Raw genomic sequence first — 110717 nt, forward strand, 5'->3', positions numbered from 1 at the left:
CCGGCGTCCTTGATGGCGGTGCGGCAGGGCGCAATCGTGCGCTCGATCAGCTCTTCCACCAGGGCTTCCAGCTTGGCGCGGGTCAGCTTGATGTTCAGGTGCTTCGGACCCGAGGCGTCGGCCGTGATGTAGGGCAGGTTGATGTCGGTCGCGGCCGAGCTGGACAGCTCGATCTTGGCCTTTTCGGCGGCTTCCTTCAGGCGCTGCAGGGCCAGCACGTCCTTGGACAGGTCGACGCCTTGTTCCTTCTTGAACTCGCCGATGATGAAGTCGATGATGCGCTGGTCGAAGTCTTCGCCGCCCAGGAAGGTGTCGCCGTTGGTGGACAGCACTTCGAACTGCTTTTCACCGTCAACGTCGGCGATCTCGATGATGGACACGTCGAAGGTGCCACCGCCCAGGTCGTACACGGCGATCTTGCGGTCGCCCTTTTCCTGCTTGTCCAGGCCGAAGGCCAGGGCCGCAGCGGTGGGCTCGTTGATGATGCGCTTGACTTCCAGACCGGCGATGCGGCCGGCGTCCTTGGTGGCCTGGCGCTGGGCGTCGTTGAAATAGGCCGGCACGGTGATGACGGCTTCGGTCACGGGCTCGCCCAGGTAATCCTCGGCGGTCTTCTTCATCTTGCGCAGGATGTCGGCACTGACCTGCTGGGCCGAGATCTTCTTGCCGCGCACTTCCACCCAGGCGTCGCCGTTGTCGGCGGCCACGATGGAGTAGGGCATCAGGTCGATGTCCTTCTGCACTTCCTTCTCGGTGAACTTGCGGCCGATCAGGCGCTTGATGGCGTAGAGCGTGTTCTTGGGGTTGGTCACGGCCTGGCGCTTGGCCGAGGCGCCGACCAGCACTTCACCGTCTTCCTGGTAGGCCACGATCGACGGCGTGGTGCGCGCACCTTCCGAGTTCTCGATCACCTTGGTGGTGTTGCCTTCCATGATGGACACGCAGCTGTTGGTGGTGCCCAGGTCGATGCCGATGATTTTTCCCATGTTCTGCTCCGTTTTCGAAAGTTTGAATAAGTGTGTGGGGTGGGTGTGGACCCGTTGTGGAGGAGGTGTGGATAACCGGTGGGCTTTTCAAGGCCTGAGCGCCGGTTTTCTTCTCCGTCCGCGGTTCTTTACTTGGGGGCCGCGACCGTGACCAGTGCGGGGCGCAGCACGCGCTCGGCGATCAGGTAGCCCTTCTGCAGCACGGTCACCACGGTGTTGGTGGGCTGGTCGGCCGGCACCAGGCTGATGGCCTGGTGCTGGGCGGGGTCGAACTTGGCGCCGACCTCGGGCGCAATCGCCACCACCTTGTGGCGCTCCAGGGCGCTGCGCAGCTGCCGCAGCGTGGCTTCCGAGCCCTCGCGCATCTGCTCCAGCGTCGCTTCCTGGATGGCCAGACCGGCTTCGAAGCTGTCGAGCACCGGCAGCAGGCCCTCGGCGAAGCTCTCCACCGCGAACTTGCGGGCCTTGGCCATTTCTTCCTCGGCGCGGCGCATGGTGTTCTGGGCCTCGGCCTTGGCGCGCAGGAACTGCTCGGCCAGCTCGGCGTTCTTGGCCTTCAGCTCGGCGACCTCGTTGGTCAGGGCGGCCAGTGCGTCGGCTTCGGCCACCGCGGCGGCGGCCAGGGCTTCTTCGGTGCTCTGCGGGGCATTTTCAGCGGGGTTCTGGGCTTGGGTCATGTCAAAAATTCAAATAAAACAAGGGCATAGATCGCCGTGTGCGGTAGGTGGGGGCGCCGCCGGCCCGTTCAAGAGGTGACGTCCAGAAACACGCGATGGCGGTGAGAATCGGGGCTTTTTGCACGGAACCCTGTCATGAAACTCTTTCGCCATGGCCCGCTGGGCGCCGAGAAACCCGGTCTGATCGATGCCCGCGGCGGGCTGCGCGACCTCTCGGGCGTGGTGTCGGACATCGCCGGCACCGTGCTGGGGCGTGATTCTATGGCCCGGCTGCACGCGCTAGACCCGTCCACGCTGCCGCTGGTGGCCGAGGGCCGGCGCATCGGCGCCTGTGTGGGCGGCGTGGGCAATGTGGTCTGCATCGGCCTGAACTATTCCGACCACGCGGCCGAGTCTGGCATGAAGGTGCCCGGCCAGCCCATCGTGTTCAACAAGCACAACGGCGCCATCAGCGGCCCGGACGACGACATCTGGCTGCCGCCCGGCTCGCAGAAGATGGACTGGGAGGTGGAACTGGGCATCGTGATCGGCGAGCGTGCCTTTCATGTCAGCGAAGCAGACGCGCTGCAGCACGTGGCCGGCTTCTGCCTGGTCAACGATGTCTCGGAGCGCGCCTACCAGACCGAGTACGAGGGCCAGTGGACCAAGGGCAAGAGCTACCCCACGCACTGCCCGGTCGGCCCCTGGCTGGTCACGCCCGACGAACTGGGCGACCCGCAGGACGTGGACCTCTGGCTGGACGTGAACGGTGTGCGACGCCAGACCGGCAACACCCGGACCATGATCTTCGGCGTGGCCCAGATCGTGAGCTACCTCAGCCGCTTCATGGCGCTGCAGCCGGGCGATGTGATCCCCACCGGCACGCCGCCCGGCGTGGGCATGGGCCAGAAGCCGCCGGTGTTCCTCAAGGTGGGCGATGTGGTGACGCTGGGCGGACGGGGACTGGGCCAGCAGCGGCAGAAGGTCGTGCCGACGCCTTGACCCGGTTTCAGGGGGCGTGCGCGGCGGCCGTTGGGGTGGAAACCGCCATCGCCGCGCGGGCCTGCTGATGGGCCCAGCGGCCGGCGAACTGCTGCACGTCGACCATGCGGCGTGCCAGGTCGGCGCCCTGGTGGGTGAGGCGGTAGCCGTCGCCGGTGTGGTCCACCAGTCGGGCGGCCCGCAGTTCCTTCAGACGGGTGTTGAGCGTGTTGGGGGTGACGCCACCGATGCTGTCCTGGAGCAGGCGGAAGGTCTGCGGATGCCCGTCGCTCAAGGCCCAGATCACACGCATCGCGTAGCGCGACTCGAGCAGGTCGAACAGCTGAATGACCGCCGCATGGTCTTTGGCACTCATGGTTTGTCTCCTGGACCAGCCTTCTGCGTCGAGGCTTGAAACCACTATACGGCGGGCGCTAGCAGTTCGCTAGCTGGAAAGCCAGTCCCACCGGGAAAGCACGCTCGGGATTTACCCGGATTGCATCACCTGGAATAGACGCGCTGAAGCAGCTCCTTGAGCTGGTCCAGCTCCTGCTCCGACAGGCGGCTGGCCACGTCCCGTTCCAGCTTCGTCGCTGTGGCCTGGGCGTCTTTCTGCAGCTTGCGGCCTGTGGGCGAGAGGTGCAGGCCCTGGGCGCGCCGGTCGGTGGGGTGCGGCCGGCGCTCGATCAGGCCGCGCTTGTCCAGGCTCTTGATCATGCCCACGAGGTTGGGCGGCAGGATGTCCAGCGCGGCGCAGATCTGGCGCGAGGTGATGCCGGGGTTGTGGGCGATCAGGGTCAGCACCGAAAAATCCACCGGGCGCAGGCCGTAGGGCGCCATGCGCTGCAGGAACACGCCGATGACCGCCAGCGCGGCGCGCCGGGCGTTGTAGCCCAGCAGGGTTTCGAGGTAGCTGGTGTCGATCCGGCCCTCGCTGTCGGCCACGGGCGTGGCTCGGGCCACGGGTTCGGTGGTCTTGCGGGGGCTGCGCGGGCGGCGCAGGGCGTTGGCGACGGTCGTTTCGGACATGGTTGCAGAGGATACCGGTATCAAGGCCCTGCGCTGGCGGGGCTCAACCCGCCAGGGTGGTCTCCATCATGGCCACGCGCATCCCGAACTCGGGCCAGACCCAGCGCCAGAAGCCGGTCTGCGCGGTCTGCCAGCGGGCGGTGCCGGCGCCGGGCGTGGCGCCGATGCGGGCCCAGGCCCAGGCCATCAGAAGCAGCGCCACGGCGCGCAGGAAGTCGTCGGCCAGCCAGTGCGGCAGATCGGCCGGCGCGTCCTTGGTGGTGGCGCGCGGCAGCAGGCGCTCACGCAGGAAGCTGGCGAAGCCATCGAGCTGTGACTTGGCGCGGACCGCCTGTTCGTCGCCGCCCAGGTCGGCGGACAGCTCGCCCAGCAGGGTCAGCAGCGCCGCGCCGCCGTCGGGCAGGGTCTTGCGCAGCAGCAGGTCGATGGCTTGGATCTCGTTGGTGCCCTCGTAGATCATGGCCACGCGCGAATCGCGCACGATCTGCTCGATGCCCCATTCGCGCACGAAGCCGTGGCCACCGAACACCTGCAGGCAGGCGCTGGCGCCGTGGAAGGCCTGGTCGGTCCAGGCGGCCTTGAGCACCGGCGTGACCAGCGCACACCAGCGGCTGGCCACCTCGCGTCGTGTGGCGTCGCCGTGGTGTTTGAGGATGTCGAGTTCCAGCGCGGTGCGGTAGGCCACGACGCGGCCGGCGTCGATCCAGGCGCGCTGCGCGTCCAGGATGCGGCGCATGGCCGGGTGCTGCTCGATCAGATCGGCTTCGCCGGCTTTCGCGCTGCCGCCCGGCGCGCGCATCTGGCGGCGCTCCTTCGAGTACGCGTCGGCCTTCTGCCAGGCGGCTTCGAGCAGGCCGATGCCCTGCAGGCCCACGTGCAGCCGGGCCGCGTTCATCATCACGAACATCGCGTTCAGGCCCTTGCCCGGTTCGCCGACGATCCAGCCCGGCGCCTCGTCGAAGCGCATCACGCAGGTCGGGCTGCCGTGCAGGCCCATCTTCTCTTCGATGCGTTCGCACACCGCCGCGCTGCGCGTGCCGTCCTCGTAGAACTTCGGCACCAGGAACAGCGACAGGCCCTTGGGGCCGGGCGGCGCATCGGGCAGGCGCGCGAGCACCAGGTGCACGATGTTGTCGCTCAGGTCGTGCTCGCCGCCGGAGATGAAGATCTTGGTGCCGCTGAGCGCGTAGCGGCCGTCGGGCAGCGGCACGGCCTTGGTTCGGCACAGGCCCAGGTCCGATCCGGCGTGCGGCTCGGTCAGGCACATGGTGGCCAGCCATTCGCCGGTGGCGACTTTCTCCAGATAGCGCGCCTTGAGCTCGTCGGACGCGTGGTGCTTGATGCACTCGTAGGCGCCGTGCAGCAGGCCGGGCGCCATGGTCCAGCCGTGGTTGGCGGCGCTGAGCATCTCGTAGAGCATGGCCTCCAGCACCGTCGGCAGACCCTGGCCGCCGTCTTCGGTGGCGCAGGCGAGGGCGGGCCAGCCGGCCTGCCAGAAGGCCTGGTAGGCGTCGCGGAAACCCGGCGGCATGGTGACGGCGCCGTCCCTGAATTGCGCGCCGATCTCGTCGCCGTCGCGGTTGAGCGGGGCCACCACCTCGGCCACGAACTTGCCCGATTCCTCCAGCACCTGCTGCATCAGGTCGGTATCGGCCTCGGCGTGCGCGGGCAACGCCTGCAGCTGTTGCGGGGCCTGCAGCACGGACTGCAGGACGAAGGCCATGTCGGCGGTGGCGGGCTGGAAGTGGTTCACGGTGAGCAGAAGCGGAGAGAGAGGAAAACGTCAGCGGCCGCTGGTGGCGTCCTGGGTCTTGTCGGGCGATCCTTCGAGACCGGCCAGCAGCGCCTTGTTGCTGCCGGGAATGACCATCTGGAACTTGTTGTCGACCACGGTGTAGTCGTAGTAGCCCATGCGCGCGATGGGCTGGATCTTGAGCACGTCGACCAGGCCGTTGCCGTCGATGTAGGCGTCGTCGATGTGGATGCCGACCACGCGGCCGAACACCACGTCGACGGTGCCCATGGGCGGGCGGCCGGGGAAGCGCACGGTGTTGAGGTACTCGCACTCGAACTGGATCGGCGAGCCCTTGATGCGCTTGGGCTTCACAAGGCGGCTGTCCAGCTTCTCCAGCCCGGCGCGTTCGAATTCATCGACGCCCGGTGGCAGCTCCTCGGCGCTGATGTTCACCGCCTCGCGCAGCGCCCAGGTCGCCATGTTCCAGACGAACTGGCCCATCTGCTCGGCGTTGCGCACCGAGTCCTTGCGCTCGCCCTGCGTGCTCTGGTTGGCGCTGAACATGACGATGGGCGGGTCGAAGGTCACGTTCTGGAACTGGCTGTAGGGCGCGAGGTTGTCGCGGCCCTGCGCGTCCACCGTGGAGATCCAGCCGATGGGGCGGGGGATCACGCAGGACTTGAACGGGTCGTGCGGCAGGCCGTGGGGGGTCTTGCCTGGTTCGTAATACATGGTGGAGCTCCGTTCGGTGGACGTGTGGGGGTCAGCGGCAGGCGAAGCTGGACGCGTCTTCCATGCTGCCGCTGCCCTTGTAGGTCGCGACCGTGGGGTAGGCGCACAGCGGCCGGCTGCGGTTGGGCGACCAGCTGGCGGGCAGCTCGCTGTTGGCGCCGCCGGGGTTGCCGGCGCCACGCGCGGTGGCCTTCACGGCCTGGGGCGCTTCGCCCTGCTCGACCCACTTCACCAGCGGCGAGAGCAGGTCGAACTGGTCGGTGGACGGGCCGCCGCTGCAGTGCGCCATGCCCGGCACCGGGAAGAAGCGGGCGAAGCTGTCGGCCTTGCCGCCCAGCGCCTGGTCCAGGCGCAGCAGCCACTGGCGCGTGTCCTCTGCGGAGAAGATCGCATCGGCCACGCCGTGGTAGACGATCATCTTGGCGCCGCGGTCTTTCAGCTTGGCCAGGTTCACCGGGTTCTCGTGGCCGGGCGGCGTCATCAGCGACAGGCCGGATTCGCGGTAGACCTCGTTGGTGGCGCTGAACATCGGCAAGCGGGCGCTGATGTCGACCTTGAGCGGATCGAACATGCCCGGCGGCACGCTGAACACGGTGCCGACCGACAGCGGGTCCAGCGCCACCGAGTTGGCGAACTTCCAGGTGCCCCAGTTGTCACCGGCCAGGCCGGGGTCGTAGGGGAAGGCTGAGTAGATGGATGCGCCCGAGCTGGTGCGGCCACCGGCGAACACGCGGGCCACCACGTCCTTCTGCGCCGCGCTCAGGCACTGGCCGTTGCGGTCCCCAGTGCAGGTGGCCACGTCGGTCTTGAGGTTGAACGCGGCCTGGCAGGCCTGCGTGGCCTGGACCATGCCGTCCTTCGCGCCGTCGAGCGCGTCGCACTTGCCCAGGATGGCGTTGGCCACCAGCTGGCGTTCGGCCTTGGTGAAGGCACCGCTGAGGTCGGGGATCTTCGCGTTGGGGTTGAGCGGGTGCTGGGTGGTCGCGCCGGGCACCGCCAGCGGCGCCCACTGCTGCGCGCCCCAGAGCTGGGCCAGCGCGGCGTTGGGCAGGCGGTAGCCGGGCGCGCCGACCAGGTAGCCGTCGTAGGCCTGGCCGCGCGCAGCCTCGACCATGGCGTGGCGCCCGCCGTTGGAGCAGCCGCCCAGGTAGGAGCGGTCCGGGCCCTTGCCGTAAGCCGCGGCGATCAGCGCCTTGGCCATGGGGGTGAGCTTGGCCACCGCCTGGTAGCCGTAGTCCAGCCGCGACTGGGCTTCGAGGCCGAAGTAGGGCGTCTGCGGGCCGGTGTGGCCGGCGTCGGAGCTGATGACGGCGAAGCCCTGCATCAGCGCGCCGGTCAGCGGGCCGCCGCCCAGTGCCCCGTCGGCCGTCTTCACCGAGCCGTCCAGCCCGCCGTTGCCCTGGTAGTAGAAGCGGCCGTTCCAGGCCTTGGGCAGGCGCATCTCGAAGCCGATCGCGTAGTCGCGGCCGTCGCTGCCTTTGCGCTTGTGCATCGCGCCCTTGACCAGGCAGTGTTCGGCCACAGGCCGGCCGGCCAGCATGAGGCCACCCGCGGCCACGGACTCGGCGGAATCGATGTGCGCCTGCTCGAACCGGAACTGGCCGGTCAGCGCCGCACACTGGTTCAGGCTGGCCCCCATGGCGGGTGCCAGCGGCGCAGGCGAGGTGCCCGGCGCGGTGGTGCCGCAGGCGGCGACAAGCAGACCCAGCCCCAGCGGCAAGGGCAGCAGTTGCAGGCGGCGCAGAGTGTGGTTCATCGGAGTCTCCTTGGGGGTGGTTGGGATCAGGGGCGCTTTCTCGCGGTGCCGAGATAGGTTTCGATCACGCGGGGGTCGCTGGCCAGCTCCATGGCAGGCCCTTGTGCGCTGAGTTCGCCCATCTCCAGCACATACCCGTGGTCGGCCACTTGCAGTGCGGCGCGTGCGTTCTGCTCCACCAGCACGATGGTCACGCCGGTCTGGCGCAGCCGCTCGATGATGGAAAAGATCTCGCGCACGATGAGCGGCGCCAGGCCCAGGCTGGGCTCGTCGAGCATCAGCAGGTCGGGGCCGGACATCAGGGCGCGTCCCACGGCCAGCATCTGGCGTTCACCGCCCGAGAGCGTGCCGGCCAGTTGCAGCCGGCGCTCCTGCAGTCGCGGGAAGATGGCGTAGACGTCGTCGAGCCGGCTGCGCCATTTCGCGTTGCCCTGGCGCATCTGGCGAAAGCCGCCGAGCAGCAGGTTGTCTTCCACCGGCATGGTGCCGAAGAGTTCGCGCTTCTCGGGCACCAGCGCCATGCCGCTCATCACGCGCTCTTCGAGCGTGAGGGTGGTGATGTCCTGGCCACGGAACAGGATCGAGCCCTGACCGGGCAGGATGCCCATGAGCGTGTTGAGCAGGGTGGACTTGCCCGCGCCGTTGGGACCGATGACGGTGATCACGCCGCCCGGCTGGGCCTCGATGTCGATGCCGTGCAGCACCTCGGCGCGGCCGTAGCCGGCGCGCAGTCCCTTGACTTGAAGAATCGGGTTGCTCATTTAGTGTTCCGTTCCCAGATAGGCCGCGCGCACCTTCGGGTCTTGCTGTACCTGTTCGGGCGGTCCTTGCGTGAGCAGCGTGCCGAACTCCATCACCACCAGGTGGTCGCAGATCTGCATCACCAGATCCATGTCGTGCTCCACCAGCAGGATGCTCATGCCTTCGCCCTTGAGCTGGCGCAGCACGTCGGCCAGGGCCTGCTTTTCCTTGTGGCGCAGGCCGGCGGCGGGCTCGTCGAGCAGCAGCAGCGTCGGATCGGCGCACAAGGCCCGTGCGATTTCCATCAGCCGTTGCGGGCCCATGGCGAGGTTGCCGGCCTGTTCGTGCAGGTACTCGCCCATGCCGATGCGCTCCAGCTGGCGCTGCGCCTCGCGGAACAGTTGCCGCTCCTCGGCGCGGTTGGTGCGCAGCATGGCGGGCAGCACGCCCTTGCGGCCCCGCGTGTGCGCGCCCAGGGCCACGTTCTCCAGCACGGTCATGTCCGGAATCATCTTGACGTGCTGGAACGTGCGCGCCATGCCCAGCTGTGCGATGTCGCGCGAGGGCGTGCCGATGACGTTGCGGCCCTGGAAACGCACCTCGCCGCTGGTGGCGGGCAACACGCCAGTGATGAGGTTGAACGTGGTGGACTTGCCCGCACCGTTGGGGCCGATCAGCCCGACGATCTGGCCGGCGTGGATCTGGAAGCTGATGTCGTTCACCGCGACCAGGCCACCGAACTGCATGCGCGCCTTCTGCACGTCCAGAACCAGTTCTCCATTGGCGGGCTTGGCGCGTTCGGGCAGCGCGGCCGCGTGCTGCCAGTCCACCTTGCGCGGCTTTGCCGGTATGTGCTTGCCCACCATCGACCACAGGCCGTCGGGCAGGTACTTGAGCATCACCACCAGCGCCACGCCGAAGACGATCACCTCGTAGCTGCCGCTGGTGCCCATCAGCTTGGGCAGCAACACCTGCAGCTGGTCTTCCAGGACACGGATGAGGCCGGCGCCGACGATCGCACCCCAGACGTGGCCCACGCCACCGATCACCGCCATGAACAGGTACTCGATGCCCATCTTCAGGCCGAAGGCCGAGGGGTTCACCGTGCGCTGGAAGTGCGCCAGCAGCCAGCCGGCCACCGAGGCAAACAGCGCGGCCAGCACGAAGATGGTCACCTTGTAGCGGAAGGTGCTGATGCCCATGGCTTCGGCCATCTGCGAGCCGCTCTTGAGCGAGCGGATGGCGCGCCCGGCGCGCGAGTCGAGCAGGTGCAGCAGCGCGGCGGCGAAAGCCAGCAGGATGAACCAGGTCAGTACGAAGAACGCACGCCCCTGGCCGATGTCGAATCCCGCCACCGACAGGCTCTGGATGCCCAGCAGTCCGTCGTACTTGCCCAGTGCGTCGAGGTTGCCCATGAGGTAGTACAGCGACAGGCCCCAGGCGATGGTGGCCAGCGGCAGGTAGTGGCCCGACATGCGCAGCGTGATCAGACCGACGATCAGCGCACTGCCGGCGGTGAGGGCCAGGCCGATGAAGAGCGTGATCCAGGGCGACATGCCCAGGTTGAGCGTGAGCCAGGCCGTGGTGTAGGCCCCGATGCCGACGAAGGCCGCCTGACCGAAGGAGGTGAGCCCGCCCACGCCGGTCAGCAGGACCAGGCCGAGCACCGTCATGCTGTACATGCCGATCATGTTGAGCTGGGTGATCCAGAAGTCGGGCAGCGGGAGCAGGGCGATCACGGGAATCGCCAGGGCCAGGATCAGCAGGCCGAGATGTTGGTGTTTGGGCATGTCAGTGGTCCTCGTCGGAGTGCTTGCTGCGCAAGGACCTGACAAGCAGGACAGGGAGAATCAAGGTGAACACGATCACTTCCTTGAAGGCGCTGGCCCAGAACGAACCGAAGGACTCGATCACGCCCACGCCCATCGCCGCGATGAGGGCGCCGGGGTAGCTCGAGAGGCCGGCCGCGACGGCGGCCACGAAGCCCTTGAGGCCGATCAGGAAACCCGAGTCGTAGAACACGGTGGTGGTCGGGCCGATCAGCAGGCCCGAGAGCGCGCCGATGAAGGCCGCCATGGTCATCGTGAGCTGGCCCGACGCCTGGGACGAGATGCCCATGAGCCGTGCGCCCGTTCGGTTCACTGCGATGGCACGCAAGGCCTTGCCGCGCAGCGAGCGTTCGAAGTAGAGCCAGAGCATGGCGATGAGGGCCACCGTGGCTGCAAACGTGATGATGGTCTGACCCGACAGCATCACGGGGCCGATGGTGTAGCGCTCATCCCAGAAGGCCGGATTCCGGAAACCTTCCGCACCGAAGAACACCAGCCCCAGGCCGGTCATGGCGAAGTGCACACCGACCGAGACGATCAAGAGCACCAGCGGCGTGGAGCTCTCCAGCGACTGGTAGGCCACACGGTAGATCAGCGGGCCATAGACTGTCACCACGGCCACGCTGAGCGCGGCCTGCACCCACAGCGGGAACTGCTGCGGCGCGGCCCAGATGGCCACGACGGAGACCACGACGGGCAACACGAGCATGCGTCCCGCGGCCTTCAGCGCGGGCCAGGTGCCGCGGTGCTGGCGCCAGCATTCGGTCAGCTCCATCAGCGCGGCGAGAGCGGCGAGCAGCAGCAGCAGCCAGACCGTGCCGGGCACCTGGCCGGTCTGGAAGATGGCCAGGGTGAGCGCGCCGTACGCGACAAACTCCCCCTGGGGAATGAAGATGATCCGGGTGACGGTGAACACCAGGACGATGGCCAGGCCCAGCAGCGCGTACACGGCGCCGTTGGTGAGGCCATCCAGCGCCAGGATGCTGGCGATAGAGAAATCCATAGGAAGCCTTAGCGAGAAAGGGAAGCGCCCAAGAAGAACCTCGAACGCAGGCGCGCCGAAACCAGGTGTCGCTCCCCCTCCCGCCGGAGGCGGGAGGGGGAGGCGTTCCGAATCACTCCACCTTGAACTTGCCGTCCACCACCTTGAGCATCACGCCGGTCTCGTTGGTGTAGCCCCAGTGGTCGCTCTTGGTCCAGTTCATCACGCCGTGCGCGAACACGGTGCGGCCCATGGTTTCAAGCGCGTCGCGCAGACCGGCACGGAACTCCGGCGTGCCGGGCTTGCCGCTCTTGAGCGCCAGCGGCACGGCCTTGTTCAGGGCAATGGCCGCGTCGTAGCTGTGGCCGGCGAACTGGTTGCGCGTGCCAGGGCCCATCAGCTTCTCGTAGTTGGTGACGAAGTCCACCGCCAGCTTCTTGGAAGGATGGCTGTCAGGCAGCTGCTCCGCGATGACGGCCGGGCCGGACACGACGAAAGAGCCTTCGACGTCCTTGCCACCGATGCGCACCAGGTCGGGCGTGGCGGCCGCGTGCGTCTGGTAGATCTTGCCCTTGTAGCCGCGCTCGATGACCGCCTTGTGCGGCATCGCGGCGCCCGAACCCGAAGCCACCACCAGGATCGCATCGGGGTTGGCCGAGCTGAGCTTGAGCGCTTGCGGCGTCACGCTGGTGTCGGTGCGGGCGAAGCGCTCGGTGGCCACCACTTTCATGCCGGCCTTCTCGGCCAGCGGCGTGAGTGCCTTGAGCCACAGCTCGCCGTAGGCGTCGGTGTAGCCCAGGAAGCCGATCGTCTTGACGTTCTGCTTCTTCATGTGCTCGACCATGGCGTGGGCCATCACGTCGTTGCCCTGCGGCAGGCGGAACATCCACTGATCGGCGCCGGGCGGCACGCCCACGGGCGACGCGGCCAGCTGGACCGTCTTGGCTTCCGTGGCGACCGGGGTCATGGCGGCAGCCACAGGGGTCAGGCAGGAGCCGATGATCAGGTCGACCTTGTCTTCGGTCACGAAACGGCGTGCGTTGGCCGCACCCTTGCCCGGGTCGCTGGCGTCGTCCAGGATGATCAGGTTGACTTTCTCGCCCGCGATGGTGGTGGGGAACAGCTTGAACTGGTTCTGCATCGGAATGCCCAGGCCGGAGCCCGGTCCGGTGAGCGAGAGGCTCACGCCGATGTTGATGTCGGCCAGCGCCGCGGTGCTGCTGAGGGCTGCAATGGCCACGGCAACGAGGGTCTTGACGGTTTTCATGGATGTCTCCTTCTTGGGGTGGTGGTGGAAAAACTCAGGGGGAAACGGGTGGGCTCAGCTGCACAGGGCCTTGATGTCTGCGGGTACGGGAATCGCCTTGATGCGGTCGGGCGTCTCCGGCGGGCGTATCACGAAGGCGCGTGTTTCCGTGCCCTCGCACAGCACGTCATCGCCCCGTTTCACCACGTGCCGGTGGATGAACACCTTGTCGCGCCATTCGATGACGCTGGTGTGCACCTGCAGCCGCTCGCCGTACGTGGCGGGCTTCATGAACTTGGTGTGGATCTCCAGCAGCGGCGTGCCGATGATGCCGGTGGTCTTGACCAGCTCGCGCCAGGGCGGCACGCCGCACTGCACGAAGAAGTTCAGCGACGAGGCGTCCATCCATTTGCTGAAGTTGGGGAAGAAGACGATGCCGGCGGGATCGCAGTCGCCGAACATCACCTCCACCTCGTAGACAACGGTCTTGCTCATGGTGGTCTGTTCAGCGCGGGGCCATGCGCAGGGCGCCGTCCAGGCGGATCACCTCGCCGTTGAGATGGCCGTTGCTGACGATGTGCGCAGCCAGCTGGGCGAACTCTTCGGGCTTGCCCAGACGTTGCGGGAACGGGATGCTCTTGGCCAGGGATTCCTGCACCGGCTCGGGCAGTTCCTTGAGCAGCGGTGTGGCGAACAGGCCGGGTGCGATGGTGCAGACGCGGATGCCGTGCTGCGCCAGGTCGCGCGCCATCGGCAGCGTCATGCCGGCCACGCCGGCCTTGGACGCGCTGTAGGCCTGCTGGCCCACCTGGCCGTCGAAGGCGGCGACGCTGGCGGTGAAGACCATCACGCCGCGCTCGCCGTCTTCCATCGGCTCCAGCTTGGCGCAGGCGGCGGCGAACAGGCGGGCCGCGTTGTAGGTGCCGATCAGGTTGACGTTGATCACGCGGGCGAAGTCGGCCAGCGGCGCGGCGTTGCCGTCCTTGCCGACCACGCGCTTGGCACTGCCGATGCCGGCAATCTGCATCAGGATGCGCGCCGGGCCGTGGGCCGCGGCGGCGGCCTCGACAGCGGCCTGCATGCTGTCCGGGTCCGACACGTTGCATTGCACCGCCACGCCGCCGATGTCCTTGGCGACGCGCTGGGCGTTCTCGAGGTTGAGGTCGAGCACCGCGACCCTGGCGCCCAGGCGGGCCAGTTCGCGCGCCGTGGCTTCGCCGAGGCCGGAACCACCACCGGTGACGAGGGCCGCTTGTCCTTGGATGTTCATGTCAGTGTCCTTCCGGGTTCTCAATGAGGAGGGCAATGCCTTGGCCACCGCCCACGCAGGCGCTGGAAATGCCGTACTTCTTGCCGCTGCGCTGCAGCTCGCGCGCCAGGGTCAGCGTCAGGCGCACGCCGGTCGCGGCCAGCGGGTGACCCAGGGCGATGGCGCCGCCGTTGACGTTGAGCCTGTCGATGTCCATGCCCAGTTCCTTCGCGACCGCGAGGGTCTGCGCGCCCTGGGCTTCGTTGACCTCGAAGCGCGCGATGTCGTCGAGCTTCAGGCCGGTGCGCTCCAGCAGCAGGCGGATGGCGGGGGCCGGGCCGATGCCCATGATCTCGGGCGGCACGCCCACGGCGGCCGCGGCGACCACGCGCGCCAGGGGCTTGCGGCCTTGCGTCTTCGCATAGGCGCCCGAGCTCACCACGCAGGCCGCGGCCGCGTCGACCAGGGCCGAGCTGTTGCCGCCGGTCTGCACGCCGTTCTCGAACACCGGCTTGAGCCGGGCCAGCACCTCGACCGGCGACAGGCGCGGGTGGGTGTCGGTCGAGACCTCGGTCACTTTGCCCTGCAGGCGGATGCCGCGCGCCTTGTAGCCCTCGATCTCGAACTTCTCGCTGACCACGGGCACGATCTCGCCGGCCAGGAACCCGCTCTCCTGCGCGGCCACGGCCTTGGCAAAGGACGAGGAGGCGAACACGTCGACTTCCTCGCGGGTGATGCCGTATTTCTTCGCCAGGTTCTCGGCTGTCTGGATCATGTTGATGCCTGCCGCCGGGTCCTTCAGCGCCTCCCACATGTAGTCCTTGAACCCCACCGGCGAACCGAGCTTGAAGCCGGTGCGGTGGTCGAAGGCGGCGATGGGGTTGCGCGTCATGCTTTCGGTGCCGACCACCAGCGCCACGTCGGCGGCGCCACCCTGGATGTGTTCACCCGCCTGGCGGAACAGCTCGAAGCCGGTGCCGCAGATGCGCTGCGCCATGATCGCCGGCACCTCGACCGGCACGCCAGCGTACAGCCCGATGTGGCGCGGCAGGAAGAACTGGTCGAAGTCGCCGGGCGCCATGTTGCCGGTGACCACCGAGCCGATCTCGCTGGGCGCGACGCCGGCGCGGGCCAGCGCCGCGCGCGCGGCCTTGATGCCCAGGTCGGTCGGCGAGATGTGGCCGAGCGCGCCGCAGTAGTCCACCATCGGCGTGCGCACGCCGTCGAGGATCACCACATCGGCGAACGCGTTGAAGAAGCCTTTGCTGGCCATCGGAAGCTCCTCAGATCGACGGCTTGATGATGTAGCGCAGGCCGTCGCTGTGCAGCTTGGCCACCGTGTCGGCGCGGTGCGTCAGCACGGCGCGCTGGTTGATCGAACCCTTGTCGGTGATCTCGCCACGGTCGATGGTGGGCGGGTCGGCCAGCAGGCACAGGCGCGCGATGCGGTTGGCCGAGCCGGTGGCGTTGCGCGCCAGTTCGTCCACGATTTTCTGGAACTGGGCGAGCACGCCGGGGGTGTCGAGCACATCGTGCAGCGACGCGTCGGCCGGCAGGTCCGAGAGCTGGCGCACGGCCGGGGTCGGGAACACCATGGCGCCCACCTCCTTCATGTTCAGACCGGTCAGCACCACGTCCTGGATGTAGGGCGCGCCGGCCGCGATGATCTTGCCGCGCAGCGGTCCCACGCTGACGAAGGTGCCGGTGGCGAGCTTGAAGTCCTCGGCGATGCGGCCGTCGAACTTCAGGCCCTGGTGCACATCGGTCTCGTCGATCCACTTGACCGCGTCGCCGGTCTTGAAGAAGCCTTCCTCGTCGAAGGCCTCGGCGGTTTCCTCGGGCTGGCGCCAGTAGCCGGGTGTGATGTTCGGGCCTTTGTAGCGGACCTCGGTCTTGCCCTGCATGTCGACCAGCTTGAGTTCCAGGCCCGGCGTCGGCAGGCCCAGGTCGCCGGCGTTCACGTTGGGGCTGGTGACAAAGATGCCGAAAGGACCGGACTCGGTCATGCCCAGGCCGGTGCCCATGACGATGCGCTCGCCCACCTCGCGCTCGGCGCTCTCGAACAGGCTGTCCCAGATCGGCTGGGCCAGCGCGGCGCCGGCGTAGAAAAACATGTTGACCTTGGCCAGCAGGGTCTTGCGCAGCAGGTCGTCGGTCTTCATCGCGTTGGCAATCGCTTCGAAACCGGTCGGCACGTTGAAGTAGACCGTGGGCGAGATCTCGCGCAGGTTGCGCAGGGTCTCGTGCATCAGCGCGGGCGTGGGCTTGCCGTCGTCGATGTAGAGCGTGCCGCCGTGGTAGATCACCATGCCGAAGTTGTGGTTGCCGCCGAAGGTGTGGTTCCAGGGCAGCCAGTCCACCAGCACCAGCGGCTTCTCGGCCAGCACCGGCATCGAGGCCGCCATCTGCGCCTGGTTCGCGCACCACAGACGCTGCGTGTTGATGACCGCCTTGGGCATCTTGGTCGAGCCCGAGGTGAACAGGAACTTGGCGATGGTGTCGGGGCCGGTGGCGGCCATCGCGGCGTCGACCGCGGGTGTCGGCTCGGTGGCCATCAGGGCGGCGAAAGAGGTCGTGTCGCGGCCCGGCACCGTGCCGTTCGTGCAGACCAGTTCCACGTCCTCGGCCACGGTGGCGAGCATGGCGCGGCTGTAGCGCAGCGCGTCGCTGGCGAACACCATCCCCGGCGTGAGCGTCTTGATGACGTGCTTGAGCTTGTCGTAGTCCTGGCTGATCAGCGAGTAGGCCGGCGAGGTCGGGCAGTAGGCGACGCCGGCGTAGAGGCAGCCCAGCGCGAGCAGCGCGTGTTCGAGGTCGTTCTCGCTGAGGATCAGCACCGGGCGCTCGGCCGAGAGGCCGCGGTTGAGCAGGCCCTGGCCGATGCGGCGCGCGGCGTCCAGCGCCTGCGCGAAGCTGATGTGCTTCCAGTCGCCGCTGCTGCCGTCGGCGTTCTTGACGCGGCGCGCAAACAGGGTCTGGTCCGGGCGCTCCTTCGCCCAGTGCACCAGCCGGTCGGTCAGGCGCTCGGGGTAGGGGCCCAGGTCCTGGTCGGCGCGCAGGTAGTGCACGCCGGTCTCGCCGTCGCGCACGGTGGCGCGGGTCACGCCGAACTTCAGGGGGCGGTATTTCGCTGTGCTCACGTAGTCTCCTCGGGTCTTCTGTGCGGCGTCTGTTCGGTCAGTCGGCCTTCTTGACTTTTGCCGCCTTGCCTTCGAGGAAAGCGCGCACACGCTCCTTGGCTTCCGGCGCCGACTGCGCAATGGACGCCATCAGCGCTTCGGTGAACAGGCCATGGTCGGCCGGCTGTTCGGCAATGCGGGGCAGGGCGTGCATGAGCGCGAAGTTGGTCATGCGCGCGTTGGTGGCGATGCGCGTCGCCAGCTCGATGGCCTTCTCGCGCGCGGTGCCGCCGGGCACCAGGTACTGCGACAGGCCCACGCGCTCGCCATCGGCGGCGTTGTAGACGCGGCCTGTGAGCATCATGTCGGTCATGCGGGCGGCCCCGATCAGCTTGGGCACGCGCACCGCGCCACCGCCGCCGACAAAGATGCCGCGCGTGCCTTCGGGCAGGGCATAGAAGGTGGTCTCGTCGGCCACGCGGATGTGGCAGGCGCTGGCCAGCTCCAGGCCACCACCCACCACCGCACCGTGAAGGGCGGCGATGACAGGCACGGTGCCCTTCTCGACGCATTCCAGCGCGGCATGCCACATGCGCGAATGGAACACGCCTTCGGCGGCGTCGCGCTCGCTGAGTTCCGACAGGTCCAGGCCGGCGCAGAAGTGTTCGCCCTCGCCATCGACCACGGCCGCGCGCACACTGGCGGGCAGGTTCTGGAAGGCGTCGCGGATGGCCAGGATGAGGCCGTCGTTCAGCGCGTTGCGCTTGGCGGGCCTGTTCATGGTGACGATGGCGATTTCCTGTTGCTCGCCGTGCAGCTGCACGCTCAGGTCGGGGTGTTGGAACGTCATGATGGTGAGGATTTCTGCGCTTGTTGAGTGTTGAAATTATTGTTATAAACAATAACCAAATCAAGCGAGACATCCTCCAATCTCATCAGTACTTACCCTAGTGAGGAAACAGCATGGACCACCAGAACCTGATCGCCATCGACATCCACACCCACGCCGAAGTGAGCTGCTGGAACCCGTTCGACAACTACGGCGAGGAGTACGACCGCGCCGCCGACAAGTACTTCGGCAGCAACCGCCGACCGACCATCGAAGAGACGGTGGCCTACTACCGCGAACGCAAGATCGGCCTGGTGATGTTCACCGTGGACAGCGAGTCCAAGCTGGGCCGCCGGCGCATTCCGAACGAGGAGATCGCCAAGGCCGCGCGCGACAACAGCGACATGATGGTGGCCTTTGCCAGCATCGACCCGCACAAGGGCAAGATGGGGGCGCGCGAGGCCGAGCGTCTGATCAAGGAAGAGGGCATCAAGGGCTTCAAGTTCCACCCCACGGTGCAGGGCTACCACCCCTACGACAAGATGGCCTGGCCGATCTACGAGGTGATCAACGCGCACAAGCTGCCCGCCATCTTCCACACCGGCCACAGCGGCATCGGATCGGGCATGCGCTGCGGCGGCGGGCTGCGGCTGGAGTACAGCAACCCCATGCACCTGGACGACGTGGCGATCGACTTCCCCGACATGCAGATCGTCATGGCGCACCCCAGCTTCCCCTGGCAGGACGAGGCGCTGTCGGTGGCCACGCACAAGCCCAACGTCTGGATCGACCTCTCGGGCTGGAGCCCGAAGTACTTCCCCAAGCAGCTGGTGCAGTACGCCAACACGCTGCTCAAGGACCGCATCCTGTTCGGCAGCGACTACCCGCTGATCACGCCCGAGCGCTGGATGAAGGACTTCGAGGTCGCGGGTTTCAAGCCCGAGGTGATGCCCGGCATCCTCAAGGGCAATGCCGTGCGCCTGCTCGGGCTGGCCTGACCGGGGCGGTCAGTCGCCCCAGACTTCACGGGCGGTTTCCACCACCAGCGCGAGCTTTCTGCGCTGGTCTTCCACGGCGATGTTGTTGCCGTGCACGGTGGACGAGAAGCCGCACTGCGGGCTCAGCGCCAGCTGGTCCAGCGGCGCGTACTGCGCGGCCTCGGCGATGCGGCGCTTGAGGTCGTCCTTGCTTTCCAGCTGCCCGAACTTGGTGGTGACCAGGCCCAGCACCACGGTCTTGCCGGGCTTGAGGAAACGCAGCGGCCGGAAGTCGCCCGAGCGGTCGTCGTCGTATTCCATGAAATAGGCGTCCAGGTGCATCTCCGAGAGCAGGGCCTCGGCCACCGGCTCGTAGTTGCCGGCCGCCGCGTGGGTGCTCTTGAAGTTGCCGCGGCACAGGTGCATGCACAGCGTCATGCCGGCCGGCTTGCGCGCCACCACCTTGTTGATGAAGGCGGCGTAGCGGTGCGGCAGCTCGTTGGGGTCGTCGCCGCGCTGGCGCGCCGCCTCGCGCATCTTCTCGTCGCAGAGGTAGGCCATGTTGGTGTCGTCCATCTGCACATAGGTGCAGCCCGCGTCGGCCAGGCTCTGCAGCTCGTCGCCGTAGGCCTTGGCCACGTCGTCGTAGAACACCGGGTCCAGCTCGGGGTAGGCCTCCTTGCTGATGCCGGCGCGGCCGCCGCGGAAGTGCAGCATGGTGGGCGAGGGGATGGTGACCTTGGGCACCAGGCCGCTGATGCCCAGCGCCTCCACCTGCGACTTGAGGTACTGGAAGTCGGCCAGCTGGATGTTCTTGGCGTGGCGCACCTTGTCGATCACGCGGATCACCGGTGGCGCCAGTTCTTCGGTGCCGTCGGGCCGCACGATGGTCACCGGGATGTCGGTCTTCACGCCGCCGAGCTGCTCCAGGAAGTCGATGTGGAAATAGGTGCGGCGGAACTCGCCGTCGGTGATCGACTTCAGGCCCACGTCGGCCTGGAACTTCACGATCTCGGTGATGGCCTTGTCCTCCACGGCGCGCAACTGCTCGGCCGTGATCGACTTCTTGTTGAAGAACTGGTCGCGCGCTTCCAGCAGGTAGGCCGGGCGCAGGAAGGAGCCGACGTGGTCGGCACGGAACGGGATGCGGGTGCTCATGGTGTCTCCGTGTGGTGGTGGCCAGCGGCATCGTAGCCAACACAACGGCGTTCTGACTGGATACAGAGACTCATGGATTTCCCTGATATCGGGTTCTCTCTGAGGGAAATTTCAGGGTTTCTGTATACATTGGGTATCCATGAACACGGTCCAGGACCTTCAAGCCGATGCAGCGCTCGCCTCCACACCCAGCGGGTCGTCCGAGACCGCCCAGGTGCGCGCGCTGCTGCAGCTGCGCGAGCTGATCCTTTCGGGCGAACTGCCCGGTGGCACCCGCATCGCGGAGCTGGCCATCGTCGAGCGGCTGGGCATGTCGCGCACCCCGATCCGAGCCGCGCTGGTGCGTCTGGAGCAGGAGGGCCTGCTCGAAGCCCTGCCCAGTGGCGGCTATGTGGTGCAGAGCTTTTCCGAGCGCGACGTGGCCGACGCCATCGAGCTGCGCGGCACGCTCGAAGGCCTGCTGGCCCGGCTGGCGGCCGAACGCGGCGCGCCCCTGGTGGTGCTGGCCGAGGCGCGCCAGTGCCTGGACCGCATCGACGCGCTGCTGACCGCGCCCAAGCTCGACGACGAGGCGTTTTCGGCCTACGTCGCGCTCAACAGCCATTTCCACGCACTGCTCTACGAACTGGCCGACAGCCCCACCATCACGCGCCAGCTGGAGCGCGCTGCCAGCCTGCCGTTCGCCTCGCCCTCGGGCTTCGTGCTGCTGCAGGCGCAGTCCACGCGGGCGCGCGACATGCTCATCGTCGCGCAGGACCAGCACCGGCAGGTGCTGGACGCGATCGAGCAGCGCGAGGGCGCGCGCGCCGAGTCCATCATGCGCGAGCACTCGCGGCTGGCGCGCCGCAACCTGGTCGAGGTGCTGGCCGCGCACCCCTCCGAACCTCTGACCGGCAACATGCCGGCGATCCGCATGATCCGGCGCCGCCGCTGAGTCCATCCATCCCGTTTTTCAACCCAAGGAGACACCCATGAAGCTCATTCCCCGTCGCACCGCCCTGGCCACCCTGGGCGCGGTGGCTGCCCTGGCGACGGCCGGGACCGCGATGGCCCAGACCGTGACGCTGCGCCTGCACCAGATGCTGCCGCCGCAGGCCACCATTCCCGCCCGTGCCATCGTGCCCTGGGCGCAGAAGGTCGAGGCCGAGTCCGGCGGCAAGATCAAGGTGCAGCTGTTCCACGCCATGCAGCTGGGCGGCGCGCCGCCGCAGCTGTTCGACCAGGCCAAGGACGGTGTGGTCGACCTGACCTGGACGGTGCTGGGCTACACGCCGGGGCGCTTTCCCAAGACCGAGGTGTTCGAACTGCCGTTCATGAGCAGCTCGGCCGAGGCTTCGTCCAAGGCTATCCAGGAATACGTCGAGAAGTTCGCCGCCGACGAGTTCAAGGACGTCAAGCTGATTGCCGTGCACACCCACGGCCCCGGCCTGTTCCACACCAAGCAGCCGGTGGTGGGCCTGGAGTCGCTGCGCGGCATGAAGATCCGCGGCGGTTCGCGCATCATCAACAACATGCTGACCAAGCTGGGCGCCACGCCGGTGGGCATGCCGGTGCCGGCGGTGACCGAAGCCCTGTCCAAGGGCGTGATCGACGGCACCACCATTCCCTGGGAAGTGACGCCCTCGCTGAAGGTCACGGAGCTGGTGAAGAACCACACCACCTTTGCCGGCAAGGAAGGCCTGTACACGCAGACCTTTGCCTTCTCGATGAACAAGGCGTCCTACGAGAAGCTGCCGCCGGACCTGAAGAAGGTGATCGACAACAACTCGGGCCAGGTGGCCGCGGCGCTGTTCGGCAAGGCCATGGACGACGGCGACAAGGCCGGGCGCGAGATCGCCGTCAAGGCCGGCAACAAGATCACCGAGCTGGAGCTGGCCGAGGTGCAGCGCTGGAAGCGCACCGCCTCGACGGTGGAGACCGACTGGGTCAACGAGGTGAAGGCCAAGGGCATCGACGGCGCCAAGCTGGCGTCCGAGGCGCGTGCGCTGATCGCCAAGTACAACAAGTAAACCGCCCGATCAGTGACCAGACGAGGGGCTGCCGGCTAAGGTCGGCAGCCCTTTTCTGTTGGGGGGAATCGCATCAAACGACTTGGTCGGGTCGGTGGACCTTTGCTCCCGGATGGCCCATCTCTGCGCGCAGCACGGTGCCGCTGGTGGATTCGGTGCAGTACAGCGTCTGGCGCTCCGGCCCGCCGAAGGCCAGGTTGGTGAGCGAGGCGCCGGTCTCGGCGCGCAGCACCTGCACCGGCTCGGCGCGGTGGTTGAGCACCCACACATAGGCCAGGCCCGGGTTGGCCACCAGCAGCTGGCCAGCGCTGTCCATGGCCAGCCCGTCCGGGCCGCTGGGGCCGTAGGACGTGAAGAACTGCCCGGCCTTGGACACGCCGCCATCGGCCAGCAGCGGCATGCGCCAGACGCAGTTGCCGCGCGTGGCCGCGACGAACAGGAATTTCTCGTCCAGCGACAGCACGATGCCGTTGGGGCTGGGCACGTTGGCCAGCAGCAGGTCCAGCCGGCCGCCGGGGCTGAGCCGGTAGACGCGGCCCGTGGGGTCGTGCAGGCCGGTCTGGCCCTGGTCGGTGAAATACAGGTTGCCCTGTGAGTCGAACGTGAGGTCGTTCAGGCCCTTGAAGCTCTCGGTGTTGCGCCGGCCCAGGTAGGGCCGCACCGCGCCGCTGCGGCTGTCCACCACCATCAGGCCGTTGCGGTAGTCGGTCACCAGCAGCTCGGTGGCGTTCAGGAACTTCATGCCGTTGGGCTCACCGTCCCACTGCGCCACCAGTTCCCACCCGCCTTGCGGGTCGATGCGGAACACGCGCCCGAACGGAATGTCGGTCACGTACAGGTTGCCGGCGCCGTCGAACACCGGGCCCTCCAGAAAACAATCGACCTCGCGCCCGCCCATGTTGGCGTCGCTCCACACCGTGCGCTGCCGCTGGCGAAAGCGCGCGGGCAGGGTGGTGAAGACGTCGAGCGTGCGGACCTCGGGCGGGTGGAGCAGGAACATGGTGACCTCAGGCGAAGCGGGCGGTGGCGGACACCTTACTGCTTCTCGAACGCGGTGTTGGCCACCACCTTGCCCCAGCTGTCGGTGCTGTCCTTGAGCAGCTTCGCGAACTCGTCCGCGCCCGCGTGGCGCGGCTCGGCGCCCATGCCTTGCGCGAACTGCTTCATGTCGTCCGTGGCCATGGCGGTGGCGATCTCCTTCTGCAGGCGCTGCACCACCTCGGCCGGCGTGCCCTTGGGGGCCCACAGGCCGGTCCAGTTGACCACGCCACGCCAAGGCACACCGGCCTGCTGGAAGGTCGGCACATCGGGCAGGGCCGCCAGTCGCTGGTCGCCGCTGACGGCGAGCAGGCGCAGCTTGCCGCCCTTGACGTTGCCCATCAGCCCGGTGGTGGACGCGATCTGGAAGTCGATGGTCTGGGACAGCAGGCCGGCCGTGGCTTCGCCCGCACCCTTGTAGGGGATGTGCATGAAGTTCACGCCGCTGGCAATGCCCAGGGCCTCACTCGCGAAGTGCGGTGTGGTGCCCGGGCCGCCGGTGCCATAGGTGACGGTGTTGGGCGCGGCCTTGGCCTGCGCGGTCAGGTCGGCCAGGGTCTTGTACTTGGCACCGGCGTTGACGGCCAGGCCCATGGGCGCGAACACGTAGGCGCTCACCGGCACCAGCTGCGTGGCGTGGTCGAACGGCAGCTTCTTGAAGATGTGCGGCAGCAGCGAGTAGGTGGTGTCGTTGGCCAGCAGGGTGTAGCCGTCGGGCTGGGCCTGGGCCACGAAGTTGGCACCGATGGTGCCGGTGGCGCCGGGCTTGTTTTCCACGATGAAGCTCTGGCCGGTCTGCTCGGTGAGCTTCTGTGCCATCTTGCGCGTCACCACGTCCACGGCGCCGCCGGGTGCGTAGGGCACGACGATCTTGACGATCTTGGCCGGCCAGGCGGACTGGGCGTGGGCGGTGCCGGCCAGCAGGCCGAGGCAGGCGAGGGCGGTGGCCGAGAGCAGGGCGCGGCGTGCATTGAATGTGTTCATGAATGTCTCCGTTGTGGTGTGGGTCAGGCGGTGGCGGCTTCGCTGCGGGCCAGCACCGCCAGCGTGTTCTGCGCGGCGGCCACGCCCATGTTCACATAGGCGTCGCTGGTCACGCCGCCGATGTGCGGGCTGAGCACGAAGCCGGGCTGGCCGTGGAAGATGTGCGGCACGGTCATGGGTTCGACGGCGAAGCTGTCCAGCCCCGCCATGCGCACCTGGCCCGACTGCACGGCGGCCAGCAGGGCGGGCTCGTCGATCAGGCCGCCGCGCGCGGTGTTCACCACGATCACGCCCGGCTTGCAGCGCGCCAGCGTCTGCGCGTTGATCAGGCCCTTGTTCTCGGGCGTCAGCGGGCAGTGCAGCGATATTGCGTCCGACTCGCGCCAGAGCGTGTCCAGGTCCACTGCGCTCACGTAATCGGGCAGGTTCCTGGCGAACGGGTCGAAACCGATCACGCGCAGGCCCATGGCGTCGGCCATCTTCGCGAAGCGCAGGCCGATGGCGCCCAGCCCGACCAGGCCGACCGTGCGGCCGCCCAGCTCCAGGCTCTTGTGCGTGGCCTTGTCCCAGTGGCCGTCGTGCATGCGCTGGTTCAGCTGCACGACCGACTTGGCACAGGCCAGCAGCAGGGCCATCGCCTGTTCGGCCACGGCGGCGGCGTTGGCGCCCACGGCGGCCGTGACGGCAATGCCGCGTTCGGCCGCAGCGGCCTTGTCGATGGTGTCGGTGCCGCTGCCGTGTTTGGAGATCACGCGCAGGGCGGGCGCGGCGTCCATGACCTCGGCGTTCACGCCGCTGTAGCGCACGATGATGCCGACCGGGTTGTGCTGGCGCGCCAGCGCCACGATGTCGGCCTGCGTCGGCGTCTTCCCGGCAAAGACCACTTCATGGTCTGCTAGCAGGGCCAGGGCCTGTGGCGCCAGGTCGGCGGCGGTGACGAGGATGACGGGTTTGTGGCTCACAAGGTCTCTCCTTGCTTGAGCACACCGGCCGCGATCAGCGAAGCCGTCAGCCACGAGGCCGAGGTGTTGCCTTCCTTGATCTGGGCGATGCGCTTGGCTTCGGCCTGCACCTTGTGCTCGGCCAGCGGCAGCAGGCCGGGCAGCACCTCGCGCTCGACCACCACCACGCCGTCACCGTCGCCGATGACGAAGTCGCCCGGATGCACCGTCACGCCGCCGATGCTGATGGGGTGACCGATGCGACCGCCGTTGTTCTTGGTCGGGCCGTTGGGGTTGGTGCCGACCGAGAAGACCGGGTAGTCCATCTCGTCGATTTCCAGGCTGTCGCGCACCGCGCCGTCCATCACCACGCCGGCCAGGCCGAGCTGGCGGCAGGCGGTCATCATGATGGTGCCCATCAGGGCCGAGGTCTGGTCGCCCTTGCCGTCGATCACCAGCACGTCGCCGGGTTTGGCCAGCGCGATGGCGGCGTGGATCATGAGGTTGTCGCCGGGGCGCACCTCGACGGTGAAGGCCGGGCCGGCCACCTTCATGCGCGGACGCAGCGCCTGGATGCGGCCGTGCAGCGCGCCGCGGCGGCCGTTGATGTCGGAGAAGATGGCCGGCTGGAACCGGGCGGCCTGCGCCACCAGGTCGGGCGCGACGCGCGGGAAGTCTTTGACGATGTCGGGCTGGGACATGGGGAACTCTCGGTCGTGAAGGGGAGGGAATCAGTCCAGCGTGGCACCTGAGGCCTTGACGATGGGGGCCCAGCGCGCAAGGTCGCTCCTGATCAGGCTGCCGAAGGCTTCGGGCGTGCCGCCCAGCACGTCGGCGCCCTGGTCGCTCAGCTTCTTTTTCACGTCGGTCGACTGCAGGGCCTTGTTGATCTCGGCGTTGAGCACGGCGACGATGTCCTTGGGTGTGCCCGCCGGTGCGACGAAGCCGAACCAGGTGACGGCCTCGAAGTCCTTCACGCCCGACTCGGCGATGGTGGGCACCTGGGGCAGGTCGTCCACGCGCTTGAGCGAGGTCACCGCGATCGGGCGCATCTTGCCGGTCTTGATCTGGCCGATCAGTGTGGGCACGGAGGACAGGTACAGCTCCACACGGCCGCTGACCACGTCGGTGGCTGCCTGGGCCGCGCCCTTGTAGGGCACGTGGGTGAAGTCGACGCCGGCCGACTTCTGGAACAACACGCTGGCCAGATGCGCCACCGTGCCGTTGCCCGAGAAGGCCATGTTCAGCGAGCCCGGCTTGGCCTTGGACGCGGCCACCACTTCGGACAGCGACTTGAAGGGCGAGGTCTCGCCCACCACCATGACCAGCGGGGCGTTGGCGACCAGGCTGATGGGGGTCAGGTCCTTGACCGAGTCGTACGGCATCTTGCTGTAGAGCGTCGGGTTGATCGCCAGGTTGCTGGTCTGGCCCAGGGCGATGGTGTAGCCGTCGGCCGGCGACTTGGCGACCACGTCGATGCCGATGTTGCCGCCGGTGCCCGGGCGGTTCTCGATCACGAAGTTCCAGCCCTTGGTGGTCTGGATCTTGGTGGTCACCTCGCGGGCGATCAGGTCGGTGCCGCCACCGGCCGGGAAGGGCACGATGACCTTGATGGGCTTGGCAGGGTAGGCCTGGGCGAAGGCGGCACCGGTGGCCAGCAGCAGGCTGGCGGCGGTGAGGGCGTGGCGACGGGAAAGGCGCATGTCTTGTCTCCGGATGTCGGTGGATGGTGGTGGCCGCAGCGGTGGGGTTGCGGCTGGGGCGGACTGTACGGACGTGTTTCGTTCAATACAATGCTGTTTCAATAGTTGAAACATAGGCCAAGGCATGAAACCCTCCCGAAAAACCGCCGAGGCGCCCGAGACGGCCGACGCCGAGAGCAGCACCGGCGGCGTGACCGCCGTCACCCGCGCGCTGCGCGTGCTGGAGTGTTTCGGCATGGACGACCCCCAGCTCACGCTGGCCGAGATGAGCCGGCGCACCGGCATGCACAAGACCACCACGCTGCGCCTGGCGCGCACGCTGGCGGCCGAGAACTACCTGGTGCAGAAGGAGGACGGCAGCTGGCGCCTGGGCCGCGCGGCGGGCTGGCTGGGCGCGTGTTACCAGGCGGTGTTCGACGTGCACGAGGTGGTGGAGCCGGTGCTGCGCGCGCTGACGGTGCAGACCGGTGAGAGCGCCTCGTTCTACGTGCGCGAAGGCCAGCAGCGCCAGTGCCTGGCGCGGGTGGACGGGCCGCAGACCATCCGCCACCACGTGCGCGTGGGCATCGGCCTGCCGCTGAACCTGGGAGCGCCGGGGCGCGTCATCCTGGCGTTCTCCGGCGAGCCGGGTGAGCCCTACGAATCGATCCGCCGCCGGGGCTTTCATCTCTCGTTGGGCGAGCGGGAGCCGGAGGTCTCCAGCGTGTCGGCGCCGGTGTTCGGGCTGCACTGGCGGCTGCTGGGCTCGGTCTGCATCTCGGGGCCGACGGCGCGGCTGCCAGAGGCGCGGCTGATGGAGCTGGCGCAGACGGTGATGACGGCGGCCAACGAGCTCTCGTATGCAATCGCGGGCACGCGGCGGCCGTCGCCTGCCGGGGGGGCCGCGGCGACCTGGCACCCATGACCTGGCCCGGTCGGAATGTCGTGAAATTAACTGTCTGGTACAGAGCAAACCGGCATAGCTGAAAGTCGCACCTGCTGCTTTTCAATAGGTGGCAAAGCGCGCACAGTGCAGCCGTTCTTCCGGGCTCCGGAAGCAGCCGACTGAGTTTCACCCTTTCCCCTGGACTTCGCTTTCATGAACATGCTTCGCCGCGGCGCGCTGATCGCGCTGGCTTCCCTCGGTTTCTCCGGTCTGGCCCAGGCCCAGACCGTCACCCTCCGTCTGCACCAGTTCCTGCCCCCGCAGGCGGTGATCCCCGCCAAGGCCATCATTCCCTGGGCCCGCAAGATCGAGGCCGAGTCCGGCGGCCGCATCAAGATCCAGGACTTCCACGCCATGCAGATGGGTGGTTCGCCGCCCCAGCTGTTCGACCAGGCGCGCGACGGCGTGGCCGACATCACCTGGACGGTGCTGGGCTACACGCCGGGCCGCTTCAACAAGTCCGAGGTGTTCGAGCTGCCGTTCATGTGCACCGGCGGCCCGGAGAAGTGTTCGCGCGCCTTCCACGAGTACGTGGAGAAGAACGCCGCCGACGAGTTCAAGTCGGTCAAGCTGCTGGCGGCCCACACCCATGGCCCCGGCCTGTTCCACACCAAGCAGCCGGTGACAGGGCTGGAAAGCCTGCGCGGCATGAAGATCCGCGGTGGCTCGCGCATCATCAACAACATGCTGGTCAAGCTCGGCGCCACACCCGTGGGCATGCCGGTGCCGGCGGTGACCGAAGCCCTGTCCAAGGGCGTGATCGACGGCACCACCGTGCCGTGGGAAGTCGCGCCGTCGATCAAGATCACCGAACTGGTCAAGAACCACACCAGCTTCGCCGGCAAGGACGGGCTGTTCACGCAGACCTTCGCATTCGTGATGAACCGCGCGGCCTACGACAAGCTGCCGGCCGACCTGAAAAAGGTGATCGACAACAACTCGGGCATCGAACTGGCGGCGTCATTCGGTCGCGCCATGGACGAGGGCGACAAGGCCGGACTGGCGCTGGCGCAGAAGGCCCGCAACAACCTGGTGGCGCTCGACGTGGCCGAGACCCAGCGCTGGCGCCGCACCGCGTCGGTGGTCGAGTCCGACTGGGTGACGGAAATGAAGGGCAAGGGCATTGATGGCGCCAAGCTGGCGTCCGAGGCCCGCGCCCTGGTGGCGAAGCACAACAAGTAACGGCCTGAGGTCAGGGTCTTCGATTTCTTAATTAGAAATCAGTTTACCCATGTGAAATCATGAGATAGAGTCTCGCGCGCCCCCCGGAGGGCGCGCGCAGACCGTGTGAGAGACAATGAGCGCCCCGTGACGCTCAAGACAACAAAGGACCTGAGGATGATTTCGTTCATTTACCGCCTGGCCAACTGGACGGCCATCGTCGGCGGGATCGTGCTGGTGGCGCTGACGCTGATGGTGGTGGCCAGCGTGGCCGGTCGCGCCATGATCGGACTGGGTCTGGGGCCCGTGCCCGGCGACTTCGAACTGGTCGAGGTCGGCGTGGGCATTGCCATCTTCTACTTCCTGCCCTGGTGCTACCTGCGCGGCGGGCATGCCACGGTGGACCTGCTCTACATGCACATGCCCGCCTGGTTCAAGAAGGGCGTGGACCTGTTCAGCGATGTGGCCATGCTGCTGGTCTGGCTGGTGCTGACCTGGAAGCTCTGGGAAGGCATGCTGGAGAAGAAGGAATACCTGGAGACCACCTTCATCCTGCAGATGCCCATCTGGTGGGCCTATGCCTTCTGCCTGGTGGGTGCGGTGATCGGCTGCATCTGCTACGTCGCCAAGACCCTCACCCGTCTGGGCCTGGCGTCCGAGCCCAAGGGCTGGACCGTCGAAGCCAACGTCAGCCACTGAGACCGAGAGCCCGAGCATCATGAGCAACATCCAACTGGCCCTCTGGTCCTTCCCCTTCCTGCTGCTGCTGATCTTTGTGCGCGTGCCGATCGGCCTGTCCATGCTGCTGTGCGGCCTGGGCGGCTCCTGGGTCATCTACGGCAACGCCGACCCGATCCTCAACCAGCTCAAGCAGGTCACGTTCACCACCTTCTCCAACTACAACCTCTCGGTCATCCCGCTGTTCCTGCTGATGGGACAGTTCGCGGCGCTGGGCGGGCTCTCCCGCGCACTGTTCAAGGCGGCCGAGGCCTGGATCGGCCACCGCAAGGGCGGTGTGGCGATGGCGGCCGTGGGTGCCTGTGCCGGCTTCGGCGCCATCTGCGGTTCCTCGCTGGCCACCGCGGCCACCATGGGACAGGTGGCCCTGCCCGAACTCAAGCGCGCCGGCTACGCCGGTGGCATCTCCACCGCCTGCCTGGCGGCTGGCGGCACGCTGGGCATCCTGATCCCGCCGTCGGTGGTGCTGGTGATCTACGCCATCCTGACCGAGCAGAACATCGCCAAGCTGTTCCTGGCCGCCTTCGTGCCCGGCATCCTGGCGGCCATCGGCTACATGATCACCATCGCCATCTACGCGCGCCTCAAGCCGCAGGAGATGGGCACCATGGCGCCCATGCCCATGAAGGACCGCATCGCCGCCACCGTGGCCACCTGGCCCGTGATCGCGATCTTCCTGGTGGTGGTCGGTGGCATCTACACCGGCATCTTCACGCCCACCGAGGGCGCGGCCATCGGGGCCTTCTGCACCGGCATCGCGGCCTGGGCCAGCGGCGGTCTCAACCGCAAGACCCTGCTGGACTCGGTGCTGGGCACCGCCGTCGCCACCGGCATGATTTTCATGATCGTGCTGGGCGCCGGCCTCTACAACACCTTCCTGGCGCTGTCGCAGCTGCCGCAGGAAGCCGCCGGTGCGGTGGCCGGCTGGGGGCTGAGCCCGATCCTGGTGCTGATCGCCATCCTGGTGCTGTATGTGATCCTGGGCTGCTTCATGGACTCGCTGTCCATGATCCTGCTGACCATCCCGGTGTTCTTCCCCATCATCATGGCGCTGGACTTCGGCCTGCCGCCCGAAGAGCTGGCCATCTGGTTCGGCATCCTGGTGCTGATCGTGGTGGAGGTGGGGTTGATCACGCCACCGGTGGGCATGAACCTGTTTGTCATCAACTCGATGGCCAAGGACACGCCGATCACCCACACCTACCGCGCCATCCTGCCTTTTGTCACCAGCGACTTCGTGCGCACCGCCATCCTGGTGGCGTTCCCGTCGATCACGCTGTTCGTGCTGCGCCTGTGATCCTGTGCACCGGCTATCGAGACCTTGAATAGCTGAATGGGCCCGCGAGCGATTGCGGGCCTTTTTTCTGCTGGATACATTGACTTTCGTTCCCGACCACACCACCACAAGGAGACTTCCATGAGCTGTTCCGTTTCTCCGCTGCGCCGCGGCCTGCTGGCATCGGCCCTGGCGCTGTCCGCGCTGGGCATCGCTTCCACCGCACAGGCGCAAACCTTCCCGAGCAAGCCGCTGCGCATCGTGGTGCCGTTCGCCGCGGGCGGTGCGGGCGACCTCACGGCCCGCATCGTGGGCGCCGAGCTGAGCACCTCGCTGGGCCAGCCGGTGACGATCGAGAACCGGCCCGGTGCCGGGGGCGTGGTGGCTGCCGACACGGTGGCGCGCGCCGAGCCCGACGGCCACACGATGTTCCTGATGTCCAACGGCACCGCCGTCACGGCCAGCCTGTTCAAGAGCCTGCCCTACGACACGCTCAAGGACCTGGCGCCGGTCTCGACCCTGGGCACCTTCGACCTGGTGGTGGTGGTGCCGGCCGAGTCGCCGTTCAAGACCCTGGGCGAACTGGTCGCGTTCGCCAAGGCCAACCCCAACAAGCTCAACATCGGCAGCATCAACATCGGCAGCACGCAGAACCTGGCGGCCGAGCTGTTCAAGTCCAGCGCCGGCATCGACGCGCAGGTCGTGCCGTTCAAGGCCACGCCGGAACTGGTCGGCGCGCTGCGCGGCAAGCAGGTGGACGTGGGCGTGGAGATCCTCGGACCCACGCTGACCCAGATCAAGGCCGGCGCCTTCCGCGCCCTGGCCGTCACCGGCAAGAAGCGTTCGAGCATCCTGCCCGAGGTGCCGACCGCGGTGGAGCAGGGTGTCAAGGACTTCCAGGCCTCGTCCTGGAACGCGCTGGCGGTGCCCGGCAAGACGCCGCGCCCGGTGATCGACCGGCTGAACAAGGACATCGTCGCCGCGCTGGCCAAGCCAGAAGTGAAGAAGAAGCTGGCCGACCTGAACATCGACGCCGATGCCAGCACGCCGGAGGAAGCGGCAGCGCTGCTGGCTTCCGACATCAAGCGCTGGGGCGCGGTCATCGAGCGCGCGAACATCCCCAAGCAGTGAGGACCGCATGAGCGACGTGCGCATCGGCCTGATCGGCTACGGCGAGGTGGGCCGTGCCTTCACGGCCGGCCTCAAGGACCAGGCCGCCTGGACCGGTGCCTGGGACCTGAAGTTCTCGGACCCGGCGCTGCGCGAGGAGCCGCTGGCGCATGCGGCGGCGGCCGGCGTCGTTGTCTGCGACAGCGCCGCTGCGCTGTGCGCCCAGGCCACGCTGCTGATCTCGGCGGTGACGGCGAGCAACACGCTCGCCGTGGCCGAAGCGGTGGCGCCGCACGTCCGGCCGGGCAGTGTGTTCCTGGACCTCAACTCGGCCTCGCCCGGCACCAAGCAGAAGGCCGCGGCGCTGATCGATGCGGCCGGCGCGCACTATGTCGAGGCCGGGGTCATGACCTCGGTGCCGCCCTACGGCATCCGCGTGCCCATGCTGCTCGGCGGCGCGCACGCCGCGCGCCTGCAGCCGGTGCTGGCGGCGCTGGGCATGGACGCCCAGGTCGCCAGCGAACAGCTGGGCATCGCATCGGCCACCAAGATGTGCCGCAGCGTGATGATCAAGGGCCTGGAGGCGCTGGTGATCGAGAGCTACGCCACCGCGCGGCACTACGGTGTCGAGGACGCGATGATCGCCACGCTGCAGGAAACCTTTCCCGGCATCGACTGGACCAGGCAGGGCGCCTACTTCTTCAGCCGCGTGGCCCAGCACGGCAAGCGCCGCGCCGAGGAGATGCGCGAGGTGGCGAACACCGTGCGCGAGGCCGGCTTCGAGCCCTTCATGGCCTCGGCCATTGCGCTCAAGCACGACTGGATGGCGGCGCAGGCGCGCGCGGGGCACTTCGCGGGCCTGGGCCCCAATCCGCCGTGGAAGGACTACGCGGACCAACTGCTCGCCCACCGTCCCGCCGCGAACGATCCGCTGTCCTGATCGCCAGGACTGCCTCCCATGCTCGACATCCTGGCCATCACCGGCCCGATTTTCCTCTGCATCGCCCTGGGCTATCTGACCACCCGCGGTGGCCTGTTCGACCGCGGCGACATGCGCGTGTTCGGCAAGTTCCTCATCAACCTCGCGCTGCCGGCGCTGCTGTTCAACGCGCTGTCGCAGCGCAGCGTGGGCGAGATCTTCAACGGCCCTTACCTGGCGGCCTATGCGCTGGGCGGCCTGATCATGCTGGCCGGCACCGTGCTCTGGTACCGCAAGGTGGCGCATGAAGGCATGGCCCGCTCGGCCATCATGGCCATGGGCATGACCTGCCCCAACAGCGGCTATGTCGGTTACCCGGTGATGCTGCTCACGCTGGGCGCGCCGGTGGCCGGTGTCGCGCTGGCGCTGAACATGGTGGTGGAGAACCTGCTGATCATCCCCATCCTGCTGGCGCTGGCCGACATGGAACGGCACGAGGCCGGCCACTGGCGACAGCTGGTGCTGCAGACGCTGCAGGGGCTGGCGCGCAACCCGCTGATCATCGCCATCGTGGCGGGCTTCCTGGTGTCGGCGCTCGGCATTCCCATGCCGTCGCCGGTCTCGCGCACCGTCACGCTGTTCGCGCAGGCCAGCAGTGCGCTGTCGCTGTTCGTGATTGGTGGCAGCCTGGTGGGCCTGAAGCTGCAGGGCCTGCGCACGGCGGTGGCGCAGATTGGCGTGGGCAAACTGGTGCTGCACCCGCTGTGCCTGCTGGCGGTGATGACCTGGCTGGTGCCGATCGGCGATCCGCAGCTGAAGGTGGCGCTGCTGCTGACCGGCGCCCTGCCGACGATGGGCATCTACGCCATCCTGGCCCAGCGCCACGGCCACGAGGGCCTGGCCTCGGCGGCGCTGCTGGTGGGCACACTGGCCTCGTTCTTCACGCTCAGCGGCCTGCTCTGGCTGCTGCGCCACAGCGCTGGCTGGCTGGGCTGACCAACCACCTGTTCAGAGTCCCAGCTCGGCGCGCACCTGGGTGATGAGGTCCAGCGTCGCGCGCTGCGTCAGCGTGGCCGGGCGCTGCGAACTGGTGGCCAGGCTCACGCGGGTGCGCAGCCGCGGTTCGGTCGGTCGCATGCGGTAGGCCGAAGGCCGGATCGAAGAAATCACGGCCTGGCGCGAAAGCAGGGCCGCGCCCGCGCCATCGGCCACCAGGTCGAGGATGGCCGAGACGCCGTCGATCTCCAGCGCCACAGTGGGCCGCAGGCCGATGGCGGCCATCTCGGCCTCCACATGCATGCGCAGCGCGTTGGGCCGGCTCGGGATCACCAGCGGCAGCGCGGCCACTTCGGCCAGCGGCACGGGTGGTGGTGGCGGTTCTTCCGCCAGGCCAGGCGGGCGCGGCTGCACCAGCAGCAGCTCTTCCTCCATCAGCGGCGTGATCTCGATGTCGGGCGCCGGCGCGGCGTTGTAGAGCACGGCGATGTCCAGCCGGCCGGTGTGCAGCCATTCCTGCATGGTGGCCGACAGACCCTCGCTGATCGAGAGGCTGGCCTCGGGCAGCTGGGCCCGGAAGGCGCGCGTCAGAGGCACCGTCATCACGCGCGCCAGGCTGGGCGGCAGGCCGATGGCCACGCGCCCGGCCAGCGCACCGCGAACTCGGCCCAGTTCCTCGCGCGCGCGCTCGACCTGGTGCAGGATGCCGCGGCCGTGCTCCAGCAGCAGCTTGCCGGCGTCGGTGGGCGTGGCTCCGCGGCCGTTGCGGATCAGCAGGTTCTGACGGAGTTCGACCTCCAGCAGGCGCACCTGGCGAGAGAGGGCGGGCTGGGCCACGTCCAGCGCCAGTGCGGCCTTGGTGAAGCTGCCCAGCTCGGCGACGCGCACGAAATATTCGAGTTGTTTGAGGTCCATCTCTGATCCGGAATAACGCTGCTCAAGATATACATTTTCGCTCTATCTGGTAGCGGGGCGCGGTGCTGGTTGACCATGGGCCGTCCGCCCAGAATGTCGGCTGAACCACAAGGAGACCCGCGCATGAGCCTGCAGAAGCCCCTCATCATCGATTGCCACGGCCACTACACCACGGCCCCCAAGGCGCTGGAGAACTGGCGCAACCAGCAGATCGCCGGCATCAAGGACCCGGCCGCGATGCCCAAGGTCAGTGACCTCAAGATCAGCGACGACGAGCTGCGCGAGTCCATCGAGACCAACCAGCTCAAGCTGATGAAAGAGCGTGGCTCGGACATCACCATCTTCAGCCCGCGCGCCAGCTTCATGGCCCACCATATCGGCGACTTCAACGTGTCGTCCACCTGGGCCGCGATCTGCAACGAGCTCTGCTACCGCGTCAGCCAGCTGTTCCCCGACCACTTCGTGCCGGCCGCCATGCTGCCGCAAAGCCCTGGCGTGGACCCCGCCACCTGCATCCCCGAGCTGGTCAAGTGCGTGGAGCAGTACGGCAACGTCGGCCTGAACCTCAACCCCGATCCGTCGGGTGGCCACTGGACCAGCCCGCCGCTGACCGACAAGTCCTGGTACCCCATCTACGAGAAGATGGTCGAGTACGACATCCCGGCGATGATCCACGTCTCGACCTCCTGCAATGCCTGCTTCCACACCACCGGTGCGCACTACCTGAACGCCGACACCACGGCCTTCATGCAGCTGATCCAGGGCGACCTGTTCAAGGACTTCCCGACGCTGAAGTTCATCGTCCCGCACGGCGGTGGCGCGGTGCCTTACCACTGGGGCCGTTTCCGTGGCCTGGCGCAGGAGATGAAGAAGCCCCTGCTCAAGGACCACCTGCTGAACAACGTGTTCTTCGACACCTGCGTCTACCACCAGCCGGGCATCGACCTGCTGACCAAGGTGATCCCTGTGGGCAACATCCTGTTCGCCTCCGAAATGATTGGCGCGGTGCGTGGCATCGACCCCGAGACCGGCAACTACTACGACGACACCAAGCGCTACGTGCAGGCCACCGGCAACCTGAGCGATGAGCAGCGCTACCAGGTCTACGAAGGCAACGCGCGCCGCGTGTTCCCGCGCCTGGACGCCCGCCTGAAGGCGCAAGGCAAGTAATCCATCACAGAACCCGAGGAGAAAAGAACATGTACGAACTGGGCGTTGTCTACCGCAACATCAACCGCGCCGACCGCGCAGCCGCCGACGGCCTGGCCGCGCTGGGCTCGGCCACGGTGCACGAAGCCATGGGCCGCGTCGGCCTGCTCAAGCCCTACATGCGGCCGATCCAGACCGGCGTGCAGGTCAGCGGCACGGCCGTGACGGTTCTGCTGCACCCCGGCGACAACTGGATGCTGCACGTGGCGGCCGAACAGATCCAGCCGGGCGACATCGTGGTCGCGGCCATCACGGCCGAGTGCACCGACGGCTACTTCGGCGACCTGCTGGCCACCAGCTTCCAGGCCCGTGGCGCCCGCGCGCTCGTCATCGACGCCGGCGTGCGCGACGTGAAGACGCTCAACGAGATGAACTTCCCGGTCTGGAGCAAGTGCATCTCCAGCAAGGGCTGCATCAAGGAAACCCTGGGCTCGGTGAACATCCCCGTGGTCTGCGCCGGCATGCTGGTGACCCCGGGCGACGTGATCGTGGCCGACGACGACGGCGTGGTCTGCGTGCCCGCGGCCCGCGCGGTCGAGACCCTGGCCGCCGCGCAGAAGCGTGAGAGCTTCGAGGGCGAGAAGCGCGCCAAGCTGGCCAGCGGTGTGCTGGGCCTGGACATGTACAAGATGCGCGAACCGCTGGCCGCCAAGGGCCTCAAATACATCGACTGAGGACACAGCATGAGCAAACCCACTTCCGGTGACTTCACGAAAACCGCCGGCTGGCTCGACTGGTACACCGGTCCGTCCAGGCCGACCTTCCAGCTGCCCGCGGGCGCGGTGGACGCGCACTGCCACGTGTTCGGCCCTGGCGCCGAGTTCCCCTACGCGCCCGAGCGCAAGTACACGCCCTGCGACGCCAGCAAGCATCAGCTGTACGCGCTGCGCGACCACCTGGGCTTTGCGCGCAACGTGATCGTGCAGGCCACCTGCCACGGTGCCGACAACCGCGCCATGGTGGACGCCTGCCTGTCCAGCGGCGGCAAGGCGCGCGGTGTGGCCACGGTCAAGCGCTCGGTGACGGACGAAGAGCTGCAGCAGTTGCACGCCGCCGGCGTGCGCGGTGTGCGTTTCAACTTCGTCAAGCGCCTGGTCGACTTCACGCCCAAGGACGAGCTGCTGGAAATCGCCGGACGCATCAACAAGCTGGGCTGGCACGTGGTCATCTACTTCGAGGCGGTGGACCTGCCCGAGCTGTGGGACTTCTTCACCGCGCTGCCGACCACGGTGGTGGTGGACCACATGGGCCGTCCCGACGTGAGCAAGCCCATCGACGGCCCCGAGTTCGAACTGTTCCTGAAGTTCATGCGCGAACATCAGAACGTGTGGAGCAAGGTCAGCTGCCCCGAGCGCCTGTCGGTCACCGGACCCAAGGCCTTGAACGGTGAGCAGGCCGCCTACCAGGACGTGGTGCCGTTTGCGCGCAAGGTGGTCGAGGAGTTCCCCGACCGCGTGCTCTGGGGCACCGACTGGCCGCACCCGAACCTGAAGGACCACATGCCCGACGACGGTCTGCTGGTGGACTTCATCCCGCACATCGCGCCGACCGCAGAACTGCAGCGCAAGCTGCTGGTGGACAACCCGATGCGCCTGTACTGGCCCGAAGAAGTCAAGTAAGAGGAGACATCCATGGCACTCGACAAACCCTACAAGGACGTGCCCGGCACGATCATCTTTGACGCCGAACAATCGCGCAAAGGCTACTGGCTCAACCAGTTCTGCATGAGCCTGATGAAGGCCGAGAACCGCGAGAAATTCAAGGCCGACGAGCGCGCCTACCTCGACCAGTGGCCGATGACCGAAGAGCAGAAGCAGGCCGTGCTGGCGCGCGACCTCAACTGGTGCATGCGCACGGGCGGCAACATCTACTTCCTCGCCAAGATCGGTGCCACCGACGGCAAGAGCTTCCAGCAGATGGCAGGCTCCATGACCGGCATGACCGAAGAGGAATACCGCGCCATGATGCTGGCCGGCGGCCGCTCGGCAGAGGGCAACCGCTACCTCGGCGAGGACGGCGACGCACAACCCCACCGGCAACCCCAGGGTGCGGCCGGCAAGAACAAAGGAGCCTGAGCATGGCCAAGATCACCGCATCCGTCTTCACCTCGCACGTGCCCGCCATCGGCGCGGCCATGGACCTGGGCAAGACCCAGGAGGACTACTGGAAGCCGCTGTTCGCGGGGTACGAGTATTCCAAGCAGTGGATGAAGGACAACAAGCCCGACGTCATCTTCCTCGTCTACAACGACCACGCCACGGCCTTCAGCCTGGAGATGATCCCCACCTTCGCCATCGGCACCGCGGCCGAGTTCCAGCCGGCCGACGAAGGCTGGGGCCCGCGCCCGGTGCCCAAGGTCATCGGCCACCCGGACCTGGCCTCGCACATCGCGCAGTCGGTCATCCAGCAGGACTTCGACCTCACCATCGTCAACAAGATGGACGTGGACCACGGCCTGACCGTGCCGCTGTCGCTGATGTGCGGCGAGCTCGACCCCAAGAAGGACGCCTGGCCCTGCCCGGTGATCCCGTTCGCGGTCAACGTGGTGCAGTACCCGGTGCCCTCGGGCAAGCGCTGCTTCGCGCTGGGCCAGGCCATCCGCAAGGCGGTCGAGAGCTTTGACGAGGACCTGAACGTGCACATCTGGGGCACGGGCGGCATGAGCCACCAGCTGCAGGGCGCGCGCGCCGGTCTGATCAACCGCGAGTGGGACAACAACTGGCTCGATCTGATGATCAACGACCCGGTGGCCTGCGCCAACGTGCCGCACATCGACTACGTGCGCGAGGCCGGCAGCGAGGGCATCGAACTCGTGATGTGGCTGATCGCCCGCGGCGCCATGTCCGATGTGGTCGACGGCAAGGTCGTCGGCCCGGCGCCCACCGTGAAGCACCGCTTCTACCATGTGCCCGCGTCCAACACGGCCGTCGGTCACGCGATTCTTGAGAATGCATAACCCGAGGAACACACCATGACCATCAAAGTCGCACTCGCCGGCGCCGGCGCATTCGGCATCAAGCACCTGGACGGCATCAAGAACATCGACGGTGTCGAAGTCGTGTCGCTGATCAGCCGCGACCTGGAGAAGACCAAGGCAGTCGCCGACCAGTACGGCATCAAGCACATCACCACCAGGCTCGAAGACAGCCTGGCACTCAAGGAAGTCGACGCCGTCATCCTCTGCACGCCCACGCAGATGCACGCCGAGCAGACCCTGGCCTGCCTGAAAGCCGGCAAGCACGTGCAGGTGGAAATTCCGCTGGCCGACAGCCTCAAGGGCGCCGAAGAGGTGGTGGCGCTGCAGAAGCAGACCGGGCTGGTGGCCATGTGCGGCCACACCCGCCGCTTCAACCCCAGCCACCAGTACGTGCACAACAAGATCCAGGCCGGCGAATTCAACATCCAGCAGATGGATGTGCAGACCTACTTCTTCCGCCGCACCAACATGAACGCCGCCGGCCAGCCGCGCAGCTGGACCGACCACCTGCTGTGGCACCACGCCGCCCACACCGTGGACCTGTTCGCCTACCAGTGCAACAGCCCCATCGTGCAGGCCAACGCCATCCAGGGCCCGATCCACCCCACGCTGGGCATTGCCATGGACATGAGCATCCAGCTCAAGGCCGCCAACGGCGCGATCTGCACGCTGAGCCTGAGTTTCAACAACGACGGCCCGCTGGGCACCTTCTTCCGCTACATCGGCGACACCGCGACCTACATCGCGCGCTACGACGACCTGTTCACCGGCAAGGAAGAAAAGATCGACGTGTCCCAGGTGGCGGTGTCCATGAACGGCATCGAACTGCAGGACCGCGAGTTCTTCGCGGCGATCAAGGAAGGCCGCGAGCCCAACTCCAGCGTCGCCAAGGTGTTCAACTGCTACCAGGTGCTGCACCAGTTGGAACAACAGCTGAACGGCTGAGCCCCCCTCACGCAAGCTTTCGCATCGGCGGCTCCACCCTCACGGCTGGGGCCGTTTTCCATTTCAGGAGATCACACCATGCAACAACGCCAACTCGGCCCCTTCACCGTCTCGGCCATCGGCCTGGGCTGCATGAACATTTGCCACGCCTACGGCGCACCGGTCTCCGAACAGCAGGCCGAGCGCGTGCTGCTGGCCGCGCTGGACGCCGGTGTCACGCACTTCGACACGGCTGCGCTGTACGGCTTCGGCGCCAGCGAGACGCTGGTGGGCAGGTTCCTGTCGCAGCACCGCTCGAAGTTCACGCTCGCCAGCAAGTGCGGCATGACCGGGGTGCCCAACGAGCAGGGCGTGAAGGTGCGCGTGATCGACGGCCGGCCCGAGACCATCAAGGCCACCTGCGAAGACGCGCTGCGCCGCCTGCAGACCGAGGTGATCGACCTCTACTACCTGCACCGCTGGGACAAGAAGGTGCCCATCGAAGACAGCGTGGGCGCGCTGGCCGACCTGGTGCACGCGGGCAAGATCCGCAGCATCGGCCTTTCCGAAGTCTCGGCGCCGACGCTGCGCAAGGCGCACGCGGTGCACCCCATCGCCGCGCTGCAGACCGAATACTCGCTGTGGTCGCGCAACCCCGAGATCGCGGTGCTGCAGGCCTGCCGCGAACTGGGCGTGAGCTTCGTCGCCTTCAGCCCGGTGGCGCGCGGCTTCCTGTGTGGCCCGATGGACGTGAGCGCATTCGATGCCAAGGACATCCGCCGCAGCATGCCGCGCTTCTCGCCCGAGAACTACGCGAAGAACCAGGCCCTGCTGCCGGCCTACAACGCCATCGCGGCCGAAGTCGGCTGCACGCCCTCGCAGCTGGCGATCGCCTGGCTGCTGCACCAGGGCCAAGACATTCTGCCCATCCCCGGCACGACCAGCGTGGAGCACCTGATGGACGACATCGGTGCGGCGGCGGTGAGTCTGTCGGCCGACGTGATCGCGCGCCTGAACGCGCTGATCAACCAGCACACCGTGCACGGCGACCGCTACAACGCGCAGGCCAACAGCGAGGTCGACACCGAGGTGTTCTGACCCCGGCGCGGTCAGTCGCATCAGCCCTGGTTGAAGCGCGCCGGCCGCTTGTCCAGCCGGGCGCGCATGCCCTCGTGCTTGTCGGGGCTGGCGAACGCGGTCTGGAAGGCGTTGCGCTCGTACTCCAGCCCGGCCGAGAGCGGCGTCTCCATCGCCATCAGCACCGACTCCTTGATCAGGCGCAACGCCACGGCCGGCAGCGCGCACAGCTGCTGCGCCATCGCCAGCGCGCGGGCTTCCACCGCCTCGTCGTCCAGCACCTCGGCCACCAGGCCGATGCGCGCAGCGGTGTCGGCGTCGATCGGCTCGCCGAGCAGCAGCAGCTTCATCGCGCCGTGTTTGCCCAGCGCCCGCGTCAGGCGCTGCGTCGCACCGCCGCCGGGCATGATGCCTACCTTCACCTCGGGCTGACCGAAGCGTGCGCTGCGCCCGGCCAGGATCAGGTCGGCGTGCAGCGCGAGTTCGCAACCGCCGCCCAGCGCGTGGCCGCGCACGGCCGCGATCACCGGCTTCCTGCAGGCCGCGATGGCCCCCCACAGCAGGTCGTGCCGGCGCTGCAGCAGGTCGATGGGCGTGGCGTCCACGTACTCGCCCAGGTCGGCACCCGCACAGAAGGCCTTGGCGCCGCCGGCCAGCACGATCGCGCGCACCGAGGGGTCGGCGTCCAGGCGCCGGAAGGCCTCGGCCAGCGCGCGCCGCAGCGCGAGGTTGAGCGCGTTGAGCACCTCGGGGCGGTGGATGCGCAGCAGCACCACGCCGTCGACGGGGTGTTCTTCCAGCAGTGGGCTGTCGGCGACGGCGCTCATGCCACACCCCCGCTGAACACCGGCGCGCGCTTCTCGAAGAAGGCGGCCACGGCTTCGGCGTGGTCGGCCGTGTGGTGGGCCAGTCCCTGCAGGCGGCCAGCCGCGTCCAGCGCCTCGTCCAGCGTGCCGGTGCGGGCCTGCTGCAGCAGCTGCTTGGTCCAGCGCAGCACCTGGGGCGGGTTGGCGGCGATGCGGCTGGCCAGGGCCAGCGCGTCGGGCAGCAGCTGGTCGGGCTCGACCACGCGCGACACCAGGCCAATGCGCAGGGCTTCGTCGGCGTCGATGGTGTCGCCGGTCAGCGCCAGCTCGGCCGCCCTGGCGTGGCCGATCACGCGCGGCAGCAGCCAGCAGCCGCCGTCACCGGGAATGATGCCGACCTTCACGAAGCTCTCGGCGAAGCGTGCCGTGGTGGAGGCGATGCGCAGGTCGCACATGCAGGCCAGGTCGTTGCCGGCGCCAATCGCCGGGCCATTGACCGCCGCGATCAGCGGCACCTGCAGCCGCGTCAGCGCGCGCGGGATGCGCTGGATGCCCTGGCGGTAGCGCTCGGTGATCTCCTCGGGCGAGCCGGCGAACATGCCGGTGCGGTCGCGCATCTCGGCCACGTTGCCGCCCGAGCAGAAAGCGCTGCCGGCGCCGGTCAGCACCGCAGCGCGCACCGAGAGGTCGGCGTTGAGCTTGTCCACCAGCGCCTCGAAGGCGGCGAACATGTCCTCGCCGCTGAGCGCGTTGCGCGTGTCGGGGCGGTTGAGCGTGATGAGCGCGGTGTGTCCGCGGCGGGTGATGAGCAGGGGTTCGTTCATGCGTTGTCTCCCAAGTGTTCAATCGCCATGGCCACGCCCTGGCCGACGCCGACGCACATGGTGACGAGGCCGTAGCGCCCGCCCATGCGCTGCAGTTGCCGCGCAGCGGTCAGCACCAGGCGTGCGCCGCTCATGCCCAGCGGGTGGCCGAAGGCGATGGCACCGCCGTTCGGGTTCACGTGCGGCGCGTCGTCGGGCAGGCCCAGCGCGCGCGTCACGGCCAGGCCTTGCGCGGCAAAGGCCTCGTTGAGTTCGATCACGTCGAAGTCGCTCATTCGCAGGCCGGTCTGCGCCAGCAGCTTATGCACGGCGGGCACCGGGCCGAAGCCCATGACGCGCGGCGCGATGCCGGTGCTGGCGTAGCCGACGATGCGCACCAGCGGGCGCAGGCCGTGCAGCGACACGGCGGTCTCGTTGGCCAGCAGCAGGGCCGCTGCGCCGTCGTTCACGCCCGACGAATTGCCGGCGGTGACGCTGCCGTCCTTGCGGAAAGCGGGCTTGAGCGCGGCCAGGCTCTCGGCCGTCGTGTCGGCGCGCGGATGCTCGTCCTCCGTGACCTGCGTGACCGCGCCTTTGCGGCCGGGAACGTCGACCGGTGTGACTTCTCCAGCGAGCACACCCGAGCGCATCGCGGCTGCGGCGCGCTGCTGGCTGCGCAGCGCAAACGCGTCCTGGTCGGCGCGAGAGATGCCGTGTTCCTGCGCCACGTTCTCCGCGGTCTCACCCATGGCGTCGGTGCCGTGCAGCTGTTCCATGCGCGGGTTCACGAAGCGCCAGCCGATGGTGGAGTCGTGGATCTCGGCATGGCGCGAGAACGCGGCCGTGGGCTTGGGCATCACCAGCGGAGCGCGACTCATGCTCTCCACGCCCCCCGCGACGGCCAGTTGCGCCTGGCCCGCGTGCAGCGCGCGCGCCGCCTGGGCCACGGCTTCCAGGCCCGAGCCGCAGAGCCGGTTGACCGTGACCGCCGGCACCTCCACCGGCAGGCCGGCGAGCAGCGCGCTCATGCGCGCCACGTTGCGGTTGTCCTCGCCGGCCTGGTTGACGCAGCCGTAGACCAGCTCGTCGATCAGCGCCGGGTCCAGACCCGGGTGCCGCGCCATCAGCGCGCGGATCGGGATCGAACCCAGGTCGTCGGTGCGCACCGACGACAGCGCGCCGCCGTAGCGCCCGATCGGCGTGCGCAGGCCGTCACAGAGAAAAGCGTTCATGCTCACAGGCCCAGCACCCGCTCGGCGTTGCCGTGCATGATCTTTTCCATCACCTCGGGCTTGTAGCCCAGCTCGTCCCACTCGCGCAGGATGCGTTCGTAGGGCAGGCTGGGGTAGTCGCTGCCGAACATGATCTTGTCCTGCAGGCGGCCGCGGATGTCGACCTTGAGGTTGCCCGGGAAGTGCTTCGGCGCCCAGCCCGACATCTCCCAGTACACATTGCCCTTGTGCAGCGCGACGGCCGTGGTCTCGTCGACCCAGGGCCAGCCGGGGTGGGCCATGATGATCTTGAGATTCGGGAAGTCAGCCGCGAGCTGGTCGATGTGCTTGGGGTGCGCATGGCGCACCAGGGCGCCGTTGCCGCCGGGCATGCCGGCGCCCATGCCGGTGGTGCCGACATCGATCATCACCGCCGCGCCCATGGCGTTGATCTCTTCGAACAGCGGGTAGTAGCGCCGGTCGCTGACGGCGAAATGCTGCATGATGGGGTGGAAGTGGAAGCCGATGAAGCCCAGCTCTTTGATGGCTTTGCGGGCCTGGATCATCGCGATCTCGCCCTTGGCCGGCTCCACCGCTCCCCAGCACTGGATGATGCGTTGCGGGTGGCGTTTCCACATGCCGTGCACGTATTCGTTGGTGCAGGGCGGGGCGGCGACGGTGGTCTCCAGGTCGAGTGCGACGAGGCAGGCCTCGACGCCAGCGCCGGTGAATTCGGCCACCACGTCTTCTTCGCTCTTGCCCACCCAGTCGCGTTTCCAGTAGCGGGCGAGTTCGGCGGGGTAGGGGCCTTGGGATTCGATCCAGGTGGGGGTGCCCGGGTAACAGTGCAGGTCGATGATGCGCATGGTGTGTGTTTTCTCGAAGGGGTTCAGTGGGCGGTGGCAGCGGCCTGTTCGTCCTGCAGCTTCTTGGTGACCAGTTCGCCCAGGGCCTTCTTGGACACCTTGCCGAAGGTGGAGACCGGGAAGTCGGGCAGCACTTCCAGCCGCTCGGGCAGCTTGAACTTGGCGATTTCCTTGGTCAGCAGGAAGCCCACCAGTTCCTTGAGGTGCAGCTTCTGGCCTGCCTTGAGGATCACGAAGGCGCACATCTTTTCGCCCATGGCCGCGTCGGGCATGGGCACGCAGGCCACGTTCTGCACCGCGGGGTGCATGAGGATCAGGTTCTCCACCTCTTCGGCGCTGATCTTTTCACCGCCGCGGTTGATCAGGTCCTTCTTGCGGCCTTCCACGATGTAGTTGCCGCTGGGGTGCTTGCGCATCAGGTCGCCGGAGCGGTAGAAGCCCTCAGGCGTGAACTGGCGCGCGTTGTACTCGGGCACGCCGTAGTAGCCGCGCAGGGTGTAGGGGCCGCGCACGGTGAACTCGCCGACCTCGCCGTCGGGCACTTCGCGGCCCTCGTCGTCGAGCAGCAGCACCTCGTCGTCCGGGCAGACCGGGCGGCCGCAGGTCTCCAGCTTCACCTCTTCCGGGTCGCTGGCGCGCACGAACATCAGCGTGCCCTCGGACATGCCGAAGTTCTCCTGCACGAAAACGCCGGGGATCAGCGCGCGCGTCCTGGCGCGCACCTCGGGCTGCATGCGCTGGCCACCGCTCTGGATCAATTTCAGGCTGGACAAGTTGAAGTTCTCCACCGCCGGGTCGTTGATCAGGCGGATCAGCAGCGCCGGCACGACCTTGAGGTGCGTGACCTGGTGCTTCTCGATCAGCGCGAACATCTCCACTGGTCGGGTGTTGCCGTGCAGGACCACCTTGGCGCCCTTGAACATGAAACCCTGGATGCCCGGGCAGGCCAGCGGCAGGTTGTGCGCGATGGGCAGCACCAGCAGCAGGGTCGAGTCGGCGTTGATCTCGGTGACCTCGGCCGCCACCTTGGAGTTGTAGGCGTAGTCGTTGTTGGTGCGCGGGATCAGCTTGGGGATGCCGGTGGTGCCGCCCGAGAGCTGGAAGATGCAGGGGTCGGTCGGCTCGATGCGGATCTCGGCCAGGCGCGAGGCGGGCAGCTTGGCGGGCGTGGCGATCAGCTCGCGCAGCGAGACCTCACCCGCACCGGCGTTGCCCAGCACCAGGCGGAACCTGAGCGATGGGTTCTCGGCCTGCACGCGGGTGATGACCGGTGCAAAGGCGAAGTCGCCCGCGGTCTCGGGGTAGACCGCGGTGGTCGCGCCCGACAGCTGCACGAACTGGCTGATCTCGGCGTAGCGGTGCGTGACCAGGGCCGCGATGGGGATGCAGCCGATCTTCTGCAGCGCGAAGTACAGCACCACAAACTCGTGCACGTTGGGCAGCGTGGGCACCACGCGGTCCAGTGGCCGCAGGCCGAGGTCGAGCAGGTTGAGCGCGAGGTTGGTGCTGACGCGGTCCAGCTCGGCGTAGGTGTAGACGGTGTCGCCGTCGATCAGCGCGACGCGGTCGGCGTAGCGCTGGAACACATCGGCGAACTCCTGCGCCAGCGAACGGTCCTGCCAGTAACCCTGGGCGCGGTAGCGCGCGGCGAACTCGGGGGGGAAGGGAACGAATCCTTCAAGCATGGTGTGTCTCCTCGGGGTGTCAGGTGGAACTCGTGAAGCCGCCGTCGATGACGACGACTTCCCCAGTGACGAAGCGCATGCCGGTGATCAGGTTCAGCATCACCTCGGCCACGTCGTCGGCCGTGACGCAGCGCTTGAGCGGCGTGGCCTTGGCGCGCGCGCCCATGAGCGCGTCGTACTTGTCGCCCAGCATGCGTTCCATCCAGTCGCCTTCCATCCAGCCGGGCGCGACCGCGTTCACGCGGATGTCCGGCCCCAGGTTCCAGGCCATCATCTTGGTCAGGCTCACCACCGCGGCCTTGCTGGCGGCGTACGGTGGCGGCTGCGGGCCGGGGCGCAGGCCCACGATGCTGGCGGTGTTGACGATGCAGGGCTCGCCGCCGGTTTCCTTGCTCTTGCGCAGCAGCTCGACAGCGGCGCGTGTCACCTGGAAGTTGCCGCGCACGTTGACCGCGAAGGTGCGGTCCCAGGCGTCCATGTCCAGGCTGTCCAGGTCCTTGACCTTCCAGGTCGCGGTGGTGCCGGCGTTGTTGATGAGGGTGTCGAGGTGGCCGAAAGCTTCGCAGACCTTGGCGAGCATCTGGCGCACCGCCGCGTCGTCGCTCACGTCGCACTGCAGCAGCAGGGTCTGGGCGCCCAGGGCCTGGGCTTCTTCGGCCACGGCCTGGGCGGCCTTGGCGCTGGAGGCGTAGTTGATGGCGACATCGAAGCCGGCGCGGGCCAGGGCCAGCACGGCGCTGCGGCCGATGCCGGTGCCGCCGCCGGTGACGAGGGCTTTCTTGCGTGAAGTCACGGTGGATCTCCGGGGAATGAAAGGGTGAGTGGGTCCCGGACCCCGGCGGTCCGGGGCCTTGTGCGGGACAAGAGGAAGAGGAGGGTCTACTGGGCCTGGATGCCCAGGTCGGCGACGAGGCGCTTCATGGCCTTCTGCTGCTCGTCGAAGAAGCTGCGCGCAGCGGCCACGCTGTCCTGGCGCGGGTAGACGCCCATCTCGCCCAACCTGGCCGTCACCTCGGGCGAGGCGGTGATGCGGTTGACGTCGGCGTTGATGCGGTCGATCACGGCTTGCGGCGTACCCGCCGGCACGATGATCTGGAACCAGCCGATGGCCTCGTAGCCCGGGTAGGTCTCGGCCACGGCCGGCACGTCGATGCCGGGCAGGCGCCTGGCCGAGGTCACGCCGATGGCGCGCAGGCGGCCCGACTTGACGTGCTGCAGCAGGCCGGGCACGCCGTCGATGGTGAGCGTGGCATCGCCCGAGAGCACGGCGGTGACGGCTTCCGGTGGTGCGCGGAAGGGCACGGTGAACAGGCCCATGGTGCCGGCCTTGTTCACCATCTCGCCGGCCAGGTGCGGCAGAGAATTGAGCTGCGGCGCGGCGAAGTTGAGCTTGCCGGGGTTGGCCTTGGCGGTCCTGGCCAGGTCGGCCACCGAGTGGATGTTGCTGCTGGCCGGCACCGCCAGCATCAGCGGGCTGATGCCGATGGTGGCGGCCGAGCTGAGCTCGGTGTCGGGGTTGAACTGTGGGTTCTTGAACACCAGCGGCGTGATGGTGCCCATGGCCGCCGGCACGAAGCCGATGGTGTAGCCGTCGGGCGCCGACTTGGCGAGCGCCGACATGCCCGGGATGCCGCCGGCGCCGGGCCGGTTGTCCACCACCACGCCCTGGCCCCAGGCGGCGGCGAGCTTTTCGCCCACGATGCGCGCAATCACGTCGGGCGCGGCGCCGGCGCCGGCCGGCACGATCATGCGCACCGGCTTGCTGGGCCAGGCCTGCGCCAGGGTGTTGGTGCCGGCCAGGGCCAGCAGGGACAGCAGTGCCGCCTGGACGAGTCGGCGCTTGGAGGGGGTGGGCATGTGGTGTCTCCGTTGTCTGTTCGTGTGTCCCCGACATGGGGTGAAGCGGACTCTAGGGAGATGCGGGGATCCCAATAAGATGGCGTGATCTTCAAGGCGATTCGATTTGTGAATCACCTCATCCGGACCCTGGCCCCATGAAACTCGAACAGCTGCAACACCTGATCGCCATCGTCGAGCACGGCAGCCTGCGCGCGGCCGCGCGCCGCCTGGACGTGCCGCAGCCCGCGCTCACACGCAGCGTGCGCGCGCTGGAACGGGAGCTGGGGGTGGACCTGTTTGCGCGTCAGACCACCGGCATGGTGCTGACGGCAGAGGGCGTGCGCTTTCACCGCCGGGCCTGCGCGATTGCCAACGAAGCGCGGCGCGCGCGCGAGGAGGTGCAGCAGCCCGGGCCGGACTACGAGGGCACGGTGTCGGTGGCGCTGTCCATCATGCCGCACCTGGGCATGCTGCCCGAGGCGCTGCCGGTGTTCCGCCGCACCTATCCCAAGGTGAAGCTGAGCATCACCGAGAGCCTGATGCCGGCGGTGGAAGGCGCGCTGCGCGAAGGCAGCATCGACTTCTACCTCGGCGCCGCGCCGCGGCTCAAACCCGCGCCGGGCCTGGCCCTGCAGCACCTGTGCGACAACACGCGCGTCGTGGTCTGCCGCAAGGGCCACCCGCTGGCGCGGGTGCGCAGCCTCAAGGCGCTGGCCGGGGCCGAGTGGGCCGCGACCACCATCGACCACAACGCGGAGGAAGACCTGGCGCGTCTGTTCGGCGCACACGGTCTCGAAGCACCGCGCGTGATGCTGCGCGCGCACTCGGCGCTGTCGGTGCAGGTGGCGCTGGCGCAGACCGACCTGCTGGCCATGCTGCCCAAGCAGTGGATGAGCTTTGCGATGACGCGCGACGTGCTGGACGTGATCGCCGTGCGCGAGGTGCTGCCGGCGCCGGCCATCGTGCTGGTGCGCCGACCCGATCTGCCGCTGTCACCACCGGCCGAGTTCTTCAGCGACGTGCTGCTGCGCGGGCTGCCGCGCGGTTGAGCCTCAGGCCCCGGCCGCGCGCCGGACGAAGGCGGCCAGCGGCTCGCCCACGGTGGGGTCGTCGCTGCCCAGCGAGGCGCCCGGCGTGAAATGGTCGTGCCCGGCCCACCAGTGCAGTTCCGGCGCAAATCCATGCCGCGTGACCAGTCGCGCGAACAGCTCGCCAGCCTGCACCTGCATCTGGCGCAGATCGCGCTCGGCCGCGGCGATCAACAGCGGGAAGGGCGCGGCGTCGACCTGGTCGACGATGCTGGCCTGGTGCCACAAGCCCGGGTCGTCACCGAAGTAGGCGGTGTTGCGCACATCGGGCTGCTCGATGACCAGCGCCACAGGCGCCAGGGCTTCAAGCCCCGCGTTGTACGGCCCCGAAAGCAGGGCCGCACCCGCGGTGTGCCAGCCGGGTGGCTGGAAGCGCGTCATGAGCGTGGCGGCGGCCACGTGTGCGGCGCCGGCCGACTCGCCGACCAGCACGATGCGGTCCGGGTCGCCGCCCCAGTCGCACACCTGTGCGCGCACCGTCTGCCACACCGCGACCACATCTTCCGGCCCGCTGGGCCAGCGGCATTCGGGGGCCAGGCGGTAGTTGGCCAGCACGGTGACGAAACCCTGCGCCGCGCCCCAGACACCGACGTTGGCCCGCATCGCCTTGTCGCCCCGGATGAAGCCACCGCCGTGGAAGAACACCAGCACCGGCGCACCGTGTGCGCCGGGTGGCGCGTACACATCGAGCCGGTGCCGGGCGTGCGGGCCGTAGGCGAGGTCGGTCAGGAGCGGGGCGGCATCGGGCATGGGTGTGACAGCGTGGATCGGGTGCCGCACTGTAGGCGCCCGGTTCCTGGCATGCCAGATGCCGTGTCCCTGCGGGTGATGTGCCTGGTGAATCACCCGCGCTGGCGCCGCCTCAGCGCGCCTTCAGAAACTCCCCCACCTCCAGCAGGATCAGCTCGTTGTCGTCGGCCTTGTTCGGATCGCGGCTGCTGGAGAAGGGCAGGTTGTTGTCGTTGCCGACCACGATGTGAGTCGCGTCGACGATCTCCACGTTCTCGATGGTGAAGAAGGGGAAGCTCAGCTTGCCGTCCACCAGTGGCTTGCGGGCCAGCTTGTTCGGATCGGCGATGTTGAGCAGGTCGATGTGGCCGATCTTGCGCAGCGGGCCGCCCGCGTTGGCATCGCTCAGCTCCACCTTCACCACGCGCTTGAACTTCGGCAGGTCGTGGAAGCAGTCGCTGCGCTTTTCGGCTTCGGGGCAGGCCTTGTCGGGTGTGCCTTCGCCGTTGTCGCGCTCGATGATCAGGCCTTCGGTGGGGCTGATCATGTTGAAGTCGCCGATGGCGTGGTGGTTGGCCTCCAGCACGTACTTCCAGTGGCGGCCGGTCCACTGCTCGGCCTTCACGTCGAACTCCAGCACGCGCAGGAACTGCTTGCCGTCCAGCGTCTCTGGCGCCTTGGTGGCTTCGTCCCACAGCGCGCCTTCGAGCAGGGCGTAGAGCTTGCTGCCGTCGGGCGAGGACGCCAGGCCTTCATAGCCCTTGGAGCGGCGCGACTGGAACTTCAGTTCACCATTCGGCGCACCTGGGGTGACCATCGATGGATGGTCGGGCGAGACGATGGTCTTGCCGTCCACCTTCGTGTCGATGACGGCCCGTACCCGGCCCTTCATGTCGGCCTTGATGAGGTACGGGCCAAACTCGTCGCCGATCCAGAAGTGCCCGCCAGCGATCTGGAAGCCTTCGGTGTCGAAATCGGAGCCGGTGAGGTAGCGCTGCTTCGTGCCTTCGTGGACGATGCGGAACGGCACCTTCTTGTCGGGGTCGTGCAGGAACACGGTCTGCAGGCGCTTGAACTGGCCACTCTTGAAGTCCACCGCGTAGCGGTTGAGAAAGAGCGCAAAGTCGGGCGAGTTGGCCTTGGCGCCGGCGCCGTTGTCGGTCAGCAGCCAGAAGCTGCCGTCGGCCAGGCGCTTGATGCCCGAGTGGCCCTGGATGGGCTGGCCCTTGAACGGCAGCGACACGCCGGTGGGGCGGCCGGCGGACTTGCCTTCGACCGAGCCGATCGCCTCGACGCGCTGGCCGGTGGTGAACTTGCCGCTGACCTGCAGGTCGGCCGGCGCGTCTTTCGGCGCGGCGATGAAGGTCTTCGCGGGCAGCACGGCGTGGCCCGCGAGGGTGGCGGGGTAGGCGGTCTGGGCCTGCGCGCTGTAGGCGCTGAATGCCAGGGCGACGGAGGCGCTCAGGCCGAGTGGTGTGAATCGCATGGACGGGTCTCGGTTGGTGGAACCCCGGTAGCGTGCCCGCCGGCTGTGACGCCTCAATGAACGCTCCTTGAAAACGCCGTGACGGCGCGCTGAAACAAACCGAAAAAAAGCGAGACCGCGCCGACACCCGCCGGGGTAGGGCGGCCGGCACCATGGCGCTCATGTTCAACACGTTCCCTCGAAGGAGCACCGCCATGAAACCCTGGATCAAGCGCACCCTCATCGGCCTCACGGCCACCACCGTCGTGCTCGGCGGTCTCACCGCCTGCGGCACGCGCGGCGACCACGCCCGCGGCTGGAGCGACGAGCGCGTCACCGAGGTGCGCGGCAAGGCGATCGAGAAGATCAGCAGCAAGCTCAACCTGAACGCCGAACAGAAGGCCAAGCTGGGCGTACTGGCCGACGAAATGATCGCCTCGCGCAAGGCCTTCCGCGGCGAGTCCGCCAACCCGCGCGCCGACATGGCGGCGCTGATCGCCGGTGACAAGTTCGACCGCAGCAAGGCGCAGCAGCTGCTGGACCAGAAGCTGCAGGCCGCCCAGGGCAACGGCCCGAAGATGCTCGCCGCCTTCGGCGACTTCTACGACAGCCTCAACCCCGAGCAGCAGAAGCAGGTGCGCGAGAGGCTGGAGCGCCGTGGCCATGGGTGGTGGGGCCGTGGCTGACGCCATCCACGCGATCGCCCGGCAGGTCCGCCCGCACACGGCGACCCTGCTGGCCGACGCCGACGATCCGCACGCCGAGCTGCTGACCCTGTTCTGGGGCCCGCAGTTCGACCGCGAACACGCGCTCGCCCTGTGGGCGCGCTTCTCGCAACGCCAGCCGGTCGAGGCGGTGCCGATGCTGCCAGCGTTGCTGTCGGTGGGGGAGCGCTTCGATGCGCTCGAACGCACCGAAAAAGACCGGCTGCGCCGGCTGATCGTCCGCCACCGTGCCCTGTCAGAATGAGCCGATGAACCGCATCCTGCTGATCGACGACGACGAAAACCTCGGACCGCCGCTGGCCACCTACTTCCAGCGCTTCGAGATCCAGCTGGTCCACGCCACGCGGCCCAGCGCCGGGCTGGCCCAGCTGCGCGCCGGCGGCTTCGACGCCGCCATCCTGGACGTGATGCTGCCCGAGATGGACGGCTTCGAGCTGTGCCGCACCATCCGCAAGGACAGCGACATCCCGATCATCATGCTGACCGCACGCGGCGAGGTGATGGACCGCATCGTCGGGCTGGAGATCGGCGCCGACGATTACCTGCCCAAGCCCTTCGAGCCGCGCGAGCTGGTGGCGCGCATCCAGACCGTGCTGCGCCGCCTCAAACCCAATGGCAACGGGCACGCCGCGGTGCTCAGCGCCGCGCCGACGCTGAAGTTCGAAGGCCTGGAGATCGACACCGCGCGCCGCAGCGTGCTGCGCCAGGGCGAGGCCATCGAACTGACCGGCACCGAGTACGAGCTGCTGGCCATGCTGGCGCGCGAACCGGGCCGGGTGTTCAGCCGCGACGACATCCTCAACCAGCTGCGCGGCCACGAGGCCGATCTCTACACGCGCGCGGTGGACATCGTGGTCAGCCGCCTGCGCAGGAAGCTGGAGCCGTTGGACTGCATCAAGACCCTGCGCAACGCCGGCTACTCGCTGGCGCTGCGGCGGGAGGCCGAGTGAGCCCGGCCCGCATCTCGGCCTGGAAACGGGCCAAGCACCGCGTCGCGCATTCGATCAAGCTGCGCATGGTGCTGCTGTTCCTGCTGCTCGCGGCGGCGATGACCTTCGTGTTTTTCACGGGTGCGCAGAGGGCGTTCTCCATGGGCTGGCGCGAGGCCGCACGCCCGCTGCTCATGGACTACGTCGACCAGCTGACCCGGGAGTGCACCGCCGGCGGCCCCACGCCCAGCGTCGAGCGCGCGCGGGCCATCATCGGGCGCCTGCCGCTGACGGTCACCATCACCGGCCCGCAGATCAACTGGTCGTCCCACCCCGACCAGCCGCCGCCCGACTGGCTGCGGGACAAGCCCGGAGCAGGGACCTCCTGGCGCCGCGACGACGCGGACAGCGGACCCGACTGGCAGGGCATCCTGCAGCGCACCACCGCCGACGGGCATGTGCTCACCTTCGGTATCAACGGCCAGGCCTTCGAGCGCAAGCCGCGCATGATCGGCGTCGCACTGGCGGCACTGCTGGTGCTCACCCTGCTGGCCTGGATGTATGTGCGGCATCTGCTCAAGCCGCTGGACGCGATCGGCGAAGGCGCGCGCCGCTTTGGCAAGGGCGACTTCAGCCAGCCGATTCCAGAGCGCTGCATCCACGGCCCCGACGAGCTGGGCGAGCTCGCGACCACCATCAACACCATGGGTCAGGACATCCACCAGATGCTCGAAGCCAAGCGCGCGCTGCTGCTGGCGATCAGCCACGAGCTGCGCAGCCCGCTGACCCGGGCGCGCCTCAACGCCGAGCTGCTGCCCGAAACCGCGGACGTGAACCCGCAGCGGGACGCCCTGATGCGCGACCTGCAGGAAATGGCCTCGTTGATCAGCGACCTGCTGGAAAGCGAGCGGCTGGCCGGCAACCACACGGCGCTGCAGCGAGCCCCCACCGACCTGCCCGCGCTGGCCCGGCAGGTGATCGACGAACTCCGGGCGCGGCACCCCGCCGCGGCGAAGGTGACGGTGCATGCGCCCGGGAACATGCCCGCCGCCTCGGTAGACGCCTCGCGCGTGCGCCTGCTGCTGCGCAACCTGGTGGACAACGCGCTGCGCCACGGCGCCGACGCCGCCCAGCCGCCGTCGGTGACGCTGTCGTCGGACGCGGGGACCGTCACCCTGGAGGTGCGCGACCACGGGCCGGGCGTGCCCGAGGAACAGCTGGCCCACCTCGCACAGGCCTTCTACCGCCCGGACAGCGCGCGCACCCGTGCGGCTGGCGGGGTCGGGCTGGGTCTCTATCTGTGCCGACTGGTGGCGCAGGCCCATGGCGGCAGCTTCGCGGTGCGCAATGCGCAGCCGGGGCTGGCGGTCACGGTCACGCTGCCGCCGGCTTGACGCGGGTCATCGCCAGGGCGTCGCGCTTGTGCGATGCTGAGGTATGGCCCATTCCTCAAACACCCCCTTGCCCGGTTTCGCCACCGATCCCACCCGCTACCTGTTCTTCACGGGCAAGGGCGGGGTGGGCAAAACCTCGCTGTCCACCGCCACCGCCATCGCGCTGGCCGACGCCGGCCGGCGCGTGCTGCTGGTCAGCACCGACGCCGCCTCCAACCTCGACGAGATGCTGGGGGTCCCGCTGTCGAACCAGCCGGTGGCGGTGCCCGGCGTGCCTGGCCTGCAGATGCTCAACATCGACCCCGACTGCGCCGCCGAGGCCTACCGCCAGCGCGTGCTGGCGCAGCTGGAGGTCGGTGCCAGCGACGAGGAGCGCGCGACGGTGCGCGAGCAGCTCTCCGGCGCCTGTACCACCGAGATCGCGGCCTTCGACGAGTTCGCCGCGCTGCTGGCCGGTGAGGCGACGGACGTTCACTTCGATCATGTGGTCTTCGACACCGCGCCCACCGGCCACACCCTGCGCCTGCTGAGTCTGCCCAAGGCCTGGAGCGGTTTCCTGGCCGGCAACGACCGCGGCGCTTCCTGCCTGGGGCCGCATTCGGGGCTGAAGATGCAGGAGGCGCGTTTCAATGCCGCGCTGCGGGCCCTGAGCGACCCGTCGCTCACCACCGTAGTGCTGGTCACGCGGCCCGACCCACGCCCCATGCAGGAAGCCGCGCGCACCTCGGACGAGCTGCGACAGCTCGGGCTGGCGAACCAGCGGCTAGCCATCAACGGCGTGTTCCACGCCAGCGATCCGGCCGACCGCGTGGCGGCGTCCATCGAAGCCCTGGGCCGCGAGGCGCTGGCGCAGCTGCCCGGGGCGCTGGCCGCACTCCCGCGCGATGAGGTGCCGCTGCGGGCCTTCGACACCGTCGGCCTGCCCGCGCTGCGTGCGTTGCTCGGTGGCGGCCCGGCGCCGGACGTCGTGCCCGCCGCGGGCGCCACCGAACTGCCGGCCGGCTCGCTGGCCGCGCTGACCGACGAACTGGCCGCGGCCGGTCACGGGCTGGTCATGGTCATGGGCAAGGGCGGCGTGGGCAAGACCACCATCGCCGCCGCGCTGGCGGTCGGCCTGGTGCAGCGTGGCCACAGCGTGCACCTGACCACCACCGACCCCGCGGCGCATGTGGCCGATGCCCTGAACGGCAGCCTGGACGGTCTCAAGGTCGGCCGCATCGACCCCAGGGCCGAGACCGCCGCCTACATCGACAAGATCATGGCCACGCGCGGCAAGGACCTCGATGAGCAGGGCAGGGCGCTGCTATTGGAGGACCTGCAGTCGCCCTGCACCGAAGAAGTGGCGGTGTTCCACGCCTTCAGCCGCGTGGTCAACGAGGCGCGCACGTCCTTCGTCGTGCTTGACACCGCGCCCACGGGGCACAGCCTGCTGCTGATGGATGCCACCGGCGCCTACCACCGCCAGATGACGCGGCAGTACGAGGGCATGGCGAATGCCAAGCACATCATCACGCCGCTCATGCGCCTGCAGGACCCGGACACGACCAAGGTCGTGATCGTCACCCTGCCCGAGGTCACCCCGGTGAGCCAGGCGGCTGCGCTGCAGGACGACCTGCGACGCGCGAGCATCGAGCCCTGGGCCTGGGTCATCAACAAGAGCATTGCCGCCACCGGCACCACCGACCCGCTGCTGCAGGCGCGTCTGGCAGGCGAAGCCCGGCAGACAGCGCGCATTGCCAACGGGCTGGCAAACCGCACCTTTGTGCTGCCCTGGTTGCCCCAGGCACCGGTGGGTGTGGCGGCGCTGGGCGCCCTGGTGGCGCCGGGCCTCTGAGCGTCAGAGGCCGTCGTCGGCGGGGGGCTGCGGCTTGGGCCTGAACAGCAGGCCGACACCAAAGGCCAGCGCGTCCGCACCCATCGAGCACAGGCGCATCACCAGGGCCACGCCCAAGGCGGTTTCCAGCCCGATGGCCGGCCCCATGAGCTGGATCATCACCGCCTCGCGCACGCCGATGCCGCCCGGCGACCCGGGCACCAGGAAACCGGCCGTCCACGACACGGCAAACAGCAGGACCATCTCCAGCAGGTTGATCTCGGGGTGCTGGAACAGCTCGGCCGCCAGCAGCTCCACCACGGCGCCGAGCACGACGAAGGAGAAGGCGATCAGGCCGGCCACGCTCATGGCCGTCAGCAGCCGGGGTTCGGCCAGCAGCTGGCCGCGGCCGAGCTTGCGGCTGAGGCCCGGCAGCAGGCGGTTGACCACCTGCACCGCCAGGAAGGGCGCGATCAGCATGGTGACGGCGACGGCGGCCAGATAGCCCGGGTGGCTGGTGTCGACCAGTCCCTCGTGCAGGTCGTTGACCACGAACAGCAGGGCCGCCACGGCGAATATGCCGCTGATGCCCAGCACCCAGAAGGTTTCCATGGCCATGGTGGCGATGGTCTTGCCGGCCGGGATGCCGGCCTGGCTGCCCAGCAGCACCCGGCCCGCGAAGTGGCCCACGTTGCCGGGCAGGTACTTGCCCATCTGCGAGACGGCGATGATCTGCAGCGCCTGGCCGTAGGGCAGCTTCACGCCCTGGTCCCGCAGCAGCAGCTGCCACATCAGCGCGATCAGCGGCACGCTGGTGAGGCAGCCCAGTACCGCCAGCGCGATGACGCCGGCCGCCGACCAGCCCCATTCGATCGGCGGCAACTGGTGGAGGTTGTCCCAGAGGTGGAAACCGAAGTAGCCACAGGAGGCGAGCAGCAGGGCCAGCGCCAGCCCGCGCAGAAGCCAGTAGCGGGCGGATCGGGAGGGACGGGGCGCGGCTTCCCCGTTGAGGGTGGACGCAGAGGCGTGGGTCATGTTCTGCGTTCTGCACAGAGTTGGAAGAAGCCCGGGATTTTACTGGGGGGTGTTCCCACGATCCGGCACCGCGCTCAGGCCCTGGGCGGACTGTTCGAGGCGAGCAGCTCCCGCAACCAGCGGTGGGCGGCGTCGTCCTGGTGGCGGCGGTGCCAGATCAGGTACATCGGCAGCGGCGGGCAGGGCACGGGCACCTCGCAGCGGCCGAAACCCGCCATGAAACGCCCGGCCAGCAGCGAGGGCGCGGTCGCCAGCAGCGGGCTGCCGCGCAGGAAGGCGGGCAGGGCGCCGAAGCCCGGCACCATCACGGCAAAGCGGCGGTGCAGGCCGCGGGCTTCGAGCGTGCGGTCCAGGTGCAGGGTGCGCCGGGGTTCGTAGACCACGGTGATGTGGTCGGCCGCGAGGTAGTCCTGGAGCGTTGTCGGTGCCGTGCGCACGCTGGCATCGAAATAGACCATGTAGCGGTCCTCGAACAGGCGCTTCTGCACGATGTCGCTGCCCTCGGGTGGGCGTGGGCTGATCGCCAGGTCGCACACACCGTCGCGCAGCATCTCCAGGCTCGGCACGTCGGACGGGATGATGCGCAGGGCCAGACCGGGCGCCTGTTCCCGCAGCCGCTGCGCCAGGGTCGGCAGCAGCACCTCGCGCTGGAAGTCGTTGGCTGCGATGGTGACCGTGCCCTTCCAGCGCGCCGGGTCGAAGGCGCCGCTCTGCGCAAAGCCCTGCAGCTGGCGCAACAGCTCGCGCGCCTGCACCGCCAGCCCCGCCGCGCGGGCCGTGGCAACGATGCCGCGCCCACTCTTGACGAACAGCGCGTCGCCGGTGATGGCGCGCAGCTTGTCCAGCTGGTGGCTCACGGCCGACTGGGTGACGCCCAGGGACTGCGCCGCGCCGGTGATGCTGCCCGCCTCGACGACGGCCACCAGCAGCTGGAGCAGGCGGGCGTCGAGGTCTGACCAATCGAAATCACTCATGTGTTCGATGATCATTCATCTGTTTATCTTTGGCAATGCGGGCGGAATACTCCGGCTTGACCGACGTCAATCCACCCCACGCAGGAGACAGATGTGAGCAAGACCATCCCCGGCACCACGCCATTCGACGGCGACGCGGCCCAGAAGGGCTACGCACTGAACAAGATGTGCTTTTCCTTCAACCACAAGGCCAACCGCGACGCGTTCGTGGCCGATCCCGAGGCCTACATGCAGCAGTACGGCCTGAACGAACAGCAGGCCGAGGCGATCCGTTCCAAGCAGGTGCTGGCCCTGATCGCGGCCGGCGGCAATGCCTACTACCTGGCCAAGTTCGCCGGCATCTTCGGCCTGGACATGCAGGACATCGGCGCCCAGCAGACGGGCATGACCAAAGACCAATTCAAGGCCAAGCTCGTTGCTGCCAACGAGCAGTGCTGAACCAGGAGACACCCCCATGGCACAACTCATCGGTGGCCTGGCCACATCGCACATCCCCGCCATCGGCGGCGCCATCCACAAGGGCAAGCAGAACGACCCCTACTGGAAGCCCTTCTTCGATGGCTTTCCGCCGATCCACCAGTGGCTGGGCAAGGTCCAGCCCGACGTGGTCGTGGTGTTCTACAACGACCATGGCCTGAACTTCTTCCTCGACAAGATGCCGACCTTCGCCGTGGGTGCGGCCGCCACCTACAGCAACGCCGACGAGGGCTGGGGCATCCCGACGCTGCCGCCGATCCCGGGCTGCCCGGACCTGTCGTGGCACCTGATCCGCGAGCTGATCGCCAAGGAGTTCGACATCGTGACCTGCCAGGAGATGCTGGTGGACCACGCCTGCACGCTGCCGTTCAAGCTGTTCTGGCCCGAGCACGAGATCGCACCGGTGCAGATCGTGCCGATCAACATCAACACGGTGCAGTTCCCGCTGCCGACCGCTAAGCGCGTCTACAAGCTGGGCAAGGCGGTGGGCGAGGCGATCCAGAGCTGGGACAGCAGCAAGCGCGTGGCGGTGATGGCCACAGGCGGCCTGTCGCACCAGCTGGACGGCGAGCGCGCAGGCTTCATCAACAAGCAGTTCGACCTGCAGTTCCTGGACAGCATGGAAACGAACCCGGAGTGGGCGACGCAGTTCAGCGATCTGGAGCTGGTGGAGAAGGCGGGCACGCAGGGGGTGGAGCTGCTGATGTGGCTGGCGATGCGGGCGGCGCTGACGGTGTCCGCTTCGGGTGTGCGCAAGGTGCACAGCAACTACCACATCCCGATTTCCAATACCGCGACGGGTGTGCTGGCGCTGGAGACGGTCTGACCTGTTGCTGCCGGTTTGAAGAGGGGCCTTTGTTGCCCCTTTTTCATGCCTGCTGGTTTGGTTTGGTTCGGCGCGCACGGGTGCCCTGCGCCGCTCATGTCCCCCGGCGGCCTGCGGCCGCCTCCTCCTTTACTTCGCTCTGCAGGGCACCCGCACACGCCGAACCGGCGAAGTGCAGGCGCGCCACCGTTGGCGGGGTGAAACCTCGTGGTGCCTGAAGCGTCGGGTGTCCGCGCAGCGAAGTAAAGGAGGAGAACCGGCGCAGCCGGTTCGGGGGACATGAGCGGAGTCGGATGCCCGGCGATTCAGGCGCTGGCCAGCCAGGGTGGCGTGACAAAAACAAAACGGGAGCCCGAAGGCCCCCGTTGTGACAAGTGAATCGCTGAAAGGAACTACAGCGAATCGATGAAGCTGCGCAGCTTGTCCGAACGGCTCGGGTGCTTGAGCTTGCGCACCGCCTTCGACTCGATCTGACGGATGCGCTCGCGCGTCACGTCGAATTGCTTGCCCACTTCTTCCAGCGTGTGGTCGGTCGACATCTCGATACCGAAACGCATGCGCAGCACCTTGGCCTCGCGCGGCGTCAGGCTGTCCAGGATCTCCTTGACCACCTCGCGCAGACCCGCCTGCATGGCGGCCTCGATCGGTGCCGTGTTCGCCTGGTCCTCGATGAAATCGCCCAGGTGCGAATCGTCGTCGTCGCCGATGGGGGTTTCCATCGAGATCGGCTCCTTCGCAATCTTCATGATCTTGCGGATCTTGTCCTCGGGCATCTCCATCTTCTCGGCCAGGATGGACGCGTCGGGTTCGAAGCCGTGCTCCTGCAGGTGCTGGCGGCTGATGCGGTTCATCTTGTTGATCGTCTCGATCATGTGCACCGGGATGCGGATGGTGCGCGCCTGGTCGGCGATCGAGCGGGTGATGGCCTGGCGGATCCACCACGTGGCGTAGGTCGAGAACTTGTAGCCGCGGCGGTATTCGAACTTGTCCACCGCCTTCATCAGGCCGATGTTGCCTTCCTGGATCAGGTCCAGGAACTGCAGACCACGGTTGGTGTACTTCTTGGCGATGGAGATCACCAGGCGCAGGTTGGCCTCGATCATCTCCTTCTTGGCGTCGCGCGAATTGGCCTCACCCTCGTTCATCCGCTTGTGGATGTCCTTGAGGTGGGACAGCGGCACCACCACGCTGTTCTGGATCGTGATCAGGCCCTGCTGCAGTTCCTGGATCGGCGGGATGTTGCGTTCCATCACCACGCTCCAGGGCTTGCCGGCGGCGGCCTGCTTTTCGACCCACTTGAGGTTCAGCAGGTTGGCCGGGAAGTCGGCGATGAACTTCTCCTGCGGCATGCCGCACTTGTCCACGATGATGCGGCGCAGCTCGCGCTCCTTCTTGCGCACCTCGTCGACCTGGCCGCGCAGCGTGCTGCACAGCTTCTCGATCGCCTTGGCGGTGAAGCGGATGGTCATCAGCGTTTCGGTGATGGCCTGCTGCGTCTTGATGTACGAGGGCGTGCCGTAGCCTTCCTTGTCGTAGATCTTGTGCAGCTTCTCGAACAGGTTGCGCATGGTGTCGAAGCGCTCCAGCGCCTCGCGCTTGAGTTCTTCGAGCTTGCGGGTCAGGGCCTTGGAGCCGCCCTTGCCATCGTCGTCGTCGGCCTCGTCGTAGTCGTCGAAGTCTTCTTCGGCCACGTAGTCGTCGGCCGCATCGGCGTCGGCGAAGCCGTCCACCACGGTGGAGATGACGACCTTGCCTTCACGGATCTCTTCCGACATGGCCAGCAGCTCGGCAATGGTGGCCGGGCTCTCGCTGATCGCGGCCATCATGTCGTTGAGGCCGCCTTCGATGCGCTTGGCGATCTCGATTTCGCCTTCGCGGGTCAGCAGTTCCACCGTGCCCATTTCGCGCATGTACATGCGCACCGGGTCGGTGGTGCGACCGAATTCGCTGTCCACGGTGGACAGGGCGGCTTCGGCTTCCTCTTCCGCTTCCTCTTCGGTCGCTGCGGTGGGGCCGGCGTTGGACAGCAGCAGCGTTTCGGCATCCGGCGTCTGTTCGTAGACCGCCACGCCCATGTCGTTGAGCAGCGAGACCACCACTTCCAGCGTCTCGGCCTCGACCAGCTTGTCGGGCAGGTGGTCGTTGATTTCGCCGTGCGTCAGGTAGCCGCGCGTCTTGCCCAGCTTGATCAGGGTCTTCAGGCGTTCGCGGCGCAGCTTGGCTTCTTCTTCGGACAGGACGGTTTCGTCCAGGCCGAATTCCTTCATCAGCGCGCGCTCCTTGGCCTTGCTGATCTTCATGCGCAGCGGCTTGACCTTCTCGGCCGGTGCCGCCGGGTCGGCGACTTCCTCAACGACTTCTTCGACCAGATCCTCTTCGATGTCGCTCAGGTCGGCATCGTCCAGGTCGCTTTCTTCCTTGGCGGCAGCTTTGGGCTTGCGGCCGCGCTTGGCGGCCGGCTTGTCGGCCGCGGCCTTGGCGGGGCGGCCGGGCTTTTTCTTGGCTGGTTCGTCGGCGTCGACAGTGTCGAGTTCTTCGGCTTTGGTCTTGCCGGCCTTGGTCGTTTTGGCGGCCGGCTTGGCGGCGGTCTTGGCAGGGGCTTTGTCGGTCACGGGGACGGGGGCTTTCTTTTTGGGCTCCGGGGCGGCGGCCTTGGCGGCGGGCTTCTGGGCGGCTTTGGTGCTGGGGGCAGGCGTACTGGCTTTCTTCGCGGGCATGGGAACCTCAAAAAACGTCAGGAAAGATACCGGCTGAGACACACAAAAATCGCCAGAATTCCGCCTCTCTGGGCGCAAATCCGGTGGTTTTTGTCGGGCGAATCAAACACTGGGGCCCGCACTTCGCCGGGGAAGGGCGGGCCTGCAAGCTGTGTGGGCGAACATTTGGTGTGCAGTCCTTGCGGGGTTCCGTCGGGCCAGGGGCGCCGAGGTGGCCGGGATGTCTGTATCCGAAACCCCTGTGCTGGGGGGTGGCCGGTGCCGGAGGTGCTGCTGTCGCGCTTGCGGTGCAAAACGCGCGATTATACCGTTGAGCCCGGTTTCAGTGCCTTGATGCGTTCATTGATCTCCCGCAGGCGCTCGCGGGCTTCCGGGTCGGTGGCGGCCTGGAGGGACAGCGCCTGGCTCTGGCGCATCAGGTCGTCCCGGCGCAGCAGGTCCATCACACCGGCCAGCTCCTCCAGTTCGGACGCCGAGTCGGCGGCGATGGTGGCCTGCTCCACCTCCGCGCAGACATAGGCCTCGAACGCTTCCCCGCGCAAGCCCTCGCGCAGCGCCGCCCAGGGCTGCGGGCCGTGCTCGTGCAGCTGTGCCTCCAGCCAGGCGAATACGGGGCCGTGGGGCGCTGGCAGGTGGGCCAGCATGGCATGGTCGTCGGCCGAGAGGCTGTCCCAGGCGGCGGCGTTGGCCAGCAACAGGCCCACGGCCCGGTCCGTGCGGCTTTTGCTCGCGGTCTGACGGCCCAGCATGCGCGGCGGCGGTGGTGGGCCTTTGCGCCAGTTGCTGCGGCCGCTGCCGCCGGTCCAGGAACCTCGGCCGCGGGATTCGGCCGGGGCGCTCCATGTCCCGGACGGATTCTGGGGTGGTGGGGCCGGGGAGAAGGCCGCATGGTGTGCCACCCCGCCGTCGGCGGGCGGTTGCGGGCCGTGCGCGGTGGGCGGCTGGCGCTCTTCCCGCGGGCGGCGCGGCGCGCGGTCGTCCCGTTGCCAGAGCTGCTGCAGGTCGGGCGTGCCGATGCCGATCTGCTGGGCCAGCTCGGCCAGCAGCTGCCGCTTGAGCGCGCCCTCGGGCAGGGCGCTCCACAGTGGCCGCGCCTGGCTGGAGAGGCGGGCGCGGCCTTCGGCGCTGCCCAGATCGCAATCGGTGCTGGCGGCGTCGACCAGGAACTTCGACAGCGGCACCGCCTGCTTGACGAAATTCGCGAAGGCGTCGGCACCGTGTTCACGGATGTAGCTGTCCGGGTCGTGCTCGGGTGGCAGGAAGAGGAACTTGACGCTGCGCGTGTCGGTGGCCAGTGGCAGGGCGGCGTCCAGCGCCTTGCGGGCGGCGCGGCGGCCGGCGGCGTCGCCGTCGAAGCTGAACACCACGGCGTCGGTGAAGCGGAACAGCTTGTGCACGTGGTCGGGCGTGCAGGCTGTCCCCAGCGTGGCCACGGCGTTGGCAAAACCCAGCTGCGCCAGGGCGACCACGTCCATGTAGCCCTCGGTGACCAGGGCGTAGCCGTGCTGGCGGATGGCGGTGCGGGCCTCGAACAGGCCGTACAACTCGCGCCCCTTGCTGAACACCGGGGTCTCGGGCGAGTTCAGGTACTTGGGCTCGCCCTTGTCGAGCACCCGCCCGCCGAAGCCGATGCACTCGCCCTTGACGTTGCGGATCGGGAACATGATGCGGTCGCGGAAGCGGTCGTAGCGCTTGGCCTCGCCGTCCTGGCCCTTCTCGTCCTCGTGTTCGATCACCAGGCCCGACTCGACCAGCAGCGGTTCACTGTAGTCCGGGAACACGCCGGCCAGGTGGCGCCAGCCATCGGGTGCGTAGCCCAGGCCGAAGGTCTTGGCGATCTGGCCCGACAGGCCCCGACCCTTGAGGTAGTTCACCGCGCGCGGCGAGGCCTTGAGGTCCTTCTGGTAGGCCTTGGCGGCTTTCTCCAGCACATCGGTCAGCGTGGCCTGCTTCTGGCGCTGTTGGGCGGCGCGTTCGCGCTCCTGCGGCGAAACATCGTCCTCGGGCACCTGCAGGCCGACCTGCTGGGCCAGGTCCTTCACCGCCTCGACGAAGTTCATGCCCGCGTGTTCCATCAGGAAACCGATGGCATTGCCGTTGGCCCCGCAGCCGAAGCAGTGGTAGAACTGCTTGGTCGGGCTGACGCTGAACGACGGCGACTTTTCGCCGTGGAACGGGCACAGCCCCATGAAGTTGGCCCCGCCTTTCTTCAGCTGGACGTACCGGCCCACCACATCGACCACGTCGACGCGGTTGAGCAGTTCCTGGATGAAAGATTGCGGTATGGCCACAGGGCTATTCTCTCGCAAGCCCTTTCTGAACACGGAGAACCGCATGACCAGCATCTACGACCAGGACCTGCCCCGCAACGAAGCCAATTTCGCGCCGATCTCGCCGCTGTCTTTCATTGAGCGCACCGCCGAGGTCTACCCGGACCGGCTGGCCATCGTGCACGGCGGCTTGCGCCAGACCTGGGCCCAGACCTACGCCCGCACCCGCCAGCTGGCCAGTGCGCTGCAGAAAGCCGGCATCGGCAAGAACGACACCGTGGCGGTGATGCTGCCCAACACGCCGCCGATGGTGGAGGCGCACTTCGGTGTGCCCATGGCCGGCGCGGTGCTCAACGCGCTCAACACCCGGCTGGACCCGGAGGCGATTGCCTTCATGCTGGACCACGGCGAGGCCAAGGCGGTGATCGTCGACCCCGAGTTCGCCGGCACCATGGCCAAGGCGCTGAAGCTGCGCACGCGAACCGATCCGCTGCTGGTGATCGACGTGCAGGACACGCTGTTCACCGGCGAGAGCCAGCCCATCGGCAGCACCACCTACGAAGCCTTCATCGCCGGCGGTGACCCGGCCTTTGCCTGGCAGCTGCCGGGTGACGAGTGGGACGCGATCGCGCTGAACTACACCAGCGGCACCACCGGCAACCCCAAGGGCGTGGTCTATCACCACCGCGGCGCGGCCATGAACGCGATCAGCAACGTGCTGGAGTGGGACATGCCCAAGCACGCGGTCTACCTCTGGACCCTGCCGATGTTCCACTGCAACGGCTGGTGCTTTCCCTGGACGGTGGCGGCGCGCGCGGGTGTCAACGTCTGCCTGCGCCGGGTGGAGGCACAGGCCATCTTCGACCTGATGCGCGAACACCGCGTGACGCACTACTGCGGCGCGCCCATCGTGCAGGGCCTGCTGGTGAACGCGCCGGCCGCGATGAAGGCGGGCATTCCCGCAGGCATCAAGGCCATGGTCGCGGGTGCCGCGCCGCCGGCCTCAATGATCGAGGGCATGGAGCAGATGGGTTTCGACCTGACCCACGTCTATGGCCTGACCGAGGTCTACGGCCCTGCGACGGTCTGCGCCAAACACGACAGCTGGAATCAGCTCGACATCGGTGAACGCGCCCGGCTGAATGCGCGCCAGGGCGTGCGCTACCACCTGGAACGCGATGTGCGCGTGCTGAACCCCGAGACCATGCAGCCGGTGCCACTGGACGGCGAGACCATGGGCGAAATCATGTTCAAGGGCAACATCGCCATGAAGGGCTATCTGAAGAACCCCAAAGCGACGCAAGAGGTATTTGCCGGCGGATGGTTCCACAGCGGCGACCTGGCGGTGCAGTACGCCGACGGCTATTTCAAGATCAAGGACCGCAGCAAGGACATCATCATCTCGGGCGGCGAGAACATCTCGTCCATCGAGGTCGAGGACGTGCTTTACCGCCACCCCGACGTGCTGGCTGCTGCCGTGGTGGCGCGGCCCGATCCGAAGTGGGGCGAGACCCCTTGCGCCTTTGTGGAGCTGAAATTCGGCGCGCACACCACGCCCGAGGACATCGTGAAGCACTGCAAGCAGCACCTGGCCGGCTTCAAAGTGCCGAGGTTTGTGGTATTCGGCGAACTGCCCAAGACCAGCACCGGCAAGATCCAGAAGTTCGAGCTGCGCAAGCAGGCGGGGTCGGCCAGCGCGATTGACGTTTAGTCACCTGCGACCACGCCCTCGCGCCGCGGGTCGGCGCCGCCCAGCCAACGGCCATCGGGTGCCCGCTGAATCGCCTGCAGCCCGCTGGGCATCGGCGCCTCGCTGACCGTGTGGCCTTTCGCCTGCAGGGCCTGCACCGTCGCCGCCGGAAAACGGCCCGCTTCCAGCATCACCGGACCGCCCAGCGTACCGAAATTCGGCAGGTCGATCGCGGCCTGCGGCGACAGACCGCCGCCGAGCGTGCCCAGCAGTGTCTTGGCAGTGAAGTGGATGATCAGCGCGCCGCCCGGGCTGCCCGCGCTCATCAGCAGCTGGCCCGTGGCCTGGTCGAACACCAGCGTCGGCGACATCGACGAGCGCGGCCGCTTGCCGGGTTCCACCCGGTTGGCGATGGGCTGGCCCTGCGCGTCCGAGGGGGCAAAACTGAAGTCGGTCAGCTGGTTGTTCAGCAGGAAGCCGCCGCTGCGGCCTTGGCCGGTGTTGACCATCAGCCGCGAGCCAAAGCCGGCCTCGATGGTGGTGGTCATGGCCAGCGCGTTGCCGAAGCGGTCGGTGATGCTGATGTGGCTGGTGCCGTATTCGGGCTGGTCGGGCATGGGCGCATGGGCCAGGGGCGCGCCGCCGGGCCTGCCAGGGCCGACCTGCGGTGCGCGGGCCGGCGTGATCAGGCGCGCGCGGTCATCCAGGTAGCGTGCATCCAGCAAGCTGTCCCAGCGGCCGGCCGGGGCGGCCACGAAGTCCGGGTCGGCCAGGTACTGTGCGCGGTCCGCGAATGCCAGGCGCGAGGCCTCCATGTAGGCGTGCAGCCAGTCGGCACCCGGTGTCCCGGTCAGCGGTGCGGCGCCCAGCGGCGTGCGGGCCAGCAGCCCGAGGATCTGTCCGACCGCGATGGCGCCCGAACTCGGGGGCGGGAAGCCGCAGATGCGCAGCGCCTTCGCCGCCGCGGTGTGGTCCATGCACAGCGCTTCGCGCTCGCGGGGCTGGTAGCGCGCCAGGTCGTCTGCCGACAGCGTGCCCGGCGCTTTTGGATGCCGGCGCACCTTGTCCACGATGGCTTGCGCCACCGGGCCTTCGTGCAGCGCCCGGGGGCCCTGCGCCGCGATGCCGCGCAGCACCGCCGCCAGCTCGGGATTCTTCAGCACATGGCCGACCGGGTGCGGCGTGCCGTCTGGCTGGTAGAAGTAGGCCGCGGCCACCGGGTCGGCCTTGAGCGCACTCTCGGCCGCCAGCAGCGTGTGCAGGCGCGGACTGACGGCAAAGCCCTGCTCGGCCAGCACGATGGCGGGTTCGAACAGCGCCGCCCAGGGCAGGCGGCCGTGCTGGTGGTGGGCGAGGGCGAGCATGGCGACCGCGCCGGGTGTCCCCACGGAAAGGCCGGAGGCGACCGCGTCCATGAAGGGCAGGGGCTTGCCATCGCCGGCCAGGAAGAGTTGTGGTGTGGCGCCGGTGGGCGCGGTCTCGCGGCCGTCGAAGGCCTGCACGCGGCGGCCGTCGTGGTGCAGCAGGAAGGCGCCGCCGCCGATGCCGCTCGATTGCGGCTCGACCAGGGTCAGCACCATCTGCACCGCCACCGCGGCGTCGACCGCGCTGCCACCGGCGCGCAGCATCTGCAGACCGGCCTCGGCGGCCAACGGGTTGGCCGCAGCCACCGCCTGCTGGCTGAACACCCAGCCGGATTTGGCCTGCAGGCCGGAAGCCAATTCGGGCTGTGCCGGTGACGATGCCACGCCGGTCGACCGGTGCGTGTCCGCCGATCCGGCACAGGCCGCCATGATCGCGCCGATGGCAAGGACCAGCACGCGATGCCCCGTCCGTTTCGTGCACTCTTTCATGAAGTGGCCCATTTTGTAACTTGATGTTGCAGATGCTTGCCCGAGGTCAATCCGGCTGGTGACCCGCTGGGCTATCTTGTTCTCATCGGCAAGCAGCCGCTGATACGAGAAAACCCTGATGACGCTGACAAGCACCGCCGCCCCTCCAACCCCCGACCATAGTCCGCCCGTGCAGGGGCCCGTGCACAACCTGACGCAACTGGTGCAGGCTTTCGAGTTGCAACATCGGTGGCCCATCGTGAGTCTGAGCGAGGCGTTGCTGCGGTTGCGCATCCTTGATCAGGGCACCGTGGACGGCTTGCTGGCAGAGGACCCCGATCTGTTCCGGTCGCGCTCGCACGAACTGGTCACACGCATGGTGCTGACCGACGACGAGCTGCAGCGGGCGTTGGCCCGGGTGGCCGGGGTGGTCGAGGTCGAGGCCCTGGGTTTCGAGGTGGAGCGTGGTGCGTTCGACATCCTCCCCTTGCGGGTGGCCCACGCCCACACCGTGCTGCCGCTGGGCATGGCTGCCGACCGGTTCCTTGTGGCCTCCTGGGCGCCCACCAGTGGTGATCTGCACCGCGCCCTCTGTTCTTGTACGGGGCATACGGTGGAGCTGGTCTGGGCCAGTCGTGAAGCCATTGAACGGCGGCTCGAAGTGCAGGACCGGGTGGAGCGGGCAGCCCATGCACACAGCGCACCCGCCATCGTTGAAGAGGCACGCCGACGCCTTTCTCCACAAGGGGGGGCCAGTGTGGCCGGTCATGCACTGGTGGACGACCTGGTGATGCAGGCCATGGTCGAGGTCGGGTCGGCGGCCGAGTCCGAGCAGATGGCCTCTGCCAGCGAATCGGCCGGCATGGTGCGCCTGGTCAACCAGATGATCGCGGAGGCGCAGCGGTTGCACGCCTCCGACATCCACATCGAGTCCAACCCCGGGGAGGCGCTGACAGCGATCCGGTTCCGCCGCGATGGCGATCTCGAACCCTACCTGTGGCTGCCCGCCAAGCTGCGCGCGCCCCTGGTTTCGCGCATCAAGATCATGGCGCGGCTGGACATCGCCGAGCGGCGGCGCCCCCAGGACGGCAAGATAGACTTCGCCGAGTTCGGTGGCACGGCGCTGGAGCTGCGCGTGGCCGTGATGCCCACCCACGATGGCTTGGAGGACGTGGTGCTGCGCCTGCTGGAATCGGCCAAGCCGATCCCGCTGTCGCAACTGGGCCTGCAGCCGCGCGACCTGGACACCATCGCCGGTTTCTCGCAGCGCAGCTTCGGCATGGTGCTGGCCGTGGGGCCGACCGGCTCGGGTAAGACCACCACGCTGCACTCGATGCTGGCCGAGGTCAACACCGCCGACAAGAAGATCTGGACCGCCGAGGACCCGATCGAGATCACGCAGGCCGGACTGCGCCAGGTGCAGATGAATGCCAAGATCGGTCTGACGTTTGCAAGCGCGATGCGCAGCTTTCTGCGCGCCGATCCCGACATCATCATGATCGGCGAGATTCGCGACGCCGAGACCGCGAAGATCGCCATCGAAGCCTCGCTCACCGGTCACCTGGTGCTCTCGACCCTGCACACCAACAACGCCAGCGAGAGTGTGGTGCGCCTGCTGGACCTGGGCATGGACCCGATGAACTTCGCCGATTCTCTGCTGGGCCTGGTGGCGCAGCGCCTGGTGCGGGCCCTGTGCACGCACTGTTCCGAGCCTGGGCCGCTGGATGCAACGGCCTGGACGGCGTTGCTGGAGGAATACCGCGAGGGCAGCGACTTGGGTCTGGCACAGGCGCAGGACCGCTTGCTGACGGCGGCCGGGGTGTCGACACCTGCCGAGGTTCGGATGCGCCACGCGGTGGGCTGCGACCACTGCGGCGGCAAAGGATACAAAGGCCGGCTGGGCATCTACGAGATCCTGCAGAACAGCCGCAGCGTCAAGCAGCTGATCCAGGACCGTGCCCGACCGACCGAGATTTTCGATGTTGCCGTGCGCGAGGGCATGCGCAGCCTGCGCCACGACGCGCTGGAGAAGGTGGTGCGGGGCCGCATCGATCTCAAGCAGGCCCGCACGGCTTACCGCTGAGCTCGCCAGAAGCTTGGCACGGTCAGGGAAGAACCCTCCGGCGCGAGACATCCCACCCAGGATGCGGTGGAACCGGCTTTGCCGGGCCACTCGCATCGCCCCCTGGAGGGGGCGCGTGCAGCGCGGCAGGGGTGGGCCCTGTCAGCGAGGCGCCAGGCGGATGGCGCCGTCCAGGCGGATCACCTCGCCATTGAGCATGTCGTTCTCGATGATGTGCTTGGCCAGCTTGGCGTAGTCGTTCGGCGTGCCCAGGCGGCTGGGGAAGGGCACGCTGGCGGCCAGCGCATCCTGCACCTCCTGCGGCATGCCGAACAGCATGGGCGTGCCGAAGATGCCGGGGGCGATGGTCATGTTGCGGATGCCGTTGCGAGCGAGGTCGCGCGCGATCGGCAGGGTCATGCCCACCACGCCGCCCTTGGACGCGGCGTAGGCCGCCTGGCCGATCTGGCCGTCGTAGGCAGCCACCGAGGCGGTCGAGATCATCACGCCGCGCTCGCCGGTGGCCTCGGGTTCGTTCTTGCACATGGCGTCCGCAGCCAGGCGGATCATGTTGAAGCTGCCGACCAGGTTGACCATGATGGTCTTGGTGTAGACGGCCAGCGAGTGGGCGCCATTCTTGCCCACGGTCTTCTCGGCCGGGGCGATGCCGGCGCAGTTCACCAGGCCCATGAGCTTGCCCATGGACACGGCCTTGGCGACCACGGCCTGGCCGTCGGCCTCGTTGCTCACGTCGCATTTGACGAAGGCACCGCCGATCTCCCGGGCGACCGCTTCGCCTTTTTCCGCCTGCATGTCGGCGATCACCACCTTGCCGCCGTTGGCCGCCAGCATGCGCGCTGTGCCTTCGCCCAGGCCCGATGCGCCGCCGGTGACGATGAAGACCTTGCCTGCGATTTCCATGGAATGCTCCTCTTGGATGGAATTGACGTTAACGTAAACGTCAATTATCGCCCACAAAAAAGCCCGCGAGAAGCGGGCTTTCGGTCGATCACTTGAACCCGACGCGGTCCAGCATCTGCTGCACCTTCACCATGTTCTTGGCCACCACGCCCAGCGGAATCTGCTCGGCCTTGAAGTTGTCGCCACCGATGGCCTTGAGGGCCGCGTTCTCGATCTTCACGCCCTTGGCGGCTGCGAACTCGTTGTTGCCGTTGGCGAAATAGTCCTGGGCATACGGGCTGGCCAGGTACTCCATGAACGCGATGGCGTTGTCCTTGTTCTTGGCGTGCTTGGCCACGGCGGCGCCGGCGATGTTGACGTGCGTGCCGGTCGTGCCCTGGTTGGGGAACACCACCTTCACCTTCTCCATCACTTCCTTTTCGTCGGCCTTGCTCGACTTGACCAGCCGCGCAATGTAGTAGGTGTTGGAGATGGCCACGCCGCACTCGCCCGAGGCAACGGCCTTGATCTGGTCGGTGTCGCCGCCCTTGGGTGCGCGCGCCATGTTGTCGACCAGGCCCTTGAGCCAGGCCTCGCCCTTGGCATCGCCCAGACGCTCGACCACGGTCGAGAACAGCGAGAGGTTGTAGGGATGCGAGCCCGAGCGGGTGCACAGCAGGCCCTTGAGCTTGGGGTCGGCCAGTTGTTCGTAGGTGGCGACGTCGGCGGCCTTGACGCGCAGCGGGTCGTACACGATCACGCGGGCGCGGGTGGAGAAGCCGGTCCAGGTTACCCCGTCCTTGGTGGCGTCGGCGCGCAGGTTGGCGGGGATCGCAGCGTCCAGCTTGGCGGACTTGATCGGCAGGAACAGGCCGTCCTTGTCGGCGCTGGCCATGCGGGCGGCGTCCACCAGCAGGATCACGTCGGCCGGAGATGCCGAGCCTTCGGCCTTCAGGCGGGCCACGATGCCGGCGTCGTCGGCGTCCACGCGGTTGATCTTGATGCCCGTGGTCTTGGTGAAGTTCTCGTACATCGCCTCGTCCGTCTGGTAGTGGCGGGCGGAGTAGATGTTCAGGACCTTGTCCTGGGCCAGGGCGTTCAGGGACGTGGCGGCAGCCAGGACAATCGGGAGCAAGGCGAATGAGCGCATGGGTTGTCTTTCAATGTGGGGAATGAGTTGCGGCGGATGCTAACACAAATGCGAATGGTTCTTGATAAGAAGTTCTTGATCTGGGTCAATGCCATGTTGCTGGTCGTGCTGGCTGGTTGCTCCACCGTGGCACCGCCCGCAGAACCCCCGGTACTGACCCCGCCCGTGGTGGAGGTGCCCCAGCGCCCGCCGCGGCTCGGGCTGGCTCTGGGCGGGGGCGCGGCGCGGGGTTTTGCCCATGTGGGGGTGATCCAGGTGCTGGAGGCGAACGGCATCCGCCCCGATGTGGTGGCGGGCACCTCCGCCGGCAGCCTGGTGGCGGCGCTCTATGCCAGCGGCAAGCGCTCCGCCGAACTGGAGCGCGTGGCGATGGGCATGGACGAAGCGCTGCTGACCGACTGGACCATGCCGCTGGCCAGCCGGGGCCTGCTGCGGGGCGAGGCGCTGGCGCGCTATGTGCGGCAGGCGGTGGATGGCAAGCTGATCGAGCAGATGGCGCTGCCGCTGGGCATCCTGGCGACCGATCTCGCCAATGGCAGCGGCGTGCTGTTCCGCCGGGGCGACACCGCGCAGGCCGTGCGCGCGTCCAGCGCGGTGCCCGGCGTCTTCAATCCGGTGTCGATCGCCGGCCGGGAATACGTCGATGGCGGCCTCGTGGCGCCCGTGCCGGTGCGCCAGGCACGCGAGATGGGGGCCGAGGTGGTGCTGGCGATCGACATTTCGGCCGATCCGCAGGACATCCCGGCCAACGGCCTGTTCAGCCTGCTGCCCAAGACCACGGCCATCATGGGGCAGAGCATCAACCGGCTGGAACTGGCCCGTGCCGACGTGGTCGTGCGGCCTTCGCTGGCGGGGGTGGGCAGCGCCGATTTCGCCTCACGCCAGCGGTCCATCGAGGCGGGCCGGGCCGCGATGCAGGCGGCCCTGCCGAAGCTCAAGCAACTGCTGGCGCGGTTGCGCCCGGCAGAACCCCACTGACCAGCCACTGCCAGCCGCGGACATAAAAAAAGCCCTCGCGTTGCGGCGAGGGCTTGAAGGGGTCCGATGAAATCGGAATTTCGAAAAGGACCCGAGGAGACAACCAGAAAAACGGTCTGAGGGTTCAGCGCCGCCTTCACAGGTCTGGCGCCAGTCTGCTTGAGTTCAATGGTACTGACCTTGATCGAAGTCAAAGGTCAGAACATCCGCAGGAACCCTGTGTTGTTCAACGCTTCTTGGCGGCGGCCTTGGTGGCGGTCACGGCCTGGGCGGTGACGGTGTTGAAGTTGGTTTCGGCCATTTCGGTGGCTTGCTTGACAGCCTTCTGCACCGACTCCATGGCGTTGTTGGCGGCGGACACGGCGCTCTTCATCACGGCGACGGCGGTTTCCGAACCGGCGGGAGCGTTCTTGGCGGCGTTGTCCACGACGGCCATGAACTTCTTCTGGGCGTCGGCGGCTTGCGCTTCAGCGGCCTTGCCGAACTCGGCGCCAGTGCCCGAAGCGATGTCGTACAGGTGGCGGCTGTAGGCCACGGTCTTCTCGGCCAGGGGCTGCATCAGGCTGGCTTGCAGTGTCAGCAGTTCCTGGGCGTCCTTGACGGACAGCAGGGCCTGGGCGCTGTTGGCGGATTCGCTCAGAGCGGCCTTGGTGGCTTGCACGTTCAGCTCGACCAGCTTTTCCACGCCTTCGAAGGCTTTCTGGGTCAGGCCGAAGAGAGTTTCGATGTTGGCTTTCTGGGCGGCAACGATTTGTTCAGCGGTCAACATGTATTTAGCTCCTGTAGAAGGTTTTAAAGGGCAGTTGAAGGCTGCTTCGAGAACACCGCGCTGTCTGGACGCTGTTGTTTTCGTTCGCTTTGCTGCGCTGCAACATGGCTCGAATTATAGGGACTGAACGAACGGATGCAAGGCTTTTTTGTTGCGTTGCAGCAATCTGGGTGCTGTTCTCTAAAACCGGGTGGCGCCGGCTGGATTTGATGCGCCGGCCACAATGGGCCGTGCACGTCTTCTATGCCGACCACTTCATCCTGCCGCTGCCCGCTGGGCACCGGTTTCCCATGGCCAAGTACGGGCGCCTGCGCGAGCGGCTGGCGGCCGAGTGCCCGCAGATCCGGCTCGGCCAGGCCCTGCCGGCCAGCGACGGTGAGCTGGCGCTGGTGCATGCCCCGGCGTACATCCAGGCGATCCAGACCGGCGCGCTGAGCGCAGCCGCCCAGCGGGAAATCGGCTTCCCGTGGAGCCCGGCCATGGCCGAGCGGGCGCGGCGCTCGGTCGGCGCCACCATCCAGGCCTGCCGCGCCGCGATGTCCGGAGAAGGTCTGGCGGCCAACATCGCGGGCGGCACCCACCATTCCTACGCCGACAAGGGCAGCGGCTTCTGCGTGTTCAACGACGCGGCCGTGGCCGCGCGCCTGATGCAGGCCGAACACGCAAGGCAGCACCGCGCGCGCGGCCCGCTGAAGGTGGCCATCGTCGACCTGGACGTGCACCAGGGCAACGGCACGGCGCGCATCTTCGCGGACGACGACTCGGTGTTCACGCTCTCGCTGCATGGCGAGAAGAACTTCCCGTTCCGCAAGGAGCCGAGCGACCTGGACGTGGAACTGCCCGACGGCACCGGCGATGTTCCGTACCTGGAAGCGCTGGAACGCGCGCTGGACGAGCTGGAGCGCCGGTTCGAACCCGGGCTGGTGATCTACCTGGCGGGCGCCGACCCGCACGAGGGCGACCGGCTGGGGCGCCTGAAGCTCACGTTCGACGGGCTGGAGGCGCGCGACCGGCGGGTGATGGACTGGGCCTGGCAGCGCCGCCTGCCGCTGGCCTTCGCCATGGCCGGAGGCTATGGCACCGACATGGAATCCACGGTGCAGGTGCAGATGAACACCTACCGGGTGGCGCTGGAGTACCACGCCCGCTGGGCCGCGGCTGCGCGGGCCGGGGAACGCGCGGCGGTGACAGCGGCCTGAAGACCGCGCAGGCAGAATCCGCCGCCATGAACGTCCCTGCCGCCCCCGCTTCACGACCACAGGCCCTGCCGCGCGACCACTACCGCGTGTTCCGCTCCATCGGCACCCGCTGGATGGACAACGACGTCTACGGCCACGTCAACAACGTCGTCTACTACAGCTGGTTCGACACCGCGGTCAACGCCTGGCTGATCGAGCAGGGCGCGCTGGACATCCATGCCGGGGGTGTGATCGGTCTGGTGATCGAGACCCAGTGCAACTACTTCGCGCCGCTGGCCTTTCCCCAGACCATCGAAGCCGGCCTGCGTGTGGCGCACCTGGGCAGTTCCAGCGTGCGCTACGAGGTCGGCCTGTTTGCCCAGGGGGAGCCGCTGGCGGCGGCCTGTGGCCACTTCATTCACGTGTATGTGGACCGCGAGACGCGCCGGCCGGTGCCGCTGCCTGACAAGCTCAAGGCCACCCTGCAGACCATCACCTGACCGCCGGTGAGCAGAAACCGGCACCGCTTGCCATAATTGACGTTAACGTAAACGTCAAACACAGGAGACCCCCATGAGCCAGAACCCGCCGGCAACCTCGCCCGTGATCGACGCCGCCAGTGTCGATGCCGCCATCACCAGCCGCATGTCGGCCCGCGCCTTCCTGCCGCAGCCGGTGCCGCGCGCCACGCTGGAGCACCTGCTGGAGGTCGCCGCGCGCGCGCCCTCGGGCACCAACACCCAGCCCTGGAAGGTGTATGTGCTGCAGGGCGCCAGCCGCGACAGCCTGGTGGAGAAGTGCTGCGCCGCGCACGACGCGCTGCGCGCCGACCCCTCGCTGGCCGAGCAGTACCGGGAGGAATACGACTACTACCCGACGCAGTGGGTCAGCCCCTACATCGACCGCCGCCGCGAGAACGGCTGGAGCCTCTATGGCCTGCTGGGCATCACCAAGGGCGACAAGGACAAGATGCACGCCCAGCACCAGCGCAACTTCCGCTTCTTCGACGCACCGGTGGGCCTGATGTTCACGCTGGACCGGGTCATGGGCCGCGGCTCGCTGGTGGATTACGGCATGTTCCTGCAGAACATCATGGTGGCCGCCCGCGGGCACGGCCTGCACACCTGCCCGCAGGCGGCCTGGAACGGCTTTGCCAAGATCATCCTGCCGCACATCGGTGCGGGCGAGAACGAGATGCTGGTCTGCGGCATGGCGCTGGGCTACGCCGACCCGGCCGACAAGGTGAATGGGTTCATTACACCCCGCGAGCCGGTGTCCAGCTTCACGCACTGGCTGGAATGAGCGGGGGGGCCAAACTCAGTTCGGATCGGGCACGTAGCCCCGGTTCGCACCCGGGAAGGCGCTGGGCCGGTCGCGCCAGCGGCGGCGCTCCGGCGGGATCACACCCAGCGCGATCAGGTTCTCGCGGCTGTCGTAGCGGATGCGGATGATCTCGTCGGGCCGGTTGCTGCGGCGCTCGAAGTCGGTCTCGCCGACGCGGTCGCGTTCTCGGTCGCCATGGCCGGTGCCCAGCTGGGGCCCTGCCTGCGCGCCGTTGTGGGAACGCTCCTGCAGCTGCGGGCTGGACTTGGTGCCCGGTGCGCTGCGATCGAACGGCGGGAAGGGCGGCAGGGGCGGGCGCGGCAGGTGGAAGGCCTCGCGCTCGCGGAACACCGCCACGCCGATCACGCCCACGTCGTCCGGACGCCCGGTGCGCGCGGCGTAAGAGCGCGAGTGGCGGGTGAACTCGAAGGCCGCGATCTCGCGCTTGCTCTTGCGCCAGCCAGCCACGTCGTAGCGCTGCATCGGCTCCAGCACGTAGCCGGCCTGGTCAAAGTCGGCGGTCTCGCCGGTGATCACGTTCACGCCGTCTACCGACACCACGTTGAGCAGGCGCTCGCGGCTGTCGTTGCGCAGCTCGATGGCGTAGCGTGCGCCCGGTTCGCCCGCCACCCAGTACTCGCCGCGGAAGCGGTAGAGCGGCAGCACCGCGCCGCGGTCGCGGTCGATCACGCGCACGTCGGTCAGGCGTCCCTCGGCCATGGCCGGCAACGCGGTGAGCAGGGCCGAGCCGGCGATGGCGCCCAGCGCCAGGCGGCGGGAGAAGAGGGGGGTGGAGGTGGTCATCGTGGGTCTCCTGGGACCGGTGGTTGCGAGGACTGCAGTACATCGCGGCTGCGTCAACGTTTGCCCCATGGCGTGCAAAGCCTGTGTAAACAGGTGTTTGAAGTGGTGCCGACGCCGGGCCGGTGTCGGGCTGGAATAATCGGTCTTCCGTTTTTTCAACCCGAGGACACACCATGATCACCACCCCCAGCGGCCTGCAGTATGAAGACACCACCGTCGGCAACGGCGAGGTCGCCCAGGCCGGCCGCCGCGTGCAGGTGCACTACACCGGCTGGCTCTACAACGACGGCGTGCAGGGCGCCAAGTTCGACTCCAGCAAGGACCGCGGCCAGCCTTTCGAATTCCCGCTCGGCGCCGGCCACGTGATCAAGGGCTGGGACGAGGGCGTGCAGGGCATGGCCGTCGGCGGCACGCGCCGCCTGGTGATCCCGGCCGCGCTGGGCTACGGCGCGCGCGGCGCCGGCGGCGTGATCCCGCCCAACGCCACGCTGCTGTTCGAAGTCGACCTGCTGGCCGTCTGAGCACGCACATGAGCCAGCGCCCCGCCATCCTGATCGCGCGTGCCGTGTTCCCCGAGGTGGTGGAGCGCCTGCGCGAGCACTTCGAGGTCGAGACCACGCCGCCCGGCGTGGTCTGGTCCCCGGTCGAACTCATCGAGCGCCTGCAGGGCAAGGACGGGGTGCTGACCACCGGCAGCGAGTACATCGACGCGGCGCTGCTGGCGGCCTGCCCGCGGCTGAAAATCGTGGCCAACCTCGCGGTGGGCCACAACAACTTCGATCTGGACGCGATGACGGCGGCCGGCGTGCAGGCCACCAACGCGCCCGACGTGCTCACCGAGACCACGGCCGACTTCGGCTTTGCGCTGCTGATGGCGACCGCGCGGCGCATCACCGAGAGCGAACACTTCCTGCGCGCCGGCCAGTGGAAGCAGTGGTCGCTCGACCTGTTCGCGGGCGCCGACATCCACGGCACGACGCTGGGCATCCTGGGCATGGGCCGCATCGGCCAGGCCATCGCGCGCCGCGGTGCGCACGGCTTCGGCATGCGGGTGGTCTACCACAACCGTTCGCGCCTCGACACCGGGAAAGAGGCCGCGTGTGGCGCGAGTTATGTCTCGCGCGAAGACCTGTTTTCACAGGCCGACCATGTGGTGTTGGTGCTGCCCTACACACCCGCGGCGCACCACACGGTGGGCGCGGCCGAACTGGCGCTGATGAAGCCGACCGCGACCCTGGTCAACATCGCGCGCGGCGGCATCGTGGACGAGAACGCGCTGGTCGCGGCGCTGCGCGAGAAACGCATCGCGGCGGCGGGGCTGGACGTGTTCGAGGGCGAGCCCCAGGTCAACCCCGCGCTGCTGACCGTGCCCAACGTGGTGCTCACGCCGCACATCGCCAGCGCCACGCTGCCCACGCGCATGGCCATGGCCATGCTCGCGGCCGACAACCTGATCGCCTACCTGACCACCGGGCAGGCGAAGACACCGCTCAACCGCGTCGCACCCCGCTGAGGCCTTGCGGCCCAGTCAGCGCCGAGGGGCGATGGCGACGCCCCGGTGCGCGAGGTACAGCGGCAGAGCGACCGCCAGCCCCACCCCGAAACACAGCGCGATCCAGGCCAGGGCCCGCCAGCGGCTGAGCGGCGCCGTTTCGCGCCACACCCAGACCGCAAATACCAGCGCCGACAGGTACACGTCGACCGTGATCGCACTGGTCAGCGGGTTGACCATGGCATCGGCCCAGAAGCGGTCGGGCGCCACGCTGCCCCCCGACAGGAAGTACTGCAGGTTGAAGAACCAGGTGCCCACCAGTCCGGCCAGTGCCAGCGCCAGGTACCAGCGGGTGATGGGTTTTGGGGGCGGTGTTGTCATGCGGCGGCTCCTTGAATCGATGGATCGCATTGGACCCGGGCGCCGCCGGGTCTTAAAGTGTCCGGAATGACATCTTTGGAGCGATTTCAGACATGCCCGATTTCAGCCTGATCGTCCTGCCCGGCAGCCTGACCAGCGGCGTGGCCGTGACGCTGGACATGCTGTCGGCCGCCCAGGTGATGGCGCCGCGCTGCGGTGTGCCGGCGCCGACCTGGCGGGTGCTTTCGCCTGCGGGTGGCCCGGTGGCGCTGTCGATGGGCCTGACCGTGGACACCCGCCCCCTGCCGCGGCGCGCGGGCGCCGACTCCTCGGTGTGGGTGCTGCCGGGCCTGCGTTTGGCCGACACCGCGCAACTGGCGCAACACCTGGATAACCCATGCGTGCAGGCGACGGCTGCGGCGGTGCGCCGCCATGTGGCCGCGGGCGGGCGCGTGGCGGCGTCGTGTTTCTCGGTGTTCGTGCTGGGTCTGGCGGGAGTGCTGGACGGGCGCCGCGCCACCACCACCTGGTGGCTGGCCCACCTGCTGCAGCAGCGGTTTCCCGCCTGCCGCGTGGACGCCGACCGCATGGTGTGCGTGGACGGCCCTGTCGCCACCGGCGGGGCGGCCCTGGCGCAGACCGACCTGATGCTGCACCTGCTGCGCGAGCACGGTGGGCACGCGCTGGCCGACTGGGTCGGCCGGGTGCTGCTGATCGACGCCCGTGCGGCGCAGTCGCCCTACGTGGTGCCCCAGGCCCTGGTGGCGGGCGACGACTTCGTCAGCGGGCTGGTGGCGCAGATCGAGGCGCGCTGGCCGGAACCGGTGACCGTGTCGATGCTGGCGCAGCAGGCCGCGATGTCGACCCGCACGCTGGCGCGCCATGTGCAGCGCGCCACCGGCAAGTCGCCCATGGCGCTGATCCAGAGCGTGCGTCTGCGCCGCGCGCGCGCCCTGCTGGAGCACACGCGCCTGCCGGTGGAACAGGTGGCGGCCGCCGTGGGCTACCAGGACGCCACGGCCTTGCGCCGGATGTTGCAGCGGCTGACCGAGGCCACGCCGCGCCAGGTCCGGCGGCAGCGCCTCGTGGCCGACCCAGCCCGGTCATTGGGCTGAACGCCTCCGGCGCGGCGACGGTGCAGGCCGCGGCCCGTCTTTTCAGCGCAGCAGCGGCAGCAGGCCCGGGTGGTCGCTTTGTTCGGCGTGGTCCGCGGCGCTGAGGCCGTTGTGGTCGCGCAGCGTGCGGTCTGCCCCTGCGGCCAGCAGCCGCCGCACCACCGCTTCGTTGCCGGTCCGCACCGCCGCGATCAGCGGCGTGCGGCCGGTGGCGTCGGGCGCGTTCGGATCGGCCCCTTCGGCCAGCTGCTGTTGCACGGCCTCCACGTTGCCGGACGCGATGGCGGCGAAGAGGGGCGAAGGCGGTGGCGCCGGGCGGGCGCTGCTGTTCTCCCGCCGCTCGCGCAGCACCCCTTCGGCGGCGTTGCGGGAGGCCCCTGCGGGTGTTGCACTGCCGGCGCTGGCCGGCGCGGGCGCCGTGGCGGCGCGGGGCATGGGGGCCGGGGCCTGGGGCGCCATGGCCTTGGACGCGGGGGCCGGTGCGACCGCTGCCGCTGGCGCCCGCGGTGGCGGAGCGACTTCGGCCGAATCGGCGGGGGCTGCGCGCTCGGCCTCCTGCGCGGGCTCGGCGTCGGCCATGCGGTCCGCCGCCTCGGGAGCGGTGGTCGTTGGCGCTGGCGGCCGCTTCATGAACTGGGTCTGCGCCTCCGACGCCAGCTTCTGCTGCGGTGACGCCGGTAGGGGCGGCTGTGCCTGGGGCGCCGCGGACTCCGCGGGTTGGGCGGGAGCCGCCGGTGCAGCCGGAGCCGCCGCCGTTTCTGCGGCCGGGCGCGCGCTGCCGGCACCCAGGGCCAGTTCCTGCTCCTCCGGCGTGCCGCGGTCGAACTGCAGCACCAGCAGCCCGACCAGGCCGATCACCGCGAGGCTGCCCAGGGCCCGCCAGGTCCAGGTGCTGTCGTTGGCGGCCGGCCGCGCAGTGGGGGGCGGCGTTTCGAGGCGCGAGGCGGCGACCGCGCGCGCATGCGCCAGCACGTTCTCGCGCAGTGCGGCGCTGGGCCTCGCGATGTCGTGCGCATTGGCCTCGCGGTAGCGCTGCAGCAGCGCGTCGTCGGGCGTCGGCGGCAGGTGGTCGCGGTTCATGCGTGGGCCTCCAGGGTCTCGCGCAGGCGGGCGCGGGCATAGCGCAGGCGGCTCTTGGCGGTTTCCATGCTGGCGCCCGTGGTCTGCGCGATTTCGGCCAGGCTCATGCCCGCTTCGGCCTGCAGCAGGAAGGCCTCGCGCTGCACCTCGGGCAGTGCCGCCAGCGCATCCAGCAGCGCCTGCGCCAGCTCGCGCGAATCGAGCCGCCGCTCCGGGCCGAAGCCGGACTCGGCCGCCAGCATCTCGGCCAGCGCGCTGCCGTCCTCGCTCTCGGCGTCCAGGCTGGCATGGTTCTTCTGCGTGCGCCAGTGGTCGACCATGCGGTGGTGCGCCAGGGTGAACAGCCAGGTGCGGAACTTGGCACGCGGCTCGTACTGCGGCGCGTGGCGCACCACACTGAACCAGACGTCCTGCACCAGGTCGTCGGCCAGCGCGGCGTTCTGCACGCTGCGCTGCACGAAGCGCCACACCGGCAGGGCGTGGCGGTCGTACAGGGCTTCAAAGGCGTGCATGTCCCCGCGGGCGTAGGCCTGCATGAGTTCTTCGTCGGAGGGCGTGTCGGCCGCGGTCATGCGGGCGATTATGGGCGGCGGTGGTCACGCCTTCAGTCCGGATCGGGTGCGTAGCGCAGCGAGCGCGACCCCGGGAACGGCTGCGGGCGGTGCGGTGACACATCGGGCGGCAGGATGCCCATCGCCACCAGGTTCTCGCGGCTGTCGTAGCGGATGCGGATCACCTCTTCGGGCCGGTCGCTGCGGCGCTCGAACGTGGTGTGGCCGATGGTGTCGTGTTCGCGCTCGCCGTGGCCGGTGCCCAGCTTCGGCGCCGCTGGTGCCGGGCGGCGGGCTTCGGCGACCGAGTCGGCGGCCCAGGCCGAGGGTGTGCCGCGTCCGCGCGGGCCCCTGCCCAGTGAGCCGCTTTCGGCTTCATTGAGTTCCCGCCGCTCGCGCCAGGACGGGTAGACCGGCTCCGGCAGCGGCTCCAGGGCCGGGGCCTTCTCACGGAAGAGCGCCACCCCGATCACCCCCACATGCGCCGGGCGACCGGTGCGTGCGGCGTAGGACGACGGCAGGGCGGTGAAGTGGAAGGCCGCGACCTCGTGGTCGGACTTGCGCCAGCCGGTGATGTCGTACTGCTGCCAGGGGCCGAGCACGTAGCCGGTCTGGTGCCAGGCCGCGGTTTCACCCGAGACCACATTGACGCCGTCCACCGAGACCACGCCCATGAGGCGGTTCGGCTGGGCATTGCGCACCGAGATGGCGTAGCGGGCGCCCGGCCGGCCGGCGACCCAGTGTTCGCCCCGGTACCGGTAGACCGGCAGGGTCTCGCCGCTGTCGCGGTCGATCAGGTGGACATCGGCGAGCCGGCCGATGGCCTGGGCGGGCAGGGCGGACAACAAGGCACCTGCCGCGAAGGCGGACAGGGCGAGGCGGCGCAGGGAGGTGTTCATGAGGACTCCAGAAAGGGTGTGGAGTCCACTGAAACGAACGGAACGGCGAAAAGGGGTTGAACCCTGGTGGAAGATTTCAGCGCCGGGCCGCCCCCAGATTCAGCAGACGCTGCAGCCGGCCAGCGCCTCTGCCACGCGCTCGCGCGTCCGTTCGGTCAGGTGGTCCAGAAACACCTGGGTGCGCTGGGGCAGGAACTTGCGGCTGGGCAGGGCCGCATAGAGCGTGAACCGGCCGGTGATCCAGGGCGCGAGCACGCGCACCAGCGCACCGCTGGCCAGGTGGGGCGCAGCCAGCTCGACCGTGGTGCCGGTGATGCCGGCGCCGTCGAGCGCGGCCCGCATCAGCGTGTCGGTGTGGTTGGCCCAGAGCACCGGGCGCACGTCCAGCAGCACCTCGTCGTCGCAGTCGCTGCGGAACAGGCGCAGCATGCGGCTGCGAGGGCCCATGTCCGGCTTGATGCGCAGGCAGTCGTGCTGCAGCAGATCCTGCGGGGTGGCGGGGGTGCCCCGGCGCGCCAGGTACGCCGGCGACGCGACCAGAAAGGCCTCGGTCGTGTTCACCTTGCGGGCAATGATGTTGGCGTCGTAACCCTCGTCGGTGCCCATCAGTGTGATGTCGAAGGCTTCGATGGGGGGCTCGCGGTGGCTGGCCACCTCGATGTCCAGCTGGATCTGCGGATAGCGCTGGTGGAAGCTCGCGACCATGGGCGCGAGCACGTGTGTGGCCAGCACCGGTGGCGCCAGCACCCGCAGCGTGCCCGAAAGCTCCTGTGTGTGCGAACTCACCAGCGAGTGCGCGTCGTCCAGATCCTGCAGGATGTGGCGCACCCGCTCCAGGTAGGCCTCGCCGGCATCGGTGAGCGACTGCCGGCGTGTGGTGCGTTGCAGCAGCCGGGTGCCCAGGTGCTCCTCCAGGTCGGCCACCAGCCGCGTCACCACCGCGGGCGACATGTCCAGCGCCCGCGCAGCGGCGGCAAAACCGCCTTCGTCCGCCACACGAAGAAACACACGCATTGAGGTCAGTCGGTCCATGGGTCGATGGTGGAGGGTTTCAATCGAGAGATTGTTGCTGATTTGGAAATAGATTGACGACGATCCGGTGATTTTTCTTCTTGTAGTGAAATTTTAAAGTTCACCCATCGCGAACGAATCTCTTCCGAAACACAACGCAAAGAAGCGAAACCGCCGCGAAAAGACACCCGACCCCTGGGCCGGCACCATCACTTCACCGTTTCACCACTTCTTGAAAGGAAGCACCATGAAAGCCTCTTACCTCTCCAGCATCGCCCTTGCCGTGGCCGCCCTGTCGGCCGGTCAGGCCTTCGCCGCCGACGCCGACGCACCCCTGACCCGCGAGCAGGTCCGCGCCGAACTGATCCAGGCCCAGCAGGCCGGTGACGTGATCGGCGACAACGAGTCCGGTCTGACGCTGCGCGAGATGTATCCCGGCCGCTATCCGGCCGCCGCCACCGCCCAGGCCAAGACCCGTGCCGAGGTCAAAGCCGAGCTGGCCGCCGCCCAGCGCGATGGCAACGTGATCGCCGACAACGAGTCCGGCCGCACCGCCCGCGAGATCAATCCCTCGGCCTACGCCGCCGCACCCAAGACCCAGGGCCTGACCCGCGAGGAAGTGCGCGCCGAGCTGCGTGCTGCCCAGGAAAGCGGCAACGTGATCGCCGACAACGAGTCGGGCCGCACGCTGCGCGAGGTGTATCCGAACCGCTACCCCAAGGACAACGTGGCCCAGGCCAAGACGCGTGAGCAGGTCAAGGCCGAGTTGGCCGAAGCCCAGCGCACCGGCGACATCATTGCCGACGGCGAAAGCGGCAAGAAGCTGAACGAGCTCTACCCCAGCCGTTACCCGAAGGCAAACTGATTCCCCCCGGCCGGCGCCGTCTGGTCGTCTGGTACAACGCTCCTCCTCAGGAGATGACCATGACGACCTTCACCAAGGTGGTGCTCTACACCGGCACCGACGGACGGGCCGCGTTCCGCGAGGAATCGGTCGAACTCAGCGAAGGCACGCCAGCGGCGTGCCTTTCGCCGTTGATGCCCTCGGGCGGTTACCAGCTGCGCCAGAGCCCGGTCGGTTTTCGCAGCCAGTTCCACTGCACCGGTACCCCCCAGTGGCTGTTCGTGCTGCAGGGGCAGATGGAGATCGGGCTGCAGGACGGCAGCTCGCGCGTCTTCGGCCCGGGCGATCACTTCTATTCCGCCGACACCCTGCCCGAGGGCGCGACCTTCGACCCGGCGGTGCACGGCCACTGGAGCCGCCAGGTCGGCGACCAGCCGCTGGTGACGCTGTTCGTGCGCGCCTGACCCTGCCTCCAGAGGGGTTCGGGCTTGCGCGCGCGGGCGAGCGAATCGACACTGCGTGCGGAACCTTCACCATGGTCACCGTCGAATTCGCCCCCGCCTTGCGCCGCCACGTGGACTGCGAACCCCAGCAGGTGCCACCGGGGTTGCTGCGCGATGCGCTGGAGGAGGCCTTGCGAGCTGCGCCGGCGCTGGCGGCCTATGTGTTCGACGACCAGCGCGCGGTGCGCAAACACGTGGCCGTGTTCGTCAACCGCGAACTGGTGGCCGACCGCGTCCGGCTGGACCGGGCACTGCTGGCCGGCGACCGGGTGCTGGTGGTGCAGGCGCTGAGCGGCGGCTGAACCGCTGCCCACACAACGCAAGGAGACAACGATGGCGACGATGCTGGTGGCAAGCCGCAAAGGACTGTTCGTGTGGGAAGGTGAGGGCGCCGCATGGCGCATTGCGGCGCTGCACTTTGCTGGCGAGCCGGTCACCAGCGTGCTGGCCGATCCGCGCGACGGCCACTGGTACGCCGCGCTGCGCCTGGGCCACTTTGGCGTCAAGCTGCACCGCAGTGCAGACCGGGGGCGCTCATGGGCCGAGGTGGCCGCGCCCGCCTTTCCGCCCAAACCGGCCGAAGGCCCGATGGCCGACGACACCACGCCCTGGAGTGTGGACCTGGTGTGGTCGATGGCGGCCGGCGGCGCGGACGAGCCCGGGGTGCTCTGGGCGGGCTGCCTGCCGGCGGGCCTGTTCCGTTCGGAGGATCGCGGCGCGAGCTGGTCGCTGAACCGGCCGCTGTGGGAAGAGCCCGGCCGCCGCGAATGGTTCGGTGGCGGCTACGACCACGCCGGCATCCACTCCATCGTGGTCGACCCGCGCGATGCCCGCCATGTGACGCTGGGCATCTCCTGTGGAGGCGTCTGGCAGACGCGCGACGCTGGCACCAGCTGGTCCCTCACGGCCCAGGGCATGAAGGCCGACTACCTGCCGGCCGAGAGCGCCGACGACGGCAACACCCAGGACCCGCACGCCCTGGTGCAGTGCCGCGCCCAGCCCGACGCGCTGTGGGTGCAGCACCACTGCGGCATCTACCGCTCCACCGACGGCGGTGCCCTGTGGCAGCCCATCACCGCGCCGGCGCCGTCGAGTTTCGGCTTTGCCGTGGCCTGTGACCCGGGCAACCCGCAACGCGCCTGGTTCGTGCCGGCGCAGGCCGATGTCTGCCGCATCCCGGTGGACGGGCGCATGGTGGTGCTGCGCACCGACGACGGCGGCCGGAGCTTCCAGGCCTTCGGCGACGGCTTGCCTCAGACCCACGCCTACCACCTGGTGTACCGGCACGCGCTGGACGTGGACGCCACCGGCCGGGTGCTGGCTATGGGCTCGACCACGGGCGGGCTCTGGGTCAGCGCCGACGCCGGCGAGCACTGGCAGGAACTCTCGCGCGACCTGCCCCCGCTGTCGACCGTTCGATTTGCCTAGACCGGTACATCCGGCAGCTTCAGTCGCAGCAGCGCGCGCACGAAGCCGTGGTCGCTGCGGCTGCGGTCGCGGCCTTCGTGCAGATGGTCGTTGAACACCTCCACCCGGCGCACGTCGCCGATGGCCGCGCGGCTGGTGGCGACGAATTCCTCGCTCACCAGCACCTGGTCCAGCACCTCGGGGTAGCCCTGGTGGATGTGCGAATACGCCACGTCGCGCCGCAGTGCGGCTTCGCCCTGCACGTCCCAGGCGCTGAACAGGGCGTTGTCGCGCGCGCCCTTGTCGTAGGCCACCTGCGAGGTGGCGGCGATCAGCTGGGTGGTCACGCTGTGCGGCCCGTCGTTGAAATCGCCCATCACGATCAGGGGCAGCCGCGTGCGGTGCAGCAGCTCCACCACCTTCAGCCGCAGCGCCAGCGCCTCGCCTGCGCGCATGAGCAGCGACCGCAGCGAGCCCAGCGCCTGCACGGTCGGGTCTTCGGTGTCTTCCAGGGTCTTGCCGCTGGCGTCCTGCAGGAACTTGGGGCGCTTGGACTTGAGGTGCGCGGTGATCACGCCGATTTCCTGCCCGTGTTTCATGCGCAGTGTGGCCAGCAGGGGCGGGCGCTCGAAGCGGGTGTGCGGCCCCAGGCCGGGCACCTGCACCACGGCGGCGGCGGGAAAGTCGGCGATCGACTGCAGCGACTCGACCTTCAGCCGCGTCACCAGGCCCACGCGCGGCGTGCCCTGGGCGCCGTGTTGTCCGGGGCCGTTCTCGGCGCCGGGCACGGCCACGGTGCCGTACTGCAGGCCGCTGCGGGCGATGGCGGCGCGCAGCGCCACCTCGTCCCAGACCTCCTGCACCGCCAGCACGTCGGCGTTGAGCACGCGAAAGCGCTCGCCGAGCCACTCGACCTTGCGCTCGAACTCGTTCTGGCTGTACGGGTCCTGTCCGTCGTAGAAGTGGCGGCCCGGCTGCGCCAGGTTCAGCACGTTGGCGCTGGCGACGGTCAGAGTGGCCCAGCGGGAGGGTGGCGGCGGAGAGGTGTTGGCCATGGCTGCACTGTATATACAGAGTGGTGCGGCGGGTTTCCGTCTGCGTCAGGGGCTCAGCGGTTCGGTGCGGGAGGTGAACAGCGGCAGGTGCACGCGCACCGTCAGCCCCCCGCCGGGTGTGTCGGCCAGTTCCACCCTGCCGCCGTGCAGGGCCGCAATCTCGCCGACGATGGACAGGCCCAGGCCACTGCCTTTGCCGTCGCCGGGCGAGAGCCTGACAAAGCGCTCCAGCACCCGCGCGCGGTCCTCCGGTGCGATGCCGGTGCCGTTGTCGCTGATCTCCAGTACCGCGGCCCCGCCATCGACGTGCAAGCCCACGTCGATGCGCACCGGCCCCGGGTTGTGGGTCAGCGCATTGCCGATCAGGTTGTCGACCAGGGTGCGCAGCGCATGCGGGTCGCCGACCAGGGACACCGGCTCGGCGCTCACCAGTCCCAGGTCGCAGCCCTGCTGTTCGGCGCGTGCCGAAAAGCCGGCGACGGCCTCGCGCAGCAGATCGTCCAGCCGCAGGGTCTGCTGCTGGGCCGTCTGCGCTTCGGGCTCCAGGCGTGCGAGCTGGAGCAGCTGGAAGGCCAGCCGGGAGGCCCGTTCGATGCCCGCATCCAGCTGGTCCAGCGCACCCTCCCATTCGCCCGGCCTGGAGCGCCGGACCAGCTGCGCCTGCAGCTTGACCACGGCCAGTGGTGTATTGAGCTCGTGCGCGGCGTCGGCCAGGAAGCGGCGCTGGTGGTTGAGCATGTGCTCGATGCGGGCCAGCAGCTGGTTGAGTGTGTCGGCCAGTGGCGCCACCTCGGCGGGCAGGCCGGAGGTGTCGATGGGCTGCAGGCCTTCCGGGTCGCTGCGGGCGATGTCGCTGCGCAGCTGTTCCAGCGGCAGCAGCACGCGGTCGACGCCCGTGCTGGTGAGCACCGCCAGCACCAGCACCAGCAGCACCAGCGGAATCAGCAGCCATGGGGTGAGTGAGTAGAAGTGCTGGCGCCGGATCTTGGTGGTGACCGCCACCTGAACGATGCGCCGGTCGTGCGCCTGTGTGTACACACGCCAGCTTTCGCCCTCCCAGGTGACGATGTTGTGTCCCGGACGCTGCAGGGGCGGGCCGACATCGGCCAGCGAGGAATAGACCAGCTGGCCCGAGTGGTCCCAGATCTGGCTCACGAACTGGTCGAGGTCGTCATCGGCCAGTGCGGTCGAGGGCAGCGGCGCCGGGGGTTGAGCGGGCGCGGCCTCGTCGTGGCGCACCACCGTCTGGGCGATCTGCTCCAGACCCATGTCGCGCACATTGTTGAAGCCGCTCCAGGTCAGCCGCGCGGTCAGGAAACCGACCACCAGCGTGGTGATCAGCACCGAGGAGATCAGCCAGATCAGCAGCTGGGAGCGGATCGAGCGCAGTTTCAAGGCCGCTGCACCAGCTTGTAGCCCACCCCGCGCACATTGACGATCCAGGGCTCACCTAGCTTGCGGCGCAGGTGGTGCAGGTGCACTTCCACGGCGTTGCTGGAAATGTCTTCGCTCCAGCCATACAGCTGCTTCTCCAGCTGCTCGACCGAGAGCACAACCCCAGGCTGCCGGGCGAAGGTGGTCAGCAGGTCGAACTCGCGTTGCGACAGCGCCAGCTGCTTGCCCCCCAGCAGGGCCTCGCGCTCGGCCGGCCGCACCTCCAGGCGCCCCAGCTGGATATGGGCGCTGGCGCGCCCGCCCTGGCGGCGCGCCAGCGCATGGATGCGCGCGCACAGTTCGTCCAGGTCGAAGGGTTTGGTCAGGTAGTCGTCGGCGCCCTGGTTGAGCCCGGCCACGCGGTCGGGCACGGCATCGCGCGCAGTCACCAGCATCACCGGGGTCGTCTGGCCCTCGTTGCGCATCCAGCGCAGGATCTGCAGCCCATCGGGCTTCGGCAGGCCGATGTCCAGCAGCACCACGTCGTAGCTGCGGCGGCCCAGGGCGTCGACGACCTGGTCACCGGTCTTGGCCCAGTCCACCTGGAACCCGGCCAGATCCAGCCCTTTTTCCATGCTGGCACCCAGCATCACATCGTCTTCGGCAAGCAGCAGTTTCATGGTGTGGACCTCTGATTGCGCAATGGTACCGACGAAAAAAAGGCGGGCATGTGCCCGCCTTGCTGCCGATCGGACCGAAAAACGAACTCAGCGGATGCGGCCGTAGCTGGTGCGCAGCGGATCGGCACCGCCGCCGTTGCCACCGCGCTGTCCACCACCGCCCTTGTTCTTGTTGCGGTTGCCGGTGCGCATCGAATCGATGCTGGTGCGCAGCGGATCAGGCTGGCCGCCCGGCGAGGCGGCGCGGGCGCGCGGTTCCCGGATGCGCAGGCTGCCCAGGTGGGCATTGGGGCCGGGCTGGCGCTCGGGGCGGTCTTCGCCTTCGTAGCGGTCTTCGCGCGGTGCGCGCGGCGTGCGCTCCTGGTGCTGGCGCGGCTGACCGTTGTGATTGGGGTTGCCGTTTGCGTTGGCCTGGCGCGGTTGTCCGTTGCCGCCCCCACCGCCACGGCGGTTGCGGTTGCGGCGCCGGCCTTCGCCCTGGCCCTCGGCGGGGGGCTGGCCCTCACCGGATTCGGCGCGCTGGCGCGGCTGGCCACCGCCGTTGTTGTTGCTGCGTCCGCTGTTGCCGCCCTCGGCCTTCTTCTCGCGGATGCGGGTCATCATTTCCTGGCGTGCGGCCTTGGCGGCGGCGGCCATCACGTCGCGGCTGGGCGGCTTGCCCGCGCCGCCCCAGATGGTCTGGCGGCCCATGGCGATGGGTTCGGCCTTCTCACCCGGCTCGGGCATGAACTCCTGGAAGATCTCCACCGGAATCTGCTGCTTGGTGAAGCGCTCGATGTCCATCATGAAGCCTTCTTCGTCCAGGCTCACGAGGTTGACCGCCTGGCCTTCGCGGCCGGCACGGCCGGTGCGGCCGATGCGGTGCACGTAGTCTTCGCAGACGTTGGGGATCTCGTAGTTGACGACGTGTGGCAGCTCGTCGATGTCGATGCCGCGGGCCGCGATGTCGGTGGCCACCAGGGCGCGGATCTCGCCGCTCTTGAAGTCGGCCAGTGCCTGGGTGCGGGCGCCCTGGCTCTTGTTGCCGTGCAGCGCCATGGCCTTGATGCCGTTCTTGGTCAGGTAGTCGGCCACGTTGTTGGCGCCGAACTTGGTGCGGGTGAAGACCAGCACCTGGCTCCAGTTGTGCTGGTTGATGATGTGCACCAGCAGGGCCTTCTTCTTGCCGCGGCCCACGGGGTGGATCACCTGGGTGATGCGCTGCACCGTGGTGTTGCGCGGGGTCACCTGGATGCTCTGCGGGTCCTTGAGCAGGTTGTTGGCCAGGTCGCGGATCTCGTCGCTGAAGGTGGCCGAGAACAGCAGGCTCTGCTTGCTCTGGGGCAGCAGGGCTAGCACCTTCTTGACATCGTGGATGAAGCCCATGTCCAGCATGCGGTCGGCTTCGTCGAGCACCAGGATCTGCACCTGCGAGAGGTCCAGGAAGCCCTGCTGCTGCAGGTCCAGCAGGCGACCGGGGGTGGCGACCAGGATGTCCACGCCCTTTTTCATGGCGTTGATCTGCGGGTTCATGCCGACGCCGCCGAAAACGACGGTGGAGGTCAGCGAGAGGTGCTTGCCGTAGACGCGCACGGATTCTTCCACCTGGGCCGCGAGTTCGCGGGTGGGGGTGAGCACCAGGGCGCGGATGGCGTTGCCGCCAAAGCGGTTCTGGCCCCGCTCGCTCTGCGAGAGGCGCTGCAGCATCGGCAGGGTGAAGGCAGCGGTCTTGCCGGTGCCGGTCTGGGCGCCACCGAGCAGGTCGCGACCGGCCAGGACGGCCGGAATGGCCTCAACCTGGATGGGGGTGGGGGTCTCGTAACCGTGCTCGCGCACAGCTTGCACGATGGCCGGAGCCAGGTTCAGATCTTCGAATTTCATCAATGAGAGGCACCCGTCCAGGGCGCTGGGGGCATCTGCCTGTGCGGTTGCCGAAGCAACTGTTCAGTTGAAGGCAGACGGGGTCTACAAAGCGGGTGGCAGGACCAGGAACTGGGGGCCGACCCTCCGGCGGGGTTGCCGGTGTTGCGGGCCACTGATGCGACGCAACGGGGCATATTGTCGCACGTCTTGCCCAGCGACCGTCTGGAGAATTGCGGGAGCCGGCGGTCAGTGCCTGTCTCCATAATGTTGGTCCGCCCTCACGCCGGCCCCGGCCGGGACGATCCCACCCTCCACGAGAAGCCATGGATTCGCACAAGTTGATCCGGTCCGGTGTGGCCAATGACGCGGGAAAGCTGCGCCCGACACTCCAGCACTGCCTGGAGGCCGCGCTGTCGATCGCCGACTCCATGATCGACGAGCTGCTGGCGCAGCTGGAGGCGGTGGCCGACCCGGACCGCCTGGCCAACCTGCCCATGGAGCTGGAGCATGTGGACGTGGGGCAGATCGACCGCTGGATCCACGAAGCCGATGCCATCAAGCGCACCTGGTCGCAGCAGCTGCGCCAGGTCTTCTACCACGGCGAGGTCCAGGACCCGGACCTGCATGCCACGGTGCGTTTTGACGACCTGCGGCTGCTGGACGACCGGCAGCTGGACGCCAGCATCGAGTTCGCCATCGCCGAGCAGGCGCTGACAAAGTCCACGCAGGAACTGCTGCCGCGCCTGAACGCCCTGGTGAGCAACCTCATGGGCTGGCTCACGGTGCAGCCCGACCTGAACCCGCTGCGACCCTCGGCCTACGCCCGGGCGCTGCGCGCGGTGATGGTCCAGCACGTATCCGATCCGCACCAGCGCACAGCACTGTTCGTGCCGGTGGCCGGCATCATGGGCGAGAGCCTGCGGCAGGTGTACCGCGAACTGATCCAGTGGCTGATGGCGCACGGCGTCGAGCCACTCGAGAACACCACGCAGTCGTTGCAGGCCGACAAGGCGCCGCGCAACGCGGTGGGCCGCACCCTGCTGACGCTGAGCCGGCTGCGCCAGTTGCTGGCCGGGGATCTCAATGGCGAGCAGGAAGGCGGGCCGATCTTCCTGCACACGGTGCCGGCCTCCATGTCGGCGCTGGAGGACCTGGGGCTCATCGAGCCCCTGATGCAGCGCCTGCGCCAGCGGCCGGAACGGGCCGCTGGTCAGGGCCCGGTGGCCGAACTGCCGGTGGTCTCGGGCCATCAGCTGGGCCGGCTGCTGGGTCAGGAGGTGGTCCGCCTCATGCTGGACAACCTGACGCAGGACGAGCGCCTGCTGCCGGCCATCCGCCAGCAGATCGGACTGCTCGAACCCTCGCTGACCCGGCTCTCGCAGGCCGACCCCCGTTTCTTCAGCGACCGGCAGCACCCCGCGCGCCAGCTGCTGGAGAGCATCACCCAGCGCAGCCTGGGCTACCAGAGCCAGAGCGAAGACGGTTTCAGCGACCTGCTGCGGTCGGTGACCGGCGCGGTGCGTTCGCTGCAGCGCGTCGACGCCAGCGAAGAGGTGTTTGCCCGTCTGCTCAAACGCCTGCGCCGCCGCTGGGAAGAGGACGACGCCCGCAAGAACCAGCGCCGGGCCGAGGCGGCGCGTGCGCTGCTGCACGCCGAGCAGCGGCAGGTGCTGGCCGAGCGGCTGGCCGCCGATTTCCAGCAGCGCATGCAGGACAAGGACGTGCCGGAGTTCGTGCAGCGCTTTCTCACCGGTCCCTGGGCCCAGGTGCTGGCCGAAACGCGGCTCGAAGGCAGCCTGCCGGGCAACGAGGGCGATTCGCTGGACGTCGTCGCCGACGACCTGATCTGGAGCGTGCAGCCGGCCCTGATCCGGCGCGACACCGACCGACTGGCGCGGCTGGTGCCCCGCCTGCTGGGCCAGATGCGCCAGGGCCTGCAGCGCATTGCCTACCCCGCCGAACTCACCGGCCAGTTCTTCGACGCGCTGGTGACGGTGCATGAAAAAGCCTTCGACGTGCCCACGCTGACCGACGCGTCCGGGGCCGGGGCGGAGGTCGACGCCCTCGACGATCCGATCACCCTGGGCATGTCGGTCGAGGAGCTGCCCATCGACGACTCGTTCTGGATCGCGGGCAAGGAGGCCGAAGACGCCGGTTTTGTGGAGGCCGAGACCGGCCCCATGCCCCTCGAAGGCCTGAACGTCGTCGAAATGGACCTGGCGCCGGGGGCCTGGGTCGACCTCAAGGTGCAGGGCGAGTGGCTGCGGGCCCAGCTGACCTGGACCAGTCCGCGGGGCGGCCTGTTCATGTTCATCTCCGCCAATGGCCTGGCCCATTCCATGACCCGGCGCACGCTGGAGAAGCTGCTGGGCAAGGACGCCCTGCGCATCATCTCCCGCGGCGGGGTGGTCGAGGGGGCGCTGGACGCGGTGGCCCAGCAGGCCCTGCGCAACGCGCAGGAGGCCGATCCGGACACCGGTCTCTGACACGGCGAACCCGCGCAGGTTGTTCTCTTGACCACCACCACCTTCGGCTACGACCCGGCGCAGGACCGCATCTGGATGCGGGTGCACGATCAGGACGTCACGCTCTGGCTGACCCGGCGCATGGTGCGCAGCATCCTGGGGCCCATTCTGAAGGTGTTCGAGGAGTCCACCCCCGGGCAGCAGGGCGGCGCCGCACCCCGGGCGCGGGCGTCGATCGAGCACCAGCTGTCGCTGCACGAGGCCGCACCGGGCCAGCGACCGGCGCAGATCCGGGCCGGCCGCGAACAGCCCGGCCAGGAAAGCGACCCGCAGCGGCGCCTGTGCACCCGGATCACGACCCAGGCCGCGCCCCAGGGCGTCACCCTGAACTTCGAAACCGGCGCCGGCCCGCTGGTACTGCGGCTCAGCCGCAAGGGCACGCACCTGTGGTACCGGGGGCTCGCGCTGGTGCTCCCGCAGACCCACTGGAACCTGCCCGAGCCGCTGCCGGAGTGGCTGCAGGAGCCCATGACACCCGCAGCGGTGCGGGACTTGCTGGACCGCCCGCTGCCGCCCGACCTCGACAAACCGGCCTCCGGGCGATAATCCCCGGTTTTCCCCTTTGCCCCATCCGGTGCTTTTCGCCGGAACAACGCGCCTTCACCAGCGAGCTCATCAGCCATGGCCCAGTACGTCTTTTCCATGAACCGTGTCACCAAGACCGTGCCGCCCAAGCGGCAGATCTTGAAGGACGTTTCCATCAGCTTCTTCCCCGGCGCCAAGATCGGCGTGCTCGGTCTGAACGGCTCGGGCAAGTCGACCCTGCTCAAGATCATGGCCGGCATCGACAAGGAGATCGAGGGCGAAGCCATCGCCATGCCGGGCATCCAGATCGGCTACCTGCCGCAGGAGCCGCAGCTCAACCCCGACCAGACCGTGCGCCAGGCCGTGGAAGAGGGCATTGGCGGTGCGCTCAAGGCCAAGGCCCGCCTGGAAGAGGTGTACGCCGCCTACGCCGAACCCGACGCCGACTTCGACGCCCTGGCCGCCGAACAGGCCGAGCTCGAAGCCATCATCGCCGCCAGCGGGTCCGAGAACTCGGACCTGCAGCTGGAGCTGGCCGCCGACGCGCTGAACCTGCCGCCGTGGGACGCGATCATCAAGAACCTCTCCGGTGGCGAGAAGCGCCGCGTGGCCCTGTGCCGCCTGCTGCTGTCCAAGCCCGACATGCTGCTGCTCGACGAACCGACCAACCACCTGGACGCCGAATCGGTCGAGTGGCTGGAGCACTTCCTGCAGCGCTTCCCCGGCACCGTGGTGGCCATCACCCACGACCGCTACTTCCTGGACAACGCCGCCGAGTGGATTCTCGAACTCGACCGTGGCCACGGCATTCCCTACAAGGGCAACTACACCGACTGGCTGGACCAGAAGGAACGCCGCCTGGAGACCGAGCAGAAGTCCGAAGACGCCCGCACCAAGGCGATGAAGGAAGAACTGAAGTGGGTGCGCTCCAACGCCAAGGGCCGGCAGGCCAAGAGCAAGGCGCGTCTGGCCCGCTTCGAGGAGCTGAGCGACGTCGAATACCAGAAGCGCAACGAGACCAACGAGATCTTCATTCCGGTGGCCGAGCGCCTGGGCAACCAGGTCATCGAATTCAAGAACGTCAGCAAGTCCTTCGGCGACCGCCTGCTGATCGACAACCTGAGCTTCTCGGTGCCCCCGGGCGCCATCGTCGGCATCATCGGTCCCAACGGTGCCGGCAAGTCGACGCTGTTCCGCATGATCCAGGGCGTGGAGCAACCCGATTCGGGCACGGTCGAGATCGGCCAGACCGCCAAGCTGGCCTTCGTGGACCAGAGCCGCGAGAGCCTGGACGGCAGCAAGACCGTGTGGGAAGACGTGTCCGGAGGGCTGGACAACATCACCGTGGGCAAGTTCGTCATGCCCTCGCGCGCCTACATCGGCCGCTTCAACTTCAAGGGCAACGACCAGCAGAAGCTGGTGGGCAACCTCTCCGGTGGTGAGCGCGGCCGACTGCACCTGGCCAAAACCCTGGCCCAGGGCGGCAACGTGCTGATGCTCGACGAACCCTCGAACGACCTCGACGTCGAAACCCTGCGCGCGCTGGAAGAGGCGCTGCTGGAATTCGCCGGCTCGGCCATGGTGATCTCGCACGACCGCTGGTTCCTCGACCGCATCTGCACCCACATCCTGGCCTGCGAAGGCAATTCGCAGTGGTACTTCTTCGACGGCAACTTCACCGAGTACGAAGCCGATAAGAAGAAGCGCCTGGGCGAAGAGGGCGCGCGGCCCAAGCGCACCCGCTTCAAGTCCATCTGATGCCCGCCATGGAACTGACCGACGAGCAGGTCCTCGCCGACACCCGCCGCTGGATCGAGAAGGCGGTGATCGGGCTGAACCTCTGCCCGTTCGCGCGTTCGGTGTACGTGAAGAACCAGGTGCGCATCGTGGTCAGCCGGGCACGGCACCTGGACGCCTTCCTGGACGAACTCGACCGCGAGCTGGACCTGCTGGTGAACACGCCGGCCGAAGAGATCGACACCACGCTGCTGGTGCACCCCACGCTGTTCCCCGATTTCGAGGTCTTCAACGACTTCATGAACGTGGTGGACGACGTGGTGGCCGAGCACGAGCTCGAAGGTGTGGTCCAGGTGGCCAACTTCCACCCCCAGTTCCTCTTCGAGGGCGAGGCGGCGGACGATCCCAGCCACTTCACCAACCGCGCGCCGTACCCCACGCTGCACCTGCTGCGCGAGGACAGCGTGGAACGCGCGGTGGCCAGCGAGGGCGGGGACGCCGAGAAGATCGTGGAACGCAACATCGCCACGCTGCGCACGCTGGGCGCCGAGGGCTGGAAAGCCCTGTTGTCTAAGCCCTGAACTGCGCGAAATTCCAGGGCTGATCCGGGCTTTGTCGTCCGGAGGGGGTGCACACAATCCTCGGTCAAGAGGTCCCGACCGAACGATCTGTGCTCCCCACCCCATGAACGCCCGCACCTACACCCCCTTTGACAGCTGCCTGAAGGCCGCGCTCGTCCTGTCCGCCGACTGGATTCCGCGCTGGCTGGACCTGCTGCAGGCTGCTCTGGTGCACCGTGAGGCGACTGGTGCCACACATGAGAAGCGCGGCTTCGGCCATGCGCGCTCGGTGCTGATGGCATGCCGGGACCGGCTCGAAGCCCGCCTGGTGACGGCGTTTGCCAGTGCGGTTCACGCCGACGTGGCGCGCGACAACGGCTCGCCAACGGCCGCCCCACGCAAGCCGAGGGCCGCGCTGAGCATGGACGACCTGACACTGATGGACCACGGCCAGGTGCAGGCCTCGGTGGAGCTGGCCCGGCTGCAGCAGGTGGTCAGGATGGCGGTGGACGACGAACTGCTCACACTGGACGCGCTGCTCAGCGCCGCGCGCGGCCTGCGCACCGTGCGTGCCGAGGCCAACCCCCTGCGCCCCGATGTCGTCATCGACACCCTGATGGCGGCGCTGGCCAAACTGCGCATCGACGAGACGGCCCGGCTGCACTGGCTGCACGCGGGCGCTGTGTCACTGGGGCAGGAACTCGGCTGGTTCTATGGCGCGCTGGTGAGACATCTGGAAGCGGACGGCGTGCAGCCGGCCGGCTATGTGGTGGTGCCCACGGTGGTGCCGGTGCGCCCTGCGCGCGCGCCTGCCGATGATCAGGTTGAAGAACCCGCATCCGAAGCACGCGCTGCGGACGCCCCGCTGGTGCTGACGCTGGACCACCTGCACCGGCTGCTGGTGGGCAACCTGGCCCACGGCGGCGCTGAGGTGTCCGACCATGGCGCATCGGGTTCGGGCAATGCCCTGGTGCGGACGCTGGCGGCCGAGGTGGTGACGCTGATGCTGCGCACGATCGCCGAAGACCGGCGGCTGCTGACGCCCGTGCGGGACCTGGTGATGCAGCTCAAGCCCGCGCTGCTGCACCTGGCCAAGACCGATCCGCGCTTCTTCGCCGACCGCGACAACCCGGCCCGCCGGCTGCTGGACGCGATCACCGCGCGCAGCCTGGCCTACATCCACGAACAGGACACCGGGTTCGGCGAGTTCGCCGGGCAGGTGCTGCACACGGTGCAGTCGCTGCAGACCTTGTCGGCCGATCTGCCCGAGCGCGTGGTGGCCTGCATGCAGCGCATGGAGTCCCTGGGGCTGACCGACCAGGGCCCGGCCATGCAGACCCTGGTGCGCGTCGAACAGCGGCACCTGCTGGCCGAGCGCGTGGCGCGGGAGATCCGGGCGCGTGACGATTTCGCCCGCGCACCTGCCCTGGTCAAGCGCTTTCTGTGCGGACCCTGGGCGCAGGCGGTGGCCCATGCCCGCCTGTCGGCGGACATCCTGGGGGAGCTGGCGACACAACACGATCTGCTGGAGGTGCGCGATGTGCCGTCGGATCGCTACATGGACATCCTCACCGACCTGCTCTGGTCCTGCCAGCTCGCGCAGGCCAGCCAGAACCGGGCGCGCCTGGTGCGCGTGGTGCCGGTGGTGCTGCGCACGCTGCGGGAAGGGCTGGACGCGATCGACTTTCCCCGCCCGCAGGCCGAGTCCTTCTTCCAGGCCCTGATGGGTCTGCACGAGGCGGCCTACAAGTCGCACCGCAGCGGCGGGATGATGAAAACGAGCCTGCGCCACCAGGAGCAGCCGGTGGCCACAGCGGAACCCTGGTTGCAGGGCCACGAGGCCCGGGAGTCCGGGTTCATCGACACCCAGCTGATGGTCACCGAGTTCGCGGACACCGAGCCGGCCACCTGCCAGCAGCCGTTGGGCAGCGGGGACTCGCTGGAGGTGGGTGCCTGGATCGAGCTGCAGTACCCCGACCGGGTGCAGCGCTGCCAGCTGCGCTGGGCGAGCCCACACCGCACGCTGTTCCTGTTCGCCACCGCCGACGGGCAGTCGGTGTCGCTCACCCGGCAGGGCATGGACCGCCTGGAGGCCAGCGGCCAGCTGCGGGTGGTGGCCGAACACGGTGTGGTGGACGAAGCCCTCGCGGCAGTGGCCCGCCTGGCCTGGGTCAACTCGGGCCGGCTGGCCTGAGAGGGTCCGTCCGCCGGGGCCTTCAGCCCTGGCGCAGCAGCTTCTTGCGCACCAGCCCGATGTTGCTGCGCAGGGCGTAGAGCTCGTCGGTGTACGACAGCGGCACCACCACCTGCTCCACCCGGGCCTCCAGCCGGTCCAGCTGCTCGACCAGCTCGTCCACCGGCACCGGCGCACCACCCGGTTCGGTGAACCGCTGCTCGATGCTGCGCAACTCGGCGTACCAGCGGAACACGCGCGAGCGGATGCGGAAGGTGTAGAGCGGCGGCACCACGCGCGAGAGCGGCAGCGCCAGCGCCAGGATCAGGCCCATGGCCAGCCACATGCGCTCGACCAGGTTGGCCAGCCAGAACGGCAGGTAGCGCTGCAGGAAGGGCGGGCCGTTCTTGATCGCGCGCACCGCTTCGGGCGAGATGGGCACCTCGCTGTGCTCCAGGCTCGGGTATTCGCGCGCCCGGTTGAACCAGCTGCCACCGCTGTGCAGGCCGGTGGCCGTCTGCGCGAACAGCTGCAGGATGGCCGGGTGGGTCTTGGCGCCGGCCAGCAGGCTGGTGGTCGAGGCGACCAGGTGCATGTCGGTTTCGGGAATGTTCTTCGACAGGTCCACCACGCCCTGCGGCATGACCACCGGCGTGAGGTAGCCGAAGCGGCGCGAGTAGGCCTCGCTCTGCGAGAAGTTGAGCAGGCGCACGCCGGGCGACTGCAGCAGCATCTGCACCATCAGCGACTCGGGGGCGGAGGCGAACACGATGGCGTCGATCTGGCCGTCCAGGAAGGCCACCGTGGCGGGGGTCTGCTCCAGCTCGCTGAGCTGCAGTTGCTGGCGGTCGATGCGGTTGACGTCCAGCAGGGTCGAGAACAGGCGCGGCACGCCGCTGCCGGGTGTGCCGACGTTGACGCGCCAGCCGACCAGATCGCCCAGCGACTGGATGGTCGGGCTCTGCCTGAGCCGCTGCGCCGAGTCCTCGCGGTAGAACAGCCACAGCGGTTCCACGAACAGGCTGCCCAGCGAGGTGATGGCTTCTTCGTCGTCGTAGCCGATGTCGGCACTGCCGCCCTGCACGAAGCCCAGGTCGGCCTGGCCGGTGCGCAGCAGTTCGAGGTTGGCCGAGGAGCCCTGGGAGGGCAGCAGCTCGACGGTGATGCCGTAGCGCGCCAGGGCCTGGGCGTAGCGCTTGCCGAACTCGTCGTAGGCGCTTTGAGCCGGGCCGGTGGCCAGCACCACGCGCTTGGGCGGGTTCGGGTCGAGCCACCAGTAGGTCAGTGCCAGCAGCAGCAGCGTCAGCAGCACGAAGGGCCCGATCGACGCCAGCAGATCGCGCAGCGACAGCAGTGTGTAGCGGATGTTGTGGGGCATCGCGCTACCTTAGCACGGGAGTCCTGTGCCCCCGTGACCGCGCCGTGGCTACCCGCCGTTCAGGCGGAACACCTTGACCGACTCCTGCATCACGGTGGCCTGACCCTTGAGCGAGGATGCCGCGGCGGCCAGCTCCTCGACCATGGCCGCGTTCTGCTGCGTGACCGAGTCGAGCTGGCCGATGGCCTGGTTGATCTGCGCCAGGCCCATGGTCTGCTCCTGCGCGGCGCTGGTGATCTCGCCGATCAGGGTGTTGACCTGCTGGACCGCATCAACCACATGGCCCATCGTGCTGCCAGCGTTGTTGACCAGCTCGCTACCCCGCTTCACCTGGTTGGTGGAGTCGTCGATCAGATGCTTGATTTCCTTGGCGGCTTCGGAGGTGCGCTGGGCCAGGCTGCGCACCTCGCCGGCCACGACGGCAAAGCCGCGCCCCTGCTCACCTGCCCGGGCCGCTTCCACGGCGGCGTTCAGGGCCAGGATGTTGGTCTGGAAGGAGATGCCTTCGATGACCTGGATGATCTCGCCGATGCGGCTGGACGAGCGGCTGATGTCTCCCATGGTCTGGACCACGGCGCCCATGGCCTCGTTGCCCTGGCGGGCCACGTTGGAGGCCCTGCCGGCCAGCGACGCGGCCTCCCGGGCCGAGTTGGCGCTGTTCTCGACCGTGCTGGTGAGTTCTTCCATCGACGCGGCCGTCTCTTCCAGGCTGCTGGCCTGTGCCTCGGTGCGCGCCGACAGGTCCTGGTTGCCGCCGGCGATTTCGCCCGAGGCCACCTGCACACCCTCGACCTCGTGGCGCACGTCGGTGACCACCGCCATCAGGTTCACATTGAGCTGGTTGAGCGCCCGGATCAGCTCGCCGATTTCGTCGGACCTGTCCGATTCCAGCCGGGCCGACAGGTCGCCCGCCGCCATCCGGTTGGCAAACGCCAGCACCTGTTCGACCGGGGCCACCAGCATGCGCTTGATGAACGCGGCGGCCACCAGCGAGACCACGGCGGTCACGGCGAACGCGGCGAGATGCACCCACTCTGGCATGCCTTCGGTGGCGCTTTCCAGGAACTGGACGCCGAACGCCAGGCCCAGGGTCAGCAGCGAGAGCTTGCGTCCCAAGGTGGGTCGTGTCCAATCGCGCAGCTTGCCGCGCCATCCGGTGCGGACCAGGTGGCCCCGGCGCAGCGCCAGGGTGCGTTGCCCCGATTCGGCTTCGGCGCGCATGCGGGCGTACAGCGACTCTGCCGCCTCGACCTGCTCCCGCGTGGGCTTGGTGCGCACCGACATGTAGCCGGTGACCTGGCCGTTTTCCAGCATGGGCGTGGCGTTGGCCATCACCCAGTAATGGTCGCCGTTCTTGCGTCGGTTCTTGACCAGCGCGCTCCATGGCGAGCCGCTCTGCAGCGTGGCCCACATGTCGCGGAAGGCCTCGGACGGCATGTCGGGGTGCCGCACCAGGTTGTGCGGCTGGCCCAGCAGCTCCTCCCGGCTGTACCCGCTGACCGAGACAAAGTTCGGGTTGCAGTAGGTGATGTGGCTGGTCAGGTCGGTGGTGGAGACCAGGGTGACGCCATCCGGGATGACGAACTCCTGCTGGGTGACGGGCAGATTGGTGCGCATAAGAGAAATCCTTTGGAGTTCGCTGAATGACTTTCGTCAAAGGCTCATCCGACTTGAGGCCGCCTGTCTCAAATTGAGACCTTTGGGCGGATCAAGTCTAGGAATTTCCCCGATGCGCAAAGGGCCGAGCAGCGCCAGCAAATGCCCGCTGTTCGAGGGGCTCAGCGCCTGGGTTCGATGTCCGAAGCCACGTAGGCGCCGTTGACCTTCTCCGCCCGGAAGCGCACCTGGTCACCCACCTTGAGCGGGGGCAGGGTGGCCGGGTTCCTGACCTGGAACACCATGGTCATGGCCGGCATGTCCAGGTTCGGGATGTCGCCGTGCTTGAGCGTGATCTTGCCGGCTGCCGTGTCGACCTTGCGGACTTCGGCGTCGACCAGCGGCAGCGGGTCGGCGGCGACCGCCAGCGTGGCGATCAGGCTGGTGGAGGCGATGAGCGTGCGCAGGAAGTGGGTCATGGGTGGCTCCGGGGTTCAGGTGCGGAAATAGGACTTGTAGGCGCGGCTGCTGCCGTCGCGCTGGACCAGGACCACGTCGTAGGGGTCCTTGCGGCCGCCGTACTCCGGGCCGTCCATGCCGGGGCTGCCAATGGGCATGCCCGGCACGGACAGGCCCAGGGCCTGGGGCTTCTCAGCCAGCAGGCGGCGGATCTCCGGGGCGTTCACATGCCCCTCGATCACATAGCCGCCGATCAGTGCGGTATGGCAGGAGGCGTACTTCTGCGGCATGCCCAGGCGCTGGCGCACCGCGGTGTTGCCGGTCTCGAAGACCTGCACCTGGAAGCCGTCGCGCTGCAGGTAGGCGATCCAGTCCTTGCAGCAGCCGCAGTTCGGGTCTTTCCAGACCTGCATCACGGGCAGGGCCTCGGTCTTGGTGGTGGGTGCCGCGGCGCGGGCCGCGAGGGTGGTGGCGCCGAGCAGGGCGGTGGCGCCGAGGAGGAGGGAACGTCGTTGCATGGTGTGCTCCATTCAGGAAAGGATCAGGATTTCGGGTTGACGCGGATGGTGCCGCGCATGCCGGCCTCGAAGTGGCCGGCGATCAGGCAGGCGAACTCGAAGTCGCCCGGGCGGTTGAAGGTCCAGGTGATCTCGCCGCGCTTGCCGGCGTTCACGTGGGCCATGTAGGGCTCGTCGTGCTCCATGCCAGGGTGCTTCTTCATCAGCTCGGCGTGGGCCTGCAGTTCTTCGCGTGTGCCGATCACCAGCTCGTGCAGCAGTTTGCCGCGGTTGGCGATGCGCAGGCGCACCGTCTCGCCTTCGCGCAGGTCCAGGTGCGCGGGCGTGAAGCGCATCTTGTCGTCCATGCGGATCTGAATGGTGCGCGTGGCCTCGGCCGGGGCGGCGGCGATGCCCCAGGGCTTCTGTTCGCGCACGACTTCGCGCATGCCGCCGGCATGGCTGTCGCCATGGGCGCGCACGGTGGCGGGCAGCAGGGCCGGGGCGGCGAGCAGGGCCAGCGTGTGCAGCAGCCGGCGTCGGTAGAAGGGAAAAGGGGTCATGGTGTCGTTGCGGTTCAGTGGTTATGGTGGCCCGCCGGCTTGCGGGCGGACGCGTCGGTCGGGGTCTGGGGATCAGCAGCGCTGCCAGGCGCGCGCGACGTGGCGGCCGGGGTCGGCACCTCGCGCGCCTGGGTGCCGGGCGGCATGGTGTACCAGCCCGGGTCGGTGTGGTCGCCGGGCTTCTGGTCGGCGCGCACCTTGAGGGTGGTGAACATGCCGCCCATCTCGATCGGGCCGTAGGGGCCGGTGCCGGTCATCATGGGGAAGGTGTTCTCGGGCAGCTCCATCTGCATTTCGCCCATGTCGGCCATGCCGCGCTCGCCCATGAGCATGTAGTCCGGCGTGTGGCGCTGGATCTTCTGCACCAGGCCGCGGTGGTCGGCGCCGATCATGGTCGGCACGCTGTGGCCCATGGCGCCCATGGTGTGGTGGCTCTTGTGGCAGTGCATGGCCCAGTCGCCGGGCTCGTCGGCGATGAACTCGATCTGCCGCATCTGGCCCACGGCGATGTCGGTGGTCACCTCGGGCCAGCGCGCAGTCTTGGGCACCGGGCCGCCGTCGGTGCCGGTCACCTCGAACTCGATGCCGTGGATGTGGATCGGGTGGTTGGTCATGGTCAGGTTGCCGATGCGCACCCGCACCCGGTCGCCCAGGCGCGCCACCAGCGGGCTGATGCCCGGAAAGACGCGGCTGTTCCAGGCCCAGATGTTCTGCTCCAGCATGGTGTTGACCTGCGGCGTGCGGCTGCCGGGCTCGACGTCGAAGGCATTGAGCAGGAAGCAGACGTCGCGCTGCACCTCGTTGATGAGCGGGTGTTTGCCTTTCGGGTGCGTGACCCAGAAGCCCATCATGCCCATGGCCATCTGCACCATCTCGTCGGCGTGCGGGTGGTACATGAAGGTGCCGGGGCGGCGCGCCACGAACTCGTACACGAAGGTCTTGCCCGGCGGGATCTGCGGTTGCGTCAGCCCGCCCACGCCGTCCATGCCATTGGGCAGGCGCTGGCCGTGCCAGTGCACCGCAGTGTGCTCGGGCAGGCGGTTGGTCACGTACAGGCGCACTCTGTCGCCCTCGACCACCTCGATGGTCGGGCCCGGGCTCTGGCCGTTGTAGCCCCACATGTTGACCAGGAAGCCGGGCGCCATCTCGCGCACCACGGGTTCGGCCACCAGGTGGAACTCCTTGACGCCGTTGTTCATGCGCCAGGGCAAGGTCCAGCCGTTGAGCGTGAGCACGGGGCTGTAGGGGCGGCCCGCGCCGGTGACGCCGGGCGGCGTCCAGGGCGGAGCGGTGTCGGCCGAGGTCTGCTGCACGGCCTCGGGAATGGCGGCGAGCGCGGCGCGGCCCACGCCGGCGGCGGCGAGCGCGGTGGCGGCGCCGGTGAAGAAGTGGCGTCGTTGCATCTCAGTGGTCCTCGGAAGCAGTGCCGGCGGAGGCCGACGGGGCATCGGTGGCGGTGGCGCGGTAGGGGCCGCCGGCCAGCAGCAGCTGCCAGTCGAGCCAGGCGGTCCAGTAGGCGTGGCGTGCCTGGGCGGCGGCGGTGGCGGCGGCGAGCCGCTCGCGCGTGGCGTCGAGCAGCTCCCAGGTGCTTTGCAGCATGCCGTTGTAGCGCAGCAGGGTTTCCTGCTCCTGCGCGGTCACCAACGGCAGCATCAGCGTGCCCGTCTGCCGGGCCAGGGCGTGCTGGTCCTGCAGCCGGCCCCAGGCCTCGCGCGCCTGCGAGCGGCGTTCCGTCTCGGCGCGGGCCAGGGCGGCCTGGGCCTCGGCGGCTTCGCCCAACGCGTGCTCGCGCGTGAGGCGGGTGTCGGTGATCACCGGCGCGCTGGCGGGCAGGCCGTCGGACGGCAGGGTGGCCACGGCGCCTTCGCGGGCACGGGCCAGTTGCTCCAGCAGGCCGCCCGGCAGGGCGCCGACCTGTCGTCCGGTGTCGAGCCGCTGCTGGGCCAGCGTCGCGTCGGCCGCGACGACACGCGAGGCGATGGTGTCGATGTCCGGTGTGTCCAGGGTCGCGGGCGGTTCTGGCAGTTCGGCGGGCAACTGCTGCGCCAGCGCCGCGACCTCGCTGGCACTGGTCAGCCCCAGCTCGCGCGCCAGGCGCTCGCGCGCACCGCGTTCGGCCTGCCGGGCCTGCACCAGGGCCAGGCCCTCGCGCGCCTGCGTCACCTGTTCGCGCAGCAGCCGGGCCTGGCTCCAGTTGCCCGCCTGCACCATGCGCCGGCCCAGCTCGGCGCCGCTGTCGGCCACCTCGCTGCGCGCCTGCTGCAGCGCCAGCGCCTGCGCGGCCAGCACCGCGTCCTGCCAGGCCTGGCGCACCCGGGTGATGTGGGCTAGCAGGGCCAGGTGGCGTTCGCGGGCCTGCACCGGGTTGGCGGGCGCGGCACCGAACAGCTCGGGCCGCAGCCGCAGGGCGCGGCGCACCGCCTCGTCGGCGGTCAGCGCCGGTCCGGGACGCGCCGGCGTGGCCGCTGGCGGCAGATTGCGCTGCTCCCACTTCAGCAGGTCGATGTGCCCGCGCGGGAACTCGCCCACGCGCTCGTTGGCCTCGCGCCACTGTTGCCGGGCTTCGCTCAGGGCCGGGTTGTCCGGCGGGGTCGGTGTCTGTGTCTGCGCCCACGCCGGCCACCACGGCACGGCGAGCGCAACAACGGCGGGCCAGGCCCGCTTCATTGCATTCATGGAAATCTCCTGAGGTCACGAACCGGTGCACCGCCCGGCCAGCGAGCGGACGCACCACGGGTGGGTGAGGTCAGGAAATGGGCGGCTTGTGCCCCGGGTGGGGCTGGGCGCTTGCAAAGCGCACGGCGCCGGCGGTCAGGCGCGAGGGGGGCAGGGGCTCTGGCCCGGCGGCTGCCCATGGCGTGGTCGCCAGCAGCGGGCCGTTGCAGATGTCGCAGGCGGCGTGCAGGGCCGTTTCGCCAGGGCTGGCGGGATCGGCCACCGCGTGGTCGGCACAGTGGGGCGCGGTGGCGGCATCGGCAACCGCGACGACCTGAGCCTGTTCCGGGGACGCCGCCATCGAAAGCACCATGGCGTCACCCGCCCAGGCCCGCCAGGGCAGGAGCACGATGAGGAGGACGACGAACCAGCGACGCATGGGGGAAATGATACGTCCCGGCGCGGAAAGTTCAGGCGGGCACGGCGGCCAGCTCGCGCCGGGCTTCCCGGACCACCGTGACCCCGGCGCTGAGCGCCAGCGCCGCCATCACCCCGGCGACAACCAGGTCGGGCCAGGCCGATCCGGTGCCGAACACGCCCAGCGCCGCCAGCATCACCGCCAGGTTGGACAGCGCGTCGTTGCGTGAACAGAGCCAGACGCTGCGCATGTTGGCGTCGCCGGTGCGGAAGGTGTAGAGCAGCACCGCCACGCCCGTGTTCACCACCAGCGCGATGGCCCCCACCACACCCATGGTGAGCGGCTCGGGCACGGTGCCGCTGTGCAGCACCCAGGCCGCCTTGCCGATCACGAACAGGCCGTAGGCGGTCATGGACAGGCCTTTGACCAGGGCCGCTCGGCTGCGCCAGACCACCGCCATGCCCAGCACCGCCAGCGACAGCCCGTAGTTGGCCGCGTCGCCGGCAAAGTCCACCGCGTCGGCCAGCAGCGACACCGAGTCGGCCTGCAGGCCGGCGGCCAGCTCGACCACGAACATGGCCAGGTTGAGCACCAGCGCGATCCAGAGCGCGCGGCGCCAGGCCGGGTTGCTGACGCTGTCGCGGCCGCGGGATTCGATGGTGCAGTGATCGTGGCATTCGCAGGACACAAGAAACCTTTCGCTGGAAGTGAATTCGTGCCACGATTGGAAACCTTCAAGTCACTTCAAGGTCAAGCCCCACGATGTCGCACACTTCAAACGAACCCCGGTGGAAGATCGGTGAGGCCGCGCGCCGCAGCGGCGTGGGCGCGGCCAACATCCGCTACTACGAGCGCGAGAGCCTGCTGGCGCCGCAGGCCCGTGCCGACAACGATTACCGCCTCTACAGCGAGGACGACGTGCACCGCCTGCGTTTCATCCGGCTGTGCCGGGCGATGGACATGTCGCTGGAGGAAGTGCGGTCCCTGCTCTCGCTGGACCTGGGCCGCAAGGCCGACTGCGTGCGCGCGCGCGAGGTGCTGGACGCGCACCTGGCGCATGTGCGCGAGCGGCTGGCCGAGCTGCGCGCGCTGGAGAAAGACCTGCGCGGCCTGCGCGACCGCTGCGACGGCTCCGACGACCACTGCCACATCATCGAGGCCCTGCACGAGCGGGCCGATGCGCCCCTGACGGAGGCGGCTGCCGCTGGCCCGCGGCGCCACGTCTGAATGCGCGGGCCGCGGCCTCAGCGGCCGGCCAGAGTGGCGCTGGCCTTGTCGATCCAGTGCTGCACCGCGCCGGTCAGGTCGTTCTGGCTGAAGGAACAGCTCTCCTCGCTGAACAGCGCGCTGCTCTCCAGACGGTCCAGCAGGTTGTTCAGCACCTCGGCGTAGCGCGGCGGCAAGGCGGCCAGCAGCACCGCGTCGCCGCGGGCTGCGGCCGAAAAGTCCTGCAAGGACAGTTCACCGCGGCGCAGTGCGTCCAGCGACTGCGTGAGCGCCGCCAGCCGAGCGGAGGGATCGGTGCCCATGGCAGTTCTCCTTCAGTGCCCCAGGATCTTGGACAGGAAGTCCTTGCTGCGGTCGGTCTGCGGGTGGTTGAAGAACTCCTCGGGGGTGTTCTGTTCCACCACCTGGCCCTGGTCCATGAAGATCACGCGGTCGGCCACGGCCTTGGCAAAGCCCATCTCGTGCGTCACGCACAGCATGGTCATGCCCTGGTCGGCCAGGCCGATCATCACGTCCAGCACTTCCTTGATCATCTCCGGGTCGAGCGCCGAGGTGGGCTCGTCGAACAGCATGATCTTGGGCGTGAGGCACAGCGCACGCGCGATCGCCACGCGCTGCTGCTGACCGCCGGAGAGCTGCAGCGGGTATTTGTTGGCGTGTTCGGCGATGCGCACCCGCTCCAGCTGCACCATGGCTTTTTCTATGGCCACGTTGCGCGGCATCCTGGCCACCCAGGTGGGCGAGAGGATGAGGTTCTCCAGCACGGTCAGGTGCGGGAACAGGTTGAACTGCTGGAACACCATGCCGACCTCGCGGCGCACCTTGTCGATGCCCTTGACGTCGTCGCCGACCACGGTGCCGTCCACCGTGAGCTTGCCCTGCTGGTATTCCTCCAGGGCGTTGATGCAGCGGATCAGCGTGGATTTGCCCGAACCGGACGGGCCGCAGATCACGACCTTCTCGCCCTTGGCGAAACTGAGGTTCACGTCGCGCAGCACGTGGTAGCCATTGCTGGCGTACCACTTGTTGACGCCTTCGAACTGGATGATGGGAGCTTCTTGTTGGGTCATGAGAGGCTTTCGTAGCGATGCATCGGGCGTTCAGCGGACTTTGCTGACAGCCGTGCGTTTTTCCACCCACAGGCTGTAGCGCGACATGGCGAAACAGAACACGAAATAGACCAGCGTGATGAAGAAATAGGCTTCGAGCTTGAACGGGCGCCAGTCGGCGTCGGCGTTGAGCGCCAGCGCCAGTGCACCGGTCAGCTCGTATAGCGAGACGATGGTCACCAGCGAGGTGTCCTTGAACATGCCGATGAAGGTGTTCATGAGCGAGGGCACGACGGTGGTCAGCGCCTGCGGCAGCACGATCTTGAGCTGGGTTTGCCAGTAGGTCAGGCCCAGCGTGGCCGCCGCTTCGGTCTGGCCCTTGGGCAGGGCCTGCAGGCCACCGCGCACCACCTCGGCCATGTAGGCCGCCGAGAACAGCGTGATGCCCACCACCACCCGGATCAGCACGTCGATGCTCACGCCGTGCGGCATGAACAGGGGCAGCATGAACGAGGCCATGAACAGCACCGTGATCAGCGGCACGCCGCGGATCAGCTCCACATAGAGCGTGCACAGGGTCTTGATGGCCGGCATGTTGGAGCGGCGCCCCAGGGCCACGAAGATCGACAGCGGGAAGGCCATCGTCATCGACACCACGGTGAGCATCACGGTCAGCGGCAGACCGCCCCACTGGTCCGTGGGCACCTCGGTCAGGCCGAGCACGCCGCCCTTCATGAGCGTGAAGTAGACGGCCAGCATCACCACCCAGACCAGCGGCAGCGCCTTGTTCCAGAAGCGCGGCATGCAGCTGAGGATCACCACGCCCAGCATCAGCGCGGTGGCGATCACCGGGCGCCAGTGTTCGGTGTCGGGGTAGCGGCCCATCACGATGAGGCGGCCCTTTTCGGCCACCACACCCCAGCAGGCGCCGATGCCACGCAGGTTGTTGCAGGCTTCGAGGTTGGCACCGAACACGGCGTTGAACACGCTCCAGTCCAGCGCGTGGGACAGCGCCCAGAATGCCACTGCCACCAGCGCCACGGTCATCAGGCTGTTGCCCACGCTGGAGAACAGGTTGGCCTTGAGCCAGGCAATGGCGCCGGTCTGCTGGCCCGGCATCGGGCGGGCTTCGATCGGTTGGTAGGTTCTCTGCATGTCAGCGCTCCTGGATGGCGGCACTGGCGTTGAACCAGTTCATCAGCGCCGAGGTGAGGAGGGAGAGCGTCAGGTAGACCAGCATCACGATCGACAGCGCCTCGATGGCGCGGCCGGTCTGGTTGAGCGTGGTGTTGGCAATCGAGACCAGATCCGGGTAGCCGATGGCCACCGCCAGCGAGGAGTTCTTGGTCAGGTTCAGGTACTGGCTGGTCAGCGGCGGGATGATCACGCGCAGCGCCTGCGGCAGCACCACCAGGCGCATGGACTGGCGCTTGCTCAGGCCCAGCGAGGCGGCGGCCTCGTGCTGGCCCAGCGACACCGACGAGATGCCCGAGCGCACGATCTCGGCGATGAACGAGGCGGTGTACGTCACCAGACCCAGCAGCAGCGCCAGGAACTCGGGACTGAAGGCCGCGCCTTCCTCGATCTGGAAGGTGCCCTTGACCGGCAGGTTCCAGCCGGTCGGCGCGCCGCCGGCCAGCCAGCCCAGCAGGGCCAGGCCGACGATGAGTGCCAGCGACACCAGCAGCACCGGCTTCTGCTGGCCGGTGAGGTCGAAGTGCTTGCTGGCCTTGCGGGCATACAGCCAGGACCCGACCACACCCGCCAGCAGACCGATGAGCGCCAGCGTCTGGCCCAGCTTCCAGACCGGCCAGGGGAAGGAAAACCCACCCTTGCTGAGGTAGAAGTGGCCCGCCTGCCAGGCCTCTTCGAAGGGGGGCAGGACTTCGGTGAAGAC

Annotated in this window: 108 protein-coding genes (2 of these 108 running past the window's edge); 45 read left to right on the plus strand and 63 right to left on the minus strand. The window is 68.3% G+C overall.

Features of this window, described 5'->3' with window-relative positions:
* Together dnaK and grpE are read right to left on the minus strand one after the other, a co-directional pair.
* Nucleotides 1-986, minus strand: the 5' portion of a protein-coding gene (gene dnaK, locus HPF_RS07875) for a molecular chaperone DnaK (RefSeq protein ID WP_066150268.1). 961 nt of this gene lie to the left of the window's left edge; the window shows 986 of its 1947 coding nt (coding positions 1-986); its start codon is at nt 984-986; its stop codon lies beyond the left edge, outside the window.
* A gap of 128 nt (nt 987-1114) precedes the next feature.
* The gene (gene grpE, locus HPF_RS07880; protein ID WP_133156257.1) at nt 1115-1663 is read right to left on the minus strand and encodes a nucleotide exchange factor GrpE; all 549 of its coding nucleotides are present in this window, start codon (nt 1661-1663) and stop codon (nt 1115-1117) included.
* A 135-nt stretch (nt 1664-1798) separates the two neighbouring features.
* Here grpE and HPF_RS07885 point away from each other — a divergent pair, with 135 nt between their 5' ends.
* Complete coding sequence (locus HPF_RS07885; RefSeq protein WP_133156258.1) at nt 1799-2644, plus strand: fumarylacetoacetate hydrolase family protein; 846 nt, start codon at nt 1799-1801, stop codon at nt 2642-2644.
* A 7-nt stretch (nt 2645-2651) separates the two neighbouring features.
* Here the strand turns inward: HPF_RS07885 and HPF_RS07890 are convergent, their stop codons facing one another.
* The 14 genes from HPF_RS07890 to HPF_RS07955 all read right to left on the minus strand — a co-directional run bounded on the left by HPF_RS07890 (nt 2652) and on the right by HPF_RS07955 (nt 17891).
* Nucleotides 2652-2999: a winged helix-turn-helix transcriptional regulator gene (locus tag HPF_RS07890; protein ID WP_066150278.1), complete on the minus strand. Its 348-nt coding sequence runs from the start codon at nt 2997-2999 to the stop codon at nt 2652-2654.
* A gap of 125 nt (nt 3000-3124) precedes the next feature.
* Entirely contained in the window at nt 3125-3652 is a 528-nt protein-coding gene (locus HPF_RS07895) for a MarR family winged helix-turn-helix transcriptional regulator (RefSeq protein ID WP_084396942.1), read from the minus strand.
* A gap of 43 nt (nt 3653-3695) precedes the next feature.
* Nucleotides 3696-5375 (minus strand): acyl-CoA dehydrogenase family protein, encoded by a 1680-nt coding sequence (locus HPF_RS07900; RefSeq protein WP_133158053.1) that lies wholly within the window; start codon nt 5373-5375, stop codon nt 3696-3698.
* A 60-nt stretch (nt 5376-5435) separates the two neighbouring features.
* Entirely contained in the window at nt 5436-6119 is a 684-nt protein-coding gene (locus HPF_RS07905; protein WP_133156259.1) for a flavin reductase family protein, read from the minus strand.
* Between the two features lie 31 nt (nt 6120-6150).
* Nucleotides 6151-7875 (minus strand): tannase/feruloyl esterase family alpha/beta hydrolase, encoded by a 1725-nt coding sequence (locus HPF_RS07910; RefSeq protein ID WP_133156260.1) that lies wholly within the window; start codon nt 7873-7875, stop codon nt 6151-6153.
* Between the two features lie 26 nt (nt 7876-7901).
* Nucleotides 7902-8636, minus strand: coding sequence for an ABC transporter ATP-binding protein (locus tag HPF_RS07915; protein ID WP_066150287.1), 735 nt, complete (start codon nt 8634-8636; stop codon nt 7902-7904).
* Nucleotides 8637-10406, minus strand: a complete 1770-nt coding sequence (locus tag HPF_RS07920; RefSeq protein ID WP_133156261.1) for a branched-chain amino acid ABC transporter ATP-binding protein/permease — start codon at nt 10404-10406, stop codon at nt 8637-8639.
* A gap of 1 nt (nt 10407) precedes the next feature.
* Entirely contained in the window at nt 10408-11448 is a 1041-nt protein-coding gene (locus tag HPF_RS07925; RefSeq protein ID WP_127806648.1) for a branched-chain amino acid ABC transporter permease, read from the minus strand.
* 112 nt (nt 11449-11560) lie between these two features.
* Nucleotides 11561-12694 carry an ABC transporter substrate-binding protein gene (locus tag HPF_RS07930; RefSeq protein WP_079366877.1) on the minus strand — a complete coding sequence of 378 codons (1134 nt, stop codon included), beginning with the start codon at nt 12692-12694 and terminating at the stop codon, nt 11561-11563.
* Between the two features lie 54 nt (nt 12695-12748).
* On the minus strand, nt 12749-13168 hold the full coding sequence (locus HPF_RS07935) for an acyl-CoA thioesterase (RefSeq protein ID WP_079366876.1): 420 nt from the start codon (nt 13166-13168) through the stop codon (nt 12749-12751).
* 10 nt (nt 13169-13178) lie between these two features.
* Nucleotides 13179-13943, minus strand: coding sequence for an SDR family NAD(P)-dependent oxidoreductase (locus HPF_RS07940; RefSeq protein WP_066150303.1), 765 nt, complete (start codon nt 13941-13943; stop codon nt 13179-13181).
* Nucleotide 13944: 1 nt separating this feature from the next.
* Nucleotides 13945-15195: a thiolase family protein gene (locus tag HPF_RS07945; protein WP_133156262.1), complete on the minus strand. Its 1251-nt coding sequence runs from the start codon at nt 15193-15195 to the stop codon at nt 13945-13947.
* Nucleotides 15196-15205: 10 nt separating this feature from the next.
* The gene (locus tag HPF_RS07950) at nt 15206-17062 is read right to left on the minus strand and encodes a feruloyl-CoA synthase (RefSeq protein WP_066150307.1); all 1857 of its coding nucleotides are present in this window, start codon (nt 17060-17062) and stop codon (nt 15206-15208) included.
* A gap of 37 nt (nt 17063-17099) precedes the next feature.
* Entirely contained in the window at nt 17100-17891 is a 792-nt protein-coding gene (locus HPF_RS07955; RefSeq protein ID WP_066150310.1) for a crotonase/enoyl-CoA hydratase family protein, read from the minus strand.
* 113 nt (nt 17892-18004) lie between these two features.
* Here HPF_RS07955 and HPF_RS07960 point away from each other — a divergent pair, with 113 nt between their 5' ends.
* Nucleotides 18005-18868, plus strand: a complete 864-nt coding sequence (locus HPF_RS07960; protein ID WP_133156263.1) for an amidohydrolase family protein — start codon at nt 18005-18007, stop codon at nt 18866-18868.
* Between the two features lie 9 nt (nt 18869-18877).
* Here HPF_RS07960 and HPF_RS07965 read toward each other — a convergent pair whose 3' ends face one another.
* Entirely contained in the window at nt 18878-20005 is a 1128-nt protein-coding gene (locus tag HPF_RS07965; protein WP_066150315.1) for a 5-methyltetrahydropteroyltriglutamate--homocysteine S-methyltransferase, read from the minus strand.
* Nucleotides 20006-20144: 139 nt separating this feature from the next.
* On the opposite strand from HPF_RS07965, the gene HPF_RS07970 reads away from it, so the two are divergent.
* Nucleotides 20145-20939 (plus strand): GntR family transcriptional regulator, encoded by a 795-nt coding sequence (locus tag HPF_RS07970; protein WP_066150318.1) that lies wholly within the window; start codon nt 20145-20147, stop codon nt 20937-20939.
* Nucleotides 20940-20976: 37 nt separating this feature from the next.
* Nucleotides 20977-22014, plus strand: coding sequence for a TRAP transporter substrate-binding protein (locus HPF_RS07975; protein WP_066150321.1), 1038 nt, complete (start codon nt 20977-20979; stop codon nt 22012-22014).
* 73 nt (nt 22015-22087) lie between these two features.
* Here the strand turns inward: HPF_RS07975 and HPF_RS07980 are convergent, their stop codons facing one another.
* The 5 genes from HPF_RS07980 to HPF_RS08000 are packed head-to-tail and all read right to left on the minus strand — an operon-like array spanning nt 22088 to nt 26680.
* The gene (locus HPF_RS07980; RefSeq protein ID WP_133156264.1) at nt 22088-23014 is read right to left on the minus strand and encodes an SMP-30/gluconolactonase/LRE family protein; all 927 of its coding nucleotides are present in this window, start codon (nt 23012-23014) and stop codon (nt 22088-22090) included.
* A gap of 35 nt (nt 23015-23049) precedes the next feature.
* Nucleotides 23050-24036, minus strand: a complete 987-nt coding sequence (locus HPF_RS07985) for a Bug family tripartite tricarboxylate transporter substrate binding protein (RefSeq protein ID WP_133156265.1) — start codon at nt 24034-24036, stop codon at nt 23050-23052.
* Between the two features lie 23 nt (nt 24037-24059).
* Nucleotides 24060-24998, minus strand: coding sequence for an NAD(P)-dependent oxidoreductase (locus HPF_RS07990; RefSeq protein WP_133156266.1), 939 nt, complete (start codon nt 24996-24998; stop codon nt 24060-24062).
* Nucleotides 24995-25678: an RraA family protein gene (locus tag HPF_RS07995; RefSeq protein ID WP_127806639.1), complete on the minus strand. Its 684-nt coding sequence runs from the start codon at nt 25676-25678 to the stop codon at nt 24995-24997. The genes HPF_RS07990 and HPF_RS07995 overlap by 4 nt, the downstream gene beginning before the upstream one ends.
* Nucleotides 25679-25708: 30 nt before the next feature.
* On the minus strand, nt 25709-26680 hold the full coding sequence (locus HPF_RS08000) for a Bug family tripartite tricarboxylate transporter substrate binding protein (protein WP_133156267.1): 972 nt from the start codon (nt 26678-26680) through the stop codon (nt 25709-25711).
* A gap of 124 nt (nt 26681-26804) precedes the next feature.
* Here HPF_RS08000 and HPF_RS08005 point away from each other — a divergent pair, with 124 nt between their 5' ends.
* From HPF_RS08005 to HPF_RS08035, 7 genes are all read left to right on the plus strand, one after another.
* Nucleotides 26805-27584, plus strand: coding sequence for an IclR family transcriptional regulator (locus HPF_RS08005; protein ID WP_133156268.1), 780 nt, complete (start codon nt 26805-26807; stop codon nt 27582-27584).
* A 174-nt stretch (nt 27585-27758) separates the two neighbouring features.
* Complete coding sequence (locus tag HPF_RS08010) at nt 27759-28787, plus strand: TRAP transporter substrate-binding protein (RefSeq protein WP_066150342.1); 1029 nt, start codon at nt 27759-27761, stop codon at nt 28785-28787.
* A 156-nt stretch (nt 28788-28943) separates the two neighbouring features.
* Nucleotides 28944-29465, plus strand: coding sequence for a TRAP transporter small permease (locus tag HPF_RS08015; RefSeq protein WP_066150345.1), 522 nt, complete (start codon nt 28944-28946; stop codon nt 29463-29465).
* A 19-nt stretch (nt 29466-29484) separates the two neighbouring features.
* Entirely contained in the window at nt 29485-30801 is a 1317-nt protein-coding gene (locus HPF_RS08020; RefSeq protein ID WP_066150348.1) for a TRAP transporter large permease, read from the plus strand.
* 120 nt (nt 30802-30921) lie between these two features.
* A complete protein-coding gene (locus HPF_RS08025) occupies nt 30922-31911 on the plus strand; it encodes a Bug family tripartite tricarboxylate transporter substrate binding protein (protein ID WP_079366866.1) in 990 nt (329 codons plus the stop codon).
* Between the two features lie 7 nt (nt 31912-31918).
* On the plus strand, nt 31919-32830 hold the full coding sequence (locus HPF_RS08030) for an NAD(P)-dependent oxidoreductase (protein WP_127806635.1): 912 nt from the start codon (nt 31919-31921) through the stop codon (nt 32828-32830).
* Nucleotides 32831-32848: 18 nt separating this feature from the next.
* A complete protein-coding gene (locus tag HPF_RS08035; RefSeq protein WP_127806634.1) occupies nt 32849-33805 on the plus strand; it encodes an AEC family transporter in 957 nt (318 codons plus the stop codon).
* Between the two features lie 12 nt (nt 33806-33817).
* Here the strand turns inward: HPF_RS08035 and HPF_RS08040 are convergent, their stop codons facing one another.
* Nucleotides 33818-34720 (minus strand): LysR substrate-binding domain-containing protein, encoded by a 903-nt coding sequence (locus HPF_RS08040; RefSeq protein ID WP_066150360.1) that lies wholly within the window; start codon nt 34718-34720, stop codon nt 33818-33820.
* A gap of 123 nt (nt 34721-34843) precedes the next feature.
* Here HPF_RS08040 and HPF_RS08045 point away from each other — a divergent pair, with 123 nt between their 5' ends.
* The 7 genes from HPF_RS08045 to HPF_RS08075 all read left to right on the plus strand — a co-directional run bounded on the left by HPF_RS08045 (nt 34844) and on the right by HPF_RS08075 (nt 40928).
* Nucleotides 34844-35890: an amidohydrolase family protein gene (locus HPF_RS08045; protein ID WP_066150362.1), complete on the plus strand. Its 1047-nt coding sequence runs from the start codon at nt 34844-34846 to the stop codon at nt 35888-35890.
* A gap of 29 nt (nt 35891-35919) precedes the next feature.
* Nucleotides 35920-36603, plus strand: a complete 684-nt coding sequence (ligK, locus tag HPF_RS08050) for a 4-carboxy-4-hydroxy-2-oxoadipate aldolase/oxaloacetate decarboxylase (protein ID WP_133156269.1) — start codon at nt 35920-35922, stop codon at nt 36601-36603.
* A 9-nt stretch (nt 36604-36612) separates the two neighbouring features.
* The gene (locus HPF_RS08055; protein ID WP_133156270.1) at nt 36613-37548 is read left to right on the plus strand and encodes an amidohydrolase family protein; all 936 of its coding nucleotides are present in this window, start codon (nt 36613-36615) and stop codon (nt 37546-37548) included.
* A gap of 12 nt (nt 37549-37560) precedes the next feature.
* Entirely contained in the window at nt 37561-38004 is a 444-nt protein-coding gene (ligA, locus tag HPF_RS08060; RefSeq protein ID WP_066150370.1) for a protocatechuate 4,5-dioxygenase subunit alpha, read from the plus strand.
* Nucleotides 38005-38006: 2 nt separating this feature from the next.
* Nucleotides 38007-38885 carry a class III extradiol dioxygenase subunit beta gene (locus HPF_RS08065; protein ID WP_133156271.1) on the plus strand — a complete coding sequence of 293 codons (879 nt, stop codon included), beginning with the start codon at nt 38007-38009 and terminating at the stop codon, nt 38883-38885.
* 15 nt (nt 38886-38900) lie between these two features.
* Nucleotides 38901-39851, plus strand: a complete 951-nt coding sequence (locus HPF_RS08070; protein ID WP_133156272.1) for a Gfo/Idh/MocA family oxidoreductase — start codon at nt 38901-38903, stop codon at nt 39849-39851.
* Between the two features lie 78 nt (nt 39852-39929).
* The gene (locus HPF_RS08075; protein ID WP_133156273.1) at nt 39930-40928 is read left to right on the plus strand and encodes an aldo/keto reductase; all 999 of its coding nucleotides are present in this window, start codon (nt 39930-39932) and stop codon (nt 40926-40928) included.
* A gap of 20 nt (nt 40929-40948) precedes the next feature.
* On the opposite strand, the gene HPF_RS08080 is transcribed toward HPF_RS08075, so the two are convergent.
* The 7 genes from HPF_RS08080 to HPF_RS08110 all read right to left on the minus strand — a co-directional run bounded on the left by HPF_RS08080 (nt 40949) and on the right by HPF_RS08110 (nt 48135).
* Nucleotides 40949-41734: an enoyl-CoA hydratase-related protein gene (locus tag HPF_RS08080; RefSeq protein WP_133156274.1), complete on the minus strand. Its 786-nt coding sequence runs from the start codon at nt 41732-41734 to the stop codon at nt 40949-40951.
* On the minus strand, nt 41731-42537 hold the full coding sequence (locus HPF_RS08085; protein ID WP_133156275.1) for a crotonase/enoyl-CoA hydratase family protein: 807 nt from the start codon (nt 42535-42537) through the stop codon (nt 41731-41733). The genes HPF_RS08080 and HPF_RS08085 overlap by 4 nt, the downstream gene beginning before the upstream one ends.
* On the minus strand, nt 42534-43748 hold the full coding sequence (pcaF, locus tag HPF_RS08090; protein ID WP_133156276.1) for a 3-oxoadipyl-CoA thiolase: 1215 nt from the start codon (nt 43746-43748) through the stop codon (nt 42534-42536). Before pcaF ends, HPF_RS08085 begins: the two co-directional genes overlap by 4 nt.
* A gap of 2 nt (nt 43749-43750) precedes the next feature.
* Complete coding sequence (locus HPF_RS08095; RefSeq protein WP_133156277.1) at nt 43751-44593, minus strand: amidohydrolase family protein; 843 nt, start codon at nt 44591-44593, stop codon at nt 43751-43753.
* A gap of 23 nt (nt 44594-44616) precedes the next feature.
* Nucleotides 44617-46278 (minus strand): (2,3-dihydroxybenzoyl)adenylate synthase, encoded by a 1662-nt coding sequence (locus HPF_RS08100; protein ID WP_133156278.1) that lies wholly within the window; start codon nt 46276-46278, stop codon nt 44617-44619.
* Nucleotides 46279-46297: 19 nt separating this feature from the next.
* Entirely contained in the window at nt 46298-47071 is a 774-nt protein-coding gene (locus tag HPF_RS08105) for an SDR family NAD(P)-dependent oxidoreductase (RefSeq protein WP_133156279.1), read from the minus strand.
* Between the two features lie 86 nt (nt 47072-47157).
* Entirely contained in the window at nt 47158-48135 is a 978-nt protein-coding gene (locus HPF_RS08110; RefSeq protein ID WP_133156280.1) for a Bug family tripartite tricarboxylate transporter substrate binding protein, read from the minus strand.
* Between the two features lie 137 nt (nt 48136-48272).
* Between HPF_RS08110 and HPF_RS08115 the strand changes: the two genes are divergently transcribed.
* A complete protein-coding gene (locus tag HPF_RS08115) occupies nt 48273-49166 on the plus strand; it encodes a LysR family transcriptional regulator (protein ID WP_127806621.1) in 894 nt (297 codons plus the stop codon).
* A 3-nt stretch (nt 49167-49169) separates the two neighbouring features.
* Here HPF_RS08115 and HPF_RS08120 read toward each other — a convergent pair whose 3' ends face one another.
* Complete coding sequence (locus tag HPF_RS08120; protein WP_133156281.1) at nt 49170-49955, minus strand: alpha/beta hydrolase; 786 nt, start codon at nt 49953-49955, stop codon at nt 49170-49172.
* A 112-nt stretch (nt 49956-50067) separates the two neighbouring features.
* Nucleotides 50068-51420, minus strand: a complete 1353-nt coding sequence (locus tag HPF_RS08125) for an esterase-like activity of phytase family protein (RefSeq protein WP_133156282.1) — start codon at nt 51418-51420, stop codon at nt 50068-50070.
* A gap of 194 nt (nt 51421-51614) precedes the next feature.
* On the opposite strand from HPF_RS08125, the gene HPF_RS08130 reads away from it, so the two are divergent.
* The 5 genes from HPF_RS08130 to arsA are packed head-to-tail and all read left to right on the plus strand — an operon-like array spanning nt 51615 to nt 56281.
* The gene (locus tag HPF_RS08130) at nt 51615-52085 is read left to right on the plus strand and encodes a Spy/CpxP family protein refolding chaperone (protein WP_127806618.1); all 471 of its coding nucleotides are present in this window, start codon (nt 51615-51617) and stop codon (nt 52083-52085) included.
* Nucleotides 52078-52368: a hypothetical protein gene (locus tag HPF_RS08135; protein WP_241559589.1), complete on the plus strand. Its 291-nt coding sequence runs from the start codon at nt 52078-52080 to the stop codon at nt 52366-52368. The genes HPF_RS08130 and HPF_RS08135 overlap by 8 nt, the downstream gene beginning before the upstream one ends.
* Nucleotides 52369-52372: 4 nt before the next feature.
* Complete coding sequence (locus HPF_RS08140; RefSeq protein ID WP_079364985.1) at nt 52373-53074, plus strand: response regulator transcription factor; 702 nt, start codon at nt 52373-52375, stop codon at nt 53072-53074.
* Nucleotides 53071-54447 carry a HAMP domain-containing sensor histidine kinase gene (locus HPF_RS08145; RefSeq protein WP_066150390.1) on the plus strand — a complete coding sequence of 459 codons (1377 nt, stop codon included), beginning with the start codon at nt 53071-53073 and terminating at the stop codon, nt 54445-54447. The genes HPF_RS08140 and HPF_RS08145 overlap by 4 nt, the downstream gene beginning before the upstream one ends.
* Before the next feature lie 43 nt (nt 54448-54490).
* Nucleotides 54491-56281 (plus strand): arsenical pump-driving ATPase, encoded by a 1791-nt coding sequence (gene arsA / locus HPF_RS08150; RefSeq protein ID WP_133156283.1) that lies wholly within the window; start codon nt 54491-54493, stop codon nt 56279-56281.
* Between the two features lie 3 nt (nt 56282-56284).
* Here the strand turns inward: arsA and HPF_RS08155 are convergent, their stop codons facing one another.
* Together HPF_RS08155 and HPF_RS08160 are read right to left on the minus strand one after the other, a co-directional pair.
* On the minus strand, nt 56285-57295 hold the full coding sequence (locus HPF_RS08155; RefSeq protein WP_066150395.1) for a lysylphosphatidylglycerol synthase transmembrane domain-containing protein: 1011 nt from the start codon (nt 57293-57295) through the stop codon (nt 56285-56287).
* Between the two features lie 74 nt (nt 57296-57369).
* Complete coding sequence (locus HPF_RS08160; protein WP_133156284.1) at nt 57370-58269, minus strand: LysR family transcriptional regulator; 900 nt, start codon at nt 58267-58269, stop codon at nt 57370-57372.
* 93 nt (nt 58270-58362) lie between these two features.
* On the opposite strand from HPF_RS08160, the gene HPF_RS08165 reads away from it, so the two are divergent.
* Entirely contained in the window at nt 58363-58707 is a 345-nt protein-coding gene (locus tag HPF_RS08165; protein ID WP_066150398.1) for a protocatechuate 4,5-dioxygenase subunit alpha, read from the plus strand.
* Between the two features lie 16 nt (nt 58708-58723).
* Nucleotides 58724-59572 carry a class III extradiol dioxygenase family protein gene (locus tag HPF_RS08170; RefSeq protein WP_079364988.1) on the plus strand — a complete coding sequence of 283 codons (849 nt, stop codon included), beginning with the start codon at nt 58724-58726 and terminating at the stop codon, nt 59570-59572.
* 392 nt (nt 59573-59964) lie between these two features.
* Here the strand turns inward: HPF_RS08170 and rpoD are convergent, their stop codons facing one another.
* Both rpoD and dnaG read right to left on the minus strand, forming a co-directional pair.
* Nucleotides 59965-62289, minus strand: a complete 2325-nt coding sequence (gene rpoD / locus HPF_RS08175; RefSeq protein WP_066150403.1) for an RNA polymerase sigma factor RpoD — start codon at nt 62287-62289, stop codon at nt 59965-59967.
* A 302-nt stretch (nt 62290-62591) separates the two neighbouring features.
* Nucleotides 62592-64580 (minus strand): DNA primase, encoded by a 1989-nt coding sequence (gene dnaG / locus HPF_RS08180; protein WP_133156285.1) that lies wholly within the window; start codon nt 64578-64580, stop codon nt 62592-62594.
* A gap of 43 nt (nt 64581-64623) precedes the next feature.
* Here dnaG and HPF_RS08185 point away from each other — a divergent pair, with 43 nt between their 5' ends.
* On the plus strand, nt 64624-66270 hold the full coding sequence (locus HPF_RS08185; protein ID WP_133156286.1) for an acyl-CoA synthetase: 1647 nt from the start codon (nt 64624-64626) through the stop codon (nt 66268-66270).
* Here HPF_RS08185 and HPF_RS08190 read toward each other — a convergent pair.
* Nucleotides 66267-68102, minus strand: a complete 1836-nt coding sequence (locus HPF_RS08190; RefSeq protein WP_424955190.1) for a gamma-glutamyltransferase family protein — start codon at nt 68100-68102, stop codon at nt 66267-66269. The genes HPF_RS08185 and HPF_RS08190 overlap by 4 nt on opposite strands.
* A 118-nt stretch (nt 68103-68220) precedes the next feature.
* On the opposite strand from HPF_RS08190, the gene HPF_RS08195 reads away from it, so the two are divergent.
* Nucleotides 68221-70164 carry a GspE/PulE family protein gene (locus HPF_RS08195; RefSeq protein ID WP_133156287.1) on the plus strand — a complete coding sequence of 648 codons (1944 nt, stop codon included), beginning with the start codon at nt 68221-68223 and terminating at the stop codon, nt 70162-70164.
* 141 nt (nt 70165-70305) lie between these two features.
* Here the strand turns inward: HPF_RS08195 and HPF_RS08200 are convergent, their stop codons facing one another.
* Nucleotides 70306-71064: a 3-hydroxyacyl-CoA dehydrogenase gene (locus HPF_RS08200; RefSeq protein WP_066150413.1), complete on the minus strand. Its 759-nt coding sequence runs from the start codon at nt 71062-71064 to the stop codon at nt 70306-70308.
* 88 nt (nt 71065-71152) lie between these two features.
* Nucleotides 71153-72193: an extracellular solute-binding protein gene (locus HPF_RS08205; RefSeq protein WP_079364993.1), complete on the minus strand. Its 1041-nt coding sequence runs from the start codon at nt 72191-72193 to the stop codon at nt 71153-71155.
* Between the two features lie 54 nt (nt 72194-72247).
* Here HPF_RS08205 and HPF_RS08210 point away from each other — a divergent pair, with 54 nt between their 5' ends.
* Nucleotides 72248-73171 carry a patatin-like phospholipase family protein gene (locus HPF_RS08210; protein WP_133156288.1) on the plus strand — a complete coding sequence of 308 codons (924 nt, stop codon included), beginning with the start codon at nt 72248-72250 and terminating at the stop codon, nt 73169-73171.
* 226 nt (nt 73172-73397) lie between these two features.
* On the opposite strand, the gene HPF_RS08215 is transcribed toward HPF_RS08210, so the two are convergent.
* Complete coding sequence (locus HPF_RS08215) at nt 73398-73940, minus strand: phasin family protein (RefSeq protein ID WP_066150422.1); 543 nt, start codon at nt 73938-73940, stop codon at nt 73398-73400.
* 230 nt (nt 73941-74170) lie between these two features.
* Between HPF_RS08215 and HPF_RS08220 the strand changes: the two genes are divergently transcribed.
* The 3 genes from HPF_RS08220 to HPF_RS08230 all read left to right on the plus strand — a co-directional run bounded on the left by HPF_RS08220 (nt 74171) and on the right by HPF_RS08230 (nt 76420).
* Nucleotides 74171-75139: a histone deacetylase family protein gene (locus HPF_RS08220; RefSeq protein ID WP_206610753.1), complete on the plus strand. Its 969-nt coding sequence runs from the start codon at nt 74171-74173 to the stop codon at nt 75137-75139.
* Nucleotides 75140-75165: 26 nt separating this feature from the next.
* A complete protein-coding gene (locus tag HPF_RS08225) occupies nt 75166-75618 on the plus strand; it encodes an acyl-CoA thioesterase (protein WP_133156290.1) in 453 nt (150 codons plus the stop codon).
* A 73-nt stretch (nt 75619-75691) separates the two neighbouring features.
* Entirely contained in the window at nt 75692-76420 is a 729-nt protein-coding gene (locus tag HPF_RS08230) for a nitroreductase (RefSeq protein WP_133156291.1), read from the plus strand.
* 15 nt (nt 76421-76435) lie between these two features.
* On the opposite strand, the gene HPF_RS08235 is transcribed toward HPF_RS08230, so the two are convergent.
* Nucleotides 76436-77245, minus strand: a complete 810-nt coding sequence (locus HPF_RS08235) for a hypothetical protein (protein ID WP_079364997.1) — start codon at nt 77243-77245, stop codon at nt 76436-76438.
* Between the two features lie 173 nt (nt 77246-77418).
* Here HPF_RS08235 and HPF_RS08240 point away from each other — a divergent pair, with 173 nt between their 5' ends.
* A complete protein-coding gene (locus tag HPF_RS08240; RefSeq protein ID WP_066150438.1) occupies nt 77419-77766 on the plus strand; it encodes an FKBP-type peptidyl-prolyl cis-trans isomerase in 348 nt (115 codons plus the stop codon).
* Nucleotides 77767-77774: 8 nt separating this feature from the next.
* On the plus strand, nt 77775-78758 hold the full coding sequence (locus tag HPF_RS08245) for a 2-hydroxyacid dehydrogenase (protein ID WP_127803534.1): 984 nt from the start codon (nt 77775-77777) through the stop codon (nt 78756-78758).
* A gap of 15 nt (nt 78759-78773) precedes the next feature.
* On the opposite strand, the gene HPF_RS08250 is transcribed toward HPF_RS08245, so the two are convergent.
* Nucleotides 78774-79118, minus strand: a complete 345-nt coding sequence (locus tag HPF_RS08250) for a DUF2834 domain-containing protein (RefSeq protein ID WP_133156292.1) — start codon at nt 79116-79118, stop codon at nt 78774-78776.
* A gap of 92 nt (nt 79119-79210) precedes the next feature.
* On the opposite strand from HPF_RS08250, the gene HPF_RS08255 reads away from it, so the two are divergent.
* Nucleotides 79211-80212: a GlxA family transcriptional regulator gene (locus HPF_RS08255; RefSeq protein ID WP_133156293.1), complete on the plus strand. Its 1002-nt coding sequence runs from the start codon at nt 79211-79213 to the stop codon at nt 80210-80212.
* Between the two features lie 42 nt (nt 80213-80254).
* Here the strand turns inward: HPF_RS08255 and HPF_RS24045 are convergent, their stop codons facing one another.
* From HPF_RS24045 to HPF_RS08275, 4 genes are all read right to left on the minus strand, one after another.
* Nucleotides 80255-81292 (minus strand): ankyrin repeat domain-containing protein, encoded by a 1038-nt coding sequence (locus tag HPF_RS24045; protein ID WP_133156294.1) that lies wholly within the window; start codon nt 81290-81292, stop codon nt 80255-80257.
* Nucleotides 81289-81864, minus strand: coding sequence for an RNA polymerase sigma factor (locus tag HPF_RS08265; RefSeq protein ID WP_133156295.1), 576 nt, complete (start codon nt 81862-81864; stop codon nt 81289-81291). Before HPF_RS08265 ends, HPF_RS24045 begins: the two co-directional genes overlap by 4 nt.
* Before the next feature lie 32 nt (nt 81865-81896).
* Nucleotides 81897-82742: a hypothetical protein gene (locus HPF_RS08270; RefSeq protein WP_133156296.1), complete on the minus strand. Its 846-nt coding sequence runs from the start codon at nt 82740-82742 to the stop codon at nt 81897-81899.
* Nucleotides 82743-82841: 99 nt separating this feature from the next.
* Nucleotides 82842-83774, minus strand: a complete 933-nt coding sequence (locus HPF_RS08275) for a LysR family transcriptional regulator (RefSeq protein WP_079365003.1) — start codon at nt 83772-83774, stop codon at nt 82842-82844.
* A 226-nt stretch (nt 83775-84000) separates the two neighbouring features.
* On the opposite strand from HPF_RS08275, the gene HPF_RS08280 reads away from it, so the two are divergent.
* From HPF_RS08280 to HPF_RS08295, 4 genes are all read left to right on the plus strand, one after another.
* A complete protein-coding gene (locus tag HPF_RS08280) occupies nt 84001-84618 on the plus strand; it encodes a DUF4148 domain-containing protein (protein WP_133156297.1) in 618 nt (205 codons plus the stop codon).
* A 59-nt stretch (nt 84619-84677) separates the two neighbouring features.
* Complete coding sequence (locus tag HPF_RS08285; RefSeq protein WP_066150464.1) at nt 84678-85061, plus strand: cupin domain-containing protein; 384 nt, start codon at nt 84678-84680, stop codon at nt 85059-85061.
* Nucleotides 85062-85132: 71 nt separating this feature from the next.
* Nucleotides 85133-85402: a MoaD/ThiS family protein gene (locus HPF_RS08290; protein WP_066150466.1), complete on the plus strand. Its 270-nt coding sequence runs from the start codon at nt 85133-85135 to the stop codon at nt 85400-85402.
* A 31-nt stretch (nt 85403-85433) separates the two neighbouring features.
* Nucleotides 85434-86528 carry a WD40/YVTN/BNR-like repeat-containing protein gene (locus tag HPF_RS08295; protein WP_133156298.1) on the plus strand — a complete coding sequence of 365 codons (1095 nt, stop codon included), beginning with the start codon at nt 85434-85436 and terminating at the stop codon, nt 86526-86528.
* Here HPF_RS08295 and HPF_RS08300 read toward each other — a convergent pair.
* The 4 genes from HPF_RS08300 to HPF_RS08315 form a co-directional block, all read right to left on the minus strand.
* Nucleotides 86525-87562: an endonuclease/exonuclease/phosphatase family protein gene (locus HPF_RS08300; protein WP_127803547.1), complete on the minus strand. Its 1038-nt coding sequence runs from the start codon at nt 87560-87562 to the stop codon at nt 86525-86527. The two genes, HPF_RS08295 and HPF_RS08300, sit on opposite strands and share 4 nt — an antisense overlap.
* Nucleotides 87563-87607: 45 nt before the next feature.
* Nucleotides 87608-88957 (minus strand): ATP-binding protein, encoded by a 1350-nt coding sequence (locus HPF_RS08305; RefSeq protein WP_133156299.1) that lies wholly within the window; start codon nt 88955-88957, stop codon nt 87608-87610.
* Nucleotides 88954-89616, minus strand: a complete 663-nt coding sequence (locus HPF_RS08310; protein ID WP_079365009.1) for a response regulator transcription factor — start codon at nt 89614-89616, stop codon at nt 88954-88956. The genes HPF_RS08305 and HPF_RS08310 overlap by 4 nt, the downstream gene beginning before the upstream one ends.
* Before the next feature lie 87 nt (nt 89617-89703).
* A complete protein-coding gene (locus HPF_RS08315; RefSeq protein ID WP_133156300.1) occupies nt 89704-91476 on the minus strand; it encodes a DEAD/DEAH box helicase in 1773 nt (590 codons plus the stop codon).
* Nucleotides 91477-91781: 305 nt separating this feature from the next.
* Here HPF_RS08315 and HPF_RS08320 point away from each other — a divergent pair, with 305 nt between their 5' ends.
* The 5 genes from HPF_RS08320 to HPF_RS08340 all read left to right on the plus strand — a co-directional run bounded on the left by HPF_RS08320 (nt 91782) and on the right by HPF_RS08340 (nt 98999).
* Entirely contained in the window at nt 91782-93944 is a 2163-nt protein-coding gene (locus tag HPF_RS08320) for a DUF1631 family protein (protein ID WP_133156301.1), read from the plus strand.
* Between the two features lie 27 nt (nt 93945-93971).
* Nucleotides 93972-94529, plus strand: a complete 558-nt coding sequence (locus HPF_RS08325; RefSeq protein ID WP_133156302.1) for a hypothetical protein — start codon at nt 93972-93974, stop codon at nt 94527-94529.
* A 75-nt stretch (nt 94530-94604) separates the two neighbouring features.
* On the plus strand, nt 94605-96266 hold the full coding sequence (gene ettA, locus HPF_RS08330; RefSeq protein ID WP_066150489.1) for an energy-dependent translational throttle protein EttA: 1662 nt from the start codon (nt 94605-94607) through the stop codon (nt 96264-96266).
* Between the two features lie 8 nt (nt 96267-96274).
* Nucleotides 96275-96826: a DUF1415 domain-containing protein gene (locus HPF_RS08335; protein ID WP_207959331.1), complete on the plus strand. Its 552-nt coding sequence runs from the start codon at nt 96275-96277 to the stop codon at nt 96824-96826.
* 103 nt (nt 96827-96929) lie between these two features.
* Nucleotides 96930-98999, plus strand: a complete 2070-nt coding sequence (locus tag HPF_RS08340) for a DUF1631 family protein (RefSeq protein WP_133156303.1) — start codon at nt 96930-96932, stop codon at nt 98997-98999.
* 22 nt (nt 99000-99021) lie between these two features.
* Here HPF_RS08340 and HPF_RS08345 read toward each other — a convergent pair whose 3' ends face one another.
* The 9 genes from HPF_RS08345 to HPF_RS08385 form a co-directional block, all read right to left on the minus strand.
* Complete coding sequence (locus HPF_RS08345; RefSeq protein WP_079365014.1) at nt 99022-100356, minus strand: TAXI family TRAP transporter solute-binding subunit; 1335 nt, start codon at nt 100354-100356, stop codon at nt 99022-99024.
* 48 nt (nt 100357-100404) lie between these two features.
* Nucleotides 100405-101973, minus strand: a complete 1569-nt coding sequence (locus HPF_RS08350) for a methyl-accepting chemotaxis protein (protein ID WP_133156304.1) — start codon at nt 101971-101973, stop codon at nt 100405-100407.
* A gap of 161 nt (nt 101974-102134) precedes the next feature.
* Nucleotides 102135-102431 carry a copper-binding protein gene (locus HPF_RS08355; protein ID WP_133156305.1) on the minus strand — a complete coding sequence of 99 codons (297 nt, stop codon included), beginning with the start codon at nt 102429-102431 and terminating at the stop codon, nt 102135-102137.
* A gap of 15 nt (nt 102432-102446) precedes the next feature.
* Nucleotides 102447-102929: a DUF411 domain-containing protein gene (locus HPF_RS08360; RefSeq protein ID WP_133156306.1), complete on the minus strand. Its 483-nt coding sequence runs from the start codon at nt 102927-102929 to the stop codon at nt 102447-102449.
* A 23-nt stretch (nt 102930-102952) separates the two neighbouring features.
* On the minus strand, nt 102953-103471 hold the full coding sequence (locus HPF_RS08365; protein WP_133156307.1) for a cupredoxin domain-containing protein: 519 nt from the start codon (nt 103469-103471) through the stop codon (nt 102953-102955).
* Between the two features lie 14 nt (nt 103472-103485).
* On the minus strand, nt 103486-104874 hold the full coding sequence (locus tag HPF_RS08370; RefSeq protein ID WP_079365019.1) for a multicopper oxidase family protein: 1389 nt from the start codon (nt 104872-104874) through the stop codon (nt 103486-103488).
* Nucleotide 104875: 1 nt separating this feature from the next.
* Nucleotides 104876-106147 (minus strand): TolC family protein, encoded by a 1272-nt coding sequence (locus HPF_RS08375; protein WP_133156308.1) that lies wholly within the window; start codon nt 106145-106147, stop codon nt 104876-104878.
* Between the two features lie 70 nt (nt 106148-106217).
* Complete coding sequence (locus tag HPF_RS08380; protein ID WP_079365021.1) at nt 106218-106565, minus strand: hypothetical protein; 348 nt, start codon at nt 106563-106565, stop codon at nt 106218-106220.
* Between the two features lie 31 nt (nt 106566-106596).
* Nucleotides 106597-107232: a cation efflux transmembrane domain-containing protein gene (locus HPF_RS08385; RefSeq protein ID WP_133156309.1), complete on the minus strand. Its 636-nt coding sequence runs from the start codon at nt 107230-107232 to the stop codon at nt 106597-106599.
* 74 nt (nt 107233-107306) lie between these two features.
* Between HPF_RS08385 and HPF_RS08390 the strand changes: the two genes are divergently transcribed.
* Complete coding sequence (locus HPF_RS08390; protein ID WP_133156310.1) at nt 107307-107771, plus strand: Cd(II)/Pb(II)-responsive transcriptional regulator; 465 nt, start codon at nt 107307-107309, stop codon at nt 107769-107771.
* Nucleotides 107772-107788: 17 nt separating this feature from the next.
* Here the strand turns inward: HPF_RS08390 and HPF_RS08395 are convergent, their stop codons facing one another.
* The 4 genes in view from HPF_RS08395 to HPF_RS08410 are tightly spaced (at most 30 nt apart) and all read right to left on the minus strand, a layout consistent with a single transcriptional unit that may run on beyond the window.
* Entirely contained in the window at nt 107789-108073 is a 285-nt protein-coding gene (locus HPF_RS08395; protein WP_066150517.1) for a hypothetical protein, read from the minus strand.
* A gap of 12 nt (nt 108074-108085) precedes the next feature.
* Nucleotides 108086-108841, minus strand: a complete 756-nt coding sequence (locus HPF_RS08400) for an amino acid ABC transporter ATP-binding protein (protein WP_066150520.1) — start codon at nt 108839-108841, stop codon at nt 108086-108088.
* A gap of 30 nt (nt 108842-108871) precedes the next feature.
* Complete coding sequence (locus tag HPF_RS08405; protein WP_133156311.1) at nt 108872-109975, minus strand: amino acid ABC transporter permease; 1104 nt, start codon at nt 109973-109975, stop codon at nt 108872-108874.
* A 1-nt stretch (nt 109976) separates the two neighbouring features.
* Nucleotides 109977-110717: the 3' portion of an amino acid ABC transporter permease gene (locus HPF_RS08410; RefSeq protein WP_243721703.1), read on the minus strand. 459 nt of this gene lie beyond the right edge of the window; the window shows 741 of its 1200 coding nt (coding positions 460-1200); its start codon lies off the right edge, out of view — the gene reads right to left on this strand; it ends in the stop codon at nt 109977-109979.

This window comes from Hydrogenophaga pseudoflava, assembly GCF_004353865.1.
GTDB lineage: Bacteria > Pseudomonadota > Gammaproteobacteria > Burkholderiales > Burkholderiaceae_C > Hydrogenophaga > Hydrogenophaga pseudoflava.

Bases quoted from the DNA above. Each gene is read 5' to 3' on its own strand.
- HPF_RS08015 (WP_066150345.1), top strand. From the start codon at position 28,944: ATGATTTCGTTCATTTACCGCCTGGCCAACTGGACGGCCATCGTCGGC.
- HPF_RS08205 (WP_079364993.1), bottom strand. From the start codon at position 72,193: ATGCGCTCATTCGCCTTGCTCCCGATTGTCCTGGCTGCCGCCACGTCC.
- HPF_RS08115 (WP_127806621.1), top strand. From the start codon at position 48,273: ATGAAACTCGAACAGCTGCAACACCTGATCGCCATCGTCGAGCACGGC.
- HPF_RS08285 (WP_066150464.1), top strand. From the start codon at position 84,678: ATGACGACCTTCACCAAGGTGGTGCTCTACACCGGCACCGACGGACGG.
- HPF_RS08045 (WP_066150362.1), top strand. From the start codon at position 34,844: ATGAGCCTGCAGAAGCCCCTCATCATCGATTGCCACGGCCACTACACC.
- HPF_RS08080 (WP_133156274.1), bottom strand. From the start codon at position 41,734: ATGAGCGCCGTCGCCGACAGCCCACTGCTGGAAGAACACCCCGTCGAC.
- HPF_RS08075 (WP_133156273.1), top strand. From the start codon at position 39,930: ATGCAACAACGCCAACTCGGCCCCTTCACCGTCTCGGCCATCGGCCTG.
- HPF_RS08210 (WP_133156288.1), top strand. From the start codon at position 72,248: ATGGTTCTTGATAAGAAGTTCTTGATCTGGGTCAATGCCATGTTGCTG.
- HPF_RS08055 (WP_133156270.1), top strand. From the start codon at position 36,613: ATGAGCAAACCCACTTCCGGTGACTTCACGAAAACCGCCGGCTGGCTC.
- HPF_RS07915 (WP_066150287.1), bottom strand. From the start codon at position 8,636: ATGAGCAACCCGATTCTTCAAGTCAAGGGACTGCGCGCCGGCTACGGC.
- HPF_RS08025 (WP_079366866.1), top strand. From the start codon at position 30,922: ATGAGCTGTTCCGTTTCTCCGCTGCGCCGCGGCCTGCTGGCATCGGCC.
- HPF_RS07930 (WP_079366877.1), bottom strand. From the start codon at position 12,694: ATGAAAACCGTCAAGACCCTCGTTGCCGTGGCCATTGCAGCCCTCAGC.
- HPF_RS08370 (WP_079365019.1), bottom strand. From the start codon at position 104,874: ATGCAACGACGCCACTTCTTCACCGGCGCCGCCACCGCGCTCGCCGCC.
- HPF_RS08375 (WP_133156308.1), bottom strand. From the start codon at position 106,147: ATGAATGCAATGAAGCGGGCCTGGCCCGCCGTTGTTGCGCTCGCCGTG.
- HPF_RS08095 (WP_133156277.1), bottom strand. From the start codon at position 44,593: ATGCGCATCATCGACCTGCACTGTTACCCGGGCACCCCCACCTGGATC.
- HPF_RS08275 (WP_079365003.1), bottom strand. From the start codon at position 83,774: ATGGACCGACTGACCTCAATGCGTGTGTTTCTTCGTGTGGCGGACGAA.
- HPF_RS08160 (WP_133156284.1), bottom strand. From the start codon at position 58,269: ATGAGTGATTTCGATTGGTCAGACCTCGACGCCCGCCTGCTCCAGCTG.
- HPF_RS07975 (WP_066150321.1), top strand. From the start codon at position 20,977: ATGAAGCTCATTCCCCGTCGCACCGCCCTGGCCACCCTGGGCGCGGTG.
- HPF_RS07955 (WP_066150310.1), bottom strand. From the start codon at position 17,891: ATGACGTTCCAACACCCCGACCTGAGCGTGCAGCTGCACGGCGAGCAA.
- HPF_RS08215 (WP_066150422.1), bottom strand. From the start codon at position 73,940: ATGTTGACCGCTGAACAAATCGTTGCCGCCCAGAAAGCCAACATCGAA.
- HPF_RS08315 (WP_133156300.1), bottom strand. From the start codon at position 91,476: ATGAAATTCGAAGATCTGAACCTGGCTCCGGCCATCGTGCAAGCTGTG.
- ligK (WP_133156269.1), top strand. From the start codon at position 35,920: ATGTACGAACTGGGCGTTGTCTACCGCAACATCAACCGCGCCGACCGC.
- rpoD (WP_066150403.1), bottom strand. From the start codon at position 62,289: ATGCCCGCGAAGAAAGCCAGTACGCCTGCCCCCAGCACCAAAGCCGCC.
- HPF_RS08405 (WP_133156311.1), bottom strand. From the start codon at position 109,975: ATGCAGAGAACCTACCAACCGATCGAAGCCCGCCCGATGCCGGGCCAG.
- HPF_RS08170 (WP_079364988.1), top strand. From the start codon at position 58,724: ATGGCACAACTCATCGGTGGCCTGGCCACATCGCACATCCCCGCCATC.
- HPF_RS07945 (WP_133156262.1), bottom strand. From the start codon at position 15,195: ATGGCCAGCAAAGGCTTCTTCAACGCGTTCGCCGATGTGGTGATCCTC.
- HPF_RS08000 (WP_133156267.1), bottom strand. From the start codon at position 26,680: ATGCGCCTTTCCCGTCGCCACGCCCTCACCGCCGCCAGCCTGCTGCTG.
- HPF_RS07920 (WP_133156261.1), bottom strand. From the start codon at position 10,406: ATGCCCAAACACCAACATCTCGGCCTGCTGATCCTGGCCCTGGCGATT.
- HPF_RS08255 (WP_133156293.1), top strand. From the start codon at position 79,211: ATGCCCGATTTCAGCCTGATCGTCCTGCCCGGCAGCCTGACCAGCGGC.
- HPF_RS07970 (WP_066150318.1), top strand. From the start codon at position 20,145: ATGAACACGGTCCAGGACCTTCAAGCCGATGCAGCGCTCGCCTCCACA.
- ettA (WP_066150489.1), top strand. From the start codon at position 94,605: ATGGCCCAGTACGTCTTTTCCATGAACCGTGTCACCAAGACCGTGCCG.
- HPF_RS08390 (WP_133156310.1), top strand. From the start codon at position 107,307: ATGTCGCACACTTCAAACGAACCCCGGTGGAAGATCGGTGAGGCCGCG.
- HPF_RS08140 (WP_079364985.1), top strand. From the start codon at position 52,373: ATGAACCGCATCCTGCTGATCGACGACGACGAAAACCTCGGACCGCCG.
- HPF_RS07905 (WP_133156259.1), bottom strand. From the start codon at position 6,119: ATGTATTACGAACCAGGCAAGACCCCCCACGGCCTGCCGCACGACCCG.
- HPF_RS08010 (WP_066150342.1), top strand. From the start codon at position 27,759: ATGAACATGCTTCGCCGCGGCGCGCTGATCGCGCTGGCTTCCCTCGGT.
- HPF_RS08295 (WP_133156298.1), top strand. From the start codon at position 85,434: ATGGCGACGATGCTGGTGGCAAGCCGCAAAGGACTGTTCGTGTGGGAA.
- HPF_RS07900 (WP_133158053.1), bottom strand. From the start codon at position 5,375: ATGGCCTTCGTCCTGCAGTCCGTGCTGCAGGCCCCGCAACAGCTGCAG.
- HPF_RS08335 (WP_207959331.1), top strand. From the start codon at position 96,275: ATGGAACTGACCGACGAGCAGGTCCTCGCCGACACCCGCCGCTGGATC.
- HPF_RS08230 (WP_133156291.1), top strand. From the start codon at position 75,692: ATGAGCCAGAACCCGCCGGCAACCTCGCCCGTGATCGACGCCGCCAGT.
- HPF_RS07980 (WP_133156264.1), bottom strand. From the start codon at position 23,014: ATGTTCCTGCTCCACCCGCCCGAGGTCCGCACGCTCGACGTCTTCACC.
- grpE (WP_133156257.1), bottom strand. From the start codon at position 1,663: ATGACCCAAGCCCAGAACCCCGCTGAAAATGCCCCGCAGAGCACCGAA.
- HPF_RS08310 (WP_079365009.1), bottom strand. From the start codon at position 89,616: ATGAAACTGCTGCTTGCCGAAGACGATGTGATGCTGGGTGCCAGCATG.
- HPF_RS07960 (WP_133156263.1), top strand. From the start codon at position 18,005: ATGGACCACCAGAACCTGATCGCCATCGACATCCACACCCACGCCGAA.
- HPF_RS08245 (WP_127803534.1), top strand. From the start codon at position 77,775: ATGAGCCAGCGCCCCGCCATCCTGATCGCGCGTGCCGTGTTCCCCGAG.
- HPF_RS07940 (WP_066150303.1), bottom strand. From the start codon at position 13,943: ATGAACATCCAAGGACAAGCGGCCCTCGTCACCGGTGGTGGTTCCGGC.
- HPF_RS08190 (WP_424955190.1), bottom strand. From the start codon at position 68,102: ATGAAAGAGTGCACGAAACGGACGGGGCATCGCGTGCTGGTCCTTGCC.
- HPF_RS08020 (WP_066150348.1), top strand. From the start codon at position 29,485: ATGAGCAACATCCAACTGGCCCTCTGGTCCTTCCCCTTCCTGCTGCTG.
- HPF_RS07885 (WP_133156258.1), top strand. From the start codon at position 1,799: ATGAAACTCTTTCGCCATGGCCCGCTGGGCGCCGAGAAACCCGGTCTG.
- HPF_RS08340 (WP_133156303.1), top strand. From the start codon at position 96,930: ATGAACGCCCGCACCTACACCCCCTTTGACAGCTGCCTGAAGGCCGCG.
- HPF_RS08235 (WP_079364997.1), bottom strand. From the start codon at position 77,245: ATGACCACCTCCACCCCCCTCTTCTCCCGCCGCCTGGCGCTGGGCGCC.
- HPF_RS08380 (WP_079365021.1), bottom strand. From the start codon at position 106,565: ATGCGTCGCTGGTTCGTCGTCCTCCTCATCGTGCTCCTGCCCTGGCGG.
- HPF_RS08225 (WP_133156290.1), top strand. From the start codon at position 75,166: ATGAACGTCCCTGCCGCCCCCGCTTCACGACCACAGGCCCTGCCGCGC.
- arsA (WP_133156283.1), top strand. From the start codon at position 54,491: ATGGCCCATTCCTCAAACACCCCCTTGCCCGGTTTCGCCACCGATCCC.
- HPF_RS08320 (WP_133156301.1), top strand. From the start codon at position 91,782: ATGGATTCGCACAAGTTGATCCGGTCCGGTGTGGCCAATGACGCGGGA.
- HPF_RS08360 (WP_133156306.1), bottom strand. From the start codon at position 102,929: ATGCAACGACGTTCCCTCCTCCTCGGCGCCACCGCCCTGCTCGGCGCC.
- HPF_RS08200 (WP_066150413.1), bottom strand. From the start codon at position 71,064: ATGGAAATCGCAGGCAAGGTCTTCATCGTCACCGGCGGCGCATCGGGC.
- HPF_RS08040 (WP_066150360.1), bottom strand. From the start codon at position 34,720: ATGGACCTCAAACAACTCGAATATTTCGTGCGCGTCGCCGAGCTGGGC.
- ligA (WP_066150370.1), top strand. From the start codon at position 37,561: ATGGCACTCGACAAACCCTACAAGGACGTGCCCGGCACGATCATCTTT.
- HPF_RS07895 (WP_084396942.1), bottom strand. From the start codon at position 3,652: ATGTCCGAAACGACCGTCGCCAACGCCCTGCGCCGCCCGCGCAGCCCC.
- HPF_RS07910 (WP_133156260.1), bottom strand. From the start codon at position 7,875: ATGAACCACACTCTGCGCCGCCTGCAACTGCTGCCCTTGCCGCTGGGG.
- HPF_RS07935 (WP_079366876.1), bottom strand. From the start codon at position 13,168: ATGAGCAAGACCGTTGTCTACGAGGTGGAGGTGATGTTCGGCGACTGC.
- HPF_RS08280 (WP_133156297.1), top strand. From the start codon at position 84,001: ATGAAAGCCTCTTACCTCTCCAGCATCGCCCTTGCCGTGGCCGCCCTG.
- HPF_RS08300 (WP_127803547.1), bottom strand. From the start codon at position 87,562: ATGGCCAACACCTCTCCGCCGCCACCCTCCCGCTGGGCCACTCTGACC.
- HPF_RS08070 (WP_133156272.1), top strand. From the start codon at position 38,901: ATGACCATCAAAGTCGCACTCGCCGGCGCCGGCGCATTCGGCATCAAG.
- HPF_RS08005 (WP_133156268.1), top strand. From the start codon at position 26,805: ATGAAACCCTCCCGAAAAACCGCCGAGGCGCCCGAGACGGCCGACGCC.
- HPF_RS07995 (WP_127806639.1), bottom strand. From the start codon at position 25,678: ATGTCCCAGCCCGACATCGTCAAAGACTTCCCGCGCGTCGCGCCCGAC.
- HPF_RS08130 (WP_127806618.1), top strand. From the start codon at position 51,615: ATGAAACCCTGGATCAAGCGCACCCTCATCGGCCTCACGGCCACCACC.
- HPF_RS08345 (WP_079365014.1), bottom strand. From the start codon at position 100,356: ATGCCCCACAACATCCGCTACACACTGCTGTCGCTGCGCGATCTGCTG.
- HPF_RS07965 (WP_066150315.1), bottom strand. From the start codon at position 20,005: ATGAGCACCCGCATCCCGTTCCGTGCCGACCACGTCGGCTCCTTCCTG.
- HPF_RS08265 (WP_133156295.1), bottom strand. From the start codon at position 81,864: ATGACCGCGGCCGACACGCCCTCCGACGAAGAACTCATGCAGGCCTAC.
- HPF_RS07985 (WP_133156265.1), bottom strand. From the start codon at position 24,036: ATGAACACATTCAATGCACGCCGCGCCCTGCTCTCGGCCACCGCCCTC.
- HPF_RS08155 (WP_066150395.1), bottom strand. From the start codon at position 57,295: ATGACCCACGCCTCTGCGTCCACCCTCAACGGGGAAGCCGCGCCCCGT.
- HPF_RS08185 (WP_133156286.1), top strand. From the start codon at position 64,624: ATGACCAGCATCTACGACCAGGACCTGCCCCGCAACGAAGCCAATTTC.
- HPF_RS07925 (WP_127806648.1), bottom strand. From the start codon at position 11,448: ATGGATTTCTCTATCGCCAGCATCCTGGCGCTGGATGGCCTCACCAAC.
- HPF_RS08110 (WP_133156280.1), bottom strand. From the start codon at position 48,135: ATGCCCACCCCCTCCAAGCGCCGACTCGTCCAGGCGGCACTGCTGTCC.
- HPF_RS08125 (WP_133156282.1), bottom strand. From the start codon at position 51,420: ATGCGATTCACACCACTCGGCCTGAGCGCCTCCGTCGCCCTGGCATTC.
- HPF_RS24045 (WP_133156294.1), bottom strand. From the start codon at position 81,292: ATGAACCGCGACCACCTGCCGCCGACGCCCGACGACGCGCTGCTGCAG.
- HPF_RS08085 (WP_133156275.1), bottom strand. From the start codon at position 42,537: ATGAACGAACCCCTGCTCATCACCCGCCGCGGACACACCGCGCTCATC.
- pcaF (WP_133156276.1), bottom strand. From the start codon at position 43,748: ATGAACGCTTTTCTCTGTGACGGCCTGCGCACGCCGATCGGGCGCTAC.
- HPF_RS07890 (WP_066150278.1), bottom strand. From the start codon at position 2,999: ATGAGTGCCAAAGACCATGCGGCGGTCATTCAGCTGTTCGACCTGCTC.
- HPF_RS08120 (WP_133156281.1), bottom strand. From the start codon at position 49,955: ATGCCCGATGCCGCCCCGCTCCTGACCGACCTCGCCTACGGCCCGCAC.
- HPF_RS08100 (WP_133156278.1), bottom strand. From the start codon at position 46,278: ATGCTTGAAGGATTCGTTCCCTTCCCCCCCGAGTTCGCCGCGCGCTAC.
- HPF_RS08240 (WP_066150438.1), top strand. From the start codon at position 77,419: ATGATCACCACCCCCAGCGGCCTGCAGTATGAAGACACCACCGTCGGC.
- HPF_RS08350 (WP_133156304.1), bottom strand. From the start codon at position 101,973: ATGCGCACCAATCTGCCCGTCACCCAGCAGGAGTTCGTCATCCCGGAT.
- HPF_RS08195 (WP_133156287.1), top strand. From the start codon at position 68,221: ATGACGCTGACAAGCACCGCCGCCCCTCCAACCCCCGACCATAGTCCG.
- HPF_RS08290 (WP_066150466.1), top strand. From the start codon at position 85,133: ATGGTCACCGTCGAATTCGCCCCCGCCTTGCGCCGCCACGTGGACTGC.
- HPF_RS08035 (WP_127806634.1), top strand. From the start codon at position 32,849: ATGCTCGACATCCTGGCCATCACCGGCCCGATTTTCCTCTGCATCGCC.
- HPF_RS08400 (WP_066150520.1), bottom strand. From the start codon at position 108,841: ATGACCCAACAAGAAGCTCCCATCATCCAGTTCGAAGGCGTCAACAAG.
- HPF_RS08030 (WP_127806635.1), top strand. From the start codon at position 31,919: ATGAGCGACGTGCGCATCGGCCTGATCGGCTACGGCGAGGTGGGCCGT.
- HPF_RS08355 (WP_133156305.1), bottom strand. From the start codon at position 102,431: ATGACCCACTTCCTGCGCACGCTCATCGCCTCCACCAGCCTGATCGCC.
- HPF_RS08365 (WP_133156307.1), bottom strand. From the start codon at position 103,471: ATGACCCCTTTTCCCTTCTACCGACGCCGGCTGCTGCACACGCTGGCC.
- HPF_RS08250 (WP_133156292.1), bottom strand. From the start codon at position 79,118: ATGACAACACCGCCCCCAAAACCCATCACCCGCTGGTACCTGGCGCTG.
- HPF_RS08065 (WP_133156271.1), top strand. From the start codon at position 38,007: ATGGCCAAGATCACCGCATCCGTCTTCACCTCGCACGTGCCCGCCATC.
- HPF_RS08395 (WP_066150517.1), bottom strand. From the start codon at position 108,073: ATGGGCACCGATCCCTCCGCTCGGCTGGCGGCGCTCACGCAGTCGCTG.
- HPF_RS08270 (WP_133156296.1), bottom strand. From the start codon at position 82,742: ATGAACACCTCCCTGCGCCGCCTCGCCCTGTCCGCCTTCGCGGCAGGT.